This window comes from Mycobacterium sp. (assembly GCF_039583785.1).
Taxonomy (GTDB): Bacteria; Actinomycetota; Actinomycetes; order Mycobacteriales; family Mycobacteriaceae; genus Mycobacterium.
Genome location: NZ_JAVKSG010000001.1, coordinates 168,467 through 282,355, shown reverse-complemented (window position 1 = coordinate 282,355; position 113,889 = coordinate 168,467). Strand labels below are relative to the sequence as shown.

Annotated in this window: 113 protein-coding genes and 5 pseudogenes (2 of these 118 only partly in view); 42 read left to right on the top strand and 76 right to left on the bottom strand. The window is 66.5% G+C overall.

The genetic code is table 11. The annotated features are described in order from the left end of the window. Window positions 1-221, top strand: the final stretch of a protein-coding gene (locus ABDV69_RS01440; RefSeq protein ID WP_343571552.1) for a hypothetical protein. Its footprint begins 301 nt before the window's first position; only the last 221 of its 522 coding nucleotides appear in the window; its start codon lies beyond the left edge, outside the window; the stop codon is at window positions 219-221. Then, window positions 218-676, top strand: coding sequence for a ferritin-like domain-containing protein (locus tag ABDV69_RS01435; RefSeq protein WP_343571551.1), 459 nt, complete (start codon window positions 218-220; stop codon window positions 674-676). Before ABDV69_RS01440 ends, ABDV69_RS01435 begins: the two co-directional genes overlap by 4 nt. Here ABDV69_RS01435 and ABDV69_RS01430 read toward each other — a convergent pair whose 3' ends face one another. The 5 genes and pseudogenes from ABDV69_RS01430 to mqo form a co-directional block, all read right to left on the bottom strand. Next, window positions 677-2,425, bottom strand: a complete 1,749-nt coding sequence (locus tag ABDV69_RS01430) for a proline--tRNA ligase (RefSeq protein WP_343571550.1) — start codon at window positions 2,423-2,425, stop codon at window positions 677-679. 109 nt (window positions 2,426-2,534) lie between these two features. Further along, window positions 2,535-4,124 (bottom strand): MFS transporter, encoded by a 1,590-nt coding sequence (locus ABDV69_RS01425; protein ID WP_343571549.1) that lies wholly within the window; start codon window positions 4,122-4,124, stop codon window positions 2,535-2,537. A gap of 33 nt (window positions 4,125-4,157) precedes the next feature. Then, window positions 4,158-5,369, bottom strand: a complete 1,212-nt coding sequence (gene cobA, locus ABDV69_RS01420; RefSeq protein ID WP_343571548.1) for a uroporphyrinogen-III C-methyltransferase — start codon at window positions 5,367-5,369, stop codon at window positions 4,158-4,160. Beyond that, window positions 5,366-5,560 (bottom strand): annotated as a pseudogene (locus tag ABDV69_RS01415) (GNAT family N-acetyltransferase); the annotation flags it as partial. The gene cobA and the pseudogene ABDV69_RS01415, both read right to left, overlap by 4 nt. Window positions 5,561-5,575: 15 nt before the next feature. Next, a complete protein-coding gene (gene mqo, locus ABDV69_RS01410) occupies window positions 5,576-7,078 on the bottom strand; it encodes a malate dehydrogenase (quinone) (protein ID WP_343571547.1) in 1,503 nt (500 codons plus the stop codon). A gap of 131 nt (window positions 7,079-7,209) precedes the next feature. Between mqo and ABDV69_RS01405 the strand changes: the two genes are divergently transcribed. Both ABDV69_RS01405 and mtr read left to right on the top strand, forming a co-directional pair. Then, entirely contained in the window at window positions 7,210-8,220 is a 1,011-nt protein-coding gene (locus ABDV69_RS01405; RefSeq protein WP_343571546.1) for an alpha/beta hydrolase, read from the top strand. An 11-nt stretch (window positions 8,221-8,231) separates the two neighbouring features. Beyond that, complete coding sequence (gene mtr / locus ABDV69_RS01400; protein WP_343571545.1) at window positions 8,232-9,614, top strand: mycothione reductase; 1,383 nt, start codon at window positions 8,232-8,234, stop codon at window positions 9,612-9,614. Window positions 9,615-9,647: 33 nt separating this feature from the next. Here mtr and ABDV69_RS01395 read toward each other — a convergent pair whose 3' ends face one another. Further along, complete coding sequence (locus ABDV69_RS01395) at window positions 9,648-9,854, bottom strand: zinc transporter Slc39a7 (RefSeq protein ID WP_343571544.1); 207 nt, start codon at window positions 9,852-9,854, stop codon at window positions 9,648-9,650. 181 nt (window positions 9,855-10,035) lie between these two features. Here ABDV69_RS01395 and ABDV69_RS01390 point away from each other — a divergent pair, with 181 nt between their 5' ends. From ABDV69_RS01390 to ABDV69_RS01310, 17 genes are all read left to right on the top strand, one after another. Continuing rightward, window positions 10,036-10,371 carry a hydrogenase maturation nickel metallochaperone HypA gene (locus ABDV69_RS01390; RefSeq protein ID WP_343571543.1) on the top strand — a complete coding sequence of 112 codons (336 nt, stop codon included), beginning with the start codon at window positions 10,036-10,038 and terminating at the stop codon, window positions 10,369-10,371. A 12-nt stretch (window positions 10,372-10,383) separates the two neighbouring features. Beyond that, window positions 10,384-11,166 (top strand): hydrogenase nickel incorporation protein HypB, encoded by a 783-nt coding sequence (hypB, locus tag ABDV69_RS01385; protein WP_343571542.1) that lies wholly within the window; start codon window positions 10,384-10,386, stop codon window positions 11,164-11,166. 321 nt (window positions 11,167-11,487) lie between these two features. Beyond that, window positions 11,488-12,543, top strand: a complete 1,056-nt coding sequence (locus ABDV69_RS01380) for a hydrogenase expression protein HypE (RefSeq protein ID WP_343571541.1) — start codon at window positions 11,488-11,490, stop codon at window positions 12,541-12,543. 37 nt (window positions 12,544-12,580) lie between these two features. Further along, a complete protein-coding gene (locus ABDV69_RS01375; RefSeq protein ID WP_343571540.1) occupies window positions 12,581-14,380 on the top strand; it encodes a nickel-dependent hydrogenase large subunit in 1,800 nt (599 codons plus the stop codon). A 3-nt stretch (window positions 14,381-14,383) separates the two neighbouring features. Continuing rightward, a complete protein-coding gene (locus ABDV69_RS01370; protein WP_343571539.1) occupies window positions 14,384-15,310 on the top strand; it encodes a NifU family protein in 927 nt (308 codons plus the stop codon). Window positions 15,311-15,344: 34 nt separating this feature from the next. Next, complete coding sequence (locus ABDV69_RS01365; protein ID WP_343571538.1) at window positions 15,345-15,971, top strand: DUF5947 family protein; 627 nt, start codon at window positions 15,345-15,347, stop codon at window positions 15,969-15,971. Then, complete coding sequence (locus ABDV69_RS01360) at window positions 15,968-16,609, top strand: DUF6084 family protein (RefSeq protein ID WP_343571537.1); 642 nt, start codon at window positions 15,968-15,970, stop codon at window positions 16,607-16,609. The genes ABDV69_RS01365 and ABDV69_RS01360 overlap by 4 nt, the downstream gene beginning before the upstream one ends. Next, window positions 16,606-17,949 carry a hypothetical protein gene (locus ABDV69_RS01355; RefSeq protein WP_343571536.1) on the top strand — a complete coding sequence of 448 codons (1,344 nt, stop codon included), beginning with the start codon at window positions 16,606-16,608 and terminating at the stop codon, window positions 17,947-17,949. The genes ABDV69_RS01360 and ABDV69_RS01355 overlap by 4 nt, the downstream gene beginning before the upstream one ends. Before the next feature lie 123 nt (window positions 17,950-18,072). After that, a complete protein-coding gene (locus ABDV69_RS01350; protein ID WP_343571592.1) occupies window positions 18,073-18,573 on the top strand; it encodes a hydrogenase maturation protease in 501 nt (166 codons plus the stop codon). A gap of 3 nt (window positions 18,574-18,576) precedes the next feature. Further along, on the top strand, window positions 18,577-18,822 hold the full coding sequence (locus ABDV69_RS01345) for a HypC/HybG/HupF family hydrogenase formation chaperone (RefSeq protein WP_343571535.1): 246 nt from the start codon (window positions 18,577-18,579) through the stop codon (window positions 18,820-18,822). Then, complete coding sequence (hypF, locus tag ABDV69_RS01340) at window positions 18,815-21,151, top strand: carbamoyltransferase HypF (protein ID WP_343571534.1); 2,337 nt, start codon at window positions 18,815-18,817, stop codon at window positions 21,149-21,151. The genes ABDV69_RS01345 and hypF overlap by 8 nt, the downstream gene beginning before the upstream one ends. Further along, on the top strand, window positions 21,148-21,891 hold the full coding sequence (locus ABDV69_RS01335) for a HypC/HybG/HupF family hydrogenase formation chaperone (RefSeq protein WP_343571533.1): 744 nt from the start codon (window positions 21,148-21,150) through the stop codon (window positions 21,889-21,891). Before hypF ends, ABDV69_RS01335 begins: the two co-directional genes overlap by 4 nt. After that, window positions 21,891-22,559 (top strand): SIS domain-containing protein, encoded by a 669-nt coding sequence (locus ABDV69_RS01330; RefSeq protein ID WP_343571532.1) that lies wholly within the window; start codon window positions 21,891-21,893, stop codon window positions 22,557-22,559. Before ABDV69_RS01335 ends, ABDV69_RS01330 begins: the two co-directional genes overlap by 1 nt. Further along, entirely contained in the window at window positions 22,556-23,668 is a 1,113-nt protein-coding gene (hypE, locus tag ABDV69_RS01325; protein ID WP_343571531.1) for a hydrogenase expression/formation protein HypE, read from the top strand. Before ABDV69_RS01330 ends, hypE begins: the two co-directional genes overlap by 4 nt. A gap of 19 nt (window positions 23,669-23,687) precedes the next feature. Next, window positions 23,688-23,960 (top strand): HypC/HybG/HupF family hydrogenase formation chaperone, encoded by a 273-nt coding sequence (locus ABDV69_RS01320; protein WP_343571530.1) that lies wholly within the window; start codon window positions 23,688-23,690, stop codon window positions 23,958-23,960. 10 nt (window positions 23,961-23,970) lie between these two features. Continuing rightward, window positions 23,971-25,101, top strand: coding sequence for a hydrogenase formation protein HypD (gene hypD, locus ABDV69_RS01315; RefSeq protein WP_343571529.1), 1,131 nt, complete (start codon window positions 23,971-23,973; stop codon window positions 25,099-25,101). After that, entirely contained in the window at window positions 25,098-25,847 is a 750-nt protein-coding gene (locus ABDV69_RS01310) for a DUF6390 family protein (RefSeq protein ID WP_343571528.1), read from the top strand. The genes hypD and ABDV69_RS01310 overlap by 4 nt, the downstream gene beginning before the upstream one ends. Here ABDV69_RS01310 and ABDV69_RS01305 read toward each other — a convergent pair. Further along, entirely contained in the window at window positions 25,844-26,359 is a 516-nt protein-coding gene (locus ABDV69_RS01305) for a Fur family transcriptional regulator (RefSeq protein ID WP_343571527.1), read from the bottom strand. The two genes, ABDV69_RS01310 and ABDV69_RS01305, sit on opposite strands and share 4 nt — an antisense overlap. A gap of 19 nt (window positions 26,360-26,378) precedes the next feature. On the opposite strand from ABDV69_RS01305, the gene ABDV69_RS01300 reads away from it, so the two are divergent. The 4 genes from ABDV69_RS01300 to ABDV69_RS01285 all read left to right on the top strand — a co-directional run bounded on the left by ABDV69_RS01300 (window position 26,379) and on the right by ABDV69_RS01285 (window position 30,475). Further along, entirely contained in the window at window positions 26,379-27,497 is a 1,119-nt protein-coding gene (locus tag ABDV69_RS01300; RefSeq protein ID WP_343571526.1) for a nucleotide pyrophosphatase/phosphodiesterase family protein, read from the top strand. A 118-nt stretch (window positions 27,498-27,615) separates the two neighbouring features. Next, window positions 27,616-28,734, top strand: coding sequence for a HoxN/HupN/NixA family nickel/cobalt transporter (locus ABDV69_RS01295; protein ID WP_343571525.1), 1,119 nt, complete (start codon window positions 27,616-27,618; stop codon window positions 28,732-28,734). Between the two features lie 224 nt (window positions 28,735-28,958). Then, on the top strand, window positions 28,959-29,258 hold the full coding sequence (locus tag ABDV69_RS01290) for a PE family protein (protein WP_343571524.1): 300 nt from the start codon (window positions 28,959-28,961) through the stop codon (window positions 29,256-29,258). 11 nt (window positions 29,259-29,269) lie between these two features. Then, window positions 29,270-30,475: a PPE family protein gene (locus ABDV69_RS01285; protein WP_343571523.1), complete on the top strand. Its 1,206-nt coding sequence runs from the start codon at window positions 29,270-29,272 to the stop codon at window positions 30,473-30,475. 9 nt (window positions 30,476-30,484) lie between these two features. Here the strand turns inward: ABDV69_RS01285 and ABDV69_RS01280 are convergent, their stop codons facing one another. The 8 genes from ABDV69_RS01280 to ABDV69_RS01245 all read right to left on the bottom strand — a co-directional run bounded on the left by ABDV69_RS01280 (window position 30,485) and on the right by ABDV69_RS01245 (window position 40,789). After that, a complete protein-coding gene (locus ABDV69_RS01280; protein ID WP_343571522.1) occupies window positions 30,485-31,264 on the bottom strand; it encodes a 3-oxoacyl-ACP reductase in 780 nt (259 codons plus the stop codon). After that, entirely contained in the window at window positions 31,261-32,106 is an 846-nt protein-coding gene (locus ABDV69_RS01275; RefSeq protein ID WP_343571521.1) for a gamma-glutamyl-gamma-aminobutyrate hydrolase family protein, read from the bottom strand. Before ABDV69_RS01275 ends, ABDV69_RS01280 begins: the two co-directional genes overlap by 4 nt. Next, entirely contained in the window at window positions 32,003-33,373 is a 1,371-nt protein-coding gene (locus ABDV69_RS01270; RefSeq protein ID WP_343571520.1) for a glutamine synthetase family protein, read from the bottom strand. Before ABDV69_RS01270 ends, ABDV69_RS01275 begins: the two co-directional genes overlap by 104 nt. Window positions 33,374-33,480: 107 nt before the next feature. Next, window positions 33,481-36,813 carry a DEAD/DEAH box helicase gene (locus ABDV69_RS01265; RefSeq protein WP_343571519.1) on the bottom strand — a complete coding sequence of 1,111 codons (3,333 nt, stop codon included), beginning with the start codon at window positions 36,811-36,813 and terminating at the stop codon, window positions 33,481-33,483. 134 nt (window positions 36,814-36,947) lie between these two features. Further along, window positions 36,948-37,499, bottom strand: a complete 552-nt coding sequence (locus ABDV69_RS01260) for an alpha/beta hydrolase (protein WP_343571591.1) — start codon at window positions 37,497-37,499, stop codon at window positions 36,948-36,950. Between the two features lie 181 nt (window positions 37,500-37,680). Further along, entirely contained in the window at window positions 37,681-39,180 is a 1,500-nt protein-coding gene (locus tag ABDV69_RS01255) for a cobyric acid synthase (RefSeq protein ID WP_343571518.1), read from the bottom strand. Window positions 39,181-39,259: 79 nt separating this feature from the next. Beyond that, the gene (map, locus tag ABDV69_RS01250) at window positions 39,260-40,117 is read right to left on the bottom strand and encodes a type I methionyl aminopeptidase (protein WP_343571517.1); all 858 of its coding nucleotides are present in this window, start codon (window positions 40,115-40,117) and stop codon (window positions 39,260-39,262) included. Between the two features lie 90 nt (window positions 40,118-40,207). Then, complete coding sequence (locus tag ABDV69_RS01245; protein WP_343571516.1) at window positions 40,208-40,789, bottom strand: DUF1707 domain-containing protein; 582 nt, start codon at window positions 40,787-40,789, stop codon at window positions 40,208-40,210. 669 nt (window positions 40,790-41,458) lie between these two features. Between ABDV69_RS01245 and ABDV69_RS01240 the strand changes: the two genes are divergently transcribed. From ABDV69_RS01240 to ABDV69_RS01230, 3 genes are all read left to right on the top strand, one after another. Beyond that, window positions 41,459-41,995: a hypothetical protein gene (locus tag ABDV69_RS01240; protein ID WP_343571515.1), complete on the top strand. Its 537-nt coding sequence runs from the start codon at window positions 41,459-41,461 to the stop codon at window positions 41,993-41,995. Window positions 41,996-42,231: 236 nt separating this feature from the next. Further along, window positions 42,232-42,501, top strand: a complete 270-nt coding sequence (locus ABDV69_RS01235; protein WP_343571514.1) for an antitoxin — start codon at window positions 42,232-42,234, stop codon at window positions 42,499-42,501. Further along, window positions 42,498-42,878, top strand: coding sequence for a type II toxin-antitoxin system VapC family toxin (locus tag ABDV69_RS01230; RefSeq protein WP_343571513.1), 381 nt, complete (start codon window positions 42,498-42,500; stop codon window positions 42,876-42,878). The genes ABDV69_RS01235 and ABDV69_RS01230 overlap by 4 nt, the downstream gene beginning before the upstream one ends. A 19-nt stretch (window positions 42,879-42,897) precedes the next feature. On the opposite strand, the gene ABDV69_RS01225 is transcribed toward ABDV69_RS01230, so the two are convergent. Beyond that, the gene (locus ABDV69_RS01225) at window positions 42,898-44,715 is read right to left on the bottom strand and encodes a penicillin-binding transpeptidase domain-containing protein (RefSeq protein ID WP_343571512.1); all 1,818 of its coding nucleotides are present in this window, start codon (window positions 44,713-44,715) and stop codon (window positions 42,898-42,900) included. 426 nt (window positions 44,716-45,141) lie between these two features. On the opposite strand from ABDV69_RS01225, the gene ABDV69_RS01220 reads away from it, so the two are divergent. Beyond that, on the top strand, window positions 45,142-45,399 hold the full coding sequence (locus ABDV69_RS01220) for a Txe/YoeB family addiction module toxin (protein WP_343571511.1): 258 nt from the start codon (window positions 45,142-45,144) through the stop codon (window positions 45,397-45,399). 110 nt (window positions 45,400-45,509) lie between these two features. Here ABDV69_RS01220 and ABDV69_RS01215 read toward each other — a convergent pair whose 3' ends face one another. Genes ABDV69_RS01215 through dxr form a run of 4 tightly spaced genes read right to left on the bottom strand, consistent with a single transcriptional unit; the run spans window position 45,510 to window position 49,971 of the window. Next, a complete protein-coding gene (locus ABDV69_RS01215; RefSeq protein ID WP_343571510.1) occupies window positions 45,510-46,364 on the bottom strand; it encodes a GNAT family N-acetyltransferase in 855 nt (284 codons plus the stop codon). A 45-nt stretch (window positions 46,365-46,409) separates the two neighbouring features. Then, the gene (ispG, locus tag ABDV69_RS01210) at window positions 46,410-47,567 is read right to left on the bottom strand and encodes a flavodoxin-dependent (E)-4-hydroxy-3-methylbut-2-enyl-diphosphate synthase (protein ID WP_343571509.1); all 1,158 of its coding nucleotides are present in this window, start codon (window positions 47,565-47,567) and stop codon (window positions 46,410-46,412) included. 14 nt (window positions 47,568-47,581) lie between these two features. Beyond that, window positions 47,582-48,790: a M50 family metallopeptidase gene (locus ABDV69_RS01205; RefSeq protein WP_343571508.1), complete on the bottom strand. Its 1,209-nt coding sequence runs from the start codon at window positions 48,788-48,790 to the stop codon at window positions 47,582-47,584. After that, window positions 48,787-49,971 carry a 1-deoxy-D-xylulose-5-phosphate reductoisomerase gene (dxr, locus tag ABDV69_RS01200; protein ID WP_343571507.1) on the bottom strand — a complete coding sequence of 395 codons (1,185 nt, stop codon included), beginning with the start codon at window positions 49,969-49,971 and terminating at the stop codon, window positions 48,787-48,789. Before dxr ends, ABDV69_RS01205 begins: the two co-directional genes overlap by 4 nt. Window positions 49,972-50,058: 87 nt before the next feature. On the opposite strand from dxr, the gene ABDV69_RS01195 reads away from it, so the two are divergent. Further along, a complete protein-coding gene (locus ABDV69_RS01195) occupies window positions 50,059-50,313 on the top strand; it encodes a DUF2631 domain-containing protein (protein ID WP_343571506.1) in 255 nt (84 codons plus the stop codon). Here ABDV69_RS01195 and rlmN read toward each other — a convergent pair. The 4 genes from rlmN to pyrH form a co-directional block, all read right to left on the bottom strand. Next, complete coding sequence (rlmN, locus tag ABDV69_RS01190; protein WP_343571505.1) at window positions 50,306-51,421, bottom strand: 23S rRNA (adenine(2503)-C(2))-methyltransferase RlmN; 1,116 nt, start codon at window positions 51,419-51,421, stop codon at window positions 50,306-50,308. The genes ABDV69_RS01195 and rlmN overlap by 8 nt on opposite strands. Before the next feature lie 9 nt (window positions 51,422-51,430). Beyond that, on the bottom strand, window positions 51,431-52,324 hold the full coding sequence (locus tag ABDV69_RS01185) for a phosphatidate cytidylyltransferase (RefSeq protein ID WP_343571504.1): 894 nt from the start codon (window positions 52,322-52,324) through the stop codon (window positions 51,431-51,433). A 23-nt stretch (window positions 52,325-52,347) separates the two neighbouring features. Then, window positions 52,348-52,905 carry a ribosome recycling factor gene (gene frr / locus ABDV69_RS01180; RefSeq protein ID WP_343571503.1) on the bottom strand — a complete coding sequence of 186 codons (558 nt, stop codon included), beginning with the start codon at window positions 52,903-52,905 and terminating at the stop codon, window positions 52,348-52,350. An 81-nt stretch (window positions 52,906-52,986) separates the two neighbouring features. Then, window positions 52,987-53,745 (bottom strand): UMP kinase, encoded by a 759-nt coding sequence (gene pyrH, locus ABDV69_RS01175; RefSeq protein ID WP_343571502.1) that lies wholly within the window; start codon window positions 53,743-53,745, stop codon window positions 52,987-52,989. Window positions 53,746-54,261: 516 nt separating this feature from the next. Here pyrH and ABDV69_RS01170 point away from each other — a divergent pair. Continuing rightward, a complete protein-coding gene (locus ABDV69_RS01170) occupies window positions 54,262-54,504 on the top strand; it encodes a CsbD family protein (RefSeq protein ID WP_343571501.1) in 243 nt (80 codons plus the stop codon). A gap of 63 nt (window positions 54,505-54,567) precedes the next feature. Here ABDV69_RS01170 and ABDV69_RS01165 read toward each other — a convergent pair. From ABDV69_RS01165 to rpsB, 5 genes and pseudogenes are all read right to left on the bottom strand, one after another. Further along, a pseudogene (locus ABDV69_RS01165) lies at window positions 54,568-55,081 on the bottom strand (glycerol acyltransferase); the annotation flags it as partial. A gap of 123 nt (window positions 55,082-55,204) precedes the next feature. Beyond that, window positions 55,205-55,457 (bottom strand): annotated as a pseudogene (locus ABDV69_RS01160) (type II toxin-antitoxin system HicB family antitoxin). A 130-nt stretch (window positions 55,458-55,587) separates the two neighbouring features. Next, on the bottom strand, window positions 55,588-56,997 hold the full coding sequence (locus ABDV69_RS01155) for an amidase (protein ID WP_343571500.1): 1,410 nt from the start codon (window positions 56,995-56,997) through the stop codon (window positions 55,588-55,590). A gap of 10 nt (window positions 56,998-57,007) precedes the next feature. After that, complete coding sequence (gene tsf, locus ABDV69_RS01150; protein ID WP_343571499.1) at window positions 57,008-57,838, bottom strand: translation elongation factor Ts; 831 nt, start codon at window positions 57,836-57,838, stop codon at window positions 57,008-57,010. Between the two features lie 11 nt (window positions 57,839-57,849). Next, complete coding sequence (rpsB, locus tag ABDV69_RS01145; protein WP_343571498.1) at window positions 57,850-58,677, bottom strand: 30S ribosomal protein S2; 828 nt, start codon at window positions 58,675-58,677, stop codon at window positions 57,850-57,852. A 274-nt stretch (window positions 58,678-58,951) separates the two neighbouring features. Here rpsB and ABDV69_RS01140 point away from each other — a divergent pair, with 274 nt between their 5' ends. Next, entirely contained in the window at window positions 58,952-59,440 is a 489-nt protein-coding gene (locus tag ABDV69_RS01140; RefSeq protein ID WP_343571497.1) for a M23 family metallopeptidase, read from the top strand. A 154-nt stretch (window positions 59,441-59,594) separates the two neighbouring features. Here the strand turns inward: ABDV69_RS01140 and ABDV69_RS01135 are convergent, their stop codons facing one another. From ABDV69_RS01135 to ABDV69_RS01105, 7 genes and pseudogenes are all read right to left on the bottom strand, one after another. Beyond that, window positions 59,595-60,497, bottom strand: coding sequence for a tyrosine recombinase XerC (locus ABDV69_RS01135; protein WP_343571496.1), 903 nt, complete (start codon window positions 60,495-60,497; stop codon window positions 59,595-59,597). A 32-nt stretch (window positions 60,498-60,529) separates the two neighbouring features. Then, entirely contained in the window at window positions 60,530-61,690 is a 1,161-nt protein-coding gene (locus ABDV69_RS01130) for an alpha-hydroxy-acid oxidizing protein (RefSeq protein ID WP_343571495.1), read from the bottom strand. 39 nt (window positions 61,691-61,729) lie between these two features. Next, window positions 61,730-62,578: a siderophore-interacting protein gene (locus tag ABDV69_RS01125; protein WP_343571494.1), complete on the bottom strand. Its 849-nt coding sequence runs from the start codon at window positions 62,576-62,578 to the stop codon at window positions 61,730-61,732. A gap of 29 nt (window positions 62,579-62,607) precedes the next feature. Next, window positions 62,608-63,765, bottom strand: coding sequence for a DNA-processing protein DprA (dprA, locus tag ABDV69_RS01120; RefSeq protein ID WP_343571493.1), 1,158 nt, complete (start codon window positions 63,763-63,765; stop codon window positions 62,608-62,610). Beyond that, window positions 63,762-65,273, bottom strand: a complete 1,512-nt coding sequence (locus ABDV69_RS01115; protein ID WP_343571492.1) for a YifB family Mg chelatase-like AAA ATPase — start codon at window positions 65,271-65,273, stop codon at window positions 63,762-63,764. The genes dprA and ABDV69_RS01115 overlap by 4 nt, the downstream gene beginning before the upstream one ends. After that, window positions 65,273-65,641, bottom strand: coding sequence for a YraN family protein (locus ABDV69_RS01110; RefSeq protein ID WP_343571491.1), 369 nt, complete (start codon window positions 65,639-65,641; stop codon window positions 65,273-65,275). Before ABDV69_RS01110 ends, ABDV69_RS01115 begins: the two co-directional genes overlap by 1 nt. Before the next feature lie 375 nt (window positions 65,642-66,016). Beyond that, a pseudogene (locus ABDV69_RS01105) lies at window positions 66,017-66,223 on the bottom strand (amino acid permease); the annotation flags it as partial. A gap of 95 nt (window positions 66,224-66,318) precedes the next feature. Here ABDV69_RS01105 and ABDV69_RS01100 point away from each other — a divergent pair. Both ABDV69_RS01100 and ABDV69_RS01095 read left to right on the top strand, forming a co-directional pair. Then, entirely contained in the window at window positions 66,319-66,990 is a 672-nt protein-coding gene (locus ABDV69_RS01100; RefSeq protein WP_343571490.1) for an ArsR family transcriptional regulator, read from the top strand. A gap of 94 nt (window positions 66,991-67,084) precedes the next feature. After that, window positions 67,085-68,419, top strand: a complete 1,335-nt coding sequence (locus ABDV69_RS01095; protein ID WP_343571489.1) for a PPE family protein — start codon at window positions 67,085-67,087, stop codon at window positions 68,417-68,419. 17 nt (window positions 68,420-68,436) lie between these two features. Here ABDV69_RS01095 and ABDV69_RS01090 read toward each other — a convergent pair whose 3' ends face one another. Then, window positions 68,437-68,679 carry a hypothetical protein gene (locus tag ABDV69_RS01090; protein WP_343571488.1) on the bottom strand — a complete coding sequence of 81 codons (243 nt, stop codon included), beginning with the start codon at window positions 68,677-68,679 and terminating at the stop codon, window positions 68,437-68,439. Continuing rightward, window positions 68,676-68,876, bottom strand: coding sequence for a hypothetical protein (locus ABDV69_RS01085; RefSeq protein WP_343571487.1), 201 nt, complete (start codon window positions 68,874-68,876; stop codon window positions 68,676-68,678). Before ABDV69_RS01085 ends, ABDV69_RS01090 begins: the two co-directional genes overlap by 4 nt. A 292-nt stretch (window positions 68,877-69,168) precedes the next feature. On the opposite strand from ABDV69_RS01085, the gene ABDV69_RS01080 reads away from it, so the two are divergent. Next, window positions 69,169-69,918: a GAF and ANTAR domain-containing protein gene (locus ABDV69_RS01080; protein ID WP_343571486.1), complete on the top strand. Its 750-nt coding sequence runs from the start codon at window positions 69,169-69,171 to the stop codon at window positions 69,916-69,918. Between the two features lie 23 nt (window positions 69,919-69,941). Here ABDV69_RS01080 and ABDV69_RS01075 read toward each other — a convergent pair whose 3' ends face one another. The 9 genes from ABDV69_RS01075 to ABDV69_RS01035 form a co-directional block, all read right to left on the bottom strand. Then, complete coding sequence (locus tag ABDV69_RS01075) at window positions 69,942-70,247, bottom strand: DUF2469 domain-containing protein (protein WP_007171389.1); 306 nt, start codon at window positions 70,245-70,247, stop codon at window positions 69,942-69,944. Beyond that, window positions 70,247-71,020, bottom strand: a complete 774-nt coding sequence (locus ABDV69_RS01070) for a ribonuclease HII (RefSeq protein ID WP_343571485.1) — start codon at window positions 71,018-71,020, stop codon at window positions 70,247-70,249. Before ABDV69_RS01070 ends, ABDV69_RS01075 begins: the two co-directional genes overlap by 1 nt. Before the next feature lie 2 nt (window positions 71,021-71,022). Next, complete coding sequence (gene lepB, locus ABDV69_RS01065; RefSeq protein ID WP_343571484.1) at window positions 71,023-71,895, bottom strand: signal peptidase I; 873 nt, start codon at window positions 71,893-71,895, stop codon at window positions 71,023-71,025. A 70-nt stretch (window positions 71,896-71,965) separates the two neighbouring features. After that, window positions 71,966-72,307 carry a 50S ribosomal protein L19 gene (rplS, locus tag ABDV69_RS01060; RefSeq protein WP_343571483.1) on the bottom strand — a complete coding sequence of 114 codons (342 nt, stop codon included), beginning with the start codon at window positions 72,305-72,307 and terminating at the stop codon, window positions 71,966-71,968. A 313-nt stretch (window positions 72,308-72,620) separates the two neighbouring features. Then, window positions 72,621-73,304, bottom strand: a complete 684-nt coding sequence (gene trmD, locus ABDV69_RS01055; protein ID WP_343571482.1) for a tRNA (guanosine(37)-N1)-methyltransferase TrmD — start codon at window positions 73,302-73,304, stop codon at window positions 72,621-72,623. A gap of 10 nt (window positions 73,305-73,314) precedes the next feature. Next, a complete protein-coding gene (gene rimM / locus ABDV69_RS01050; RefSeq protein WP_343571481.1) occupies window positions 73,315-73,836 on the bottom strand; it encodes a ribosome maturation factor RimM in 522 nt (173 codons plus the stop codon). A 13-nt stretch (window positions 73,837-73,849) separates the two neighbouring features. Further along, a complete protein-coding gene (locus ABDV69_RS01045; protein WP_025736282.1) occupies window positions 73,850-74,092 on the bottom strand; it encodes an RNA-binding protein in 243 nt (80 codons plus the stop codon). 8 nt (window positions 74,093-74,100) lie between these two features. Further along, complete coding sequence (rpsP, locus tag ABDV69_RS01040; RefSeq protein WP_343571480.1) at window positions 74,101-74,625, bottom strand: 30S ribosomal protein S16; 525 nt, start codon at window positions 74,623-74,625, stop codon at window positions 74,101-74,103. 192 nt (window positions 74,626-74,817) lie between these two features. Beyond that, complete coding sequence (locus ABDV69_RS01035; protein WP_343571590.1) at window positions 74,818-75,237, bottom strand: nuclear transport factor 2 family protein; 420 nt, start codon at window positions 75,235-75,237, stop codon at window positions 74,818-74,820. A 52-nt stretch (window positions 75,238-75,289) separates the two neighbouring features. On the opposite strand from ABDV69_RS01035, the gene ABDV69_RS01030 reads away from it, so the two are divergent. Both ABDV69_RS01030 and ABDV69_RS01025 read left to right on the top strand, forming a co-directional pair. Continuing rightward, entirely contained in the window at window positions 75,290-76,168 is an 879-nt protein-coding gene (locus tag ABDV69_RS01030) for a D-alanyl-D-alanine carboxypeptidase family protein (RefSeq protein ID WP_343571479.1), read from the top strand. A 199-nt stretch (window positions 76,169-76,367) separates the two neighbouring features. Then, complete coding sequence (locus ABDV69_RS01025) at window positions 76,368-76,766, top strand: STAS domain-containing protein (RefSeq protein WP_343571478.1); 399 nt, start codon at window positions 76,368-76,370, stop codon at window positions 76,764-76,766. 3 nt (window positions 76,767-76,769) lie between these two features. Here ABDV69_RS01025 and ABDV69_RS01020 read toward each other — a convergent pair whose 3' ends face one another. The 17 genes and pseudogenes from ABDV69_RS01020 to sepIVA all read right to left on the bottom strand — a co-directional run bounded on the left by ABDV69_RS01020 (window position 76,770) and on the right by sepIVA (window position 95,922). Continuing rightward, window positions 76,770-77,366 (bottom strand): TetR/AcrR family transcriptional regulator, encoded by a 597-nt coding sequence (locus tag ABDV69_RS01020; protein WP_343571477.1) that lies wholly within the window; start codon window positions 77,364-77,366, stop codon window positions 76,770-76,772. A gap of 9 nt (window positions 77,367-77,375) precedes the next feature. Continuing rightward, window positions 77,376-79,201: pseudogene (locus tag ABDV69_RS01015) on the bottom strand (amidohydrolase family protein). A gap of 165 nt (window positions 79,202-79,366) precedes the next feature. Then, window positions 79,367-79,762 carry a type II toxin-antitoxin system VapC family toxin gene (locus tag ABDV69_RS01010; RefSeq protein ID WP_343571476.1) on the bottom strand — a complete coding sequence of 132 codons (396 nt, stop codon included), beginning with the start codon at window positions 79,760-79,762 and terminating at the stop codon, window positions 79,367-79,369. A 4-nt stretch (window positions 79,763-79,766) separates the two neighbouring features. Further along, on the bottom strand, window positions 79,767-80,033 hold the full coding sequence (locus tag ABDV69_RS01005; RefSeq protein ID WP_343571475.1) for a type II toxin-antitoxin system prevent-host-death family antitoxin: 267 nt from the start codon (window positions 80,031-80,033) through the stop codon (window positions 79,767-79,769). A 110-nt stretch (window positions 80,034-80,143) separates the two neighbouring features. Then, window positions 80,144-81,211, bottom strand: coding sequence for an amidohydrolase family protein (locus ABDV69_RS01000; protein ID WP_343571474.1), 1,068 nt, complete (start codon window positions 81,209-81,211; stop codon window positions 80,144-80,146). Beyond that, on the bottom strand, window positions 81,211-82,767 hold the full coding sequence (ffh, locus tag ABDV69_RS00995) for a signal recognition particle protein (RefSeq protein WP_343571473.1): 1,557 nt from the start codon (window positions 82,765-82,767) through the stop codon (window positions 81,211-81,213). The genes ABDV69_RS01000 and ffh overlap by 1 nt, the downstream gene beginning before the upstream one ends. Before the next feature lie 117 nt (window positions 82,768-82,884). After that, entirely contained in the window at window positions 82,885-85,305 is a 2,421-nt protein-coding gene (locus tag ABDV69_RS00990) for a [protein-PII] uridylyltransferase (protein WP_343571472.1), read from the bottom strand. A gap of 90 nt (window positions 85,306-85,395) precedes the next feature. Beyond that, on the bottom strand, window positions 85,396-85,734 hold the full coding sequence (locus ABDV69_RS00985; RefSeq protein ID WP_343571471.1) for a P-II family nitrogen regulator: 339 nt from the start codon (window positions 85,732-85,734) through the stop codon (window positions 85,396-85,398). Window positions 85,735-85,736: 2 nt separating this feature from the next. Further along, window positions 85,737-87,122, bottom strand: coding sequence for an ammonium transporter (locus ABDV69_RS00980; RefSeq protein ID WP_343571589.1), 1,386 nt, complete (start codon window positions 87,120-87,122; stop codon window positions 85,737-85,739). A 151-nt stretch (window positions 87,123-87,273) separates the two neighbouring features. Next, window positions 87,274-88,548, bottom strand: coding sequence for a signal recognition particle-docking protein FtsY (gene ftsY, locus ABDV69_RS00975; RefSeq protein ID WP_343571470.1), 1,275 nt, complete (start codon window positions 88,546-88,548; stop codon window positions 87,274-87,276). Window positions 88,549-88,560: 12 nt separating this feature from the next. Beyond that, a complete protein-coding gene (gene smc, locus ABDV69_RS00970) occupies window positions 88,561-92,163 on the bottom strand; it encodes a chromosome segregation protein SMC (RefSeq protein WP_343571469.1) in 3,603 nt (1,200 codons plus the stop codon). Between the two features lie 65 nt (window positions 92,164-92,228). Continuing rightward, on the bottom strand, window positions 92,229-92,510 hold the full coding sequence (locus tag ABDV69_RS00965) for an acylphosphatase (protein ID WP_343571468.1): 282 nt from the start codon (window positions 92,508-92,510) through the stop codon (window positions 92,229-92,231). Next, window positions 92,497-92,910: an OsmC family protein gene (locus ABDV69_RS00960; RefSeq protein ID WP_343571467.1), complete on the bottom strand. Its 414-nt coding sequence runs from the start codon at window positions 92,908-92,910 to the stop codon at window positions 92,497-92,499. Before ABDV69_RS00960 ends, ABDV69_RS00965 begins: the two co-directional genes overlap by 14 nt. 87 nt (window positions 92,911-92,997) lie before the next feature. After that, window positions 92,998-93,858: a bifunctional DNA-formamidopyrimidine glycosylase/DNA-(apurinic or apyrimidinic site) lyase gene (gene mutM, locus ABDV69_RS00955; protein ID WP_343571466.1), complete on the bottom strand. Its 861-nt coding sequence runs from the start codon at window positions 93,856-93,858 to the stop codon at window positions 92,998-93,000. Next, window positions 93,859-94,557: a ribonuclease III gene (gene rnc, locus ABDV69_RS00950; protein ID WP_343571465.1), complete on the bottom strand. Its 699-nt coding sequence runs from the start codon at window positions 94,555-94,557 to the stop codon at window positions 93,859-93,861. Beyond that, entirely contained in the window at window positions 94,550-95,134 is a 585-nt protein-coding gene (locus tag ABDV69_RS00945; protein ID WP_343571464.1) for a DUF177 domain-containing protein, read from the bottom strand. The genes rnc and ABDV69_RS00945 overlap by 8 nt, the downstream gene beginning before the upstream one ends. Window positions 95,135-95,184: 50 nt before the next feature. Beyond that, window positions 95,185-95,922 carry a cell division protein SepIVA gene (gene sepIVA, locus ABDV69_RS00940; protein ID WP_343571463.1) on the bottom strand — a complete coding sequence of 246 codons (738 nt, stop codon included), beginning with the start codon at window positions 95,920-95,922 and terminating at the stop codon, window positions 95,185-95,187. A gap of 242 nt (window positions 95,923-96,164) precedes the next feature. Here sepIVA and ABDV69_RS00935 point away from each other — a divergent pair, with 242 nt between their 5' ends. Then, window positions 96,165-97,340 carry a permease gene (locus tag ABDV69_RS00935; RefSeq protein WP_343571462.1) on the top strand — a complete coding sequence of 392 codons (1,176 nt, stop codon included), beginning with the start codon at window positions 96,165-96,167 and terminating at the stop codon, window positions 97,338-97,340. Between the two features lie 55 nt (window positions 97,341-97,395). Here ABDV69_RS00935 and ABDV69_RS00930 read toward each other — a convergent pair whose 3' ends face one another. Beyond that, a complete protein-coding gene (locus ABDV69_RS00930) occupies window positions 97,396-97,872 on the bottom strand; it encodes a MarR family transcriptional regulator (RefSeq protein WP_343571588.1) in 477 nt (158 codons plus the stop codon). A 196-nt stretch (window positions 97,873-98,068) separates the two neighbouring features. Here ABDV69_RS00930 and ABDV69_RS00925 point away from each other — a divergent pair, with 196 nt between their 5' ends. Continuing rightward, window positions 98,069-98,665 carry a hypothetical protein gene (locus ABDV69_RS00925; protein ID WP_343571461.1) on the top strand — a complete coding sequence of 199 codons (597 nt, stop codon included), beginning with the start codon at window positions 98,069-98,071 and terminating at the stop codon, window positions 98,663-98,665. 56 nt (window positions 98,666-98,721) lie between these two features. Here the strand turns inward: ABDV69_RS00925 and coaD are convergent, their stop codons facing one another. From coaD to ABDV69_RS00895, 6 genes are all read right to left on the bottom strand, one after another. Then, window positions 98,722-99,207 carry a pantetheine-phosphate adenylyltransferase gene (gene coaD / locus ABDV69_RS00920; RefSeq protein ID WP_343571460.1) on the bottom strand — a complete coding sequence of 162 codons (486 nt, stop codon included), beginning with the start codon at window positions 99,205-99,207 and terminating at the stop codon, window positions 98,722-98,724. 129 nt (window positions 99,208-99,336) lie between these two features. After that, on the bottom strand, window positions 99,337-99,891 hold the full coding sequence (gene rsmD / locus ABDV69_RS00915) for a 16S rRNA (guanine(966)-N(2))-methyltransferase RsmD (RefSeq protein WP_343571459.1): 555 nt from the start codon (window positions 99,889-99,891) through the stop codon (window positions 99,337-99,339). Window positions 99,892-99,915: 24 nt separating this feature from the next. After that, complete coding sequence (locus tag ABDV69_RS00910; protein ID WP_343571458.1) at window positions 99,916-103,323, bottom strand: pyruvate carboxylase; 3,408 nt, start codon at window positions 103,321-103,323, stop codon at window positions 99,916-99,918. A gap of 39 nt (window positions 103,324-103,362) precedes the next feature. Further along, window positions 103,363-103,941, bottom strand: a complete 579-nt coding sequence (locus ABDV69_RS00905) for a vitamin K epoxide reductase family protein (protein WP_343571457.1) — start codon at window positions 103,939-103,941, stop codon at window positions 103,363-103,365. Window positions 103,942-104,006: 65 nt separating this feature from the next. Next, on the bottom strand, window positions 104,007-104,774 hold the full coding sequence (locus ABDV69_RS00900) for a DsbA family protein (RefSeq protein WP_343571456.1): 768 nt from the start codon (window positions 104,772-104,774) through the stop codon (window positions 104,007-104,009). A gap of 94 nt (window positions 104,775-104,868) precedes the next feature. Next, on the bottom strand, window positions 104,869-105,975 hold the full coding sequence (locus ABDV69_RS00895) for an alpha/beta hydrolase (protein WP_343571454.1): 1,107 nt from the start codon (window positions 105,973-105,975) through the stop codon (window positions 104,869-104,871). 10 nt (window positions 105,976-105,985) lie between these two features. Here ABDV69_RS00895 and ABDV69_RS00890 point away from each other — a divergent pair, with 10 nt between their 5' ends. After that, complete coding sequence (locus ABDV69_RS00890) at window positions 105,986-106,816, top strand: aldo/keto reductase (protein WP_343571587.1); 831 nt, start codon at window positions 105,986-105,988, stop codon at window positions 106,814-106,816. Window positions 106,817-106,819: 3 nt separating this feature from the next. Further along, complete coding sequence (locus ABDV69_RS00885) at window positions 106,820-107,665, top strand: aldo/keto reductase (protein ID WP_343571453.1); 846 nt, start codon at window positions 106,820-106,822, stop codon at window positions 107,663-107,665. Window positions 107,666-107,838: 173 nt separating this feature from the next. On the opposite strand, the gene ABDV69_RS00880 is transcribed toward ABDV69_RS00885, so the two are convergent. The 3 genes from ABDV69_RS00880 to ABDV69_RS00870 are packed head-to-tail and all read right to left on the bottom strand — an operon-like array spanning window position 107,839 to window position 112,408. Beyond that, window positions 107,839-108,552, bottom strand: coding sequence for an HNH endonuclease family protein (locus tag ABDV69_RS00880; protein ID WP_343571452.1), 714 nt, complete (start codon window positions 108,550-108,552; stop codon window positions 107,839-107,841). Next, window positions 108,549-110,771, bottom strand: a complete 2,223-nt coding sequence (gene recG, locus ABDV69_RS00875) for an ATP-dependent DNA helicase RecG (protein WP_343571451.1) — start codon at window positions 110,769-110,771, stop codon at window positions 108,549-108,551. Before recG ends, ABDV69_RS00880 begins: the two co-directional genes overlap by 4 nt. Window positions 110,772-110,773: 2 nt before the next feature. After that, window positions 110,774-112,408, bottom strand: coding sequence for a DAK2 domain-containing protein (locus tag ABDV69_RS00870; protein WP_343571586.1), 1,635 nt, complete (start codon window positions 112,406-112,408; stop codon window positions 110,774-110,776). Window positions 112,409-112,660: 252 nt separating this feature from the next. Here ABDV69_RS00870 and rpmB point away from each other — a divergent pair, with 252 nt between their 5' ends. Beyond that, window positions 112,661-112,855, top strand: coding sequence for a 50S ribosomal protein L28 (gene rpmB / locus ABDV69_RS00865; protein WP_067341086.1), 195 nt, complete (start codon window positions 112,661-112,663; stop codon window positions 112,853-112,855). 19 nt (window positions 112,856-112,874) lie between these two features. Here rpmB and ABDV69_RS00860 read toward each other — a convergent pair whose 3' ends face one another. Continuing rightward, window positions 112,875-113,558, bottom strand: coding sequence for a uracil-DNA glycosylase (locus ABDV69_RS00860; protein WP_343571445.1), 684 nt, complete (start codon window positions 113,556-113,558; stop codon window positions 112,875-112,877). Window positions 113,559-113,627: 69 nt separating this feature from the next. After that, on the bottom strand, window positions 113,628-113,889 hold the end of the coding sequence (locus ABDV69_RS00855; protein WP_343571443.1) for a thiamine-phosphate kinase. 701 nt of this gene lie beyond the right edge of the window; the window shows 262 of its 963 coding nt (coding positions 702-963); the start codon falls outside the window, past its right edge; its stop codon occupies window positions 113,628-113,630.

Here is a 113,889-nt window from a genome sequence, read left to right as displayed (position 1 = left end):
CGCCTCCCGCGACGACGGGCCCGACCACCACCACGTCGGCCGCTGCCGCTCCCCCGCCCCCACTGGCCTCGGTGGTCAACGCGCTGAAGGCGTCGGCGGACAGTGCCCGTCAGTTGGCGAGCAGCTCGTCGGGGTATCGCGCCGGGTTGCTCGGTTCGATCGCCGCGGCGTGCACCGCGTCGTACACCGTCGCGCTGGCGTTCGGAGGCACCGCGTCGTGACCTCTGCTGAGCCGTCGACCGCCGAAACCCCGGCCGACAAAGCGCTGTGCGCCGCGTTGGCCAACGAGCATGCCGTCATCTACGGGTACGGCATGGTGTCCGCACGCTGCGCGCCAGAGGTGAACACGCTGGTGTCGTCGGCGCTGAATCAGCATCGCGAGCGTCGGGACCAGGCCATCTCGCTGCTGACCGGCCGCTCGGTGGCGGCCCCGGTGGCTGCTGCCGGTTACCTGTTGCCGATGCTGGTGCACACCCCGACCGACGCCGAGAAGCTGGCAGTGCGCATGGAAGAAGACACCGAAGTCACCTGGCGCGCGTTCGTCGAGCAGGCGCGCAGCAGTGCCGACCGGACGTTCGGCGTGACAGCGCTGACCCAGAGCGCGGTGCTGTGCGCGCGCTGGAAGCAGCAACTCGGCGAATGGCCGATCACCACCGCCTTTCCCGGCGCGGACTAGTCAGACGGTGACGGCGGCAGTGATGTCGGTGGCCAGCCCGGCACCGACCACCAGCTCACGGGTTTCACCGCTGAAGCGGTTGCGCAGCTCCACTTTTCCGTCCGCCCAGCCGCGGCCCACCACGACGATCCACGGCACCCCGAGCAGTTCGGCGTCCTTGAACTTCACCCCGGGCGAGGCGGTGCGATCGTCGAGCAGCACCTCGATGCCCAGCCGATCCAGGTCGGAGGCCAGCGAGGTGGCCCCGATGCGCGCTTGGGCGTCCTTGTTCGCGATCACCAAGTGCACGTCGAACGGCGACACCTCGGCCGGCCAGCGCAGCCCCAACTCGTCGTGCTGCTGTTCGGCAATGACGGCCACCAGCCGCGATACCCCGACCCCGTAGGAGCCCATGGTCAGCCGGACCGGCTTGCCGTCCTCGCCGAGTACGTCGACGGTGAACGCGTCGGTGTATTTGCGGCCGAGTGAGAAGATGTGGCCGATCTCGATGCCGCGGGCGGAGACCAGCGGCCCGGCGCCGTCGGGCGAGGGGTCGCCGTCACGCACCTCGGCGACATCGATGGTGCCGTCGGCGGTGAAGTCGCGACCGGCCAGCAGGCCGACGACGTGCTTGCCGGGTTGGTCGGCGCCGGTGATCCAGCTGGTGCCGTCGACCACCCGCGGGTCGACCAGGTAGCGAACATTGTTGTCCAGCAACGCTTTCGGGCCGATGTATCCCTTCACCAGGAAGGGATACCTGGCGAAGTCGGCGTCGTCGAGCAAGGCGTACTCGGCGGTGTCGAGTGCGGCGCCCAGCCGCTTGTCGTCGATCTCGCGGTCGCCGGGCACGCCGATGCCCAGTAGCTCCCAATCACCGCCTGGTTGGCGCACTTTCAGCAAGACGTTTTTCAGGGTGTCGGCGGCGGTGACGGCACGACCCAGGTTGGCACCGCTGGCCCACTCGACGAGTGTCGCGATGGTCGGGGTGTCACCGGTGTCGTGCACCACGGCCTCCGGTTGTCCGTCGACGGGCAGGCTGTCCGGTCGCGCGGTGACGACGGCTTCGACGTTGGCGGCGTAGCCGGACTGCAGACAGCGGACGAAGGTGTCCTCGCCGATCGGGCTCTCGGCAAGGAATTCCTCGGACGCCGAGCCGCCCATCGCACCGGACACCGCGGACACGATGACGTAGTCGATGCCCAGCCGGCCGAAGATGCGTCGGTAGGCCTCGCGGTGGGCGTGGTAGGCGTTCTTGAGACCGGCGTCGTCGAGGTCGAAGGAGTAGGAGTCCTTCATGACGAACTCGCGGCCGCGCAGGATGCCTGCGCGGGGGCGCGCCTCGTCGCGGTACTTGGTCTGGATTTGGTAGAGCGTCAGCGGAAAGTCTTTGTAGGAGCTGTACTCCCCCTTGACCGTCAGCGCGAAGAGCTCTTCGTGGGTAGGGCCGAGCAGGTAGTCGTTGCCGCGACGGTCCTGGAGGCGGAACACCCCGTCGCCGTATTCGGTCCACCGGTTGGTGGTCTCATAGGGCGCGCGCGGGAGAAGCGCCGGGAACAGGATCTCCTGGCCGCCGATGGCGTTCATCTCTTCGCGGACGACCCGCTCGATGTTGCGCAGCACCCGCAGGCCCAACGGCAGCCAGCTGTACACGCCCGGCGCGATCGGCCGGACGTAGCCGGCGCGGATCAACAGCTTGTGGCTGGCGACTTCGGCTTCGGCGGGGTCGTCGCGCAGCGTACGCAGGAACAGCTCGGACATCCGGGTGATCACAGCGCGCAAGCCTAACGGGCGGTCGGAGTTGATCGCCAAGCAGAAGCCAAGGCTGTGATCCTCAACGGATCACGACCGTGACTGCTGTCTGGCGGGCGAGGGAACGAGCTCAGAGCTCGCCGGCGTCGATGGCGTCCTTGACTTCTTGCGCGTGCGCCACCTGCTCGGCGGTGTAACCGATGAACAGCGACACCACGCCGACGATGACGGTCACGCCCGCCACCCACAACAACCCGTAGGTGTAGCCGTGGTCAAGCGCATCCAATTGCGCGGCGTTCATGTTCTTCACCGGGCCGTTGCTACCGCCGAGGTACAGCGTGCGCGACGTGATGACAGCCTGGATGACGGCGAGAACGACGGGGCCACCGAGGTTTTGCAGCATCAGCGCAATTGCCGAGGTCGGGCCGATCTGATCGAAGCCGACGCCCGCGATCGCCGACAGCGCCACTGGGACGACCACCATGCCAATACCCACACCGGCAATGACGACCGGCACGATCAGGTTCGGGAAGTACGGCATGGCGCCATTGAAGGTGGATCCGTACACCATTGCGCCGACCACCAGCGCGCCACCGGCGATCACCAAGACCCGCGGCTGGAAGCGGGACACCAGCTGCGACGAGCCAGCCAGCCCGATGCCCATCGCAATCGCGAACGGGATGAAGCCGACACCGGCGCGCAGCGCGGAATACCCCATGATGTCCTGCACATAGAGCGCGACCAGCACCGTGACGGTGAACAACAGCCCACCGGCCATGAAGATCGCGACGAAGGTGGCCAGCCGATTGCGGTCGAAGAACAGCTCGAACGGCACCACCGGGTTTTCGGCGGTGCGCTCGACCCATGCGAACGCGATGAACGCCACGAGCGCCAGTCCGGCCGAACCGAGTGTGGTGAACGAGATCCAGCCCGCCTCGGGTCCGGTCGAGAACGCAAATACCGCAGCCGTGCAGGCCAGCGTGGCCAGCACGGCGCCGGCCGCGTCGAGCTTCATCCGCTCGCGGTGGGTCTCCCGCAGCGCGGTGCGGGCCAGGTAGATCATCACCAGCCCGATCGGCACGTTCACCAGAAACGCCAGCCGCCAGGACACCTCGGTGAGGGCGCCACCCGCGACGAGGCCCATCACGGACCCCACACCGGTCATGGCCCCGAAGACCGCAGTGGCGGCGTTACGGGCCGGCCCTCTGGCGAACGTGGTGGCCACCAACGCGAAGCCGGTCGGCGAGGCGATCGCGGCGCCCACCCCCTGCAGCAACCGGGCGATCACCAAGGTGACGTCGTCCCAGGCGATCCCGCACAGAGCCGAGGCAATGGTGAACAACGAGACACCGACGATGAAGGTCCGCTTGCGGCCGATGGTGTCGCCGAGGCGGCCACCCAGCAGCATCAAGCCACCGAAGGTCAGCACGTAGGCGGTGATCACCCAGCTACGGCCGGCATCGGACAGGCTCAGCTCGTTCTGGATTTTGGGGAGGGCGACGATCGCGATGGTGCCGTCCATGGTCGCCATCAACTGCATGCCGGCGATGGCGATGACCGCGGTGAAGAATCGGCGCGTCGGCATCCACGGAGTCGACGTCTTCGTCGACGTGGACTCGGCGGTCTTTTCTGGGTGCACTGGGGGCATGTGAACTGCTCGCTTCGAGGGTTCAGTTGTCCATCGTTGGACAGCCCGCTCTGCATCGTTGAGAGCCGTCATAAGAACTTACCCTACAGTAATCTTAGGGATCCTTTAAATGCCGAAGGCCGCCACAGCGCCGATAACGACGATCGCGGGAGGTCGAATGCCCTCCGAACGAATCTTTTCCGGCGCGTCCGCCAGCGTGGCCCGCAACGTGTGCTCCGCGGCCGTCGTACCCTGCTGAACCACCACCACCGGCGTATCCGCAGGTCGGCCCCCTTTTAGCAGGACTTCGGCGAAGAGTTCGATGCGTTCGACCGCCATCAGCAAAACGATGGTTCCGGTCATGGCCGCTAACGCATCCCAATTCACTAACGATTCGGGGTGGTCCGGCGCCAAATGCCCGCTGACCACCACGAACTCGTGGTTGATCGCCCGATGAGTGACGGGTACGCCCGCGGATGCGGGCACCGCTATGGCGCTTGTCACACCCGGCACAACGGTCACCGGTATCCCAGCGTCGACACACGCCAGCACTTCCTCGTAGCCGCGGGCGAAGACGAACGGGTCGCCGCCCTTGAGGCGCACCACGAAATGGCCGGCCCGGGCCCGCTCGATCATGACGGCGTTGATGGCGTCCTGGGCCATCGCCCGCCCGTACGGGATCTTGGCAGCGTCGATCACCTCGACGTTGGGCGCCAACTCGGCGAGCAGTTCCGGCGGGGCCAGTCGGTCGGCGACGACGACGTCGGCCTGCGCCAGCAGCCGCCGGCCCCGCACGGTGATCAACTCGGGGTCGCCGGGCCCGCCGCCGACCAGCGCCACACCGCCGCGGATCACGTCGTCGCTCTGGAAGCTTGCCGGTGATATCACGCCCTGCTGCAGCGCCTCGCGAATAGCGGAGCGGACGCCCGCCGAGCGACGGTGCTCGCCGCCGGCCAGCACGCCCACCGACAGCCCGGCGTATTCGAACGACGCGGGGGTCACCGCGCTGCCCTCGATCGCGATGTCGGCCCGGACGCAGAAGATGCGGTGGCGATCGGCTTCGGCGACGATCGCGGCGTTCACCGCAGGGTCGTCGGTGGCCGCGATCGCGTACCACGCGCCGGTCAGGTCGCCGTCGCGATAGTCGCGCAGCGACAACGTGATTCCGTCCATGGCTTCGACCGATTGGGTGGCGGCGCGGCTGATCACGTGGACGTCCGCTCCGCTGGCAACCAGAAGCGGGAGACGACGCTGCGCGACGCTGCCGCCGCCGACCATGACGACCTTCTTGCCGGCCAGCCGCAGGCCGACCAGATACGGGCTCTCCGGTGTCGTCATGCGTGCGCTGCACTGCTCAGCATCGGCACGTGCGGGACGCCGTCGTCGAGGAAGTCATCGCCGTCTCGGACGAATCCGTGCTGGGCATACATGTCCGTTAGATATACCCCAGCGTTGATCCGGCACGGGTAGTCGCCGACTTCGGCCAGCGCGGCGCGCAGCAGCCGGGTGGTGTGGCCCTCGCCGCGCGCGGCGCAAAGCCGCGCTCATGGCTCGAGCCCCAACGCCTTGGCGGTCCACGACCGCACCTCCTCGTACAGCGCGGGCTCGCTGGACAGGGACGCACCCAACGACGGCACCATCTCCTCGAGCATCGGACGCCACGCCGGATACCGGTCGGGGAAACAGCGCTGAAGCACGTCGAGCATTGCCGACACCGCGGTCGAGGCGCCCGGCGACGCGCCGAGTAGTCCGGCGATGCTGCCGTCGGCCGCGGCAAGCACGGTGGTGTCGAATTCGAGCCGGCCCCCGCGGCGTGTGTCGGGCCGCAGCACCTGGACCCGCTGCCCGGAAATAATCAGGTCCCAATCGGAATCCATTGCACTGGGCGCGAATTCGCGCAACGCGTCGACGCGCTTTGACGTCGACCTGCCCAGCTGGCCGATCAAGTGGCGCAGCAGTTCCCGCTGGCCGAGGCCTGCCCCCGCGAGCGTGGCGACATTGCCGGGCCGGACAGATCGCGGCAGGTCGCTGACGTGTCCGTGCTTCAGGAATTTCGGCGACCATCCGGCGAACGGCCCGAACATCAGCCATGGTGTGCCGTTGACGATCCGGGTGTCCAGGTGTGCTGCCGTCATCCCGGGCACCCCCGACTCGGGCAGACCGTAGACCTTGGCCCGGTGCACACCGGTGATCTCCGGATTGCCGCTGCGTAGGAATCTGCCGCCGACCGGGAATCCGCCGAAACCCTTGGCTTCCTCGATGCCGGACTTCTGCAACAGCGGCAGGGCCTGTCCCCCGGCGCCCACGAAAACGAATGCAGCGTCCAGCTTCTGGTTTTCACCGGTGCGGCGATTGCGGACGGTCAGCGTCCAGCCGCCGGCATGCCGGCGGGACAGGTTGCGCACCTCATGGCCGAACCACGCGGCGGTGCCGTTGCGCACGCCGTAGCCGATCAGTTGGCGTGCCAGTGCGCCGAAGTCGACGTCGGTCCCCTCGGCGGCCCACGTGAACGCAATGGGCGCCGAAGGCCTCGAGAAGTCGCTACCGGCAGCCATATACGGTAGCCGACGAGTGAATTCGTCAGCGCCCTCGAATAATTCGTTCCTGGCGAACAGCGGATTGTCGGCCAGTGCCCGCTGGCGACGGCGCAGATAGTCGACACGCCCGGCGCCTCGGACGAAGCTGACGTGCGGAACGGAATTGAGAAAGCCACGGACATCAGGGATCATCCCGTTCTCGGCCGCATACGCCCAGAACTGGCGGGTGAGGTGAAATTGCTCGTTGACCCGCGCCGCTTTGGTGATGTCGATCGAACCGTCCGGCCGCTGCGGGGTGTAGAACAGCTCGCACAACCCGGCATGCCCGGTGCCGGCGTTGTGCCACGGGTCGCTGCTCTCGGCTGCGGCGCCGTCGAGCCGTTCGACGATCGCGATCGCCCAGTCCGGTTCCAGCCGGCGCAACAGAGCAGACAGTGTCGCGCTCATGATCCCGGCCCCGACCAGCACGGCGTCGAACTTGCGGGTTGTCGCTGACTGCGGACCTGGCACCGAGACGGTCATCCTTAGCGCTGGAGGAGCTGCGTGTGACGTCAGGTTATCCGGAGTCGAGCGGACCCGCTGCCCTGCGACCGTGGTGTCACCGATCCCCACGCCCGCAGCCACGCTTTAAGCTGGCGTGCGTGACTGGCTGGCAGCCCGACGTCCTACCCGGCTACTGGCAACTCACCATCCCGCTGGGTGACGACCCCGACGGCGAGGGCGCGATCGACGCGACGCTGCTGCGTCGTGGCGACGCGGCGCCGGCCGCCCATGCGGTCTTGGCGGTGCACGGGTACACCGACTACTTCTTCCACACCGCGCTGGCCGATCACTTCGCCGGCCGGGGCATCGCCTTCTACGCACTGGATCTGCGCAAGTGCGGGCGCTCGTCGCGTCCGGACTTGACGCCGCACTTCACTACCGACCTGGCGCGCTACGACCGTGAGCTCGATCGCGCGCTGGAAATCATTGACCGGGAAACGAGATCGGCACCGGTGTTGGTGTACGGGCATTCCGCCGGCGGACTGATCGTCTCGCTGTGGCTGGACCGGACCCGGCGCGACGGCGCGACCGCCCGGAAACGGGTGGCCGGGCTCGTGCTCAACAGCCCGTTCCTCGACCTGCCCGGCCCGATGCCGCTGCGCTGGCCGCCCACCAGGGCGCTGATCGCCGCGATCGCGCGCTTCGGCGACAAGCGGGTTGCCCGCGCTCCAAGCGAAACCGGCGGGGGCTACGGCGCCAGCCTGCATCGCGACTACCACGGGGAGTTCGACTACAACCTGCAGTGGAAACCGTTGGGCGGCTTCCCGATTACGTTCGGCTGGCTCTCCGCGGTACGGAGCGGGCAGCTCAAGCTGCACCACGGACTCGACGTGGGCGTACCCAACCTGATCCTGCGCTCCGACCACAGCGTGATCGAGGGATCCGACGCGGTCGCCCTGCAGTGCGGCGACGCCGTCCTCGACGTCAAGCACATCGCACGCTGGGCCGGTTGTATCGGCAACCTGAGTACGATCGTGCCGATCATCGACGCCAAACACGATGTGTTCCTGTCGATGCCGCAGCCGCGGCGGGCCGCTTACCAGCGCCTGGACTCCTGGCTGGATGAATACCTGGATGCGGCCGCGGGCGTCGCGTCCCACAACGGCTGAAGGGCTACTGGATGGAAAGCTACGATCTGGCGATCATCGGAACCGGTTCCGGCAACAGCATTCTCGACGACCGCTACGCCACGAAGCGGGTGGCGATCTGCGAGCAGGGAACCTTCGGTGGGACGTGTCTCAACGTCGGGTGCATCCCCACCAAGATGTTCGTCTACGCGGCCGAGGTCGCCGAAACTATCCGTAACTCCGCGCGTTACGGCATCGACGCGCACATCGACCGGGTCCGATGGGACGACATCGTCTCCCGGGTCTTCGGCCGCATCGACCCCATCGCGATCGGCGGCGAAGGCTACCGGCGCGCGCAACCCAACGTCGATGTCTACGGCACCCACACCCGCTTCTCCGGCGTGCAGGACGACGGCCGCTACCTCCTGCAGACCGACGACGGCGCCGAGTTCACCACCGAGCAGGTGGTGATCGCCGCGGGTGCACGAGCCGAAGTCCCGCCGGCCATCCTCGACTGCGGGGTGCCCTTTTACACCAGTGACGACATCATGCGGATTCCGGAACTACCGAAACATCTGGCGATCATCGGCGGTGGTTTCGTGGCATGCGAATTCGCGCACATCTTCGCCGCGCTCGGAGTCCGCATCTCGATGGTGATCCGCGGCGGCTCACTGCTGCGGCATCTCGACGACACTTTGTCGCAGCGGTTCACCGAGGTCGCGTCGAGCAAATGGGAGGTCCGCAGCCACCGCAACATCCTCGGCTCGCAGCAAAGCCGTTCCGGCATCGTGCTCGAACTCGACGACGGTTCCGAACTCCAGGCCGACGCGGTGCTGGTGGCCACCGGACGACGTTCCAACGGCGACCGGCTGAATGCCGACAAGGTCGGCATCAAGCTCGACGATCGCCGCGTCATCGTCGACGAATATCAACGGACCTCGGCACGCAACGTTTTCGCGCTCGGCGATGTGTCGTCGCCGTACGAACTCAAGCACGTCGCCAACCACGAGGCGCGCGTCGTCCAACGCAACCTACTGTGCGACTGGGACGACACCGCATCGATGACCGCCACCGATCACCGGTACGTCCCCGCCGCGGTGTTCACCGATCCGCAGATCGCCTACGTCGGGATGACCGAGAACGAAGCCGTAGCACAGGGTTTCGACGTCTCCTGCAAGATTCAGGACTACGCGGACGTCGCCTACGGCTGGGCCGCCGAAGACACCGTCGGCATCGTGAAACTCATCTCGGACGCCACGACCGGGCGGCTGCTCGGTGCGCACATCATGGGCCACCAGGCCTCCTCGATCATCCAGCCGTTGATTCAGGCGATGACCTTCGGTCTGAGCGTGCACGATATGGCGCGCGGTCAATACTGGATCCACCCGGCGCTGCCCGAGGTCGTGGAGAACGCGTTGCTGGGACTTCTCGACTGATCTGGCAGTCGGCACAGCCGAGCCCGTCCGCGCTCAGCTGTGGGTGTGACGGTGATCGTCCGGCAGGTCGTCCTGGTGCGTGTGCGGGTGGGTGTGCTCGGCTCCTTCGCCGTGCGAGTGCGGGTGTTCGTGCTCGAGATGGTCATGGTCGTGGCTGGTGTGCGGATGCGAGTGAGCGAGCTCGTCGTGTTGGTGTTCGTGGGTGTGCGCTGTGTCGTGGCCGTGCTGATCGTGTGTCACTGTCGACTCCTTGCCGTGCGAGTTACCGATGAGGTCCATTGTGCTCTCCGGCGATGGGTGCTCTCCGCGATGGCCCGACATGGACGAGTTTGCGCCTGTTGTCCGTCGCGCCGGGGGTGTAGAACAGTGCTCATGGGCCTCCGCGCCTCGAGGGCTGCGCACCTGCGGGTGGTGATGGCTTGTGCATGAGATGTCGCTGTGTCAGGCAATCGCCGACATCGTGCGCCCATATGCCACCGGAAAGCATGTGGACGTCGTCCGTGTCAGGATCGGCGCGCTCCGCCAGGCAGTCCCCGACTCGTTGTCGTTCTGCTGGACGCTCTTGCGAGACTACGAGGACATGCCCGATGCAGAGTTGGAATTCGAGTTCGTCAACGCCGAGGTGAACTGCCGCTCCTGCGGCCGTCATTCGACGATCGACTCACAGTGGTCACTGTCATGCCCGGAGTGCGAGAGCGCCGACGTCGAGGTGCTGCGCGGCAACGAATTCTTGGTGACGTCGTTAGATGTCTCGTGAAAGGTGTTGAAGATGGGTAGATTTCATCGACACGACGACGGAACCGGCCACACCCACGAACACGGTGACCACCCGCACGACCATGCCCACGAGCACGGCGATCACAGCGGCTATACCACCGGCAGCCAGCGGGTCGAGGTGCTGGAGGCGATATTCGCCGAGAACGACACCCGCGCCGGCATCAATCGAACGCTGTTTGCCGACCACCATGTTCGCGCGCTCAATCTGATGAGCTCTCCGGGCTCAGGAAAGACGACGGTGCTGCAGGCCACCCTCGACGAGTTCGCCGGCGAAGTCGCCGTCGGCGTGATCGAGGGTGACATCGCCACCGACCTTGACGCCGCCAAGCTCGGCGGCCGTGGCGCCCAGATTTCGTTGCTGAACACCGGCAACGGGTTCGGCGGCGAATGTCACCTCGACGCACCCATGGTCCATCGCGCGTTACAGCGACTGGACCTGGCCCGCCTTGACCTGGTAGTGATCGAGAACGTCGGAAATCTGGTGTGCCCCGCCGAATTCGACGTCGGCGAGCACGCGAAAGTGATGGTCTACTCAGTCCCCGAGGGTGATGACAAACCCCTGAAGTACCCGGTGATGTTCCGCGCCGTGGACGTGGTGTTGCTCAACAAGATCGATCTGGTGCCCTATCTGGATGTCGACCTCGACTCCTATGTCGCCGCTGTCCGCACGGTCAATTCATCGGCCACGATTTTGCCGGTGAGTGCGCGCACCGGTGCCGGCATGGCCGCCTGGTTCGACTGGCTGCGACAGTTCATCGGCGGCTCGGCGAACTGACTTCCCGCGGACTTTGCCTCGGGCGAGCGATTCAATGCGTGCGGTAATCGCTTGATTCCCAAGAGATGCGACTGATTCGCAAGACGGTTTGCTCGACGCCAAGTGGCCCGACCTACCCACGTCGATCAGACAACGAGGATATGTCGTCGCTGTCAAAGTCAGGCCGGAGTCCGGAAACCCGGACCTTCCGCTGGATTTGCCAGGACATCGTTGACAAGGCAGTGCCGCGAGAGTAGACCCAGGAAATAGCGCCGCGTAAGCGGGCCGACCGTCGACTCCCGCGGTTCAGGGACCTTAGCGCAGGTCCCGGAAAGCTGCGGTATGCCAACGGAAGCAGCAGTCAAAGCGGAAGAAACCTTGATCCATGTGCTGTGGATCAACGCGGGTCTGAGTTGCGATGGCGATTCGGTGGCGCTGACTGCGGCCACCCAACCCAGTGTCGAGGAGATCGCGCTCGGCGCGCTCCCCGGACTGCCCAAGGTCGCCGTGCACTGGCCACTGATCGACTTCGAGTGCGGCCCCACCGGCGGTGCGGACGATTTCCTCGAATGGTTCTTCAAAGCCGACCGCGGTGAGCTCGAGCCGTTCGTGCTCGTCGTGGAGGGTTCGATACCCAATGAAGCGATCAAAGACGAGGGCTACTGGTGCGGGTTCGGCAACAACCCGGCCACCGGTCAGCCGATGACCACCAGTGAGTGGCTGGACCGACTCACTCCGAAGGCGACCGCGGTGGTCGCGGTGGGGACCTGCGCCACCTACGGCGGCATCCATGCGATGTCGGGGAATCCGACCGGCGCGATGGGCGTTCCCGACTATCTGGGCTGGGAGTGGAAGAGCAAGGCCGGAATTCCGATCGTGTGCGTTCCGGGCTGCCCGATCCAGCCGGACAATCTCTCGGAAACGCTGACCTATCTGCTTTACATGGCGACCGGGCAGGCGCCGATGATTCCGCTCGACGACGCGCTGCGGCCCAAGTGGCTGTTCGGCAACACCGTGCACGAGGGCTGTGACCGGGCTGGCTACTACGAGCAGGGCGATTTCGCCACCGAGTACGGCTCGCCGAAATGCATTGTGAAACTTGGCTGTTGGGGGCCAGTGGTGAAATGCAATGTACCCAAGCGAGGCTGGATCAACGGCATCGGCGGCTGCCCGAACGTCGGCGGCATCTGCATCGGATGCACGATGCCGGGGTTCCCGGACAAGTTCATGCCGTTCATGGACGAGCCGCCGGGCGGCAAGGTATCCACCACCGCATCGGGCCTCTACGGCTCGGTGATCCGCAATCTGCGCGGCATCACCAACCGCACTCTCGACAAGGAACCGCGTTGGCGGCACAAGGGCGACAAACTCACCACCGGCGCACACCGCACCTGGTAGCGCGGTCGCGACTTCAGAAGATAGGGAGCCAAGTTCGATGACAACGATCATCCCCGAGCCGTCCCACGCGAAGCGCGAGCCCGGCCAGCTAGTCGAAATGGCCTGGGATCCGATCACCCGGATCGTGGGCAGCCTCGGCATCTACACCAAGATCGACTTCGAGAACCGCGAAGTGGTTGAGTGTCACAGCACGTCATCCATTTTCCGCGGCTACTCGCTGTTCATGAAGGGCAAGGATCCGCGCGACGCGCACTTCATCACCAGCCGCATCTGCGGCATCTGCGGTGACAACCACGCCACCTGTTCGTGTTACGCGCAGAACATGGCCTACGGCGTCAAGCCGCCGAACCTGGGTGAGTGGATCGTCAACCTCGGCGAAGCCGCGGAATACATGTTCGACCACAACATCTTCCAGGAAAACCTGGTCGGTGTGGACTTCTGCGAAAAGATGGTCTCCGAGACCAACCCGGGGGTGCTGGCCAAAGCGGAAAACACCGCAGCCCCGCACGCCGGCGAGCACGGATACAAGACCATCGCCGACATCATGCGCTCGCTCAACCCGTTCAGCGGGGAGTTCTACCGCGAGGCGCTTGCGGTCAGCCGTTGGACGCGAGAGATGTTCTGCCTCATGGAGGGTCGCCACGTGCACCCGTCCACGCTGTACCCCGGCGGGGTCGGCACCGTCGCGACCATTCAGCTGATGACCGACTACATGACGCGGCTGATGCGCTACGTCGAATTCATGAAGAAGGTCGTGCCCATGCACGACGACCTGTTCGACTTCTTCTACGAGGCGATGCCCGGCTACGAGAAGGTCGGCCTGCGTCGCACGCTGTTGGGGTGCTGGGGCTCGTTCCAAGACCCCGACGTGTGCAACTTCGCATACAAGGACATGGAGCGGTGGGGTAACGCCATGTTCGTCACCCCGGGCGTGGTGGTCGACGGCAAGCTGGTGACACACTCGCTGGTCGACATCAACCTGGGCATCCGGATCCTTTTGGGCAGTTCGTATTACGACGACTGGAACGAACAGGAGATGTTCGTCAAGACCGACCCGTTGGGCAACCCGGTCGACCGTCGGCACCCGTGGAACCAGCACACCAACCCGCACCCGCAGAAGCGGGACATGGACGGCGGCAACTACAGCTGGGTGATGTCGCCGCGCTGGTTCGACGGCAAGGACCACCTGGCGCTGGACACCGGCGGCGGCCCGCTGGCCCGGCTGTGGTCCACCGCGCTGGCCGGGCTGGTCGACATCGGCTACGTCAAGGCCACCGGTCACTCCGTGCAGATCAACCTGCCCAAGACCGCGCTGAAGGGTCCGGTCGAATTCGAGTGGAAGATCCCGCAGCACGGGTCCAACACCATCGAGCGGGACCGGGCGCGGACGTACTTCCAGGCCTACGCCGCGGCGTGTGCGTTGCATTTCGCGGAGAAGGCGCTGGTTGAAATCCGGGCCGGCCGGACCAAGACCTGGGAGAAATTCGAGGTACCCAAGGAAGGCATCGGCTGCGGCTTCACCGAGGCGGTGCGCGGAGTCTTGAGCCACCACATGGTGATCCGCGACGGCAAGATCGCCAACTATCACCCGTACCCACCCACCCCGTGGAACGCCAACCCACGGGACAGCTACGGCACGCCGGGGCCGTACGAGGACGCGGTGCAGGGCCAGCCGATCTTCGAGGAGAACGACCGGGAGCACTTCAAGGGCATCGACATCATGCGTACGGTGCGCAGCTTCGACCCCTGCCTGCCGTGTGGTGTGCACATGTACCTGGGCAAGGGCAAGACACTGCAGCGGCTGCACTCACCGACCCAAGCGGCGACCGAGGAGTGATAGATGGCTGATCGCCCCGAGCAATTGGAGGGGGACGCGCAGTGGCGCTCGGCGGGCGATCGGATCCAGACGCTGCTGGACGCGACGGCGGCCGGTGGGGTTGCCGCACGTGAACGCGCCGAGCAGCTGGTCCGCGAGGTAGTCGAGCTCTACGGCGCGGGTCTGTCGCGGATCATGGCGGCACTCGGCGATCGGGCGGACCCCGGCACGCTGAATCGCCTGGTCGACGACGACCTGGTGGCCAGCCTGCTGCTGGTGCACGGCCTGCATCCGCACGACCTGCGGCGGCGGGTGTCCGACGCCCTCGACCGGGTCCGGCCCTACCTGGGCTCGCACGGTGGCGACGTGCACTTGCTCGACGTCGCCGGCGACACCGTTCAACTTCAGTTCGCCGGCAGCTGCAAGAGCTGCCCGTCGTCGGCGGTGACCCTGGAGCTGGCGGTCGAGGATGCGATTCGGGCTGCCGCACCGGAGGTTTCGTCAATTGAGCTGGTGACCGCCGACACCGGGCCGGCGGTGATCCCGGCCGACTCACTGCTAGCTCAAGTTCATTCCAGGGCGCAGCCCAATGGCGGAGCCGCCTGGCATCCGGCGCCCGACCTGGCCGATCTGGCCCCCGGCGAAGTCGGCGGCTTCTCGGTTGCCGACGCCGTGGTGCTGGCTTGCCGGGTTGGCGACCAGGTGTACGCCTATCGGGACCACTGCCCGGGCTGCGCCGGATCGCTGGCCGGCGCGGCGCTGCACCGACGGGTCGGAGCCAGCGATCCGGTGCTGCGATGTCCGCGCTGCCACGCGCATTTCGACGTCGTCCACGCCGGAGCGGGGCTCGATGACGGTGCCGAACGTCACCTCGATCCCCTCCCGCTGCTACTGCGCGACGGCGTGCTGTCCATCGCCGTACCGGCCGAGCCGATAGGCGCGTCGGCATGAGCACCGCGCCGGAAGCGATGAGGAGGAGCGGCGCTTGACTTCTCCGTATGACGTGCTGACCCGCATAACCGGGAACCGACGCGCACCCGAGCCGGCCGGGGAGCGCTGTGAAATGTGCTCGGAGGCCATCGCCGACGAGCACCAGCACGTGGTGAATGTGGCTGGGCGCCAACTGATGTGCGTGTGCCGCGGCTGCTATCTACTGTTCACCGACCGCCACGCGCAGCTGCGCTACCGCGCGGTCCCGGACCGATACCTGTCATTCCCGGACTTCGCGCTCGATCGCCGCATCTGGGAGACGTTGCAGATTCCGGTCGGCCTGGCCTTCTTCTTCCGCAATTCGGCGCTGGACCGCACCGTCGCGTTCTACCCGGGACCGGCCGGAGCAACCGAATCCGACCTCGACCTCGAGGCGTGGACCGCGATCCAGTCGGCCGACGCCCGGGTGGGCCTACTGGCCGACGACGTCGAGGCGCTGCTGGTGCGAGTGCGCGACGACGAACAACCCGATTGCTATCTGGTCCCGATCGACTCCTGCTACGAGTTCGTCGGCGGATTGCGGAAGTTGTGGCGCGGCTTCGACGGCGGGCAGGAGGCCCGCGAATTCATCGACGTATTCTTCGACCGGCTGGCGGCCCGTAGTACGGAACAACCCCGATGACCGGCGTGGCATTCGCGGTCCTCGACGTGGCCCCCGAGCCCTACGCGGCGGTCCCGGTATTGACCGCGCGCATGAGTGTTTCCGCGCCTGGCGACGAGCCGGTGCAGGCGATCGCGCTGCGCTGCCAGGTCCGCATCGAACCACTGCGACGCGGCTATTCCGACGAGGAAGCGGTGGGGCTGACCGATTTGTTCGGACCGCGGGAACGCTGGGCCACCACCCAGCGCACCTTCCTGTGGCAGCACTGCACGGCGATGGTGCCGGCGTTCACCGGCCGCACTGAGATCGGGCTCGCCCTGGAGTGCACCTACGATTTCGAGGTCGCCGCCGCCAAGTACCTGCACGCGCTGCGCGACGGGGGCGTGCCACTGCAATTCCTGTTCAGCGGAACCGTATTCATGGCCGGCCAGCGCGGCTTTTCCGTTGCGCAGGTGTCGTGGGACTGCGAGGACCACTACGACATGCCGGTGGCGGCGTGGCGGGACCTCATCTCGCTGCACTACCCGAACACCGGATGGGTGCGGCTGACTCACGACACGGTCGCGGCGTTAACCGCCTACAAGTCCGAGCGCGCGCTGTTGAGCATCGAAGATGCGGTCACGACGCTGCTCGGCGCGGCGCACCAGGAGGTCCGATGACCGCAGACTGGGACCGTGCCCGCGCCGTCGCCGACGCCGTGTTGTACGAGGGTTACCTGCTCTACCCGTACCGCGCGACGTCGAGCAGGAACCGGTCACGTTGGCAGTGGGGCGTTTTGGGCCCGGTGGGCGCTGCCGAGGCCGGAATCGGCGAAGAGCAGGGCATCGCGGCGCAGTTCCTCGTCGACGGAGCCCAGGCAATCACGCTGGTGGTGCGCTTCCTGCAGCTGCAGCATCGCCGCGCCGAACGCGACACCGGCGGCGGCTGTTTCGAACGCGTCGACGAGCTGACCACGCCGACGGGTTCGTGGCTGACCTGGGACGAAGCGATCGAGTGCGAAACATCGTTCGGCCCGTTCGCCTGTGATGATCCGGCCCGGCCGTGGTCACTGTCGCTGACCGCCCCGTCGGCAACCGACATCGAATCGGTAGCGGGTGGCCGACTGGTCCGGACCCGGCGGCAGCTGACCGCCGCGTTGACCGTGAGCATCGAGCCGGACGGCGCGCTGCATCGGGTGTCGGTACGGGTCGCGAACACCGGTGTCCCCGCCACCGACAAGGACGACTCGATTGCCCGTTCCCTGATCGGCACCCACCTCATCGCAGAAGTCGTTGGCGGCGAATTCGTGTCGTTGCTCGAGCCGCCGCCACCCGCCGTCGACGCGGTGTCCCGATGCAGCCAGCACCGCTGTTTCCCGGTGCTGGCCGGCCCGCCCGGCGCCGGCGATCTCCTGCTGGTCTCGCCGATCATCCTCTACGACCACCCCGAGGTCGCCGAACAGAGCGACACCGCGTTGTACGACTGCACCGAGATCGACGAGATCCTGACTCTGCGGGTGATGACGATGACCGACCAGGAGAAGGCGCAGGCCCGGGCTACCGATCCACGGGCCGCGCAGATCATCGAGCACTGCGACTCCATGTCGCCCGAAGCCATGGCTCGCCTGCACGGAGCCCTGCGGGAGCCACGGGAGCCTGTCGGCCTGATCCCGGAGGTGCCCGATGGCGTTGATTGGTGGGATCCGCTGGCCGACAACGCAGTACAACCCGGCGTCGACGCGGTCCTGGTGAACGGTATTCCGGTAGCACGGGGCAGTCGAGTGCGTTTGCATCCGGCACGCCGGGCCGACGCGCAAGACCTGTTCTTCGCCGGCAAAGCGGCGCGCGTCACGTCGGTGCACGAGGACGTCGACGGCAATCAACACGTCGGTGTCGTCGTCGAGGACGATCCGGCGGCCGACTTACACGAGTGGTACGGCCGCTACCTGTATTTCTCTCCCGACGAAGTTGAACCGCTCGAAAACAGCCCAACAGAAAGGAATTCGACATGGATATCGTAGGGTGGGTGTTCATCGGTCTCTTGGTGACGGTCGCGCTGATCGGAGTCGTGATAGGGCTGATATCCATCCCGGACGCCCGGCGTTACCTCAAGATCCGGCACATGTAGGGCCCCGGACAATCCGATTCCAGTGCGCATCCTGGTAGCCGGCATCGGCAACATCTTCCTCGGCGACGACGGGTTCGGCTCCGAGGTAGTTCGGCGCGTTCCGGTCCGACCGGACGATGCGGGAGTGCGGGTCGTCGACTACGGCATCGGTGGCATGCACCTGGCCTACGACCTGCTTGACGACTGGGACGCGCTGGTCCTCGTCGACGCGGTACCCAATCGCGGTAGCCCGGGTGCGCTGCACATTTTCCAGGCCGACCATGAATCGCATTCGGCCACCGCCGCTCTCGACGCCCACAGCATGGATCCCGCGGCGGTGTTCGACAGCCTGAAAGCACTCGGGGGCAAACCCCCTGACACGGTCGTCATCGGTTGCGAAGTCGGCAGCGTCGATGAGGACATCGGTCTGACCGAGCCCGTCGCGGCTGCGGTGCCCGGGGCCGTCCACGCCGTTGCGGAGGTCGTCGAGGGACTGCTGTCCCGTTCGCCGGCGGCGTCGGCGGAGAGGCAAGGCTGAGCGATGTGTCTGGGCATACCGGGCCAAGTGATCGGCATGCTGGCCGGTTACGAGGGGCAACTTGCACTGGTCGACGTCGCCGGAAAGCACCGCAAGGTCAATGTCGGCATGCTGCCGGAGCAGACGTTCGCACCCGGTGACTGGGTGATCATTCACATGGGCTTCGTCGTGGAGAAAACCGACTTGGCCGGCGCCGAGCAGGCGATGGCCGGCCTGGAGCTGATGGGCCGGGGCCGTGCCGATGACTGACACCCTGATGCAAGCCACCGACGTCCGGCAACGGTTCACCGTGACCGGTGTCGTGCAGGGGGTGGGGTTCCGGCCGTTCGTCCACCGGATCGCCACCGAGCTCGGGCTGGCCGGATTCGTCGGCAACGATTCGGGTGCGGTATTCCTCGAAGTGCAGGGACCTGGCGCGCGCATTGACGAATTCAGCCGCCGGCTGCGCGCTGAGGCACCGCCGCTGGCCGCGATCAGCGCAGTCCAAATCAGCGATGTCGACTCCGACACGCTGTGCGACAGCGACTTTCGCATCGTGGAGAGCAACTCGGTCGCCGGCGCCAGCACGCCGATTCCACCCGACGTCGCCGTCTGCGACGACTGCATCGCCGAGTTGTTCGACCCGCACGACCGCCGTTACCGGCACCCCTTCGTGACGTGCACCAACTGCGGTCCCCGGTTCACCATCATCCATACGCTGCCCTACGACCGCCCGGGCACCACCATGTCGGCGTTCACCATGTGCCAGCGCTGCGCCGCCGAATACCACGACCCGGCCGACCGCCGCTTCCACGCGCAGCCGATCGCCTGCCCGGACTGCGGACCGTCGTTGTGGTTCTCCGCTAGGGCCGGACGGGTCGACGGATCCGATGCCGCGCTGGCAGCCACCCAGCAGGCGCTCGCCGAGGGCGCCGTGGTGGCGATCAAGGGCATCGGCGGCTATCACCTGGCGTGCCGGGTCGACGACGAGGCACCGGTCGTCGCGCTGCGCGCGCGGAAGGCACGGCGCGCCAAGCCTTTTGCCATGCTGGTGGCCGATCTCGACATCGCGCGCCGCTACGCGCACATCGACGACACCGAAGCCACGGTGCTCTCCAGTGCCGCCCGGCCGATCGTGCTGGTGCGGCGTCGCCGCGACGCGCCGCTCGCCGACGCCGTCGCACCGGGCAGCCCGCTGGTCGGGGTGATGCTGCCGTACTCGCCGATCCACCACCTCCTGCTTTCGGCGGTGCCCGGTAGCGAAAACCCAGTGCCCGACGCCCTGGTGTTGACCAGCGCCAACCGGTCCGACGACCCGATCTGCTTCACCGAAGACGCTGCCGTGCACTGTCTTCCATCGTTGTGCGACGCGGTACTCGACCACGACCGGCCGATCCATGTGCCCTGCGACGACTCGGTGGTGCGCGTGGTGGACGGTCACGAACTGCCGATCCGCCGCTCCCGCGGATACGCGCCGCTGCCTGTCGACCTCGGCCGTGACGGCCCGGCGGTGCTGGCGGTCGGCGGCGAGCTGAAGAACACCTTCTGCCTCACCGACGGTGCCCGCGCCTACCTATCCGGGCACATCGGCGACATGGAGACGCTGGAAACCCTGCGGGCGTTCGACCGCGCGGTCGGCCAACTCAGCGAAATCCGGCACCAGCCGCTGCGATTGGCCGCCGATCTGCATCCCGGATATCACACCCGCAGTTGGGCGGAGCGCCGCGCCGGCGATCGACCGCTGGATCTGATTCAGCACCATCACGCGCATGTGGTGTCGCTGCTCGCCGAACATGGACGTATCGGTGAACCCGTTATCGGGGTGTCGTTCGACGGCACCGGCTACGGCTGCGACCACACGATCTGGGGCGGCGAGATTCTCGAGCTCGGGCCGGACAGTCACCGGTTCGTCCGGGTCGGCCACCTGTTGCCGGTGCCGTTGCCGGGCGGTGATGCGGCCGTGCGTAATCCGTGGCGGATGGCGTTGTCGCAGTTGTGGACGGCCGGGATCGACTGGACACCGGATTTGCCCCCGGTCACTGCGGCGACGCCAGCCGAACTACGGCTCACCCGTTCGCAATTGGAATCCGGCACGGGGTGTGTGCCGTGTTCGAGCATGGGGCGGCTCTTCGATGCGGTCGCGTCTCTGCTGGGGGTGCGACAGCGGATCGATTACGAGGGCCAGGCCGCTATCGAGCTCGAGGCGCTCGCCGACTCTATCGGCGACGCGGCGGGACCGACGCTGCGAATGGCCGTCCGCCCCGACGGGATCATCGACCCCGGTGACATGCTGCGGGTGATGGTGTCGGCCCTACGCGAAGGGGTGCAACCGGCGGTGCTGGCCGCCGAATTTCACCGGGCGGTCGCGGTCGCCGTCACCGAGGCGGTGGGACAGGTCGCCGGACCGCTGCGGTTGGTGGGCCTGACCGGCGGGGTGTTCCAGAATGTGCTGCTGCTGCGGTGGTGCCGGCAACGGCTGCAGCACGCGGGATTCGAGGTACTCATCCATCACATGGTGCCGCCCAACGACGGCGGGCTGGCACTGGGTCAGGCCGCGATTTCTATGCTGACCGGACTCGAAGAGGCCGCACCGCGATGACCACCACTGCAATTGATCGCGGGGTTGACGCCGAGCTGGCCGCTGATTTGGCCGCGACCGCGTTCACACTGGCCAAGCGGTTCGCGGCCGGTGCAACCATGTGGTCCATTGCGCCGGCCGGGGAGCCACACGCCTTACACATTGCGGTCGAGTTCGTTCATCCGGTGATCATGGGAAAGCGCGCACTGCCGGCCGTTGCCCTGACCGGATCGAATCTGGTGGATCTCGTGCGGGTGTCGGCCCGGGCCGGTGACATCGTGATCGGGGTCGGTGCTGCCGATGAGCCCGACCTGCGTTCGGTGATGCGCCGTAGCCCGGCCTGGGGCACCACCACGATCTGGATCGGCAGCGGTGAACGGCCCTTAGCCGGTGCGGCCGATCACGTTTTGTGGCTCGATGACCCCGATCCCCGCGTTCCCGCGACGGGTGGATTCGTGTTGTTCTATCACCTGCTGTGGGAGCTCACTCACGTTTGTTTCGAGCACCCGGGATTGCTCAAGCCCGAATCCGCCGAGCTGGGGGCACCTCCCGCTCGCGGGGGAGTTTGCGTCACCTGCAGCGACGAGGGACGCCTGGGCGAGGTGGTGTCGCCGTCGGCCGACGGGATGGCCGAGGTGCGCACCGCGCGTGGCGTCGAGAACGTGGCGACGGCGCTGATCGATCCGGTTGCCGCCGACGAGCTGGTACTGGTACACGCGGGGACTGCGATCAGTCGCATCATCGAGGAGCAGCGGCGCTGATGCTTGAAGACGAGCCCACCAACTTCCTGTATCCGTTCATCGACGCACAGGAAGACAATCCGGAATCGCTGCTTGCTGATCTCGCAGCGTCAGCGCGGGCAAAGGCCGACGAGAGCCTGGCGCTCCGGCGCGCCACAGTGGAAGCCAACGCCGACCTGCTGGACCAGGCGGCTACCGAGCTGGCACGCCGCTTCGCGTCCGGCGGACGGATGTTCACTTTCGGAAACGGTGGCAGCTGCACCGATTCCACCACCCTGGCCGCCCTATTCTCCCGCCCACCGCACGGAAAGCCATTACCCGCTTGGTCGTTGACCGCTGATCAGGCGATTGTCACCGCGCTGGGCAACGACGTGGGGTTCGAGCTGGTGTTCGCTCGCCAGTTGATCGCCCGCGCGAAGACCGGTGACATTGCGATCGCGATGTCGACCAGCGGCAGTTCACCCAACCTACTGGCCGCGCTGGCCGAGGCGCGTCAGCGCGGTTTGTACACCATCGGTTTCGCCGGGTATGACGGCGGCGCGTTTGCGAACAACCCAAATGTGGACGCCTGCTTCGTCGTTCGATCGCAAAGCGTGCACCGTATTCAGGAATCGCAAGCGTTGCTGGGCTACCAGCTGTGGTGGGTGACCCAGCGACGTTTTGGCGGGCAAGGATTGGGGGCCGCATGAGCAAGTCAGCGGGTGAATACGTGTCGTCGGGGCCACGATTCGCCGAGGGCGAGGTCATCGAGCGGATCGAGTCGTTCCGCAGACGCCGCCCCCGGTTGCTCGACGACCAGGTGAACCTGGCGCACGGAGCCGGCGGAAAGGCCTCGGCCGCGCTGGTCGACGCGGTGTTCGTGGAGGCGTTTCGCAACCCGCTGCTCGAGTCGCTCGGCGACGGCGCGGTGCTCACGCTGCCCGGCGGCGAGCGGCTGGCGATGTCCACCGATTCATTCGTGGTGCAGCCCAGACGTTTTCCGGGCGGTTCCATCGGCGAGCTCGCTGTTTACGGCACCTGCAACGACGTCGCGATGTGCGGCGCAGTGCCATCCTGGATCTCGGCGGCGTTCGTGCTGGAAGAAGGTTTCTCGATCGCCGAGCTGAAGGAGATCGTCGCCGACATGGCGGCCGCTGCGGCCAACGCGGGTGTGCAGATCGTCACCGGCGACACCAAGGTGGTGCCCAAGGGCGCCGCCGACGGCATGTTCGTCACCACCACCGGGGCCGGTGTCATTCCGGCGGGACGCACATTTTCGCCCGCGTCGATACGCGCCGGCGACAAGGTGCTGTTGTCGGGTTCGATGGGCGATCACGGCATGGCGGTGATGCTGGCCCGGGGCGACCTGGCCATCGAAGCCGACATCCATTCCGACACGGCCTGCCTCAGCCCGCTGGTGGAACTGTTGATGGCGGCCGCGCCGTCCACCCGCTGGCTGCGCGACGCCACCCGGGGCGGGGTCGGGACCGTCTGTAACGAACTGGCGCAGGCCTGCGGCCTGGGGGTACTGCTCGATGAGGAGCGACTACCCCTGGCGCCCATGGTCAATGGCGCCTGCGAGTTGCTCGGCATCGATCCCCTCTACGTCGCCAACGAGGGCAAGTTTGTTGCCGTCGTCGCACCCGAAGAAGCCGACGCCGCCCTGGCCGCGATTAGATCGCATCCACTGGGCGCCGACGCCGCCGAGGTCGGCGAAATCGTGACAGAACCCGCGGAAAGCGTGGTGCTGCGTACCGGATTCGGCGGCACCCGGATCGTCGACATGCTCGTCGGCGACCCACTGCCGCGAATCTGCTGAGGATGGGAGGTCACCGCACATGTGTCTGGGGATTCCGGGCCGGATCGTCGAAATCACCGATCCGGCAAACTATTTAGCGAAAGTCGATGTCAGCGGCGTGCAGCGGACGATCAGTGTTCGGCTGCTGGAAGACGACATGCCCGAGCGCGACGACTGGGTACTGGTCCATGTCGGCTTCGCGATGGCCAAGATCGACGAAACCGAGGCGTTGCTGACTTTGGCCGCCGTCAAGAAGTTGGGCGAGGCGTACACCACCGAAATCGAAGCCTTCGACTCGTCGGCGATCACGTAAGGGGCACACCATGAAATTCGTTGACGAATTCCGCGATCCGGCCGCGGCGCGCAAGCTGTTGACTGCCATCGAGCACCTGGCGGGAAGCGGCCCCGACCACTTCAAGTTCATGGAGGTCTGCGGCGGGCACACTCACACCATCTACCGGCACGGCATCGAACATCTGCTGCCCGACAACGTCGAACTGGTGCATGGCCCAGGATGCCCGGTGTGCGTGATCCCGATGGGCCGTATCGACGACGCGATGTGGCTGGCCGGCCAACCCGACGTGATCTTCACCTGCTTCGGCGACATGATGCGGGTACCGGGCTCGGCCGGCAGCCTACTAGACGCCAAGGCACGCGGCGCCGACGTCCGGTTCGTCTACTCACCGCTGGACGCGCTCAAGATCGCGGTCGACAACCCGGACAAACACGTGGTGTTCTTCGCCATCGGATTCGAGACCACCGCCCCGTCGACCGCGGTGACGCTGATGCGGGCCCGCGACCTTAACCTGCGCAATTTCAGCGTGTTCTGCAACCACGTCACGATCGTGCCGCCGATCAAGGCCATCCTGGAATCACCGGACCTGCGGCTGTCCGGCTTCATCGGCCCCGGACATGTGTCGACGGTGGTGGGCAACCGGCCATACCGTTTCGTGCCTGAGGTGTACGGAAAGCCTTTGGTGGTAGCCGGATTCGAGCCATTGGACATTCTGGCGGCGGTGACGATGCTGCTGCGCCAGATCCGCGAAGGTCGTTGCGAGGTGGAGAACCAGTACAAACGGGTGGTGCCCGAAAACGGTAACCCGGCCGCACTGGCGCTGATGGGCACGGTGTTCGCGTTGCGTCCGCACTTCGAATGGCGCGGACTGGGATTCATCTCACAGAGCGCACTGCGACTGCACGACGACTTCGCGGAGTTCGACGCCGAACTACGATTCTCGATGCCCGGCGTGCGGGTCGCCGACCCGAAGGCGTGCCAGTGCGGCGAGGTACTCAAGGGTGTGCTCAAGCCGTGGGAGTGCAAGGTTTTCGGCACCGCGTGTACCCCGGAGACGCCGATCGGCACCTGCATGGTGTCACCCGAGGGAGCCTGCGCGGCCTATTACAACTTCGGCCGCATGCACCGCGACGCGGTCAAACTGGTGGCGCGCACTTGACCATCAAGGACACCGTCGGTGTGCAGATGTTCGCCCGCTACGCGTATGCGCCGAACGCACTGGGCTTTTGCGGCCCACCACTGGGCGCGACATTGCGCGACGGGTCGATCGAGGATGTACGACGGGCGGCGACAACGTTTTCCGGCGCCTGGCCCTACTTGCGGGTGTTGGCGAAGTTGACCGGCATCAGCGATCCGCTGGATTACCGGCTTGTCGAATCCTACTGGCTCGGTGGTGGCATCGGCGCCGGGCTCGATCCGGATGAGTTCGTCGACGAGTTGCTCGCTCTCATCGGTCCGAAGGCGAGCCACTATTGGGGGCACCTCACCGCGGATCTGGCGAGCGAGGCGGCCGCCAACCACTGCTTTCACGTCTTCGGTGTCTATCCGTGGTCGCGGCTGCTGGGCCGTAGTGGCGGAAGCTTCGACGAGCACCCGTTGAGTGTGCTGGATAATTGCCGGATCACCTGGGGCACAGTGCTTTCCCGCGACAGCGACGAGGTCGAGGTGTCGCGCCGCGGACTGGCGTGGGACGGGCAGGCGATGAGCCTGTCCGAGCCGTCGGCGCGCCGGTGCGAGGTGTGGGCCGACGGGTACAGCGCGGTGCCCGACGTGGCGGTCGGCGACCAGGTGGCGATCCACTGGGGCCGGCTATGCGGCCGGCTGCGACCCGAGCAGATCCAGGCGCTGGCCGACAGCACCACCCGCCAAATCCACGTGACCAATCAACGGCTGGCGCACGTTTAGCGTCGTGCAACTGCCTCGCCTGGTTCACTTTGGCACTGCGGGCACAGTCCGTGCAGGGTGAGGCCGGCGCGTTCGGACAGCGTGAACGAACTGCCCGCGCTCGCCTGCTCCAGCGCAGAGGCCAGTCGCCCTGCCGGCACTTCGATGATCGAGCCGCAGCGCGTGCACACCGCGTGATGGTGCGGGTCGGCGGCCAGGCCGTACGTGGTGACCCCGCCCTCGAGCGTCAGCGCATGCAGCACTCCCTGGTCGACCAGCGTGGTCACCGTGCGGTAGATCGTCGCCAAGTCCGGTGGCTGGTCTTCGGCTGGTAAGCACTCGCACAGCCGCTGGTCGATTTCCGCGACGGACAGGTGGGTATGGGCCGGCTCGAGCACCGCCAAGACCGCGATCCGGGACGCCATCCGGCGCAGACCATGGGCCCGCAGCAGCTCGCCGATCCGCTCGGTGACGGCGGGATCCCGCGCCGGGGGTTTGGCCACCCATTCAGTATCACTCAGCATGCGCGCCATGGCTGCCAGACTGACGTCTGTGCCCGCTTCAATCTGCGATGTGCTGCCTGCCGCGGCCGCGCTGCTGTCCGTTGACGGGGCGCACGACGCGCTGGGGGTGACCGACTGGGTGGGCGACGGGCGGTGCGTCGCGGTCGTGCTCGTCGACGGGATGGGCTGGCACCTGTTACCGGCGCTGGCCGCCGATGCACCGCTGTTGGCGTCGGTGCTGGCTGGTGACGCCGGCCGGCTCGACGAACTCGCCTGCACCTTCCCGTCCACCACACCGACCAGCCTGGCGTCGCTGACCACCGGGGTCGCACCGGGCGAGCACGGGATCCTCGGCTTCACCGTCAAGTGTCCCGACTCCGACCGGGTGCTCAACCACATCTGCTGGCGGGACGATCCCCCGCCGGCGGGGTGGCAGCCCGTCCCAACGTGGTTCGAGCGTCTGCGTCAGGCCGGTGTTGCAGCCCGGGCCGTCCTGCCTGCGGCGTTCCTCGGCAGCGGCTTGACCGAGGCGGCGTACCGCGGCGCGCAATTCGTCGGCGCACACAGCGACGACGATTACGCCCAACTGGTGACCGATCAGGTCCGCACCGCGCCGGGATTGGTCTACGCCTACACCGCCGAACTCGATACCGCGGCACACGTGTTCGGCGTCGCTTCCCCGGAGTGGCACGCCGCGGCCGTCCGCGTCGATGCGCTGCTGACCCGACTGGTCGAGGCGTTGCCGTCGGACGCCGCGCTGCTGGTCACGGCCGACCACGGCGGTCTGAATGTGCCGATGGACCGGCGGATCGACCTCGACGCCGATCCGCGGTTGCGTGCGGGTGTGCGCGCGGTCGCCGGCGATCCTCGCGTGCGCTACCTGCACACCGAGCCAGGCGCGGCGTCCGACGTGATCGCCACCTGGGGCGAGCTGCTAGCCGGGCAGGCCGAGGTACGCAGCCGCGACGACGCTGTCGCGGCTGGGCGGTTCGGAACCGTGCGTCCCGCGCACTTGCCGCGGATCGGCGATGTCGTCGTCACTTGCCTAGACGACACGGCGGTGCTGGCCACCGGTCACGAGCCACCGGAGGTCGCTCGACTTGTCGGTTTCCATGGCGCAGCCACCCCGGTCGAGATGGCGATCCCGCTCATCACCTTCCGGGGGTGATCAACTCCGCTATCTTCTACTTGCAAATAACTTGCAGAATTCCTGCGAATCGTCTGCATGACGCCTGCCGGCGGTTTACCGTAGAAGGTTGGGATTGTATCTCCAGACGGGACGCGACATGGCCACTGACACACTCGGTAGGCACCTCCCGTCGCTGCCTCGACTTCCGGCCGCGTTGACGACCGACGAGTGGCTGCGCTTGGGATCGATGTTCGCGGTGATCATCGCGCTGCATGTAATCGGTTGGGGCACAATGGTACTCGTGGTCGAGCCGGCGCACTTGAGCGTCGGAGACAAGGCGTTCGGATTCGGTATCGGCCTGACCGCGTACACGCTGGGGCTGCGCCACGCATTCGACGCCGACCACATCGCCGCGATCGACAACACCACCCGCACGCTGATGAACGACGGCCAGCGGCCGCTTGCCGTCGGATTCTTCTTCTCCCTGGGCCATTCGTCGGTGGTGTTCGGGCTGGCCCTGCTCATCGCGTTCGGCCTCAAAGCGATCATCGGGCCGGTCGAGCAAGGCTCGTCGGCCCTGCACCACTACACCAGCTTGATCGGCACCAGCGTCTCCGGCGTGTTCTTGTGTTTGATCGCCGCGATCAATGTGGTGATCCTGGTCGGCATTCTGCGGGTGTTCGCCCAGATGCGCCGCGGCGAGTACGACGAGGACGAGCTCGACACGCAGCTGAACAACCGCGGACTGCTCAACCGGGTGCTCGGCCGCTTCACCAAATCGGTTACCGCATCCTGGCACATGTATCCGGTGGGCCTGTTGTTCGGGCTGGGCTTCGATACCGCCACCGAGGTCGCACTGTTGGTGCTGGCCGGCACCAGCGCGGCGGCGGGTCTGCCGTGGTACGCCATCTTGTGCTTGCCGGTGCTGTTCACCGCGGGCATGTGCCTGCTGGACACCGTCGACGGCTCGTTCATGAATTTCGCTTACGGCTGGGCGTTTTCGAATCCGGTTCGCAAGGTCTACTACAACATCACCATCACCGGCCTGTCGGTGGTGGTGGCGCTGCTCATCGGCACCGTGGAATTGCTCGGGCTGCTCGCCGAACAGCTCGGTTGGAGCGGCGGATTCTGGACCTGGCTGGGCGGCATCGATCTCAACGCGATCGGTTTTATGATCGTCGGTCTGTTCGTGGTGACTTGGGTTGGGGCCGTGTTGATCTGGCGCTATGCGCGTATCGAGGAGAAGTGGACGGTGCCGGCCGCACGCGTCGGCTGAGACGCGTTAACGAATCGGCTTGGGTCCATCCCAGGTCGCGATCACCACCACGCCGCACTCGGGTGCGACACCCGAGAAAAGGTACGCCGCTGAGCTGAGCGGATGGCTTACGCCCCGCTGCGGTGCTTGCTGTCTGCAATCAGCCTGCGCTCAAGGATTTTTCACGCATGTCCGGGTATCGGACTTGCGTTGTCGTCGTGCGTCCTGATTCAAAGGAGAATTCCATGTCATTCGTGTCCATCCTACCGGAGACCCTTTCCGCCGCAGCGGACAATCTTCAATCCGTCGGCTCGAGACTTCAAGCGCAGAACAGCGCGGCATTAGTCCCGACCACGGGTCTGATACCGGCCGCCTCTGATGAGGTATCGGCTTTGACAGCACTGCAATTCGTAATGCATGCGCACGCGTACCAATCGGTCAGCGCGCAGGCCACGTCTATTCACCAGATGTTCGTGGCGATGTTGGCGGCCGGCGCTGATTCCTACGCCACCACCGAGTTCGCCAACACGGTTGCTACCGGTTAAGGAGTTCTGCAATGGATTTCGCAGTATTACCTCCGGAAGTAAACTCCGGGCTGATGTATGCCGGTCCAGGTTCCGGGCCGATGATCGCGGCGGCAGCATCCTGGAATAATCTCGCCACTGAGATGTTCTCGGCAGCAAACGAATACGGGTCGCTGATCTCCGGTATCACTAGCGGTCCATGGCGAGGACCGGCGTCCGCGTCGATGGCGAGCGCCGCCGCGCCATACGTGTCATGGATGAATGTTGCTGCTGCGCAGGCAGAACAGGCCGCCAGCCACGCCAAAGCAGCGGCCAGCGTTTACGAAACCGCGTTCACCGCGACGGTCCCCCCACCGGTGATCGTTGCCAACCGCACATTGCTGGCATCGCTGGTCGCCACCAACATCCTCGGCCAGAACACCCCGGCGATCGCGCAGACCGAAGCCCACTACGCCGAGATGTGGGCCCAAGACGCCGCGGCAATGTACGGCTACGCCGGATCATCGGCTGCCGCATCGGCGTTGACGCCGTTTCTTGAACCGCCGGCGACCACCACGGTCGGTCAGACAACCGGAACCGGAACGTCGGCACAGCTGTCTCAACTGGTGCATGCGGTGCCCAGTGCGCTACAAGGCCTGGCCTCGCCCGCGTCGTCGGCGTCGTCGAGCGCCGGCATTCAGGGTGTCGCGGGTTTGCTGTCTGGGAATTCGACGTCGAGCACCGGACTCTCGGGACTGTTCAATGACCTATTCTCGTCGAGTGGTTTGGGGCTGAACGACAATCTCTGGAACACCATCTTTTCCTCAGGCTTCTACATGCCGGGCAACTTTCTGGGCACGATGACGGATTTAATCGGCCTCGGAGGTTCCGGCGCGGCGTCTCAGGCGGCCGGGGCTGCGGCCGGAGATGCGGCGGCAGCGGCCGACGGACTCGGCAGTGCACTGGCGGCTCCTGCTGCAGGGCTGGGCAGCCTTGGCGGCGGGGTGTCGGCCGCCATGGGTCATGGTGCGGCGATCGGAGCGTTGGCCGTGCCGCCCAGCTGGACAACGGCCGCCCCTGCGATGAGCCCGTTGTCCGGGGCGGCCCTGGGTGGGATGCCCCTCGCGCCTCCACCTGTAGTCGCGCCCGGCATGCCCGGAATACCGCTCGTCAATGCGGCCGGAAACCGTCTCAACGCCGCCGCTCCCCAATACGGCTTCCGCCCGACAGTGATGATGCAATCACCGGTAGCCGGGTAACCGGTAGCGCTACAACGGCGTCGTGTAGGCGGCGCTGATGCCGCCGTCGACCAGATATGTCGCCGCGGTAATGAACGATGCGTCGTCGCTGGCCAAAAACGCCACGACAGCGGCGATTTCGTCGGCTTCACCGAACCGGCCCATCGGCACGTGCACCATCCGCCGGGCCGCGCGCTCGGGATCCTTGGCGAAAAGCTCTTGCAGCAGTGGAGTATTCACCGGGCCCGGACACAGCGCGTTGACCCGAATCCCCTGTCGGGCGAATTGCACACCGAGCTCACGCGACATCGCCAACACCCCGCCTTTGGACGCGGTGTAGGAGATCTGCGAGGTGGCCGATCCCATCACCGCGACGAACGACGCGATGTTGACGATCGACCCGTGGCCGGCGGGCGCCATGTGCCGCAGCACGGCCCGGCAGCACAGGTACACCGATTTCAGGTTGACGTCCTGCACCTTCTGCCAGGCCGGCAGTTCGGTGTTCTCGATCAGGTCGTCATCCGGCGGCGAGATGCCGGCGTTGTTGACCGCGATGTCGATCGAGCCGCAGCGGTCGGCTGCGATGTCGTAGAGCGCGTTAACCGAGGTCTCGTCCGAAACATCCACTGGCACAAACAGTCCGCCCAGCTCGTCGGCCGCCGCGGCACCGGCGCGCTCGTCGATGTCGCCGATTACCACGGTGGCGCCCTCGGCGTGCAGCCGCCGCGCGGAAGCCCGCCCGATACCGCCACCGCCACCGGTCACCACGGCGACTTTGCCCGCCAGCCGCCGACTGAGATCCAGAGTCATCTTGTGCCGCTCCTCGCATAGGTCCGTGCCGCCTCGACGATCGCCGAGAACAGTCGCAGGTCGTCCAGACTCTCCTCCGGATGCCACTGCACCGCGAGCACGAAGCCGGGCCCCGGCAGCTCCACTGCCTCGATCACACTATCGGCATCCCAGCCGCTGACCACCAGGCCCTCGCCGAGTTCGTCGATCCCCTGGTGGTGATAGCACCGCGCGTCAACGGATTCGCCGACCACCGCGGCCAGCCGGGTACCGGCGACGGTGCGCACCGGCAACGTGGTGAACACCGCGTTGCCCGCCCGGTGTCCGCTGTGGCCGATCACGTCGGGCAGGTGTTGATGCAGCGTTCCGCCGAGTGCGACATTGAGCACCTGCGCGCCGCGGCAGATGCCCAGCACCGGAAGCTGCCGCTGGATGGCCGCGCGCAGCAGCGCGAACTCCCACGCGTCGCGCTGCTGTCCGGGTTGATCGGTGTCGGGATGCGGCTGTTGGCCGTAGGCGGCGGGATCGACGTCCGTGCCCCCGGTGATCAGCAGCCCGTCCAGGCCGTCCAGGACACGATCGGCGATCTCGGAATCCACCGGCTGCGGGGGCAGCAGCACCGCCACCCCGCCGGCCGCGGTGACGCCCTGAAAGTAGACGGCCGGAAGGAGACTGGCGCGCACGTCCCAGACTCCGGTCTGGGCCCGTTGTAGATAGGTGGTCAGGCCGATCACCGGTGGCCTGGAGCTTGACACCGGATCAAAACCGCTCAAACCCGCGAACCCTCTCCCAATCGGTGACCGCCGCGTTGAATGCGGCCACCTCGACGTGGGCGTTGTTGACGTAATGGTCGACCACCGCATCGCCGAACGCCTGCCGGGCGACGGTCGACGCATCGAAAAGCGACGCGGCTTCGGCCAGCGTAGCGGGCAACCGCCCGGCTCCGTCGTCGTACGCGTTGCCCACGCACGGCTCCGGCAACGCCAATTCGCACTCGATACCGTGCAACCCACCGGCGATCAAACCCGCTACGGCCAGGTACTGGTTGACGTCGCCGCCGGGCACCCGACATTCCACCCGCATGCTGTCGCCCTGGCCGACGACGCGTAGCGCGCAGGTCCGATTGTCCAGCCCCCACGCCACCACCGTGGGCGCGAAGCTGCGATCAGCAAACCGCTTGTAGGAGTTGATGTTCGGCGCGTAGAGCAGCGTGAGCTCGGGCAATGTGGCCAACTGGCCGGCAATGAAACTGCGAAACGTCTGCGACATGCCGAGCGGTTGATCGTCGTCGGCGAACACCGGGGTGCCGTCCAACGAACGAACAGACATGTGAATGTGGCAGCTGTTGCCTTCGCGCTCATCGTATTTGGACATGAAGGTGAGCGACTTGCCGTGCTGGTCGGCGATTTCCTTCGCGCCGCTCTTGTAGATGCCGTGGTTGTCGCAGGTGATCAGCGCCTCGTCGTAGCCGAACCCGAGCTCCTGCTGCCCGCGGTTGCACTCGCCCTTGACGGCTTCCCAGCGCAGACCCGCGCCCTGCATGTGCTGCCGGATGTCGCGCAGCAGCGGCTCGAGGCGGCTGGAGGCCGTCACCGCGTAGTCCATGTTGTAGTCGCTGGCCGGCGTCAACTCGCGATAGCCGTTGGCCCAGGCCTGGCGAAAGGTGTCGTCGAAGACCATGAATTCCAGTTCGGTGGCGACGTAGGCACGCAGCCCGCGCTCAGCCAAGCGATCCAGCTGGCGACGCAACACTCGACGCGGGGCGGGCTCGATCGCCGTGCCGTCCTGGAACTCCACATCGGCGAGCACCAGCGCTGTGCCGGGCAACCACGGAATCCGTCGCAGCGTCCTCAGATCCGGCTTCATTGCCATGTCGCCGTAGCCGGTGCCCCAGCCCGACATCGCGTAGCCGGTGACGGTGTTCATGTCGACGTCGACCGCGAGTAGGTAGTTGCAGCATTCGGCACCACTGTGCGCAACCTCGTCGAGGAAAAACCCCGCCGAGATCCGCTTGCCCACCAGCCGGCCCTGCATGTCACCGAACGCGACGATCACGGTGTCGACATCACCGGCGGCGACTTGTCGCTCAAGGTCCGCCGGTGACAACATGCCCGATCTGAGACCAGTCACAATGCTTTCCTGCCGGGGTTCTGAGGTGGATGATTCCGCATCACAGTACGTCGATCCCGGAGGGACAGTGGTCGTCGTCGTGCGTACGACAGCACGCATACAGCCCGCTATCCGAGCAGTTCACGCACATCCGACGCGGTGAGCGCGGAACTGAACAGCTCACCCTCGTCGACGACGGCGGTGAACAGTTCCCGTTTGCGCTGCTGCAGCGCCACCACCTTTTCCTCGATGGTGCTCTGCGACACGAGGCGGTAGACGGTGACCGGTCGGGTCTGGCCGATCCGATGGGTGCGGTCGACGGCCTGGGCTTCAGCGGCCGGGCTCCACCAGGGGTCGCACAGGAAGCAGTAGTCGGCCTCGGTCAGGTTGAGCCCGAAGCCGCCGGCCTTCAGGCTGATCAGGAACACCCCGGTGGCGCCGTCGCGGAACTTCGCCAGAGCGGCCGCGCGTCCTTTGGCGTTGACCTTTCCGTCCAGATAGCTGTAGTCCAGACCGGCTGCGTCCAAGTGCGCCCGCAGGATGCCCAGGAATCCGGTGAACTGGCTGAACACCAGCGCGCTGTGGCCTTCGGCCACCAACTGTGGCAGCTGCTCGACCAGGTAGTCGATCTTTGCCGACCCGCTGTTGATGTCCGACCGGTCGACCAGGCCGGGATGCAGACTCAACTGGCGCAACACGGTCAACGACCGGAAGATCTGGAACCGGTTCTTCTCCCACTCCCCCAGCAGGCCCAACACCTTCTGTCGCTCGCGGGCCAGTCGGGTGTCGTAGATCTTGCGGTGTTTGGCGCTCAGGTCGATCGTGAGCTGCTGTTCCTGTTTGGCCGGTAACTCGGTCGCCACCTGGGTCTTGTTGCGCCGTAGCATCACCGGTTTGATCCGCCGGCGTAGCACCGGAAGCCGCTCGCGGTTGCCGCCCGATTCGATCGGCTTGCGGAAGTAGTCGGTGAACGCCCTGGGCGAGGGAAACAGTCCCGGCACCGTGATCGACAGCAACGCCCACAGCTCCATCAGGTTGTTTTCCATCGGGGTGCCGGTGATGGCCAGTTTGAACCCGGCGTCGAGCCGACGGACGCAGTGATGGGTCTTGGCGTTGTGGTTCTTGACGAACTGAGCCTCGTCGAGGATGAGTCCGGCCCAGGCGAGCGCCGCGTATGCCTCATAGTCGATGCGCAACAGCGCATAGGTAGTCACCACGATGTCGGCCCCGGCCGCCAGATCCGCCAGCGGTACACCTGATCGAGCCTCGGTCGCGCTGACGGCGACGGCACGAAGCGTGGGGGTGAACGTGCGGGCCTCGGCGACCCAGTTGCCGACCACGCTGGTCGGTGCGACCACGAGAAACCTGCCGGCGCCTGCGGCGGCGGCACGCGCGATCAACGCCAGCGTCTGCACCGTCTTGCCCAGGCCCATGTCGTCAGCCAGCACCCCGCCAAGACCGTTGTCCCACAAGAACGACAACCAGTCCAGCCCGTCGCGCTGATAGGCCCGCAGTGTGGCGTCCAGCTGTTCGGGAACCTCGACAGGCGCCGGTGGTCGAGCCGTGGCCAGCCGCGCCAGGTTGCACCGCCAGTCGGCCAGCTGCTGATCGACCACGCCCAGCGCGAGCAGCTCCTCCCACAAGGTGGCGTTCAGCGACCTGGCGTTCGCCTTTGTGCCGTCGATCTCGCCGAGCGCGCGGGCTTCATCGAGCAATTCCCGCAGGCGAACCAGCTCGGGCGTGTCGAGCTGAAAGTAGACGCCGTTGGGCAACAGCATATGTGTTGCACCCGAGGCTAATTCGCTGATCACCTCGGGTAGCGGCACGCTGTGTCCGTCGACCTGCACGGTGATGTTCAGGTCGAACCAGTCGGTGTGCACCGGCTCGGTGCCGCCGAAATCCAGCTGGGGACTGGTCTGTGCGGCACGGAAATCAGGTGCGCGCTCGTCGATCTCGATGATCAGTGCATCGACGCAATCAAGTCCAGGTAACACCTCACCGCACAACACCGCCGCCTCGGCAGCGGTCAGATCGACAGCCGAGCGCAATGTCGTCAATGATGCCGCCGTGGCTGCCGCCGTGGCGTCGTCGGCCTTCCCGATGGCGCTCAGTTCGCCGATGATCGCAGCATCCAAGACAACGTCCATCCGTCGCCGAACATGCTGTCCAGCTTGATGTTTCCAGGTTCGCGACGTCGCGGCGACCGCGCGCAACGCGGGCGCAACCCGCTGCCAGACACCGTCTTCGGCGGTTGGATCGCGATAACCGCTCAGCTGTGCCGGCGAATCCGGATCGAAGTCGTGATGTTTGTCGTCGACGTCATACCGGGTGCTCCAGTACGCGCGCGCACCCGTGTCGGTCATCGTGACGGTCAGTACCGGAGCCGGCCCGACGATGCTGGGCGGGGTGAACACGCCCTCCTCGATCTCCACGGCCACCCTGCTTGTGAGCCGCGGAAGGACGCTCACGGAGAACTCGCCGACGTCCTCGGCGGGGATATGCACCTGTTCGCCGCGCGCGATGAGGTCCAGCATGGTCCGGCCGGGAACCGGGTCGAACTCACCCAACCGCAACACGCCATCGGTGATCTGGTGGACGCCGTGCCGGGACGGGCTCCCGAGGAGGCCGACCCCGCCGGGGTCGCACGGCTCACCGTCGAGCAGCAGGGTCACCGACATGGTTGACCCGCCGGCGCCGTCGGCGGCGAAGTCCAGACCCAATTGGGCGTTTTTGATGAACTCGACCGACAGCAAACCCGTGGTGCGGTCAGCGACCATTTCCACCCCGGCGTCCTCGGCTTCTTTCAGCGTCGACCAGATAGTCCCCGGCATGCCAGTCATAGTCCAGGTCTCGCCGTAACATACCGAGCCGGAACGCTGCACTTCCAACGCGAGCGTCCGAATGGCTTGATACTGCCGCGGATTGAACTGGGCTGGCTGGCTGTCATAGAGCAGGCGCTGCCAACTCAGCCCACGTTTGATCCAGGTTCCGCGTTTGCCGACGGTCACCGGGCGCAGCCCGATCGCGTCGCCGGAGCGGTATCGCGTTCGTCCGACGAACGAAAATTGCAACCCGATCGGGCAGCTACCGGTGGGGGCAATCGGTTCCGCGATCTCGGTGAGCACGTGGTCAACTACCGCACGCCAACGCTCGGTTGGCCCCGGATCGTTGACGGCCGCCGTCAAGACCAGCGCGACAGCATGCTTGCAGTACGCACCGACCGGGCACGTACAGTCGGTCCACTCGATGACCGGACGTCGGCCGAGACTCTTGAAGCCGACTGCGACGCCGTAGATGTGAGCGCGCGATCCGTAGCAGCGCCCACTCAGGGTGCGGCCGTCCCGCTCCCAGTAGACGTCTTCGACGCGACCCTCATAGGCATATTGCACGCCGCGTGCGATCGTCGCGGAATCGAAGTGGGGCGTCAGGTCCTCGCCGTCGACGCGAAGGTGTTGCACCATGACAGCAGGGTAGGGACAAGCACTGACAAGAATGCCGAGGCGGCGCGGCGCGGCGCGGTGGCATTAGCCAGATCTTTTCCCATCTGAAACACCGGGCACAACAGCCACTTCCGTAGCGACTTGGTTCGCCGCGGTCACCAGGTGCTGGCACGTAGGACGATCTCGGCGGCCAACTGCGCCGTCGACTCGTGCGCGTTGCGTCGCCCGAGCAACTCCACCACCCGGTAGTCGCCGTAGACGAACCGCTGACTGGCCTGGGCCACCGAGTGCGCCGCGGAGTCGCTGACCAGGGCCGTGGTGTTGATTTCCACCGGTGGACAGTCGCTGTCGCGGATGACGCCGACACGGTCGGCGACACGCGGATGGCCTCGGTCGATCACCACCAGGCCGGTGAAGCGGTCCAGCCGGGTGGCGGCCAACTCCCAGGCCAGTTCGGCACCGTCGCGGTCACCGACCAGCACACCCCAGCTGACGTCGAGCACGTCGAGAATGCCCACCACCGACTTGGGTGTCAGGCGGGGGTCCGCAGCGATCGCAATCGTGCGCAGCGAGGCGGTGTGCAGACGCTCGCACACCGCGTCGTAGGCCGGCAGTGCCCGCTGCGCCGCACACAGCAGCACGACGACGGAGCCGTTCTCCGGACCGGTGTCGCAGACCTGGATCGGAAACCCGTCGACGGTCGTCATCATCGCCGAAGGCACAGGAGCAAATTACAGTGAATTGCCCCGCGTGCGGGCGATTTTCGACCGGATCGGTAGCCGAGTGGCGATTGGAAACGTTCTCGCAACACCGAGCTTGCGCCGACGCCGGTGACAACGCTTGTCGTCTTCGACGAAAAGCGTTGATTGCGGGGGCCGTTGGCCGCTGTCAGCGCAACCCCGTGACGATCGTCGAACGCCTCGGCGGCCCGTCGTTCAGCAGTCCGGTGACCGCGTCGACGTCGAGGTGCGCGTCCAACAGATCGGCCATCAGGTCCAGCTGGGCATCCCGTCGGGCGGCGACGTCGGTGTCGTCGGCAACCACGAATCCGTCCCGGCCCGCGGCCGTCGCGGCCGTCGTCAGCCACCGCCGGCGGAAGTCGTCGTTGTCGAACAAGCCGTGCCAGTGCGTCCCGAACACCTGGCCGCGCCGATACCCCTCCGCCACGCCGTCGACGTCGAACCAGGTGTCCTCCGCGCAGCGGCCCACCCGGCCGTGGTGGATCTCGTAGCCGTGTAGCGAGTCCTCCCGCCGGCGCAACACCTTCGCCGGTGCGAACGTGATGTCGGCGTCCAGCATCCCCATCGCAGAGACCCGGCCGGACCGGCTCTCGACTGGGTCGTCGATCGACCGGCACAGCATTTGGAAGCCGCCGCAGATGCCCAACACGGCCCGGCCCGAGTCGGCATGTGAGCGGATCGCTTCCTCGAGTCCACGCTCGCGCAGCCAGGCCAGGTCAGCGACGGTGGCCTTGGTTCCCGGCAGCACGATCACGTCTGCGTCGGCCAGGTCGGCGGGCTCCCGTGCCCACCGGACCAACACCCCGGGTTCGCAGGCCAGCGCTTCGACGTCGGTGGAGTTGGAAATCCGCGGCAACCGCAGCACCGCGACCCGCAGCCACTGGTCGCCGCGCGGCGGTCGCGGCGTGCCCAGCACGCGGTGCGCCAGCACCGCGACGGCGTCTTCGGTGTCCAGCCACAGGTCCTCGGTGTAGGGCAACACCCCGTAGGTGGGCCGGCCGCTGAGGTCGGCGAGTTGGCGCAGACCGGGCTCCAGCAATGCGACGTCGCCGCGGAATTTGTTGACGATGAATCCGGCGATCAATGCTTGGTCGTCCGGGTCGAGCACCGCCACCGTCCCGAACAGATGCGCGAGCAGCCCGCCGCGGTCGATGTCGCCGACGATCACGACCGGGAGATTCGCCGCCCGGGCCAGGCCCATGTTCACCAAGTCGGTTGCACGCAGGTTGATTTCGGCCGGCGACCCGGCTCCCTCACAGATCACCGCATCGAATTCGGTTCGCAGCTTTGCCAATTCGTCCTGCACGACGGCCGACAGCTTGTCGCGGTGTGACCAGTACCCCGCGGCGCTGGCGGTGCCGGCGACCTTACCCTTGATCACCACCTGCGAGGTCATGTCGCTGCCCGGCTTGAGCAGGATCGGGTTGAATCGAACGCTGGGCGCCAGACCGGCGGCGCGCGCCTGCATCGCCTGAGCCCGGCCGATCTCCCCGCCCTCGACGGTGACCGCCGAGTTGTTCGACATGTTCTGCGCCTTGAACGGCGCGACCCGAATTCCGTTGCGCGCCAGCGACCGGCAGAGCCCGGCGACCACCATCGACTTGCCCGCGTCGGAGGTGGTGCCGGCGACCAGCAGCGCGCCGCTCACCTTTCTGCGGCGAGCAGACGCAGAATCGCACTATTACCGACCCGACGATGCGATTCTGCGTCTGCTCGCGCTAGAAACCTCACGCCCACGTGAGGATTTCCGCGCCGGAGTCGGTGACCAACAGGGTGTGCTCGAATTGCGCACTCCACTTGCGGTCTGTGGTGACGACGGTCCAGTCGTCGTCCCAGATCTCGTAGTCCAGCGAGCCGAGGTTGATCATCGGTTCGATGGTGAACGTCATGCCTGGCTCGAGGATGGTGGTGACGGCCGGCTGGTCGTAGTGCAGTACCACCAGTCCGTTGTGGAACGTGGTGCCGATCCCATGGCCGGTGAAGTCGCGAACGACGTTGTAGCCGAACCGGTTTGCGTACGACTCGATGACCCGGCCGACCACCGACAGCGCACGGCCCGGTTTGACGGCGTTGATCGCCCGCATCGTCGCCTCGTGGGTGCGCTCGACCAGCAGCCGGTGTTCCTGCGCGACGTCGCCGGCCAGGAACGTGGCGTTGGTGTCGCCGTGCACACCGTCGAGGTAAGCGGTGACGTCGATGTTGACGATGTCACCGTCCTCGATCACCGTCGAATCGGGGATGCCGTGGCAGATCACCTCGTTCAGCGAGGTGCAGCACGATTTGGGATAACCCTTGTAGCCCAACGTCGACGGGTAGGCGCCGTGGTCGACCATGTAGTCGTGGGCGATGCGGTCCAGCGCGTCAGTGGTGACGCCGGGCGCGACGGCCTTGCCCGCCTCCGCGAGCGCCCCGGCCGCAATCCGCCCGGCCACCCGCATTTTCTCGATCACCTCGGGCGTCTGCACCCAGGGCTCGGTGCCCTCCCGCGCCGTGGGCTTGCCGACGTATTCCGGGCGTGCGATCGATATGGGCACCGGCAGCATCGGCGACACCACGCCGGCGGACAGGGCGGAACGAACAGGCATGCTCACCAGCTTAACCGGGCCGAATCCACCGCCGACGACGTTGACTCTGCGGTGCGGGCTAAGCCGCACTTTGTCGCCGTGGGCGCAGAGTCAGGCGCCGCGGCGGCGCATCAGCGACCGGCGGGGACCCTTGACCTTGACCGAGCCGCATACCACCCGTCCGGTCAGCACCACATGCGGAGCGCCCTCGGCCGGCGCGATCTTGCGCCGATCGCTGGCGCTGCCGCCATACACCTCGACGTCGTCGATCGATGCGCTGGCACCGTCGGGCAAGCGGATCTCGACCGAACCGAAGCGCATGTCGAGTTCGATGACGACCACCGGCCCGGCGAATCGGGCCTTGACCAGATCCAGTTCGACCGAGCCCATCCGCCGCACCAACGCCAACCGGGTCGGGACCGTCCATTCCCCGTGGCGCTTGAGCGATCCGGCCCAGCCGCGCAACTCGACTCGGTCGGCAGCGGAGGTGACGATGGCCCCGGGCCCGGGCAGATCGCCCACCAGGCTGTCCAACTCGTGACGGGTGCGGGCGGAGGACACGTGGGTCGACCGCTCCTCGAACTCGCCGATGTCGATCAGCCCGAGGGCAACCGCATTGTGCAGGCGCCGCAGCGTGCCGTTGCGGTCGGCATCGGAGACGCGCAGTTCGGACAGTTGGTCTGGACGTGTCATGGCGCTACCAATCTACCGCCGTCGCCCGTCGGTGAGGTCCACTGCACGGCCGCCCCGTGCAGTGGTCGAGTTAATGCCACAAGGACGACAATTGAGTTCTCCATGATCCCGGCACTGAGCTTCCCCTGCGCGGCAGCATTCCACGTTAATGCTCAAGTAACGTAATCGTGTTTATGTTGTTGACGTTATGGATTGAAGTGTCAAATCCATTGTCGACGCTTCTCAGACGAATAGTTCGAGAACTCGGATTATTAATCCGATTTACCGGACTTTTTCTTGAATGGCGAGATCCGGGCCGACTGCCGCGAACGCCGCCGGTCGGGGTTACCAACAACAAAGCACTACTAAGCAACGCGCCCAACTGCTGCTTTGCCCGCGTCGGCACTGATCCGACAATCCGACGCGGCGTCCGACCCGCTGCATTGATTCGATCTTCAACAGGTCGACCGCCTCGAACGGCGGGTAAGAGTGGGCTTAGCGCAGCTAGACCTTCACCTGAGTTGTTTATTAAAGGTTCGCTTAACAGTGACCGATTCTTGTTGTAAGCTTTCGATCCGTCGGACGGCTCGTCCGCCATGAGGGGGAGAAGAACTCATGTGCGAGCCACACGACTGTGGGGCGGCAACCCCACAATCCATCCGGAGGGACAACTAGATTGGAGACTCGCACATGAGTCAGAGTAAGTTTACCGGCTTGGGCATCGGCGCAGCCATGGCCGGCGCAGCAGTCGCCGCGTTCGTCGGCATGGGCACCGCCCACGCTGACACGCCGGTCGTCGACTCGTACGCCGACGGCTCGGCCGTCGCCGCCACCGGCGACACCTTTAAACCGAACGACGCGTACGACATGCTGTTCGGCTCCCACGGCACCCAGGGCGTAGACAACGCCGCGCTGGACTTGTCGGATGCGCAGTCGAACCTTACCGGTTACGAGGCGTTCACCACCGACGTCACCACGTTCGAACAGACCGCCGGCGACCACGGGCTGGAAAACCTGGTCAACGCGATCGACCCCAGCGCGTTCTACGAGCAGACGACAGCCGGAGTCACCGGCACTATCACCGACGGCGCCGGCGCGTACCTGGTTCCGGACACCGCCCTGGGCTACCTGGCCACCGGCCTGGACTACGGTCTGCTGACTCCGACCGGTCTGGACTACGTCCTTACCCCGCTGCTCGACCTGCTGACTGGGGCGCCGTTCGCCTGATCCGGCGCACAGATCCACCTCTCTGAGGTGATCGCCTGAACCGGCGGGGATGGGGGGTTTTCCCCGCCGGTTCAGGCACTTCGTCATCGTCGAGCCGGCAGCGGACTCACCGGAGCCCCCGAAGTCCACTCGCTCGGCGAGCAATCCCTGTCGCCCGGTCGCCCCTCGCGGCCGGGCGACGGCTTTGTCCACACCATTACCGCGGCGGGCCCGAGTGGTGTGTAACATCACTACACATGGGTAGTCGAGTTCAGGTAATCCTCTCCGATGAGGAGCGGGAGGCTTTTCGTCAGCAGGCCGCCGCAGAGCACCTGTCGCTGAGCAACTGGCTGCGCCAGGCAGGTCTCAAGCGACTCGAAGCCCAACAGCAGCGTCCGATCCGCACCACCGCCGAGCTGCGCGAGTTTTTCACATCGCTGCCTGAAGACAGCGAGCCCGAACCTGACTGGGAGCGCCATCTCCAGGTGATACAGGAGTCCCGTGGCAGTGGCGCCTCGACGACATGATCTTCGTCGATACCAACGTGTTCATGTACGCCGTCGGTCGCGACCACCCGCTGCGGACGCCGGCCCGCGATTTCTTCGCCCACAGCGTGGAGCAGGTCGACCGACTTGTCACGTCGGCTGAGGTGATTCACGAATTGCTACACGCCTACCTACCTGTCGGCCGGGTAGCCACGCTGGACGCAGCGCTGACATTGGCACGCTCGCTGACTGAGAGCTGGCCTGTCGAACCCGCTGACGTCTTTCACGCCCGAAGCCTGCACAACCGCCACCGGGGTCTCGGTGCGCGCGATCTGCTTCACCTGGCGTGCTGCCAGCGTCGCGGTGTCACCCGCATCAAGACGTTCGACCGGACCCTGGCAAGCGCATTCGGCTCGTAGCGACCGCGGGCAGCGACTCTCAAGCCAGATAGCCCGGCGGCATCGCGTCGAAGAAGAACTTGGTCATCCGCACCGCGTACTCCGAGCTGCCGCCCCCGACGATCAGCGACGCGAAGGCCAGGTCGCCGCGGTAGCCGGCGAACCAGGCATGCGACCCGCCGGGGAACTCGGCCTCACCGGTCTTTGCGTACACCTCGCCGCAGCCCGCGATCTCCTTGCCGGTGCCGTTGGTCACCACTAACCGCATCATCGGTCGCAGACCTTCGATCATCTTCTCGCTGATCGGTGTGGTGTCGCCGGTGATCGTCGTCGGTCGTCCCTCAATGAGCGTGGGCACCGGCGTCTTTCCGGCGGCTACCGTCGCGGCGACCATCGCCATGCCGAACGGAGATGCCAGCACCTTGCCCTGGCCGAAGCCGTCCTCGGTGCGCTCGGCCAGATCGACCGTCGGCGGCACCGATCCGGTGACCGTGTTGATGCCGTCGATCTGGTAGTCCAACCCCAATCCGTATTGGTGGGCGGCCTGCGCCAGGCCACGCGGTGGCATCTGGCTGGCCAACTCGGCGAAGGTGGTGTTGCACGAACTGGCGAACGCACGCGACATCGGGACCACGCCGAGATCGAATCCGCCGTAGTTGGGAACGACCCGCTGCCCGATGTCGAGGTGGCCGGGACAGCCTAAAAGTGTGTTGGGGCTTGCGATGTCGCGCTCAAGCGCTGCGCCCGCCGTGATCATCTTGAACGTCGACCCCGGTGGGTAGAGGCCGGTAGTCGCCAGCGGGCCCACCGCGTCGGTCGCGGAATTCTGTGCGACCGCGAGGATCTCCCCCGTCGACGGTTTGATCACCACGATCATCGCCTGCCGGCCCTGGTTGTCGACCGCGCGCTGAGCGGCGTTCTGCACGGCGCGGTCCAGACTGATCGACACCGACGGGGCCGGCGATGGCTGAACCTCGTGCAGCACAGCCAGATCGACGTTGTTCTGGTTGATGCTGACCACCCGCCAGCCCGCCTCGCCGTCGAGCTGCTCGATCACCGCCTTCTTCACCTGGTTGATCAGGGCCGGCGCGAAGTGGTAGTCGGTCGGCAGCAAGTCGGCCTGCGGGGTAATCACCACGCCGGGCAGGGTGCCCAGCATCGGGGCGATGCGGTTGTTGTCATCGGTGCGCAGCGTGATCAGGTCGACCGGTTTGCCGGTGCCGCTGGCCTGTTCGGCCAGGCGCTGTGGGTCGTTGATCGTGTCGTCGAAGGGATGCAGTGCGTCGACCACCGACCGGGCGGTGCTGATCAAAAAGGCGCCGGCCTGGGATGCGTCCAGGGTGTAGTGGTAGAGGTAGCCGGGCGCCAGCACGTCTGTGCCGCCGACTTCGTTGACCGACGCACGCTTGGGCGGATCGGCCCGCAGTTCCAGCCTTTGATGCTCGCCGAGTCGCGGATGCACGTCGGTGCTTTTCCAGCGGACCTGCCAACGACCTTCGTAGCGAGCCATTTTCAGCTGCCCGTCGTAGGTCCACATCCGGTTCTTGGGCAGGTGCCAGGTGTAGCGGTAGCTGACCGAGCCGGTGTCCTCGGCATACTTCGATCCGGTGATCTGGGTGTCCAGATGGCTGGCCTGCAACCCGGCCCAGGCCGCATTGAGCGCCTCACGCGCGTCGCTGGGGTTGTCGCTGAGCTCAGCGGCCGCACCGGTGTCGCCGACGGCCAGCGCCGCGAAGAATTTCTGGGCCGCCGGCGCGGGCCCCTCCTGTTTCGGCGTGCAAGCCGACACCGCGGTCGTCGTGACCAGCACCGCCACACCAACTGTTGCCGCTGATGCCACTGAGAATCTTGTTGCCATTGTGATTGATGTTAAGAAACAAAACGTCGGGTCCGGCGTAGGCGCACCGCCGTTTGCCCCGAAATCAACGTTGGAGCCAGATCCGCCGCGGGAGGTTGTGCGGATCTCGGCGCAGGAACATGATGAAGCTGGGGTTTGCCGGTGGTCGCCCGGCTATCGGTGATTCAGCATGTGCGGCAGAGGTTTCGGCGTGGCGGCTCCGCCCCGCTGCCGCGGACCGGGCTCAGACGGTCCGCCGCCGTCGATCGTGGGCCACCGGCATCGAGTGTGCGCTCAGGTATTTCAGTGTGCGCATAGGGCGGAGCTCCTCGGCGTGTCGCCGCCAGGAATACACACTCGACGCACCAGGCCGCCCTGGACGCACACTCGACGCACCGGACGATTGGAGACTGGCCAGGGCAGCACACACGATCTGATTAGTGAGCCGTGCAGCTGGTATGGGATGAACTGGCATGGGATGACTACCTGTTTTGGCAGCAGCAGGACCGCAAGCTGGTGCGCCGGATCAACCTGCTAATCGCCGATATTCAGCGCCACGGCAACGACGGAATCGGAAAGCCCGAGCCGCTCAGGCCTGGATTTCGCGGCTATCCGTTACGACGCATCACCGCTGAACACCGCCTTGCCTACAAGATCGTCGGCGATGAAATCCGCATCGCACAATGCCACCTGCACTACACCTGACCGGCTGATACTTGAACGTGTGCGGCTCCGCTGCCGTCGACGGCACTATGGCGTATACGGCGATTACTGCCGCAGCGCTTCGCAATTCAGCCGCTATCTGCCTCTGCGTGTCAGTCCAGCAGGACCGTGGCGAAGGTGCCGATCTCGGCGAAGCCGATGCGGTCGTACGTCGCCCGCGCGACGTTGTTGAAGTCGTTGACGTACAGGCTGGCCGTGCGGCCGGTGCCGACGATCACCGCGGCCAGCGTCGCGGTGCCCGCCGTTCCGAGGCCTCGGCCGCGCCACTCGGGATGCACCCAGACCCCTTGGATCTGGCTGACCGTCGGTGACTGCGACCCGACCTCGGCCTTGAAGACCACCTTGCCGTTCTCGAAGCGGGCCCACGCCCGGCCGGCCGCAATCAAGCTGGCGACCCGGCGCCGGTAGCCCCGCCCACCATCGCCGAATCGCGGGTCGACACCGACCTCGCCGATGAACATGTCGATCGCCGCCACCAGGTAGGTGTCGAGTTCGTCCGGCTTGACCTGTCGCACACCAGGATCGATCGCGCAGGTCGGCATGGTGGTCAGCGACATCAACGGCTGACGGTCACGCACATCGCGGGCCGGACCCCAGGCCGGTTCCAGGCGCTGCCACATCGGCATCACCAACTCGGCACGCCCGACCAGCGACGAGCAGCGCCGCGGTCCGGTCAGCGCCGCATCGGCGAACGCATACAGGTCACTCGGGCGACCGCGCAGCGGAATCAGGTTCGCGCCGGCGAAGCACAACGACTCGTCGGGCCCGCGGCGCGTCCACAACTCGCCACCGATCGAGTTGGGGTCCATGCCGTGATCGGCCACCCGCGCGGCCACCATGCACGAGCCGACCGGGTCGTCGTCGAAGACCTTGCGCACCGAGGCGCCATCGCGGACAACAGACACCCGTCGCTCGCTGACCATGCGGCGGATCGGCGGAGCCGACATACTGACTCTTTCTGCGACGGATTACTCGGCCGGATCAGGCCAACGTCAGCTTACGGTCACCACTGGCGAACCGCTTGCCGTTGACCCTTCAGTGCCCGTCTCGTTAGCCAATCGCATTGCCTCTTCGATCAGCGTCTCGACGATCTGCGCCTCGGGCACGGTCTTGATCACCTCGCCCCGGACGAAGATCTGACCCTTGCCGTTACCTGAGGCAACGCCGAGGTCGGCCTCGCGGGCCTCCCCGGGCCCGTTGACGACGCAGCCCATCACGGCCACCCGCAACGGAACGTCGAGCCCTTCGAGGCCGGCGGTGACTTCGTTGGCCAGGCGGTAGACGTCGACCTGCGCACGCCCGCACGACGGGCAGGACACGATCTCCAGCCCGCGCGGCCGCAGGTTCAGCGATTCCAGAATCTGGGTGCCGACCTTGACCTCCTCGACCGGCGGCGCCGACAACGACACCCGGATGGTGTCGCCGATGCCCCGCGACAGCAGGGCGCCGAACGCGACCGCGGACTTGATGGTGCCCTGGAAGGCCGGGCCGGCCTCGGTGACGCCGAGGTGCAGCGGGTAGTCGCACCTGGCGGCCAGCTGCTCGTACGCCGCGACCATCACCACCGGGTCGTTGTGCTTGACGCTGATCTTGATGTCGCCGAAGCCGTGTTCCTCGAACAGCGAGGCCTCCCACAGCGCCGACTCGACCAGCGCTTCGGGGGTCGCCTTGCCGTACTTCGCCATGAACCGCTGGTCCAGCGATCCGGCGTTGACACCGATGCGAATCGGAATACCCGCGGCGCCGGCGGCTTTCGCGACCTCACCGACTCGGCCGTCGAATTCCTTGATGTTGCCGGGATTAACCCGAACGGCCGCGCACCCCGCATCTATCGCGGCGAAGATGTACTTCGGCTGGAAGTGGATGTCGGCGATGACCGGGATCTGACTCTTCGTGGCGATCGCGGCAAGCGCGTCGGCGTCTTCCTGACGCGGGCACGCCACCCGGACGATGTGACAGCCGGCGGCGGTCAACTCGGCGATCTGTTGGAGGGTCGAGTTGACGTCATGAGTCTTGGTGGTGCACATCGATTGCACCGAAATCGGGTGATCGCTGCCTACCCCGACATCGCGGACCATCAGCTGGCGTGTCGTGCGACGCGGCGCCAGCGTGGGCGCCGGCGCGGCCGGCATACCCAGACCTGTGGTCACTGTTTGCCTTCTCCCTACTGGAACAGCCGAATCGGGTTGACCACATCGGCGGTCACCGTCAACAGCATGTAGCCGACGACCACCACCAAGACTACGTACGTCGCGGGCATCAGCTTGAGGTAGTTCACCGGCGCCGCTGCGACTTTGCCGCGGGCCGCGCGAATCACATTGCGTAGCTTTTCGTAGAGCGCGATGGCGATGTGACCACCGTCGAACGGCAGCAGCGGCACCAAATTGATGACGCCCAAGATGAAGTTCAACTGCGCCAAAAACAGCCAGAACGCCATCCAGACACCGTGATCCACGGTGTCACCGCCGATGATGCTCGCGCCGACGACGCTGATCGGGGTGTCCAGGGAACGCTCACCGCCGCCGATCGCGTGGATCAGCGCGCCGACCTTGGTCGGAATCGCGACCAGCGACTTGCCCAGCAGCACGGTCAGGTTGCCGGTGAAGGTCAGCGTGGCCGGTATCGCACTGACCGGGTTGTAGTGGGTGGGCCCGGGCTGCGTGCCGACCACACCCATCACGCCGATGGTCGCCGGCTTCGGAGCGCCGTTCTTGCCGCTGGTCACCCAGCGCTGCTTCGGCACGATATCGACGTAGCGGGTCATGGTCTGACCGTCGCGCTTGATCACGACGGGGACGGTGCCGTGCAGTTTCTGGACCACGCCGGCCATGTCGGAGAAGTCGGTGACCGGAGTGCCGTTGACCTCGACGACCACGTCACCGGCCCGGATCCCGGCGTGGGCCGCCGGCCCGTCGCCAGTGCACTTCTCGAAGTCACCTTGCTTGATTTCACTTGCCGCACAAGCTGTTTGGCCGATCACCGCAGCGGGATGCAGGTTCGGCAGCCCCCAGGTGACCGCGATGGCGTAGATCAGCACCAGGCCGATCACGAAGTTCATGCCCGGTCCGGCGAACAACACCGCCGCCCGCTTCCAGGTCTTCTGCTTGTACATCGCGCGATCAAGCTCGTCGGGCTGCAGTTCTTCGACCGACGTCATCCCGGCGATGTCGCAGAAGCCGCCGGCCGGGATGGCCTTGAGCCCGTATTCGGTCTCGCCGCGGCGAGTCGACCACAGGGTCGGACCGAAACCCACGAAGTAGCGCCGCACCTTCATGCCGGTGCCCAGGGCGACCCACATGTGGCCGCATTCGTGCAACGCCACCGAAATGAGGATGGCGAGTGCAAACAGCACGATGCCGATTACGAACATCATCGAAGCGGTGAAACCTCCTGTGTGATCGCACCACGCGCGCGCTCGCGGGCCCAGCGCTGCGCGTCGAGTACATCTTCCACGGTAGCGGGTTGCGCGGCCCACTGGTCGGCGGCGCTGCAGACCTCGGCGATTGTGTGCACGATGGCCGGAAAACCGATTCGACCGCCCAGGAACGCCTCGGCCGCTTCTTCGTTGGCGGCGTTGTAGACGGCGGTCATGCAGCCACCCGTCTCGCCGGCTTGCCGGGCCAGCGCCACCGCCGGGAACACCTCGTCGTCCAGCGGCTCGAACTCCCAGGCCGAGGCGGTGGAGAAGTCACACGCCGCCGCGGCGCCAGGCACCCGGTCCGGCCAGCCCAGCGCCAGCGCGATGGGCAGTTTCATGTCCGGCGGGCTGGCCTGCGCGATCGTCGAGCCGTCGGTGAACGTCACCATCGAGTGCACGATCGACTGCGGGTGCACGACGACGTCGATCCGGCGGTACGGGATGCCGAACAGCAGGTGCGCTTCGATGAGCTCGAGCCCCTTGTTCACCAGCGACGCCGAGTTCAGTGTGTTCATCGGTCCCATCGACCAGGTCGGGTGGGCACCGGCCTGCGCGGGCGTGACGTGCTCCAGCTCGGTCGCGGTCCAGCCCCGGAACGGCCCACCGGATGCGGTCAGCACCAGCTTGGCGACTTCGTCGGCGCCGCCGCCGCGCAGACACTGCGCCAGCGCGGAGTGCTCGGAGTCCACCGGCACGATCTGGCCCGGTTGCGCGGCGGCCAACACCAGCGGCCCGCCGGCTATCAGCGACTCCTTGTTCGCCAGAGCCAACCGGGCGCCGCAGGCCAGCGCGGTGAGCGTCGGCTGCAGGCCGAGCGCGCCGACCAGCGCGTTCAGCACCACGTCGGCCTCGGTGTTCTCGATCAGCCGGGTCGCCGCGTCGGGTCCTTGGTACGTGACGTCGCCAATCGCCTGCGCGGCGCGCTCGTCGGCGACGGCGAGGGCGGACACCCCCGTTTCGGCGCGCTGCCGGGCCAGCAGGTCCGGGTTGGCGCCCCCGGCGGCGAGCCCCACCAGCTCGAAGCGGTCCGGGTTGGCGGCGATCACCTCGAGCGCCTGGGTGCCGATCGAGCCGGTGCTGCCCAGCACCAGGGTCTTCAGTCGGCGGTTGGACACCCACTCATTGTGCCGCGCCACGGGCGCGCCCGACGAATCCCCGGCCGGCGACGATGCGGGGTGTGCCAGAATGAGCAGGCATCCCGATCTCAACCCGAGGAGTTCACCGTGGCCGGTACCGAGGTGGAGCGCTCAAGCGGTGTCGACATCGCTGAGGTGCCGTCGGCAAACTGGGGCTGGAGCAAGATCAGCCACCGTAACTGGCACGTCTACGGAATCCTGTTGATCGGTCTGCTGGTGGCCTTCCTGCGCGAAAACCATGTGGGCCACGTCGAGGACCTCTGGGTGATCGGTGTCGCGCTGTTGAGCCTGTTCGTCCTCGTCCGCGACATGTGGGGCCGCCGGCGCGGCTGGCTCAAGTAGGCAGTTCGGCGGCTGCCAACTGGCCGCACGCCGCGGCGATCTCACGGCCGCGGGTGTCGCGCACCGTGCAGGCCACTCCGGCCGCGCGGACCCGGCGAACGAATTCCCGCTGCACGGGCTTGGGGCTGGCATCCCATTCGCTGCCCGGTGTCGGGTTCAGCGGAATCAAATTCACATGCACCAACGGACCCAGCGCCCGGTGTAGTCGCTTGCCCAGCAGCTCCGCGCGCCACGGCTGGTCGTTGACGTCACGAATCAGCGCGTACTCCACCGATACTCGCCGACCCGTCTGCTCGGCGTAATACCGCGCGGCGTCCAGCGCCTCGCCGACCCTCCACCGGCTGTTGACTGGCACCAAGGTGTCGCGCAGCTCGTCGTCGGGGGCGTGCAGCGACAGCGCCAGCGTCACACCGAGTCGCTCATCGGCGAGTTTCCGGATGGCGGGGGCCAGTCCGACTGTCGACACCGTCACCGAGCGGGCCGAAATGCCGAAGCCCGCGCCTTTCTCCGCCGAACCGATGATGCGACGCACTGCTGCCAGCACCCTGGCGTAGTTGGCCAGCGGCTCCCCCATGCCCATGAACACGATGTTGGACAGCCGCTGACTAGGTGGGCCCCACTCGTCACGCAGCGTCGCGGATGCGGACCGCACCTGCTCGACGATCTCGGCGGTCGACAGGTTCCGGGTCAGACCGCCCTGACCGGTCGCGCAGAACGGGCATGCCATGCCGCAACCCGCCTGCGAGGAGATGCAGACCGTGTTGCGCTTGGGATAGCGCATCAGCACCGACTCGAAGGTCGTCCCGTCGACCGCCCGCCACAGCGTCTTGCGGGTTTCTCCTGCGTCGCAGGTGATTTCGCGGGCCGCGGTCAGCAGCGTCGGGAACAACGCCTCAGCCACTTGGCCGCGAACCGCGACCGGCAGGTCGGTCATCTGCTGCGGATCGGCGATCAGCCGGCCGTAGTACTGATTCGCCACCTGCCTGGCCCGAAACGCCGGCAGACCCAGCGCCGCGACGGCTTCGGCGCAGCCGGCATCGTCGAGGTCGGCCAAGTGGCGTGGCGGCAGCGCGCGCCGAGGCGCTTCGAATACCAACTGTTGCTTCACCGGTGCACCTCAGGGCAGCAGAGTCAGCACGATCCAGGTGGCGACCGCCGACGGCAGCGCCCCGTCCAGCCGGTCCATCAGGCCACCGTGACCGGGCAGGATCCGGCCCATATCCTTGATGCCCAGATCACGCTTGATCTGCGATTCGACCAGGTCGCCCAGGGTGGCAACAGTCACGATGGTGAGCCCCAGCAGCAGACCGATCCAGGCCGGCCGGTGGGCCAGCAACGTGGCGGTCAGTGTCACCGCGGTGATCCCGAAGAGCAGCGAACCCGCCATGCCCTCCCACGACTTGTTCGGGCTGATCGACGGGACCATCGGATGCTTGCCCACCAGCACACCGACCGCATACCCACCGACGTCGGATGCGACGACGCCGATCATCAGAGAAAACACCCGGCCGGAGCCGTTAGGCGGATACACCAGCAAGACGCTGAACGACGCGAACAGCGGCACCCAGGCGGCCAGGAAGACCGTGGCCGCGACGTCGCGCAGATAATTGCCCGACGGCGAATCGGCGGATCCGTGCGGCGCGGAGGTGGAGCCGAGCGCCAACCGCCAGAACATGCAGACCACCGCGGTGGCGCCGAACCCCGCCAGCGCACCGAGAGCATGGTAGGGCCAGGTCAGCCAGATCATCAGCTGGCCGCCGACCAGCAACGGAATGACCGGGATCACGTAACCGGCCTCGCGCAGCCGACGCACGACCTCGTGAGTGGCGACGGGCATCGCGACGGCCACCAGCAGAACCCACAGATAGCGGTCCCAGATCAGGATCGCGATGATGGTGAAGCCGATGACGGCGCCCACAGCGATCGCCGCCGGAAGATTGCGGCCAGCCCGCGATTTCTTCTGCTTGGGCTTGTGCACCGGGATGCCGGCGCCGGTATCGGTCTCTGCCACGTACGTCGTCTGCTGAGCGGCCGCTAGACCTCCAGCAGCTCGCCTTCCTTGTGTTTGACCAGGTCATCGATTTGAGTCACATACTGCTGGGTGGCCTTGTCCAAATCTTTCTCCGCGCGGCCGACCTCGTCCTCACCGGCTTCGCCGTCTTTGCGGATGCGGTGCAACTCCTCCATGGCCTTGCGGCGGATGTTGCGCACCGTCACCTTCGCGTCCTCGCCCTTGGATTTTGCCTGCTTGACGAGCTCGCGGCGACGCTCCTCGGTCAGCTGAGGCACCGCCACCCGGATCACAGTGCCGTCGTTGCTGGGGTTGAGCCCGAGGTCGGAATTGCGGATCGCGTTCTCGATGTTGCCGAGTTGGCCGGCCTCGTATGGCTTGATGACGACCAGCCGCGCCTCGGCGACGTTGATGCTGGCCAGCTGAGTGATCGGGGTGGCCGAACCGTAGTAGTCGATGACGATGCGGTTGAACATGCCGGGATTCGCCCGGCCGGTGCGGATGGTCGACAGGTCGTCGCGACTCACCGCCACGGCCTTTTCCATCTTCTCTTCGGCGTCAAAGAGAGTCTCGTCAATCATTTCCGCCGCTCCTCGTCACTTCTCCCGGTCGCACTGCCCTGTTTATTGTCGCCGGCGGGCATTTCCGCGCCGCCCCTCCCTTCACGTACTCACCAGAGTGCCGATCTTCTCACCTGCGACGGCGCGAGCGATATTGCCGTCGGTCAGCAGGTTGAAAACCAGAATCGGCATCCGATTGTCCATGCACAAGCTGAACGCGGTGGCGTCGGCCACCCGCAGCCCCCGGTCGATGACTTCACGATGCGTGATCGCGGTCAGCAATTCGGCGCCGGGGTTGACACGCGGGTCGTCGGTGAAGACGCCGTCGACCGCCTTGGCCATCAGCACCACGTCGGCGCCGATCTCCAGAGCTCGCTGCGCAGCAGTGGTATCGGTGGAAAAGTACGGCAGCCCCATGCCGGCGCCGAAGATCACCACGCGCCCCTTCTCGAGATGGCGCCGGGCCCGCAGCGGAAGGTACGGCTCGGCGACCTGGCCCATCGTGATCGCCGTTTGAACCCGGGTGTCGATGCCTTCTTTTTGCAGAAAGTCTTGCAACGCAAGGCTGTTCATCACCGTGCCGAGCATTCCCATGTAGTCCGAGCGGGTCCGCTCCATGCCGCGCTGCTGCAGCTGCGCGCCGCGGAAGAAGTTGCCACCGCCAATCACCACGGCGACCTGCACCCCGGTGCGGACCACTTCGGCGATCTGGCGGGCGACCAGTGCCACCACGTCGGGATCCAGACCGACCGATCCCCCACCGAACATCTCGCCACCGAGTTTGAGCAAGACCCGGGTGTACTGGGGACGATTTACCGGGCCATGGGCGCCGTTGGTGATCGTCGGCTCCTGCTCCGTCATCAGACTCCTCGCGTGGGAAGGCGCCATCCGGCTGACCCCCGAAACAGCACGTCCCATCCTGCCTTATCGCCGGCGTTCGCTTGCAGTGTCGCCGGGCTGAATGGCAGACGCGACGGTGTTGACCTCAGAAATCTTGTTCGCCTGCGATTGTCGCCCGCGCGGCGGGCGCGAATTGCGAAAACACCGAAACTCGGTCAGCAAATACAAGTCGCGCGACCGCGAGGGCTTATGACGTTGTGGTCGAGCACATTTGGGGCAGGCTGTCGGCAGCCGACGCGGCCGACGCCGACGTGGGCGGCATCACAACGGTCCTGTTCAGGCCCCGTAGCAGCGGCGAAGTGCGATCGCGGCCCTGCACAGTCACCGGCGAGGTGTGCGGAGGTTTGCCCGACCAGCAACGTGGGAACCCGTTGCCTTGCGGTGTGGCGAGGCGATGTCTGCCTCAGCTACGCGCACACGGTCGAACTATCGGCCGGAAAATCGAACGGTTATGACGTAAGTCAACAGGAGGACTCCATGTCGGACGACAACAAGAGCGGGCCCGCAGAAGGCATCAAGGGTGTAGTCGAGGGCGCCAAGGGTCTGGCTAAGGAAGCCGTTGGCACAGTGATCGGCCACGAAGATCTCGAGAAAGAGGGCGAGGCCCAGCAGGACAAGGCCTCAGCCCAGCGTGATGTCGCCAGGAAAGAAGCCGAAGCCGAGGCAGCTCGAGCCAGTGAAGCGGCGGCCGAGAAGCGCCAGCAGGCCCACCAAGGCTAATTTTCCAGCCAAAGAGGCCCGGCCGGCAACGGACCGGGCCTCATTCGCGCTGCGAAGCGGCGCTTAGCCAAAGACCGGCAACGCCCGCGTACGGGCGAGCGCGTCCATGCCGCGCTGAATGCTGTCTTCGACCTCATGATATTTGCGGTCGACGTAATCGTCGTCGTCGGCTCGCGCCGGATCGTGGTCAATTTCGACCGCTGGCATGACCCGGGTCCGGATCTTGGCCGGCAGCGGCACCTGCGGCACCTGCGGCAGCGCGGCAGGAGCGATACCCCAGGGCAGCGAGATGGCCATCGGAAAAACTCTGAGTCGCAGCAACTTATCCAATCGCAGGGCCCGCGAGGTTTGCCCGATCGCGCTCCCGCCACGGTCGCAGCGAGTCCACCTCGCCGCCCGGCCCCAGCGCCACGTCGTGCCCCGCCAATGCTGTCGCAATGGCATCTGGAGCTGCGGGTAACACGCCCATCGAGCGGAAGTAGCGGCCAAACCCCGGGATGGCCATCAGTGCGTCGTGAGCGGTGTCGTGCACGGTGCGCTCCGTTCCGAACCGCCGCCACCATTGCAGACCAACGGTCGTCTCAGCGGCGCGAGTTCACGCGGATGTTGGCGACGCTGGGGCCGGACTAGGGCCACATCGGTCACATTGGCACCAAGACTGGGGACACATTCTTTTTTGCAAACGTGACCACCTGCGATATCACACGTCGAACAAGCCAATTGGTGGCCGACCCGCCAACTTCTGCACGACCCACTGATTCATCGACACGTGCTGCTCGGCGGCCTCGACAGCAAGCTGAGAATGCAATGTCGGCGATGTCCGCACCAGAAACTTGCCGCTGAACTTTTCGCTCGGTGCACGGTGGCGTAACCTCCCCGTCGCAGCCGACGATCGCTTCCTGCAGCGTCGACGCCCAGTGCCCCAGCCAGCTCAGCTCAAGACAGCGGGCCAGCTATTCGCCGTGCTCGGAGGACCATGCGGCGCGATAGGTGTAGCGGTCCACCCGAACGTGATAGCGCATGCGCGTCGAAATCGAAAAGTCACTGTGTCCCCGCTTGCGCAGACTCCTGCGACTGGTGGGACTAAGCCTGCTGGTCGATACGCGCCCACGGTCGGGCATCTTCGAGTTCGTAGGCCAGCTCCAGCAATCGGGCTTCCTGGCCCATTGCCGCCGAGAACATCATGCCCACCGGCAAGCCGCTGGCGGATGTCGCCAGCGGCAATGAGATCGCGGGCTCGCCGGTGACGTTCTGCAACGGCGTGTAGGCGACCCAATCCTGCAGCCGGTCGATGATCTGCTGATAGTCGGCGGTCGGGTCGAGGTAACCGATCGGCGGCGGCTCGTCGGCCAGCGTCGGCGTCAAAACCACGTCGTAGGCGCGAGCCAGGCGCTCCGTGTAGCGCCGGGTGCGGAACAGGCGAACCAGCGCCAGTGGAACTTTGTGCAGATTGCGGCGGGCGTGCCGGTCCAGGCCCCGCGTTAAGTTGTCCAGGCGGGTCACGTCAAACCCGTCGAAGGCTCGCTTGTTCTGCTGAATCTGGCCCATCGCCAGCAGACCCCAATACAGCACGAAGTCCGACACGAAACTGTTTGGTATTGGCGGCTTTTCGAGATGGTCGACCTTATGACCCAATTCGTCGAGCAGTGCTGCGGATTTCAGCGTCAACTCGCGCACTTCGCGGCTGCATTCCCGCAGCAGCGAGTGGGTGATGACAGCGACCCGCAAGCGCTTCTTGCCGGCGTGCTGCAGGTCTCCGATCGTCGGGAGCTTCTTTGCGGGCCAGATGCGTTCAGCCTCGCGGTAAAACGCCGCAGTGTCGCGCACCGATCGGCTTACTACCCCGTTGGCGACGATGCGGATCGGCATCTGCCGGACTTCTTTGTCCAGCGGCAGCCGGCCACGCGAAGGCTTCAGGCCGACAAGCCCGTTGCAGGACGCCGGAATTCGGATCGAGCCGCCGCCGTCGTTGGCGTGCGCGATCGGCACCACACCCGCGGCCACGAAGGCGCCGGAACCCGATGACGACGCGCCCGGGGTGTGGTCGGTGTTCCAGGGATTGTGCACCGGCCCGAGCCGGGGGTGTTCGGCCGAGGCGCTGAACCCGTATTCCGACATCTGGGTTTTGCCCAGCGGGATCATCCCGGTGGCAAGGTACATTCGCGCGAATTCACCGTGAGCGTCGGCCGGGCGCGGCGGCCATGCATCGGTGCCGCGCATTGTCGGCAGTCCGGCGACGTCGACGTTGTCCTTGATGAACGTGGGCACGCCACTGAAATAGCCGCTCCGGGCCGGTGCCGCAGCCTGCGCGCGGGCCTTGTCGAAAGCCTCATGCGCCAACCCGTTCAGAGCGGGGTTGGCCGCTTCGGCGCGGGCAATGGCCGCCTCGACGACCTCAACCCGGCCCAGTCGGCCGGCGTTGAGGGCCTCGATCAGACCAACAGCGTCGAGGTGGCCGAGCGCGTCGTCACCGAATGCGTGCAGATGTCGCATCCGGCTGATGCTACTGCTGACCGACCTCGAACCGGACGAACCGGGTCACGGTGACACCGGCTTCGTCGAGCATTGCCTTGACGGTCTTCTTGCTGTCGGAGACCGACGGCTGCTCGAGCAGCACGACGTCCTTGAAGAACCCGTTCAGCCGACCCTCGACGATCTTGGGCAGGGCCTGCTCCGGCTTGCCCTCTTCTTTCGCGGTCTCCTCGGCGATGCGCCGTTCACTGGCCACGACGTCCTCGGGCACGTCGTCGCGCGACAGGAAACGGGCCTTGAGCGCGGCGATCTGCAGTGCGGCGGCGTGCGCGGCTGCTGTGCCCGTGTCCGGGTCGCTACCCGGACTGTATTCGACCAGCACACCGACTCCCGGCGGCAGGTCGGCCGCACGCTTGTGCAGGTAGGTCTCGACGGTGCCGTCAAAGTACGCAACCCGACGCAGTTCGAGCTTCTCGCCGATTTTGGCCGACAGCTCGGCGATGACCTGCTCGACGGTCTTGTCACCGATGTTGGCTGTCTTCAGGGCGTCGACGTCGGCGGCCTTGGACGCGGCGGCCGCCGCCACGATGTCCTCGGCGACCTTCTGGAACTCCGCGTTCTTGGCGACGAAGTCCGTCTCGCTGTTCAGCTCGATCAGCGCGCCGCCGTTGGCGGCGACCAGGCCTTCGGCGGTGGCCCGCTCGGCACGCTTGCCGACGTCTTTGGCGCCCTTGATGCGCAGCGCCTCGACGGCCTTGTCGAAGTCGCCGTCGCTTTCGGCGAGCGCGTTCTTACAGTCCAGCATGCCGGCGCCGGTGAGCTCGCGAAGACGCTTGACGTCAGCAGCGGTGAAGTTGGGCATCTCAGCCTTTCCTACGAGGGGTCTGGGGTTGGTTCGGGGGTGCTTGCGGCGGCATCGGCGGTGGCGGTTGCCGACGCGAGCAGCTCCTGCTCCCACTCGGCCAGTGGCTCGGCGCCCTCGGCCTCGGGCTTGCCGTCGCCGCGGCCCGCACCGGCACGCGCCTGCAGGCCCTCGGCCACCGCCGAGGCGATCACCTTGGTCAACAGCGCCGCCGAGCGGATCGCGTCGTCGTTGCCCGGAATCGGGTAGTTCACCTGGTCGGGGTCGCAGTTGGTGTCCAGGATCGCGATCACCGGGATGCCCAGCTTGATGGCCTCCGCGACCGCGAGGTGCTCCTTGTTGGTGTCGACGACCCAGACCGCCGACGGAACCTTCGCCATGTCGCGGATACCGCCCAGGCTGCGCTCCAGCTTGTTCTTCTCCCGGGTCAGCATCAAGATTTCTTTCTTGGTGCGACCTTCGAAGCCACCGGTCTGCTCCATCGCCTCGAGCTCCTTGAGCCGCTGCAGGCGCTTGTGCACGGTGGAGAAGTTGGTCAGCATGCCGCCCAGCCAGCGCTGGTTGACATACGGCATACCGACCCGGGTGGCCTCGGCGGCGATCGACTCCTGAGCCTGCTTCTTGGTGCCGACGAACAACACCGAACCGCCGTGCGCGACGGTCTCTTTGACGAATTCGTACGCCTGGTCGATGAAGGTCAGCGTCTGCTGCAGGTCGATGATGTAGATGCCGTTGCGGTCGGTGAAGATGAACCGCTTCATCTTGGGGTTCCAGCGACGGGTCTGGTGCCCGAAGTGGGTGCCGCTGTCAAGCAGCTGCTTCATGGTTACGACAGCCATAATGATGTAGTCGGCCTTCTTTGTTGTCGGTTGATGCCCGGCGACGGGTGACGTCGGGCCCTGGCGACTGTTGCGATGCCGGACCCGCCGGTGACGCTGTGAGACGGGACCGCCCGGCATGCGGTGCGAACTCCTAGTGACACGGGAGACGCGATGCAGACGCGCGAAGTCAGCTCGTAGTACGGGCTGCGCAGAGAAGTTTACACGGTCCGGCCAGGTGCTTTGTCCACAGCGCTGGCTGGCCGGTTCGCCGGCAGCGCGATGAACTGACCAGGTGCGATGGGCTACCGCCGTGGTGCTGACGTTGGTCGGAGCTTCGGCCGCCGCTGCGGACGATGTCCGATTTCAGTGGCCGCTGCGGCCGCAGCCGGCGGTGGTGCGCGCTTTCGACGCCCCTTCGCCGAACTGGAATCGCGGCCACCGCGGCGTCGACCTGGCGGGTACTGCCGGGCAATCGGTCTACGCCGCGGGCGCCGCGACGGTGGTGTACGCCGGGACGCTGGCCGGACGTCCACTGGTGTCGCTGGCCCATCCGGGCGGTGCGCACACCAGCTATGAGCCGGTCCGGGCCTGGGTGCGAGTCGGACAGCGGGTGGCTGCGGGTGCGGTGATCGGCGAGCTGCTGGCCGGCCACGCGGGCTGTGCCGTCGCGGCGTGCCTGCATTGGAGCGCGATGTGGGGTCCGGCTGCACGCGCCGACTACATCGACCCGCTGGGGCTGCTGGCGTCGACGCCGATCCGGCTCAAGCCGCTGCATCACTAGTCCGAAGCTAATCACAGCAGTTACGTCCGGGTCGGGGTGCCCTTTTTGCCCGCCTTCGAGCGAATTCGATCGCGGAGTCTGACTTTTCGCTATGAGCCGGGCACGTCGACCATCGGCCGCCCGAGAGGCTGCTGGGGCTGGTGTGACCCGCCGGTCAGGCCCGCGGATGGGCCTGGTCGTGCACCGCGCGCAGGCGGGCGACCGTGACGTGGGTGTAGAGCTGGGTGGTGGCCAGGCTGGAGTGACCCAGCAGTTCCTGGACGACCCGCAAATCGGCGCCGCCATCGAGCAGATGCGTTGCGGCGCTGTGCCTCAGGCCGTGCGGGCCGATGTCAGGCGCGCCGTCGACCGCGCCGACCGTCTGGTGCACGACGGTGCGCGCCTGCCGCACGTCGAGCCGACGTCCCCGCGCCCCCAGCAGCAGCGCCGGGCCGGACTGCGCGTTGACCAACTCCGGTCGTCCGTCGGCCAGCCACTCCTGCAGCGCCTCGGCGGCCGGCACGCCGAACGGAACGCTGCGCTGCTTGTTGCCCTTGCCGAGCACGCGCAGGATCCGGTGCGAGGTGTCGATGTCGTCGATGTCCAGGCCGCACAGCTCGCTGACCCGAATCCCGGTGGCATACAACAACTCAACGATCAAACGGTCACGTAAGGCCAGCGGATCGCCCTGCTGTGAACCGGATTTGGCCGCCGACATGGCAGCGAGCGCCTGATCCTGACGCAACACCGCTGGCAGCGCGCGGCGCGCCTTGGGCACCTGCAGCCGCGTCGCGGGATCACCGGCCAGCAGCCCACGCCGCACCGCCCATGCGGTGAACGTCTTGACCGCCGAGGTGCGGCGCGCCAGCGTGGCACGGGCCGCACCGGCGCCGGCGCCGGCGGCAAGCCACGACCTCAGGATCGGCAGGCTCAATTCCTGCAGACCCCGGCCTGGCGCGCGCTCGTCGATAAATGCGAACAGCGACCGCAGATCGCCGAGGTATGCGCGGCGGGTGTGCGCCGAGCGCAGGCACTGCAATTCCAGGTAGCTGTCGAACTCTTCGAGGATCGCCTGCACTACGCCACGGTCGCAGGGACCGACGCCGTCCTTCAGGTGACGCGCCGCAGGGTGTCCGGAGTGAGATCTTTCAACGTCGGGTAGCCGTCGACGGCCATGGTCAGGTCGGCTTCGGCCAGCAGCGACCGCAGCACGTGCACAATGCCGTCGACCCCGTCGAGCGCCAGGCCGTAGGCGTAGGGCCGCCCGACCCCGACCGCGGTCGCGCCCAGCGCCAGCGCTTTGACCACATCGGCGCCGCTGCGAACACCGGAGTCGAACAGCACCGGCAGCCCGTCGGCGGCCGCCACCACGCCCGGTAGGCAGTCCAGCGCGGGCAGTCCCCCGTTGGCCTGCCGGCCGCCGTGGTTGGAGCAGTAAATACCGTCGACGCCGCCGTCCTTGGCGCGGCGCGCATCGTCGGGATGGCAGATGCCCTTCACGATCAGTGGCAGCCTGGTCAGCGAGCGTAGCCACGGCAGGTCTTCCCAGCTCAGCGGATTGCCGAAGACCGAGATCCACTTCAGCACCGCGCCCTGCGGGTTTTCTTCGGGAGTCTGTGCCAGGCCGGCCCGAAACACCGGGTCGCTGGTGTAGTTGGCCAGACACTTGCCGCGCAGCTGCGGGAAGTTCGAGGTGCTCAGGTCACGCGGGCGCCAGCCGGTGACCCAGGTGTCCAGCGTGACGACGATGCCTTTGAAGCCGGCGGCCTCGGCCCGGTGTACCAGGCTGGCGGCCAGGTCGCGGTCGGTCGGCGTGTAGAGCTGGAAGAACCCGGGCGTATCGCCGAATTCGGCGGCGACGTCCTCCAGTGGGTCCTCGGTCAGCGTCGACATCACCATCGGCACGCCGGTGCGGGCGGCGGCCCGCGCGGTGGCCAAGTCGCCATGCCCGTCCTGGGCGCACAACGCGATCACACCGATCGGCGCCATGAACAGCGGGCTCGGCAACTTCAGCCCGAACAGGTCGACGGACAGGTCACGTTGCGCCGCACCGACGAACATCCGCGGCATCAGGCCCCACTGCCGGAAGACCTCGGCGTTGGCCCGCTGGGTGCGCTCGTCGCCCGCCCCGCCCGCGACGTATGACCAGATCGACGGCGGCAAGGCCTGTTCGGCCTTGGCCTCGAGCTCCGCGAAGATCATCGGCAGCTTCGGCACGATGCCGGCCAGGCCCTGGAGATAGATTTCGTTCTGATAGTCGCCGAATGCCATGCCAGGAGCATGCCAGCTGGCGATCGGGCTGACGAGGCCCTACCGGCCGCCGGCCTCGGCTGCGGCGAGTTCTTTCTTCCACTGCCGGAAAGTCTCTTCGGTGCGACCGCGCCGCCAGTACCCGGATATGGACGCCCATTTGGCGTCGACGCCGCGCTCTTTGCGAACGTAGTGCCGCAGGTTGTGCATCACCGCCTGCGCCTCGCCGTGAACAAAGGCGTGCACCTGCCCGGGCATCCAGAATGCGGTCTTGACGGCTTCGACCAGCGGCGCGAAGTCCCCGGCCCGGTCCTCCCCGACCAGATCGGCCCGGCCGCCGCGGTAAAGCCAATTGATCTGAACGCCCTCGGGCGCGGTCAGTGACACTTCGTCCTCGGGTTCGGCGACTTCGAGGAAAGCCTGGCCAATTGCATTGGCGGGCAAAGCTTCCAGCGCAACGCTGATCGCCGGCAGTGCGGTCTCGTCGCCCGCCAGCAAGTGCCAGTCCGCCGAAGGGTCGGGGGCATAGGCTCCGCTGGGGCCCATCAGATACATCTGCTGGCCGGGCTGCGCCGTCGCGGCCCAGGGTCCGGCGGTCCCATGCTCACCGTGCACCGCGATGTCGACGGCGAGCTCGCGCGCGACCGGGTCTGCGCGCCGAACGGTGATCGTCCGCACCACCGGTCGCGTGGCCGCCGGGAGGTCGGCGAACGAGTCCAGCGTCAACGGGTGTGGCAACCCGGCCACGTCGATGCCTTCTGGCACGAAGATCAGCTTGACATAGGAATCGGTGAATTCACTGGGCGTGAACGTGTCGAAGCCGTTGCCGCCCAGCACAACTCGAATCATGTGCGACATGACTTGTTCGGTGCGCAGCACTACGAACGTGTGCACTGGTCGACCGGACACCTGCCCCCCTTCGGCGCTGACCCTTTCGACTATAGAGGCGCACGGGGATGCGCCGGTTGACTACGATTCCGGACGATCCGCCAACCACCGTCGCGACGCTCGGCCACGCCGGCGAGCTCCAGCATCGCCAACGATGCCAGAATCCGCACCGGGTCCACCGCCGCGGCGACGGCAATCTCGTCGACGGTGGCGGTCCCACGGCCGGGCAACGCTTCGTACACCCGTCGCTCAGGCTCGCTCAACTCGTCGAGCGGACTCACCGGACGGGGTTGTTCCGACGCCAACTCGCCGATCCGGCCGACCAGCTCGACGACGTCCTCGGCGCGGGTGATGACTTCGGCGCCTGAACGCAGCAGTGCATGACATCCGCTCGACGCCGACGACGTGACCGGCCCCGGCACCGCGCCGACAACCCGGCCCAGTGCCCGCGCCCAGGCGGCAGTGTTGGCGGCGCCACTGCGCAAACCGGCCTCCACTACCACCACCGCTCCGCCGATTGCGGCCACTAACCGGTTGCGGGTCAGGAACCGGTGCCGGGCCGGACGCACCCCCGGCGGATATTCGGTGACCAGCAGCCCGTCGGTAGCAATCCGGTGCAGCAATGCCGAATGCCCTGCTGGATAGGGAATATCGAGCCCGCCTGCAAGCACCGCCACTGTGCGGCCGTCGACGGACAGCGCCCCGCGGTGCGCCGCCCCGTCGATCCCGTAAGCACCGCCGGAGACGACCGCGACGTCGCGCTCGGCCAGCCCGACCGCAAGGTCCGCGGCGACGTGCTCGCCGTAGCTGGTCGCCGCACGAGTGCCGACCACGGCCGCCGCCCGCGCAGCGACGTCGTCGAGCCCCGCCGGGCCGCGTACCCAGAGCGCCAGGGGTGGTGCACCCTGCGGTTTCGTTGCGACCGCCGCACCGCCGAACGCCGTGAACGCCAGCGCCGGCCACTCGTGGTCGCCAGCGGTGACCAGACGGCCGCCGCGACGGGCCAGCAGTTCCAGATCCTCGACGGCGCGGTCGATCTCACGCCTCGCTGTAGTGCTCCGCGCCAGGTTCTCCTCAACCTGGCCGCGCCGCACCCGCTCGGCCGCTTCGATCGGACCAACCCGGCCCACCAAGGCGGCGAGGTCAGGGCATGGCGGCTCGACGACCCGCGACAGGTATGCCCACGCGCGCTGCGTCGCGTCGGTCATCGTGCGGATCCCGGTTGACGGAAACTCAGCGCGGTGGCCACTTCGTCGCGCCCGGGTGACGTGCGGCCGGCCAGATCACTGAGCGTCCACGCGACCCGTAGCGTCCGATCAAGGCCGCGGATACTCAGTACGCCGCGATCCAGCGCAGTCCGCAGCGGCTCCATCGCGGCGCTGCCCGGACGGAACCGGCGCCGCAGCAGCGTGCCACTGACTTCGGCGTTGGTCCGAAACCCGTGCGCTCGCCAGCGCTGCGCGGCCGCATCGCGGGCCACCGTCACCCGGTGCCGGACCTCCCCTGTCGACTCCGGTTCGGAACTGGCGAACACGCTCATCCGCACCGGATGCATCTCGACCCGCAGGTCCACGCGATCCAGCAGCGGTCCGGACAACCGGCCGAGATACCGCCGCTTGACCGCGGCCGCGCAGATGCAGTCCTGCGGATCGGCCGGCGCGCAGGGACACGGGTTGGCCGCGAGCACAAGCTGAAAGCGGGCGGGATAGCACGCCACCCCGTCGCGCCGGGCAAGGCGGATTTCACCCTCCTCCAACGGGGTTCGTAACGCCTCCAGCGAGCTGACGCCGATCTCAGCGCACTCGTCGAGAAAGAGCACTCCGCGGTGTGCCCGGCTCACCGCCCCCGGCCGAGCCATTCCCGTCCCACCGCCGACCAGTGCCGCGACGCTCGAACTGTGATGCGGCGCCACGAACGGCGGCCGGGTGATCAGCGGGGTGGCATCCGACAACAGGCCGGCCACCGAATGAATTGCCGTGACCTCCAACGACTCGCCATCCGACAACGACGGAAGCAACCCCGGAAGGCGTTGCGCCAGCATGGTTTTACCTACTCCCGGCGGTCCGGTCAGCATCAGGTGATGCGACCCGGCAGCGGCGACCTCGACCGCGAAACGCGCCTGCGCCTGCCCCACCACGTCAGCCAGGTCCGCGGGCGGCTCCGGTTCCGGTGCGGGTCCGCTGATCCGCTCGTCCAGATGCGTTGCGCCACTGAGCCAGCCCAGCAGCTGCGAGAGCGTGCGCACACCCCACACCTCGATGCCGTCGACCAGGCCGGCCTCCGGCAGATTCGCCACCGGCACCACCGCGACTCCCCAGCCCGCACTCTTGGCTGCCAGCACCGCCGGCAGCACCCCACGCACCGGACGGACCCGGCCGTCCAACGCCAGCTCGCCGAGCACCACCGCGGATTCCAGTTGCCGCCAGGGCTTTTTCCGCTGCGCCGACAAGACCGCGGCCGCCAGCGCCAAGTCGTAGACCGATCCCATTTTCGGCAGCGTCGCGGGTGACAACGCGAGCGTCAGGCGCGACATCGGCCACTTGTTGTTGCAGTTCGTGATCGCGGCGCGGACCCGGTCGCGCGACTCCTGCAGGGCGGCGTCCGGAAGACCCACCAGATGTACGCCGGGCAAACCCGATGTGATGTCGGCTTCGATCTCCACGATCCGGCCGTCCAGCCCCAACACAGCGACCGAGAACGCGCGTCCGAGTGCCATCAGCCCACTCCCCGCAGATGGGTGAGCTCCGGGGTGCGCCGCCGGCCGATCCGCACACCGATGACGTCGATGCGCACGGCCGCCCACCGATGGTCCTGGGCGGCCAGCCAGATCGCGGCCAACCGACGCAAGCGGAGCGCCTTTTGCGCCGTCACCGCCTGGGCCAGCCCCCCGAAGCCGTCGCCGGTGCGGGTCTTGACCTCAACGAATATCACCGTGTCGGTGACCGGGTCCGCGGCGATCACATCCAGTTCGCCGTATCGGCAGCGCCAATTGCGGGCCACGATTCGCAGACCGATTCCGATCAGGTGATCGGTTGCCAATCGCTCACCGAGCGCCCCGATTTCGGCGCGGGTCCATGTCGTCATGCCGCCACCATGCGGCACGGGGGCGACGCGAATCACCCGCGCGCCCGGATCACCGCCGAACAACGGCCGGTTATCCCCAGTTACGTTGCCATCCCCAATTGGACGCGCGGCTGTTCGAGCGATACAGCTCGCCGTGCCGACTGATGGCTTCTACTCGCCAGACTGGCTAGATGGCGGGGTGGTAGTCATGGTCCGCCGTTCGGGTGTTCTGCGGCCTGGTCTACGGATTCACGTGCTGACGTGTGGCATTCGCGCTTCGTCGTCAGCTTGCGATCACGCCAGGGGACGTCCGATGTTGCATGTCAGCACACTGCAACGCAACGCGCTGTCGCATGCGGCCGCTGAGGCCGAGACCGCCGCCAGCCTCGCCGACTATGTCGCGTTGCAATAGGCGATCGCCGCGGCCACCGCCGGCCCCACCAGCAACCCGGACCCGGCAGCCTCGGCAGCGGGGGCCAAAGCCACGAAAATGCCCGCGCCGATCATCGAGCCCAGCCCGATCGTCACCGCATCGAACACACCAAGCTGACGGCGCAATTCCGCAGACGCGGCCGGATTCGGCTGAGCTGACTTCTCAGGCATTCCCATCCTCACCGGCAACACGCCACCCGAATATCGATCAAATCAGATTGATGGATATCCCGTATTCTGTGGTCATGCCAGCGTCATGTCAATCAATGCCGGCGTTCATCCAGCTCGCGGCCCATCCGTTGCGCTGGCAGTTGATCACCGCACTCTCGACCGGCGACTACCGTGTCCGAGAACTGGTCGCCCGCACCAATCAACCCCAGAACCTGATCTCGTATCACCTGCGGCTGCTGCGCGACAGCGGCCTGATCACGAGCACCCGCAGCAGCCGCAGCAGCCGCGACAGCTACTACCACCTCAACCTGCAGCACTGCGCCGACCAACTCGCCGCGGCAGGACCCGCACTGCATCCCGGGTTGCAGATGACACCCTCGCCACCAGCGGAGCAGCTCGATGCAAGCGCTTCGGTGCTGTTCGTGTGCACCGGCAACAGCGCACGCTCAGCGATCGCCGAAGCACTGCTACGCCACCTCGTGCGGGGACGACTGCACGTCACAAGTGCCGGGACCAAGCCCCGAAACTCCATGCACGCAAACATTTCTCGGGTCCTGCGCCAGGAATACGGCATTGACATCGCCGGGCAGCGACCACGCCACCTAGACCGGGTCGATACCGCGGACTTCACACACATCATCACCTTGTGCGACAAAGCCCGCGAAAACTGCCCCGATTTCAACGATCACCCCGGCCACCTCCACTGGAGCATCCCAGACCCGGTTACAGCCGACGACCACGACAGCTACCCGCATTTCAGCGCATAGCCACCGAAATCAACACCCGTGTCCACTACCTGCAAGCCACCCTGAGACAAAGTCACCCCACCGCGGCGAGAAACTAGACAGTTAGGCCGGGACAATGGATTTCGCAATGCTCCCACCGGAGGTCAACTCTGCGCGCATGTACGCCGGCCCCGGGGCGGGGCCGATGTTGGCAGCGGCCTCGGCCTGGGACGGGCTTGCCGCCGAACTTCAGTCCACTGCGGCGTCCTACCGGGCCACGATCTCCGAACTGGCCGGCGGACCGTGGCTGGGTGCGTCGTCGGCGTCGATGACGGCGGCCGCCATGCCCTATCTGGACTGGATGACCGCCGCGGCCGGGCACGCCGAACAGACCGCCACCCAGGCCCGGGCCGCAGCAGCGGCATATGCGGCAGCCTTTGCGATGACGGTGCCCCCGGCGGTGATCGGGGCCAACCGGAGCCTGCTGACGACGTTGATCGCCACCAACGTGCTCGGGGAGAACAGCGCCGCGATCGCAGCCGCCGAAGCGCAGTACGCCGAGATGTGGGCCCAGGCAGCCGCGGCGATGTACGGGTACGCCGGCTCGGCGTCGACGGCGTCGACGCTGACCCCGTTCGTGGAGCCGCCGACGACGACCAACTCGACCAGCGCAGAACAACAAGCGGCGCGGTCTGTCGTGACCAATAGCGTACGGGTGCTCGACACGATTCCTCAAGCCTTACAGTCACTCTCGGCCGCAGTAGCACCGACAACAGTGAATCCGTTAAATCTGCTGGGCCCGTTGGAGGTCCTGCTGGGGACGTTAGAGGTCCCGCTGGCCGCGACTACCGTAACCATCGGAACGGTCGGCATCACCACCTCGTTGACGTCGTTCGGCACGACGGTGCGAGGCCTGCTGATCAACGCCGACCGCGACTTCGACAACGGCAAGGGGCCGTTCACCGGCAACGGCGTCGGCGGAACGATGTTGCCGCAGTGGATCATCAACGGCACCGGTGGTATCGGCGCACCATCGGACGCGGTCCCGGACTCGGAGGGGCCGTCGAGACTCGGCCAGGCGCACAAAGTCGGCCGGCTGTCGGTGCCGTCTGGATGGACGGTCGCCGCACCGGAATTGCGTCCGGCCACCTACACGCTGCCGATCACCAGTGCCGCGGCAGCACCGGAGGCCAGCGCCGGCAACCTGTTCAGCAGCATGGGCCTGGCCGGCGCGGCGGGCGGCGCGGTCGGCAGCACCGCGTCGGCCGGACGCGGGAATGAGCGGGTGCGGACGGCACCGCGGCAAAGCCCGCAGACACCGCCCCCGCCACCGAATGAAGCGGTGACCGCGATCGCCACCGAATTGCAAGAACTCGCGACCCGGGCGCAGTCGCTGCTGGCCAAGTTGGCCGAATCCGGTCTGCTGACCACCGAGCAGGTGACCGAGCACAAGCAGCGTCTCAGGTGGTGATGCATTACCTTAAGTCGTCAGCTCACTCGCGCGTCGGCTCCGGCGTCCATCGGGACTGGTGCCGGAACCTGCCCCTTCCACGAGGTGTTCAGCAGTTCTCGGTATGGGCCGACGAGGTAGACGGTGTCGTTCGCCTGCAGGCGGACGTCGCGAGACGGGTTCAGTCTGGGCGGCGCATCGGGGTTGGTGATGGCAACGACCATGGTTTTAGCGCTCAGCGCGAAAAGAGGCACGTCCTCGAGGACGCCTCCGGACGTCACGCGCATCCCGCCGACGACGAACGATTGCTGCCCCCGAAGGCGACCAGCCATGCGACCGTGGTTGCTCCCCCGAACATCAACATGACCGCGCTTTCCTCGGATGGTTGGAGCTTGACGACGGTTGCGCCGGCGCTTTTCAGCTCATCGATGACCGTTGTCGCCAGCGCGTCGCCACCGCTGACGATAACTGCGCTCATCTCATCATCTCTGGCAAACACCCGCGGTATCTTCGCGCACCGCGACGGCAATCAGCTGTCAATCTGCTGCCAATCTGCTGCCCGCGGGGTCGAAAAGGCAGGCCGAAGCGGTGAGCGCCGTGCGGGGGCCGCCCACTGAGTGGCCACGGTGACCACGTAGTCAATCAAAGGAAGCTCGCCCGCTATCCTTACAGCATCTCGACGGCGGCCCCATCGGCTGAGTGCCCGCAGGAAGTCAACAGAAACGGCGATACGGTTGCCGGCAGCACAAGCGGCTTGAAATGATGTGGGTGTGACGGACGCGGCGAAGAACGGTTCCAGCGCAGAGCCGACGGCAGTAGACCCTGCCAAGGTGTTCTCCGCGCTGGCCGAGATCATCTATCAGGGCTCGGATTTGGACCAGGTCCACGCGGCCATCTGCGTGGCCGCGACCCTGGTTGTCACCGGGTGCGATCACGCGAGCTTGCTGGTGCGCCGCGGCGATCGCTACGTCACCGTCGGCGCGAGCGACAGCATCGCGTATCGAATCGACGACATGGAGCGCGCGGCCGCGGATGGGCCGTGCGTCGATGCGATCGAAGAAGAGGTGCCGCAGATCGAAACCGACCTCACCAAGCCCAACCAGTGGCCCCGACTGGCGGCCCGGATTATCGCCGAGACGCCGGTTCGCGGTGCCATGGGTTGTCGCATCCTGGTGGACAAGCGCAAGACCGGTGCCCTCAACCTGTTCAGCGACCGGGCGGGCGTGTTCGACACCGAGTCGGCCGGCGAGGCCATCGTGCTGGCCTCCTTTGCCAGCGTGGCGATCAACGCCGTCGCGCAGGGCGAGGACGTCTCGACCCTGCGGCGGGGGCTGCTGTCCAACCGCGAGATCGGCAAAGCCGTGGGAATGCTGATGATGCTGCACGGTATCGACGAGCAGGAGGCGTTCAATATCTTGCGCCGGTACTCCCAAGGTCTGAACATCAAACTGGCCGACGTGGCGCGCACGGTGATCGAGAGCCGGGGCAAGCCGACATTCGGCCAGGACGACCGGGTTTAGCGCTGGTTCAGCGCGGCACCTGCCTACTCGGGCAGACGAAGCTCGGGCTTCTCGACCTCTTCGATGTTGACGTCCTTGAACGTGACGACCCGTACCTGCTTGACGAACCGGGCCGGCCGATACATGTCCCACACCCAGGCATCGGAGAGCCGCAGCTCGAAGTAGACCTCGCCGTCGGCGTTGCGGGGAACCATCTCCACGCTGTTTGCCAAATAGAACCGGCGCTCGGTTTCCACCACGTAGCTGAACTGGCCCACGATGTCCTTGTATTCGCGGTACAGCGAGAGCTCCATCTCGGTTTCATACTTTTCGAGATCCTCGGCACTCATCAGCTCAACCGTCCTTCTTCGTCCCGTGGTTGATTGACCGGTTCCATCTTTCCCCACTCGTTCTCGGCCTGCTGAACCGGTTCGCATGCAGCCACTGTCCGACGGCGTGATCCGGACGCCACTCGTCGCACGTTGATGAACGAATACCGATGCTGTGGGCAAGGGCCCAACTCGGTCAGGGCAGCCGAGTGAGCCGCGGTGCTGTAGCCCTTGTGCACCGCGAAGCCGTAGCCCGGGTGGTCCGCCTCCATCGCCACCATCAGCCGATCCCGACTGACTTTGGCCAGCACGCTGGCCGCGGCGATACACGCGGCTGCGGCGTCGCCCCCGATCACCGGCAATGACGGCACCGCCAGACCCGGAACCCGGAAGCCGTCGCTGAGCACGTAGCCGGGGCGAACCGACAACCCCGCCACCGCCCGACGCATCCCTTCGATGTTGGCCGCGTGCACACCCCGCTGATCGACCTCGGTCGACGGGATGAACACCACGTGGTAGGCCAGTGCGTACCGGCGAATCAGCGGAAACAGCTTCTCCCGAGAATTCTCCGTCAACTTCTTTGAATCATCAAGAGCGGCAAGGCTTTCCAGTCGATTTGGGCCGAGCACGCAGGCCGCCACCACCAGCGGTCCGGCGCACGCGCCACGGCCGACCTCGTCCACGCCGGCCACCGGCCCGAGACCGCTACGGTACAGCGCGGACTCCAGGGTGCGCAGCCCCCGCGGACCTTCAGCTTTGCGGATCACCGTCCGCGGCGGCCAGGTGGTGACCATGCCTAATGATTCTGCTGTGGATTCACCGATCGCACGACACCCCAACGCGAGGGCGGCCACACAATGAACCGTGCCTTGCCGATGACGTTGTCAACCGGCACCGTGCCGGCCATCGGGTCGCCGGTGCACAGCAGTCCTTTGATCGCATCCTCGGGGGTACTAGTGCAGTGGGCCCGGGAGTCGGCGGAGTGAGTGCGGTTGTCCCCCATCACCCACAGCCGCCCCTGAGGGACATGGACTGGACCGAACTCAGGGCCCAGGCACGGGTAGACGGCCGGGTCCGCGTTCATTACGGCCGGATCCAGGTAAGGCTCGTTCAATTTCTGACCGTCGACTGTCAGTCCGGTGGTGTTGCGGCACTGCACGGTTTGCCCGCCGACCGCGATGACGCGCTTGACCAGATCGTTCTCGTCCGGCGGCACGAAGCCGATAAAGGACAGCGCGTTCTGTAGCCCGCGGATCGCCGGGTTGTGCGAGCGGATCGACTTGTACCCGATGTTCCACGACGGCGGCCCCTTGAACACGATGACGTCACCGGGGTGCGGCGAGCTGAAATCGTAGATGACCTTGTCGACCATGATCCGGTCCCCGACGCACCCCGCGCAGCCGTGCAACGTGGGTTCCATGGACTCCGACGGGATCAGATAGGGGCGGGCCACGAACGTCAACATCACGTAATAGAGCACCAGAGCGATCACGGCGAGGACGACGGTTTCACGCAGTGCCGCGTGTTTTTTGCCGATGTGCTCGTCCTCGTGAGCCGGCTCAGGTAGGGACGGAGGGGGCTCCGGGATGGACGGCTGGTCTTTCGCGACGTCTGGATCGGCCGGACCGGAATCGGGTTGACCCTCAGGCGAGTCGGTCGTGTCAGTCACCGCTTCAGCGTAGCCAGCGTCGCTGCGCGATCCGGCCGGGCCGCCGCAGAAACGCCGACCGCGCCCAGAATCAGCGCTTTTCCTTGATCTTGGCTTTCTTGCCGCGCAGCTCGCGCAGGTAGTAGAGCTTGGCGCGACGGACGTCACCGCGGGTCACGACGTCGATGTGGTCGATGTTGGGCGAGTGCACCGGGAAAGTCCGCTCGACGCCCACGCCGTAGCTTTCCTTGCGGACGGTGAAGGTCTCGCGAACCCCGCCGCCCTGACGCCGCAACACCACGCCCTTGAACACCTGGATGCGCTCTTTGGCACCCTCGATCACCTTCACGTGCACGTTGATCGTGTCGCCGGGGTTGAAGGTCGGGAGGTCATCGCGCAGCGACGTCTTGTCGATGAAGTCCAGCGTGTTCATGTCGGAGACACTTCCTTGCGGTCGCGGCCGGTGCTGGTCCTCACCGCTGCGGGCGTGTGAGCAGGCAACTCAGCCGATGGATTCGGACGTCTGGGAGTCTCGCAGTGGACGGAAGCGAGCCGATCGGCCGACACCCACCGGAGACAACTGACCAATTGTGCCAGATCGGGCCCATGGGAGTGAAATCACGGCGAATCGCCGCCCTTCCCACACCCCACCGTGGCGTGGGTGCGAGCGTGCGTGTCAGCACGCGACACGGGCGAGTTAGAACGTACAAGCGGGCACGCTCGTCGGGAAAGACAGCACCCTGGCGCTAGCCGCGATCCCACAGGTCGGGTCGGCGTTCACGCGTCCGTCCCTCGGAGGCCTGCCGGCGCCACGCCTCAACACGGGCGTGATCGCCGGACAGCAGCACCTCGGGGACGTCGAGTCCCCGCCAGCTCGGCGGTCGGGTGTACGACGGGCCCTCGAGCAGCCCGTCGGAATGCGAATCGTCTTGGTGGGAAAGCGGATTGCCGAGGACATTCGGCAGCAGCCGCAGCACGGCCTCGATCATGACCAGCGCCGCCGATTCACCGCCCGGCAGCACGTAGTCCCCGATCGACACCTCTTCGACGCGCATCCGCGTGCCGGCATCCTCGGCCACCCGCTGGTCGATTCCCTCATAGCGGCCGCAGGCGAACACCAGGTGCGACTCGCCGCTCCACCGCTGCGCGACCGACTGTGTGAAGAGTCTGCCCGCGGGTGTCGGGACGACGAGAAGTGTTGCCGGCGAGCAGATCTCGTCGATCGCTTCACCCCACACCGGGGCCTTCATCACCATCCCCGGCCCGCCCCCGTACGGCGAGTCGTCGACCGAGTGGTGCACGTCGTGCGTCCACCGGCGCAGGTCGTGCACCTCGAACCGGACGAGGCCGGACTCTATTGCCCTGCCCGGCAACGATTGTCGCAGCGGATCCAAATACGACGGAAAGATCGTGACGACGTCGATTCTCATCTCGGCGCCCTCAGTTCTCCAAGTCCAGGAGACCGTCGGGCGGATCGATCTCGACGACACCGTCCTGCAGCGACACCGCCGTGACGATGGCACCGACGAACGGCACCAGCAGTTCCGGGGCGCCGTCGCGCTTGATCGCCAGCAGTTCAGCGCCTGCGGTGTGCAAAACTTCGGTGACCGTGCCGAGGTCGAGGCCCGCCGTCGTCCGCACCCGCAGACCTTCGAGCTGGTGGTCGTAGTAGGTGTCGTCCTCGTCGATGGGTGGCAGGTCCGCCGAGTCGACGACGAACACGCTGCCACGCAGCGCATCGGCGGAATCACGATCGGTTACACCCGACAGCCTCAGCAAAAGTCGGGCGCCGTGCGGGCGAACCGTGTCCACCGTGTAGGTGCACTCGCGGCGATCAGACCCCTTGGCGCGCAACACCGAACCCGGGGCGAACCGAAGCTCGGGATCGTCGGTGCGGATGTCGACGACGAGCTCACCGGCGACGCCGTGCGCTTTCACCACGCGCCCGACTGTCAACTCCACGCCGAGCTCTCCGTTACTGGTCGGTGTCCACCACGTCGACGCGAATGCCGCGACCTCCGATACCGGCGACGAGCGTGCGCAGCGCCGTCGCGGTACGTCCGCCGCGGCCGATAACCTTACCGAGATCTTCGGGATGGACGTGCACTTCGACGGTCCGACCGCGCCTGCTGGTGACCAGGTCGACGCGCACATCGTCGGGATTGTCGACGATCCCACGGACCAGGTGTTCGACGGCGTCAACGACGACGGTGCTCATGGCCGCGGTCAGCTCTCGGTCGCGGGTTCGGCCGGCTCGGCGGCTGCAACGTCAGTTGCCGGTGCGCCGGCGTCACCGGCCGGCTTCTCGGCATCGTCGGACTTCTCCGCCTTGTCGGCGGGCTTGTCAGCGGCCTTCTTCGCCGGCGCCTTCTTCTGCTTAGGCTTGGCGGCCTCGGTATCGGGCCCACCGTCGGCGGCGGCCAGGGCCGCGTTGAACAGTTCGAGCTTGGTCGGCTTGGGTGCGGCCACCTTCAACCGGCCCTCAGCGCCGGGCAGGCCCTTGAACTTCTGCCAGTCGCCGGTGATCTTGAGCAGCTTGAGGACGGGATCGGTGGGCTGGGCTCCCACGGATAGCCAGTACTGCGCGCGTTCGGAGTCGACCTCGATCAGGCTCGGGTCTTCCTTGGGGTGATACCGGCCGATGACCTCGATGGCGCGGCCTTCGCGACGCGTCCGCGAGTCGGCGACCGAGATCCGGTACTGCGGATTGCGGATCTTGCCGAGCCGGGTGAGCTTGATTTTTACAGCCATGGTGACGCCACTTCTCCTAGCAGGTGTCACGCTGCAATTCAGCGATTCGGGCGGGAGTGCCCGGATCCGGTTTTGCCTCGCGTGTGTGACCGCCGAACAAGCACCGCAGTGGCGGTGGGTCGCGCGACGAACAGCCGCCTATTGTGCCAGAACCGGGCCCCGAGTCAGAAATTCACGCCTTGAGTGCGGCCGTCACAGGACTTTCTGGAAGCACTTGGTTTCGACCCGGCGGGTCATCCGCCAGCCGTCGGCGGTCCGGCAGAATTGGTCGTCGTACCACAGCCCGCAGAACATCACCTGCTCCTTTTCCCCGCCCAATACCATCGGGTTGAAGCAGATCGTCCGTGACGACGCGGTGTCCCCCTCGATGCGCACCGAGAAGTTGCCGAGCATGTGCGCGTACATCGGAAAGTTCGGTAACACCTCCGCCAACCAGGCCTTCACCTCGGGATAGCGGCCTTCAATCCCGCCGAGAGCCGTGTAGTCGATGTAGGCGTCCGGGGTGAATACGGCATCGAGATCCTCGAAGCGCCGAGTGTCGATCGCGGTCGAGTAGTCGGTGATCAGCTGCTGGATTTCCAACCGGTCCGAGATTTCGGCGTGGCTCAACATGACTTGATTGAACACCTCTGCCAACGGCAGCGGGCCGGTACTGTTCGGACCCATGCGGATGCTGATCGCCGCAATCGCGGCCACGTTAGCCATTGCCGGCTCCGGCACAACTGCGTGGGCCGACGTCGGCGTGCAGCCGGTCGGCTCGGTGCCGATCCCCGACGGCCCCGCCCAGACCTGGCTGGTGGCCGATCTCGACTCCGGCCAGGTGCTGGCCGCACGGGACGAGAATGTTCGCCACCCGCCGGCGAGCACCATCAAAGTGCTGCTGGCGCTGGTGGTGCTCGACGAGCTGAACCTGGACTCGACCGTCGTCGCCGATGCGGCCGACAGCCGCGTCGAGTGCAGTTGTGTGGGCGTGAAAGCCGGCCACAGCTACACGACGCGCCAGCTTCTGGACGGCCTGCTGTTGGTCTCCGGCAACGACGCGGCCAACACGCTGGCGCACATGCTGGGCGGCGTGGACGCCACGGTGGCCAAGATGGACGCCAAGGCGGCATCGCTGGGCGCAGTGAACACCCACGCCTCAACACCGTCCGGCCTGGACGGGCCCGGCGGAACAGGCTGGTCGACGGCCCACGATCTGGCGGTCATCTTTCGCGCGGCGATGGCCAACCCGGTGTTCGCCCAGATCACCGCCGAGCCGTCGGCGATGTTTCCCAACGAGACCGGGAACGACGGCGACCACCTGATCGTCAACCGCGACGAACTGCTGACGCGGTATCCGGGCGCGATCGGCGGCAAGACCGGGTTCACCGACGCCGCACGCAAGACGTTCGTCGGTGCCGCCGCTCGCGGAGGGCGCCGTCTGGTGGTAGCCATGATGTACGGATTGGTGCGCGAAGGCGGACCAACGTACTGGGATCAGGCCGCCGGCCTGCTCGACTGGGGCTTTGCGCTCAACCCGCAATCGGGAATCGGCACGCTGTAGGGCGGCGACGACAGTGTCCGTGGTTTCGGCTACTCTTCGGTGTGCCGTGGCAGTCTGTTACGCAGGAGTTCAATACGAGCTTCCCCGGCACCGGAGTCGACACGCGTCGACATCGCCCGTGGGTTGAGTCGACAGCCATCGTCAACGACGTCTGCGTTGCGAGCTGTCAACGCAGGTGTCCGCAAGGAATGAGAGATCGATGATGGCCAACAACCAACACGCTGCCTCTGGCCCGCCACCGCAATCCGACAAAGACGACTTCTACGCTCACGAATCCGAGGTGGACGGGCTCGCGGTGGTGTCCGTCGGCGGCGGCGTGGACATGCTCACCGCTCCCGGACTGTCCGAGGCCATCGACGGCGCGCTGGCCAAGAAGCCCAAGGGCTTGATCGTCGACTTGTCCAAGGTCGAGTTTCTGGGTTCGGCTGGCATCAGCGTGCTGATGAAGACCCGCGACACCCTCGGCGACGCCACCCCGTTCTGCGTGGTCGCCGACGGCCCGGCCACCCATCGCCCGCTCACCCTGCTCGGAATCAACGAGCTGATGAGCCTGTGCCGCAGGCTGGACGACGCGGTCAGCAAGCTCACCGACCGCTGACGATCAGGCCGGCAGGCCGATTCCGCTCAGCAAGGACGACAGCAGGGCGATTCGCCGCTCCTCGATCTCGGGTTGGGGCAGCACTGCCCGCAACATCGCCGCTCCGTCGAAGGTGTTGGTCAGCAACGCAACCAAGACAGGGAAGGTCTCCTCGGGGAGATCCTCGGCTCCGGGTAACGCGCGCGCGGCATCACAGATCTTACCGGTGTACTGCTCGAGCACGTATTGCAATGTCGCGCTGAGCTTTTCGTCGGTGCGCGCAGCGATCATCAGTTCGTAGAGCACGGCATTGGTGGCGCTGCCGGTAATGTCGCGCAGGATGGTCAGCCCCGCCTCGAGCGCCAGCCGGTCCGACGGTATCGCGGCCACCTGCTTGGTAAACGAATCCAGTTGGCGCCGAAGCACTTCGCGTGCCGTGGCGGCCATGAAGTCGCCCATCGTGTCGAAGTGCCGGAACAGGGCGCCGACCGACAGCCCGGCGCGCTTGGTGATCACCGCGGCGGAGGCCCGGGCGTAGCCGACCTCGATGATCGTCGCGATGCCGGCCTCGAGCAGGCGCGCCACCGTCTCTTCGCGGCGCTGCTGCTGGGTCCGTGCCATCGTTGCGACCTACGCGCGCGAGCCGGAGAGTTGTTGATGGCGCACGCCCGCCCGGAGGTACCGGCCCGACTTCACGGTCGTTCCGTAGCCTTCGCGGAATTCACCGTTGCGGAACACAATTGCGCCGCCCACACCGGTTGCGACGACGGCGGCGTCGTTGCGGTTGACCATGCGGCTCAGGTCGCCGTAGAACGGCACCTTTTCTTCGTGGTAGGCGTCCACCGAGTCGTCCAGTCCGGCGGGGTCGATCACGACGAAGTCGGCGCGGTCGCCTTCTCGCAGGGTGCCGGCGTCCAGGCCGAACCACTCCGCCACTTCGCCGGTGAGGCGATGCACAGCGCGCTCGATGGTGATGAACGGCCGGCCTTCCTGGTAGGCGTCCAAGGTGCGCTTGAGGAAGCGCACCGGGAAGTTGTAGAAGGCCATGTTGCGCAAATGCGCGCCAGCGTCCGAGAAGCCGAGGTGAATGCTCGGCTCGTTAGCCAGCTTGTCCAGTTGCGCGGGCCGATGGTTGGCGACGGTGGTGGTCCAGCGCACGTTGCGCTCGCCGTTTTCCACCAGCACGTCGAGGAACGCGTCCAGGGGGTGCAGCTTGCGCTCGTCGGCGATCGCGCCGAAACTCTTGCCGATCAGCGACTTGTCCGGGCATTCGACGATGACCGCCTCGTGAAAGTCCTTGTGCCACAGTGACGGACCGAGTTTGACGCGGTCGAACTGCCGGCGAAAACGACGGCGGTACTCCGTGTCGGCCAGTAATTCGTTGCGCTCCAACTGGTCCCGCAGGTGCAGCGCCGCGGTGCCGGCGCCGAACTCCTCGAACACGGGAAGGTCGATGCCGTCGGAGTACAGCTCGAACGGCACCGGCAGGTGCTGGAAGCGCACCTTGGAACGCAGCAGGAAATTCAGCAACCGGGTGCCCCGACCGAAGACGTGCACGGCCAGCGGCATCGACTTGGCGTCGGCCGACACCAGCAGGCTCATCCGAACAGGTTTGCGCAGACCGAACATCGGGCTGCTGGAGAGGAAGAACAACAGCCCGGACTCGGCTTTGGCCACGTTGGGCGCGCTCTGCAAGATGCGGCCGCGCCTGCGCAGCACCTTGATCAGCTTGCGGCGTTCACGCCAGGTCGCGAATGTGGACGGCAGTGCGCGGGAGCGGAAGCGGTCGCCGTCGAGTTTGTCGATCGCCGCGTCCATGCCCGACATGCCGAGCATGCCGGCTTTGAGTGCATCGTCGAGCAGCGCCGCCATCGTGTCGAGCTCAGCGTCGGTGGGCTCGACGTTTTCGGTGGTGGCGCGTTCTAGACCCAACACCGCGGTCCGCAGGTCCGAATGACCCAGCAGCGAACTGACATTGGGCCCGAGGGGCAAGTCGTCGATGGTCTTCACGTACTCCGCGGGCGTCGACCAGGACTTGTCTTGCAGGGCGCCCAGGACGAACTTGCGTGGCACCGCCTCGACCCGGCTGAACAGGTCGGCTGCGTCGTCGGGGTCGGCGTAGACCGTCGACAGCGAGCACATGCCCAGCAGCACGGTGGTGACACCGTGACGCACCGACTCGCGCAGTCCGGGATCGAGCAACACCTCCGCGTCGTAGTGGGTGTGCACGTCGACGAATCCGGGGACGACCCACTTGCCCTTGGCGTCGATGATCTCGGGGCAGCCGGTCTCGTCGAGCGGGCTGGACGAAACCGTGGCCACCGCGCCGTCGCGGATGCCCAACGTGCGGGTCTGCGGCGCACCACCGGTTCCGTCGAACCACAATCCGTCCCGAATGATCACGTCGTAGCTCACTGCAAGTCCTCCGCATCGTTGGGGTGATGCGAATCTAGCATAGATAGTGAGTGCTCGCAATCTTTTTCTGCCGAGGCCTTCCTCGCGTCAGGGCACCGAAGCTTCGGACACGTTGAGGGTGACGCCGACCATCGAGAAGCAGCCGGCCAGCAGGGCGATTTCGACGAGGTCGCGCTCTTCGAGGGTGCCGAGCGCGGTACGGATCCTTAGCGCGGAGATGCGGTAGAGATCCCGAGATCCGCTGCGGCTGAGATCATTCGGGCATCGTAGGTGATGACCGCACGCAGTGTGTCGCCGGCTCGCCGTGCCGCTGCGAGGTGAATGGCGTCGAGGCTGCGCAGGCACAGCGGCAGCAAGGTGCCGGCGTCGTCGAGCAGCTGTCGCGTGAGCATGACGGTGTCCAAGGTGTTGAGGAGATCTCGAGCATCAGCGATGGCTTGGGCTCCGTTCGGCGCCACTGCGCGTATCAGCTCAGTGCGCGCCAGGGCCGCTGAGAACAAGCTATCACCGCCTCGCGCGCCCAAAAAGGACCGCAGCGACTGTGACTCATGCTCGGCGACAACGAGTTTGACCAAAGCGGAGGTGTCCAGGTAGATCCGCATCGGGCTAGCGCTCGTCGCTCCGAAGTCGCTCGAGGGTTTCAGAGCCGCTGTGCGGGTATGCCGCAGGTTCGAGGTCGTCGATGTTCATCGGACCAGCCGCCCTGGCAACTTCACCAGCGCTAATCAGGTCTTCCCAGGGGTCGCCCGTGATTGGCACCAAGCGTGCGACCGGATGGCCCCGGTCAGTGATCTCGATCGATTCCCCGGCGGCCACAACTTCGAGGTACCTGCTGGCATGCTGCCGCAGCTCCCGCACCCCTATCGTTCTCATGTGCTACATAGTAGCACATGAGAACGTGGCCCGATCAGTAGGTCGTTGCCTCAACGAGGCGCGACGCAGCGTCGGTCCTCAGTAAGGCGCGATTTTGTTTACGAACTCAGTCAGTACCGCTGTCCGCGCAGGATCACCAGGTCGGGCCGGGTCAGCACGGCGGACCCGTGGCGCGGATCGTCCTTAAAACACAACAGGTCCGCCGAGGCGCCGTCGTCCAGGCCGGGCCGGCCCAGCCAGCGGCGGGCGTCCCAGCACGCCGCACCCAACGCCTCGGTGGCACTCATCCCGATGCCCTTGAGCGCTTCGACCTCGTCAGCGATGCGCCCGTGGGCGATCATGCCGCCGGCGTCGGTGCCGGCGAAGATCCGTACACCGGCATCGCGGGCTGCGGCCAGTCGCCGGTAGGCGTTGGCGTACAGGTCGCGCATGTGCGCGGCGTAGGTCGGGTACTTTCCTGCGGCGTCGGCGATGCCGGGAAAGTTTTCGACGTTGATCAGCGTGGGCACCAACGCGGTTTGGTGCGCGACCATCAACTCGATCGTGTCGTCGGTGAGCCCGGTGCCGTGTTCGATGCAGTCGATTCCGCCCGTGATCAGCCCGGGCAGTGCGTCTTCGCCGAAGACGTGCGCGGTCACGCGCGCGCCGTGCGAGTGCGCGACGTCGATGGCGTCCTTGAGCACCTCGTCGGACCACAAGGGCGCGAGATCGCCTACGCCGCGGTCGATCCAGTCGCCGACCAGTTTGACCCAGCCGTCGCCCCGGCGCGCCTGCTCGGCGACGTAGTCGGGAAGTTGCGACTCGTCTTCGATGTCGATCGGCAGGCCCGGGACGTACCGCTTGGGACGGGCCAGATGCCGTCCGGCCCGGATGATGCGGGGCAGGTCGTCGCGATCGTCCAGGCTGCGGGTGTCGATCGGCGAACCGCAGTCGCGCAACAGCAGCGCGCCGGCGTCGCGTTCGGCCTCGGCCTGGGCGATGGCTTCGTCGAGGTCGGTGCCGCCTTGCCGACCAAGCCCGACATGGCAGTGCGCATCCACCAGCCCGGGCAGGATCCAGCCGCCGTCGAAAATCGTGTCGGCGCCGCTGATCGGTTCGCGGCGGATCCGGCCGTCGGAGATCCACAGTTCGATGGGCTCTTCGTCGGGCAGGCCGATCCCTCGAACGTGCTGCGGCACTACTTGTTGCCCGGGAATTTCAGCTTGGACAAGTCGAAATCGGCCAATCCGGGCGGCAATTCGTCCAGACCCTGGGGCATGGTGGACAGGTCGGGGAACCCGGCCGGCATGCCGGCGCCGAGCGGACCGCGAACCTTGGGCGGCGTCGGCCCGCGCTGCTTTTTACCCTTCTTGCCCTTGCCTTTCGCATTCTTCCGGGTCGCCGACTTACGTCCCAGCCCGGGTATGCCCATGCTGCTCACCATCGAGGACATCATCTTGCGGGCCTCGAAGAAGCGGTCGACCAGTTGATTGACCTCCGACACCGTCACGCCCGATCCGTTGGCGATGCGCAGGCGGCGGGACGCGTTGATGATCTTCGGGTCGGCCCGCTCCTGCGGCGTCATGCCGCGGATGATGGCCTGCAACCGGTCGAGTTGCCGATCGTCGACGGCGGCCAGGGCCTCTTTCATCTGGCCCGCGCCGGGCAGCATGCCCAGCAGGTTGCCGATCGGGCCCATCTTGCGGATCGCCAGCATCTGCTCGAGGAAGTCTTCCAGCGTCAACTCACCGGAGCCGATCTTGGCAGCGGCAGCCTCGGCCTGCTGAGCATCGAAGACCTGCTCGGCCTGCTCGATCAGGCTCAGCACGTCGCCCATGCCCAGAATTCGGCTGGCCATCCGGTCCGGGTGGAAAACATCGAAGTCTTCCAGCTTCTCCCCTGCTGACGCGAAAAGAATTGGCACACCGGCTATTTCGCGAACAGACAGCGCGGCACCACCACGGGCGTCGCCGTCCAGCTTGGTCAGCACGACACCGGTGAAGCCGACGCCCTCGCCGAACGCCTGCGCGGTGGCCACCGCGTCCTGACCGACCATCGCGTCCAGCACGAAGATGACTTCGTCGGGGTCGACGGCAGCGCGGATCGCGCCAGCCTGGGCCATCATCTCCTCGTCGATACCCAGACGTCCGGCGGTGTCGACGATCACCACGTCGAAGTGCTTGGCCCGAGCCTCCTCGACCCCGGCGGCCGCAACGGCGACCGGGTCACCCGGTCCGGCGGCCCGATCGGTGTCGGCGGAGGTTCCTGGGTGCGGCGCGAACACCGCGACACCGGCCCGCTCCCCCACGATCTGCAGCTGGTTGACCGCGCCCGGCCGTTGCAGGTCACAGGCGACCAGCAGCGGCGTGTGGCCCTGGTTACGCAGCCAGAACGCGAGCTTGCCCGCCAGCGTGGTCTTACCGGAACCCTGTAGACCGGCGAGCATCACCACGGTCGGCGGCGTCTTGGCGAACGCCAGCGCGCGGGTCTGCCCGCCCAGGATGGTGACCAGTTCCTCGTTGACGATCTTGACGACCTGCTGGGCCGGGTTGAGCGCGCCGGACACCTCCGCGCCCTTGGCGCGCTCTTTGATGCGGCCGACGAAGGCCCGGACGACAGGCAGTGCGACGTCGGCTTCGAGCAGCGCCAGCCTGATCTCGCGGCTGGTGGCGTCGATGTCGGCGTCGCTCAGCCGGCCCTTGCCGCGAAGTCCTTGCAGAGCACCGGTGAGCCGATCGGACAGCGATTCAAACACGGGGCCCAGCTTAATCGGTGGCCGAACGTCGAGTAGTCGGGCCGGATCGCGGGTGGTTCGCACAACAAGTCGACGGTGGACCACGATGGCTGCATGGCGGCGAAAACGCCAGCCCGCTCAGACCGCGGCCGGCTCGTCCAACACCGCCAACAGGTGATGCTCGATGGCCGACCGGGTGCTCGAGCCGGGCTCACCAGTCGCCTTGGACGCGGCGCTGCGCTCCGGCAACGCGATACAGAACACGTCGTCCACCATCGACCCGCGGGTGGAGACCTTGGCCCAATCGATGTCCACTCCGGCGCGCTCCAGCGCACCGGTGAGCAATGCCAGCAGACCCGGCCGGTCGTTGGCCCGAATCTCGATGATCAGCCGGCCCGGCGCGCCTTCGAACCACAGGATTCGCGGTGGCGCGGACGGTTGATGGACCGGGACCGCGGTCGGTGCGTCGCCGATTAGCTTGGGCTTGCCGTCGGCCGACCGCTTTTCCAGCGCGCCCAACACGTCGGTCTGACCGCCCAGCGCGCGAATCAGCTGCTGGCGCAACAGGCCCGAGGCGGGCGGGCTACCGAAGTGCGGTGACACCACGAATTCGCTGATCGCAATACCGTCCTGAACGTTGACCGACGCCGAATGCACCCGCAGCGAGTTCAGCGTCAGCACCCCGGCCGCCTTCGACAGCAGCCCACGCTGGTCCGGTGCGATCACCATCGCATGGTGTAGGCGGCGATCGGCGCCGGGCCGCAGTTCGACGTGCACCTTGCGGTCCGCGGCCAGCGTCAGGTACTCGGGGTCGAGCGGATCGGCTTGCGGCAGCTGCTCGCCGTTCATCGCCATCCGACTACGCCGAACCAGATCACCGACCAGCGAGGCCTTCCAGTCGCTCCACACCCCCGGCCCGGTGGCCAGCGAATCGGCTTCGGTCAGCGCGTGCAACACGTCTAGCAGCACTGGGTCGCCGTCCAGCGTTTCGCAGACTGCGGTGATGTTCTGCGGGTCGTTGAGGTCTTGCCGGATCGCGACCTTGGCCAACAACAGATGGTGCAACACCAGCTTGGACAGCAACTCGACGTCTGACGGCCACATACCCAACCGGTTGCCGATCTGGGTGGCTAGTTGCGCGCCGAGCACGCAGTGGTCGGCATCGCGACCCTTACCGATGTCGTGCAACAGCGCGGCCAGGATCAGCAGGTCTGACCGGGCCACCCGGGTAGTGAAAATCCTGGCCCGCGAGACGGTTTCGGCAAGATGACGATCGACGGTCCAGATGTGCACCACATCGCGTGGCGGGAGGTCGCGTACGGCGCCCCACTCCGGGAAGAGTCGGCCCCACAGCCCGGTGCGGTCCAGCGTCTCGATCACCGCGATGGTGTCCGGACCCGCGGTCAACATCACCAAGAGGTTGTCCAGCGCGTCACGCGGCCAGGGCGTCGGCAATTCCGGTGCGGTATCGGCCAACCGGGTCAGCGTGGACACCGCGATCGGCAAGCCGGCGACGGCCGAGGCCGCTGCCACTCGCAGTAGCAGCGCGGGGTCGCTCTGCGGTCGGGCGTCGCGGGCCAGCACAATCTCGCCGGCGTACTCCACCACACCTTCGTCCAGCGGTCGGCGCGGACGCCGCCGGATCACCGACATCCCGCGCCGCGGCAGCGCATTGGAGGCGGTCCGCAGTCCCGCGTCGACGCGATAGCTGATCGTGCGTCCCACGTCGGACAGCACCCGCGACAGGTCGAACCGGTCGCCGACGTGCAGCGCAGCGCTGATCTCGTCGGCAAACTGGGCCAAGACCTGATCGTGCCCGCGGCCGGAAACCCGGTGCAGTTCGGTGCGGACGTTGAGCAGTGTCAGATGTGCGCCGGTCAGCGACCCCAGCGGGTCGTCAGTTTCCCCGACGGCCAGCCGGTCGGTGAGGTGGGCGATGGCCAGTGCGTCGAGCAATTGGATGTCACGCAGCCCGCCGCGCCCGGACTTCAGGTCGGGCGCGGCGCGGTGGGCGATCTCACCGAAGCGCCGCCATCGGGCGTGGGTCTCGTCGACGACTTCGCCGAAAATGGACTGGATTCCGTTTCGCCACTGACGGCGGATGCCTTCGATGAGTCGACCGGACAGCTCCTCGTCGCCGGCGATGTGCCGGGCGTCGAGCAGCGCCAGGCAGGCGGAGACGTCGACGCTGGCGACCTTCAACGTCTGGTCGACGGTCCGGACACTGTGGTCGAGACGAATGTTGGCGTCCCACAACGGATACCAGAGTGAATCGGCGACATCCCGGACGGCGTCGGTGTTGATGCCGTCATGCAGGAGCAGTAGGTCCAGATCGGAGTAGGGCACCAGCTCGCGGCGGCCCAGCGAGCCGGTGGCGACAATCGCGAAGCCGCTACCGGGCATGATTCCGATCTCGGAAGCCTTCGTAGTCAACCAGAATTCGTGCAGTTCGCCCCACGCTTCGCGCAGCACGGCCGAGCCGAGCTCATTCGGGCCGCGGGCAAGCAGCTTCTCCCGCGCGGCGGCGAGATCCGTCGCCGCACCCGAAATGTTACCCATCACACCATCTTGTGCCGGCGGATCCGGAGACCCTTGCTCGCGCTCCTTCATTCCCATCCCGGTCGGATCGCCCACGCGTTCATGCGGCTATCAGATCGCGTCGGCTCCGCGCTCGCCGGTGCGCACCCGCACCACGGTTTCCACCGGGCTGACCCAGACCTTGCCGTCGCCGATCTTGCCGGTGCGTGCGGCCCGCACGATGCTGTCCAGGGCCTTTTCGGCGTCGTAGTCCTCGATCAGCACCTCGACCCGGACCTTGGGCACGAAGTCGACGGAGTATTCAGCACCCCGGTAGACCTCGGTGTGCCCCTTCTGGCGCCCGTACCCCTGCACCTCGCTGACCGTCATCCCCAGGATGCCGACCTGCTCCAGGCTGGCTTTGACGTCCTCGAGCGTGAATGGCTTCACGATCGCAGTGATCAGCTTCATTCCTATTCCGCCTCTACTTTGTCGCCCACTTGATTATGGCCAAATGTGCTCTCCGGCAAACTCGCGTGCGGAAGGACGGAGCCAGAGCCGCCGGCTGCTGCGAATTCGTAGCCGCTCTCGGCATGCTGAGATTCGTCGATCCCTGCCGCTTCGGCCTCGGGACTCAGGCGCAGCCCGATCGTGTATTTGAGTATCAGGGCAAGGATGAGAGTCACGATAGCGGAGTACGCGAGCACGCTGAAGGCGCCGATCGCCTGCCGTATCAGCTGATCCCAACCCCCGCCGTAGAACAACCCCTTGACGGCGGCGGGAGCTTCCGGCGTGGCGAGCAGGCCGATCAACAATGTGCCCGCCAGCCCACCGACCAAATGCACCCCGACCACGTCGAGCGAATCGTCGAAGCCCAGCTTGAACTTCAGGCCGACCGCCAGGGCGCACAGCGAGCCGCCCACCGCACCGATCACCAGCGCGCCGAGCACGTTGACCGACGAACATGACGGTGTGATGGCGACCAATCCCGCCACGATGCCCGAGGCGGCGCCCAGCGTTGTCGCGTGGCCGTCCCGGATCCGTTCGGTGACCAGCCAGCAAAGCATCGCCGCGGCGGTGGCGACGGTGGTGGTGATGAAGGTCGACGCGGCGACACCGTTGGAACTGGTGGCCGAACCGGTGTTGAACCCGTACCAGCCGAACCACAGCAAGCCGGCGCCGAGCATCACGAACGGCATGTTGTGCGGACGGAACAGCGTCGTAGGCCAACCTTTGCGCTTACCCAGGACAACGGCCAGCACCAAACCGGCCGTACCGGAGTTGATGTGCACCGCGGTCCCGCCGGCGAAGTCGATGGCGTGCAGCTTGTTGAGGATCCAGCCGCCGTGCTCGGCTGTGAGTCCATCACCGGCGAACACCCAGTGCGCGACCGGGAAGTAGACGATGGTCGCCCAGAGTCCGGCGAAGACCAGCCAGGCGCTGAACTTCAGCCGGTCGGAGACCGCGCCGGAGATCAGGGCGACCGTGATGATGGCGAACATCAACTGGAACGCGACGAACACGTTCATCGGCAGGGTGCCGACCAGCGGGATGTCCGTAGCGGCTTTACCCGCAGCAGCGGCGGCAGAGTTGCCTCCGATGAGACCCTTCAGGCCGAAATACTCCGTCGGGTCGCCGACGATGCTGTCGGTGTCGTTGCCGAAGGCCATCGAGTAGCCGAAGAGCACCCACAACACGGTCACCACGCCCATGGCGCTGATGCTCATCATGATCATGTTGAGCACGCTGCGGGCGCGCACCATCCCGCCGTAGAAGAACGCCAGCCCCGGGGTCATCAACAGCACCAGCGCAGAACTTGCCAACATCCAAGCGGTATCGCCGGTATCCGGCTGGCCCATTGTCGGGAAAATCACTCGCTTTCACCTCCGGTCAGGCGTGAACGGCCGTCATCAGACACATGCCTGTGGCCTGCACGAGAACCTTGCAAAGAGGTTGTTACAAAACGTGGCGCTAACAGGTTTCAGCAGTGTTACGTCTGCGCGGTGTCGGTTAGCCCAGCAATGCGTCGACGAACGCCGCCGGCTCGAACGGTGCCAGGTCGTCGGGGCCCTCGCCCAGTCCGACCAGCTTGACCGGGACGCCGAGCTCCTGCTGGACGCGGAAAACGATGCCGCCCTTGGCCGTGCCGTCCAGCTTGGTCAGCACCGCTCCGGTGATTTCCACGACATCGGCGAACACCCGGGCCTGCGCCAGCCCGTTCTGCCCGATGGTCGCGTCGAGCACCAGCAGCACCTCGTCGACGGCGGCGCGCCGCGTCACCACCCGTTTGACCTTGCCGAGTTCGTCCATCAGCCCGGCCTTGGTGTGTAGCCGGCCCGCGGTGTCGATCACGACGACGTCGGCGCCGGCCTCGATGCCCTTGTCGACAGCGTCGAAGGCGACAGCCGCCGGATCGGCACCCTCGGGTCCGCGCACCACCTCGGCGCCCACGCGCGAACCCCAGGCCTCTAACTGATCGGCGGCGGCGGCGCGGAACGTGTCGGCGGCGCCCAGCACCACCCGTCGGCCGTCGGCGACCAACACCCGTGCGAGTTTGCCGACCGTGGTCGTCTTTCCGGTTCCGTTGACACCGACGACCAGCAGCACCGACGGATGGTCGTCGTGCGGCAAGGCGCGCACGGAACGGTCGAGGTCGGGTTGCAGCTGGGCGATCAACACGTCGCGGAGCACCGCGCGAGCATCGGCCTCAGTGTGGACGTCCCTGCTGGCGAGCCGGCTGCGCAGCTGAGCCACCACCGAACTGGTCACGGTCGGGCCCAGGTCGGCGATCAGCAGGGTGTCCTCGACCTGCTCCCAGGAGTCCTCGTCGAGGGCTCCGCCGCCGATGAGCCCTAACAGGCTGTGGCCCAACGCGGTTTGCGATTTGGCCAGTCGGCCGCGGAGCCGCTCCAACCGTCCTTCCGGCGGGGCGATCTCCTCGGCGGCCGGCGGCGCGGGCTCGACGGGTGGTGCATCGGCTTCTGTGGCAGCCGGTTCGGGCAGTGCAAGATCGGAGATCGAGCGTTTCGGCGCGTCGCGCGGAATTGCCGCGTCGTCGCCGACACCCGGCAGCCCGGTCGTGTCAAGGTGCTCGGGAGTTTCGACGCGGCTGAACGTGATTCCCGACGACGCGCTGTACCCGCCGGAGCGGTCCAGGGTGGGGGTCTGCTCGCGGCCGGACAGGCTGATCTGCCGTCGCCGGTAGCGCAGCAGTCCCAGCACCAGGACGGCGATGACGATCAGTGCGGCAACAACCGCGATCGCGATCCACACAGCTTGCGGCAACGTGTTCCTCGCTTAAGTAGTCGTGACCATATCGTTGACCTGCTGACCGCGCATCCGTTGAGAGATCACCGTGGTGATGCCGTCGTCACGCATCGTCACGCCGTACAACGAGTCGGCGACTTCCATGGTCGGCTTCTGGTGGGTGATGACGATCAGCTGCGACTTGGCCCGCAGCAACTCGAAAAGACCGATCAGCCGCCGCAGGTTGGTGTCGTCGAGAGCCGCCTCGACCTCGTCCATGATATAGAACGGCGACGGACGGGCCCGGAAGATGGCGACCAGCATCGCCACCGCGGTCAGTGATTTCTCGCCACCGGACAGCAGCGACAGTCGCTTGACTTTCTTGCCGGGCGGACGAGCCTCCACCTCGATGCCGGTGGTGAGCATGTCGTCGGGATTCGTCAGCAGCAACCGGCCTTCGCCACCGGGGAACAGCGAGGCGAAAACCCCTTGGAATTCCCGCTCGACGTCGACGTAGGCCTCGGTGAACACTTGCAGAATGCGGGCGTCGACTTCGGCGACCACCTCGAGCAGATCCTTGCGGGCAGCCTTGACGTCCTCAAGCTGAGTGGCCAAGAAGTTGAACCGTTCCTCCAAGGCGGCAAACTCCTCGAGCGCCAACGGGTTCACCCGACCCAGCTCGGCCAGCTCGCGTTCGGCGCGTTTGGCGCGGCGCTCCTGCGTCGGCCGGTCGAACGGCAGCGGAGCCGGTGCGGTCACCTGCTCACCGCGCTCGCGGGCGTGGGTGTATTCGGCCATCTCCAGCTCGGTCGGTGGCAGCGAAACCTGGGGGCCGTACTCGGCGACCAACACCTCAGGCGCCATACCGAATTGCTCGAGCACCAGCTGTTCGAGCTGCTCGATGCGCAGCGCCGCTTGGGCTTTGGCGACCTCGTCGCGATGCAGCGACTCGGTGAGCACTCCGATCCGGGTGCCCAGCGTGTGCACCTCGTCGCGAACCGCCACCATCGCCGCGGAGCGCTGCTGACGCTCGGCGGCCAGCACGTCGCGATGCTGCGATGCGGCGCTGACCACCTGGCTCAGTCGGCCGGCAAGCTTTCGGCCGGCATCTGCGACCGCGGCCGCCACCTCGGCAGCACGCTGACGCGCCGCTCGGGCCTGCTGGACGCGCACCCGCGCCTCGCGCTCCGCAGCGGCCGCACGACGCAGCGAATCCGCTTTTCCACGAACGGCATTGGCGCGTTCTTCGGCGGTACGTACCGCCAGGCGGGCCTCCACTTCGACGCCGCGGGCCAGCTCGGCCGCCGCGGCGATCTGCTGACGGACCTCGCCATGGCTGGGCTCGCTGGACACATCGTGGGGCTGTTCGACGTTGCCCAGCCGAGTTTCAAGCTCACCGAGCTCGGCGAGGGTGTCGACGCGCCCGGCCTCCAGCTCCTCCCGTTGGCGGGTCAGCCGGTGCCAGTCCTCGTCGGCGGCTCGGGCTTCCTGGCCCAGCCGCCCGAGTTGTTCGTAGATCGCCGAGATGGCGGCATCGGATTCGTTGAGCGCCGCCAGCGCCTGTTCGGCGGAATCCTGACGGGCGCTCTGCTCGCTCATCGCACCGGACAGCGCTGCGCCCAGCTCGTTGGTCTGCTCCTCGGCTGCGGCGAGGTCGGCTCGCGCCTTGGCGATTTCGCCGGCGATCTCCAGCGTGGAGGGTTTGCGGTCGGAGCCGCCGTTGATCCAGCCGGCGCCGACCAGGTCGCCGTCGCGGGTAACCGCGCGCAATTGTGGCCGCTCGGCAACGAGATTCATCGCCTCGCTCAGCCCACCGACCACAGCGACCCGCGACAGCATGGCCACCATCGCACCGCGCAGCCGCGCCGGCGCCTCGACGAGGTCCAATGCCCAGTGCACGCCGTCGGGCAAAGCGCCCATCGGGCCCGGCTCGTCCGCGGGCCAGTCGCCGAGCACGATGGCGGCGCGCCCGCCGTCGGCCTGCTTCAGCGCGGTCACCGCATCCGTTGCCGCGGTATAGCTTTCGGCCGCCAGAGCGTCCGCGGCGGAGCCGAGCACCGCCGCCAGCGCCGATTCGTAGCCGGACTGGACTTTGACGAGTTTCGCGATTGATCCGAAAAGCCCAGCGCCGCTGCGGTTTTGGATTAGCCAGGCGGCGCCGTCTTTGCGTTCGAGCCCGACCGACAGCGCGTCGATGCGGGCCCGCAGCGAGGCCACCTGGCGCTCGGCTCCGCGCTCGGCGGATTGCAGTTCGGCAACCCGCTGGTCGGCCACTCGCAGCGCCGCGACCGTTCGGTCGTGGTGCTCGTCGAGACCGACTTCGCCCTGGTCGAGCTCGACGATCCGGCCTTGCACGGTTTCGAACTCTGCCTTGGTTTGTTGGGCGCGGGCGGCGGCTTCCTCGATGCGCTCCGACAGCTTGGCAACATGAGAGTCGATCGACTCGACGCGGGCCCGCATCGTCTCCACCTGGCCGGCCAGCCGGGCCAGGCCTTCGCGGCGGTCGGCCTCGGCCCGCACCGCCGCCAGGTGGGCCTGTTCGGCCGCGGTGGCGGCGCGCTCGCGGTCGGCCAACTCGGCGCGCGCGGTGTCCAGCCGGGTGCGGGTGCCGGCCAGCTCGGTCAGCAGTTGCTGTTCGGCGGCGGCCACCCGCTCAGCCTCCGCCTCTAATTCGTCGGGGTCCGGGCCGCCCGTCGATGCGGTCTCGACGTCCAGATGCTGAGCCCGCTCACTGGCGATCCGCACCGTGGCACTGACCCGTTCGGCCAAGGCGGACAACCGAAACCAGGTCTGCTGAGAGCGTTCCGCGCGCTCAGAAAGTCGGGTCAGCGCCTCCTCATTCGCGGCCAGCTCTGCTGATGCCACCGCCATCCGCGCCGAAGCCTCGTCGCGCTCACGGCGTAACGTCGCCTCGGCGTGGTTGGTGTTGTTCAGCTCGGACTGGCGGGTGACCACGTCGTCGGCGGCCAACCGCAACCGGGCGTCGCGCAAGTCGGCCTGGATGGTCTGGGCGCGACGAGCCACCTCGGCCTGGCGGCCCAGCGGTTTGAGCTGGCGACGCAACTCGGTGGTCAGGTCGGTGAGGCGGGCCAGATTCGCCGACATCGACTCGAGCTTGCGAACCGCCTTTTCCTTGCGCTTGCGGTGCTTGAGCACACCGGCGGCTTCCTCGATGAACGACCGGCGGTCTTCCGGCCGCGATTCCAGGATTTCGTTGAGCTTGCCCTGCCCGACGATGACGTGCATCTCCCGGCCGATCCCGGAGTCGCTCAGCAACTCCTGGACATCCATCAAACGGCAAGTGCTGCCGTTGATTTCGTACTCGCTGGCGCCGTCACGAAACATCCGGCGGGTGATCGACACCTCGGAGTACTCGATCGGCAACGCGTTGTCGGAGTTGTCGATGGTGACGGTTACCTCGGCGCGGCCCAGCGGCGCGCGCGATGAGGTGCCGGCAAAGATGACGTCCTCCATCTTGCCGCCGCGCAAAGTCTTGGCGCCCTGCTCCCCCATCACCCACGCCAGCGCGTCGACGACATTGGACTTGCCCGACCCGTTCGGTCCGACCACTGCGGTGATGCCGGGCTCGAACCGCAGAGTCGTCGGCGAGGCGAAGGACTTGAAGCCCTTCAGCGTCAGGCTCTTGAGGTACACGGCGAGCCAGACTACCGCCGTCCCGTGACGATGCGGGACGCAACGCGTTCCGAGGAGGAACCGGGCTATCTCTCACTGAAGCCGCTGATGGCTTCGCCGCGCGGCGACCAGTCGACGACAACTGTGTCGACACGACCCGGTGATTTTCCACCCTGCAACAGCAGCAACAACTGTTCACAGGCGTCACGCGGACCCTGCGCAACGACCTGTACCCGGCCGTCCGGACGGTTGGCGGCGTAGCCGGTCAGGCCCAACTCCAGCGCGCGGGATCGGGTCCACCAGCGGAAGCCGACACCCTGTACCCGGCCGTGCACCCACGCGGTGAGCCGGACATCAGCGTCCGGCATCGACGACCCGGAAGTCGACCTTGGTGCCGGCTTTCAGCGTTCGCCCCACCGTGCACACCTGGTCGACGGCGCGCTGAACCACGGTGAGGACGCGTGTCTTCTCGGCGTCGTCCAAGCCCGAAAGGTCGATTTCGAGCGTCTCCTCGAGCAACGGATAGACCTCTTGCTCGCGGTCGGCGTCGCCGGACACCCGAACGGTCGCGTGATAATCGTCACCGAGCCGGCGGACCAACGGCGAGTCGCTGGACATCCCGCTACACGCCGCCAACGCGATCTTCATCAGCTCACCGGGCGTGAACACGCCCTCGACGTCCTCGGAGCCCACCAGCACCTCTGCGCCGCGCGAGCTACGACCGGTGTAGCGGCGCACCCCGGTGCGCTCGACCCAAAGATCAGTCATGGCTCATTTCTACCCGCCTAATGACTCTGCGCTCTGGGCGCGGGTCGCACTTTCGCGCCGTGGACGCAGAGTGAACGCCAGAAGCTGTCAGCCCCGCGGCCGAGGCTGGCAGCGGGGGCAGTAGAACGAGGATCGGTTCATGAATTTGTCCCGGCGGATCACCGCGCCACAACGCTTACACGGTTTGCCTTCGCGGCCATAGACATTCAGCGATCGGTCGAAGTAGCCGGATTGTCCGTTGACATTCACGTACAGCGAGTCGAACGACGTGCCGCCCTGTGCCAGCGCGTCGCGCATCACCTCGTCCGCGGCTCTGAGCAGGCTCGTCAGCTGCGGGCGGGTCAGCTTCTCGGCCAGTCGGGCTCCGTTCACCTTGGCGCGCCACAGTGACTCGTCGGCGTAGATGTTGCCGATCCCCGACACCACGGTCTGGTCGAGCAATTGACGTTTGACCTCGGAGTGCTTGCGCCGCAACAGCTTTACCACGGCACCAATGTCAAACCGCGGGTCCAGAGGATCACGCGCGATGTGGGCGACCGGGACAGGCACCACGCTGTCGTCGACGGTGACCAGATCGGTGAGCTGCCAACCACCGAACGTCCGCTGGTCGACGAAGCTCAGCGTGGTGCCGTCGTCGAGATGCGCGGCGATGCGCAGATGGTTGCCCTGAGCATCGTTGCCGAGCAGCATCTGTCCGCTCATGCCGAGATGCACGACGAGCGCCTGCTCGTCGCCGCTGGGCGCATCCAACGTGAGCCACAAGTACTTTCCGCGTCGGTCGCTTCCGCTGATCCGGGCGTTCAGCAGCCGGGCGGTCAGATCGGCGGGGCCGGCTTCGTGGCGTCGGACGGCACGAGGGTGATGGACCCGGACGGCGGTGATGGTCTTGCCCACCACGTGAGCCTGCAGTCCGCGCCGCACCACCTCGACTTCGGGTAGTTCGGGCATCTAGCCGGCGGTTTCCCCGGGTAGGGCACCGTCGAGTTCGGCCAACGCCTGGCATGCCTGCTCGGCCGCCTTCTGCTCGGCTACTTTTTTGGTCCGGCCGGTTCCAGACCCGTACTCGGCGTCCATCACCACCACGACCGCGGTGAACTCCCGCATGTGGTCGGGCCCGGTGGCGGTGACGCGATAGGACACCGCGCCGAGGCCACGCGCTGCCGTCAACTCCTGCAGGCTGGTCTTCCAATCCAACAGGCCGCCGGCGTCCAATAGGTCGCTGAACAACCGCAGGATCACCCGCCGCGCAGCATCGAGACCATGGTGCAAGTAGATTGCGCCGAGCAATGATTCGAGGCTGTCGGCGAGAATGCTGGACTTTTCGGTCCCGCCGGATTTCAGCTCGCCGCGGCCCAACAGCAGGTGGGTGCCGAGTCCCTGATCGGTCAACGACCGCGCAACCTCGGCCAGTGCCTGGGTGTTGACCACACCGGCCCGCATCTTGGCCAGATCACTTTCCGGCCGTTGCGGATGCCGGTGGTATAGCTCGTCGGTCACGGTCAGACCGAGCACCGCGTCACCCAGGAACTCCAGGCGCTCGTTGGTGGGCAGGCCACCGTGCTCATAGGCGTAGCTGCGGTGGGTCAGCGCCAACGTCAAAAGGTCGTCGGGCAGGTCGACCCCGAGCGCGGCGAGCAGATCACTCACTGCCGGCCCCGCTGTTGTCGCCGAGCATCGTCGTCAGCTTGCTCCAACGCGGGTCGATCTCGTCGTGGTGATGTCCCGGGTCGGCGGTCGCCAGCGCGATGCCGCAGGTGGTGCACAAACCTGGGCAGTCGTGCCTGCATACCGGCGAGAACGGCAGCTCCAGGCCCACCGCGTCGATGATCGGCTGTTCTAGGTCAACGGTGTCGGCGACGACGAGACCGACCTCGTCTTCCTCGGTGGTCGCCCGGGTGAGGCTGTCTGAGTAGGCGAACAGCTCGGTCAGATCGACCTGGATCTGCTCGTGAAATGGCGTCAGGCACCGCGAGCATTCGCCGGTGAGCGGAGCCGACACCGTTCCGCTCACCAACACGCCCTCGGACACCGACTCCACCCGGAAGTCAAGATCCAAGGGAGCGTCGACGGCAATGCCGGCCAGGTCGAGGCCGATGCGAGCAGGGTTCACCACGGTCTCGCGCAGGGCAAACATCGCCCCGGGTCGCCGGCCGAGCCGAGCAATGTTGACGACGAGCGGCGAACTCGAACGTGGTCGTGCCCTATGGGTGTGCTGCCGCGCCATGTCCGCGATTCTACGGACGCTCACCAGCGACCTCGCGCCGCTGGCGGGAGCTACCGCTGGGCGTAGTCGTGCACGCCCGCCGCCGTGCGCAACTGATGACGGCCGCGGTTGACCGAGCGCAGGGTGGTGTTGAGGTGCTCCTCGAACTCGGCGAGCTTGCTGTCGACGTAGATGTCGCACTCGCCGCGCAGTCGGTCGGCCTCCACATGGGCGGCGTCGATCAACCGGGCCGACTCGGCGTTGGCCGACTGCACGACCTCGGTCTGCGACACCAGACGCTGCTGCTCTTTGATGCCTTCCTGCACGGCCTTCTCGTAGGAGATGTTGCCGTTCTCGACGAGCCGGTCGGCCTCGGACTTCGCGCGGGTGGTGGTGGCCTCGTACTCGCGCTTGGCCGACGCGGCGATGCGACCCGCTTCTTCACGGGCCTCGCCGAGCATCCGTTCGCTGTGCTGACGCGCTTCCCCGACCATCCGGTCGGCCTGCGCCTTGGCGTCGGCGAGGATTCGGTCGGCTTCCGCGCGGGCGTGGTGGACCATCGACTCCGACTCGGCGGTCGCCGAGGACACCATGGCGTCCGCGTGCGCCTTGGCGTCGTGCAACAGCGAGTCGCGCGCATCGAGTACGTCCTGGGCGTCGTCCAACTCGCCGGGGATCGCGTCCTTGATGTCGTCGATCAGTTCGAGCACGTCGCCGCGTGGCACCACGCAGCCGGCGGTCATCGGGAGGCCACGCGCTTCCTCGACAATGGCGCCCAATTCGTCGAGCGCCTCAAAAACTCGGTACACGGCAACACCCTCCCGGCATCGTTGTTGTTACCAGTGTGCCTGTTGTTGCATCTGTGACTGCGCTGCCAGGCCCGGTGTGTCGGGCTTTTTAGGTCTCAGAATCGTCCTAACTAGCTGCACACTTGACGTGATTATGTCGATTCTTCCGCACCGGCGACAATCCCGCGCCGCTCCCGAATTGCGGCCGGTGCGGCGTCACGTATCGTGGGAATACCCCCTAGGGGTATTAGGTTGGAGGGATTATGACACAGGTTGCAGGTGCGGTCGCCCACGCGCTGGCACTGTCGGGTTCGATGACGTGGGAAATCCTGTGGGCCCTGATCTTGGGTTTCGCGCTGTCCGCCGTGGTGCAGGCTCTCGTGCGCAGGTCGACCGTCGTGGCACTGCTCGGCGACGACCGCCCACGCACCCTGGCTGTCGCCGCCGGACTGGGCGCCGCGTCCTCGTCGTGCTCCTATGCCGCGGTGGCACTGGCCCGGTCGCTGTTCCGCAAGGGCGCCGACTTCACCGCCGCGATGGCCTTCGAGATCGGCTCGACCAACCTGGTCGTGGAGTTGGGCATCATCCTGGCTCTGCTGATGGGCTGGCAGTTCACCGCCGCGGAGTTCATCGGTGGACCGGTGATGATTGTCGCGGTGGCAGTGTTGTTCCGGTTGTTCGTGCGCTCGCGACTGGTCGATGCCGCCCGAAACCAGGCCGAGCAGGGGTTGGCCGGTTCGATGGAAGGCCATGCCGCCATGGATATGTCGGTCCAGCGCGACGGGTCGTTTCTGCGACGACTGGTGTCGGGGGAGGGCTTCACCTCGGTCTCCCACGTCTTCGTGATGGAGTGGGCCGCCATCCTGCGCGATCTGGTGATCGGGCTGTTGATCGCCGGAGCCATCGGGGCATGGGTTCCCGAATCTTTCTGGCAGCAATTCTTTTTCACCGACCACCCGGTGTGGTCGACGCTGTGGGGTCCGATCGTCGGACCGGTCGTGGCGATCGCCTCGTTCGTCTGCTCGATCGGCAACGTGCCGCTGGCCGCCGTGTTGTGGAACGGAGGCATCAGCTTCGGCGGCGTCGTCGCGTTCATCTTCGCCGACCTGCTCATCCTGCCGATTCTGAACATCTACCGGAAGTACTACGGCACCGTGATGATGCTGACGTTGCTGGGCACCTTCTATGCCGCGATGGTCGCTGCCGGCTACGTCGTCGAATTCCTCTTCGGCGCAGCAGGTCTCATCCCGTCGCAGCGCAACGCCACCGTGATGGAGGCCGGCATCTCGTGGAACTACACCACCTGGCTCAACATCGCCTTCCTCGGGCTTGCGGCGTTACTGGTCGCCCGCTTCGTACTCACCGGCGGCCTTCCGATGCTGCGGGCGATGGGCGGATCCCCCGACGCGGAGCCCGGACACGACTGCCACGCCCACTGACACGGCAGTCCAACCGCATCTGTCGCAAAACTTGAATCCGCTCGCGGATGAAGCTTCACCGCGTGGGGGAACCGCCGCGGCCGCAGGCCGAGGTTCCGTCCGCCGGTGGATTGCCGGCGCGGTAGAGCAACGATTTGAGTTGACGACGATCAGTGGGACTGAGGTGGGCCAGCAGCTGTTCGTCACAGGACGCGACTGCCTCCTCGGCACGCCTGAGCAATGCCTTGCCTTTGCGGGTCAGCCGAGCCGGTAGCGCACGGCCCGACGATGCCGTCGCGGAACGGGCGACCAGGCCGCCCTCCTGGAGCCCTTGCAGAACCTGGTTCATCGCCTGTGCGGTCACGTGTGTGTGGCGGGCCAGCTCGGCGCTGGTGCGGCCCGGATCGTCGTGGAGAATGCGCATGCAGACGAATTCGGGCAACCCCAGACCGAGCGGTCGCAAGGCTCGGACTGCGTAAGGCCGCAGCCGCGCCATCAAGCCGCGCACCAGGAAGCCCAGGGGTTGATCCTCGAATTCGCCCATCACCATCATGCTGACATCAAAGTGCACATCTAGCGCCGCATTGGTCGGCGCGCCGGTGCATCAACTTGGTGACCCGTGGGCGGATCACCCCTCCTTATATCAAGTTTGTTGACATATTCCGGTAGGCCGGGTATCAAGGAGGTTGATGTACAAATTGGCGGCCGGGTCGTTGGGGCTCGTCGCCGTTAGCGCAAGGAGAACAAGGATGTACGGTGATGGATTTGCAGGCGGCCGCGGTTGGGGCGGAACAGGATTCAATGGACCGGGCTCGGGATTCGGCGGACCCGGCTTCGGTGGACGCGGTCATGGCTGGGGCGGACACGGCGGACCTGGAGGGCGCGGCTTCGGTGGACGCCACAAGCGTGTGGCGGTCAGCACGGCTGCGCTGCTACTCGACGGTCCGGCGAACGCGGAGCAGATCGTGCAACGGATTTCTGACGCGACCGACGGCGCCTTCGCGCCCCCGCAGGGAATCGTCGAGCTTGCGATCGGAAAACTGGCCGGCCGCGGTTTCGTAACCGTCAGCGACGGCGTGGCCACCCTGACCGAACTGGGCAAAAATGTCTTGCAATGGAACGGAATCAGCAGCGAGACCATTCACGCACGGCTGACCCACGCCGGAAAGTTCGGTGACGTCGCGAAGATCCGCTGGGGGCTGTTCGAGCTCGCCGGGTTGGCGCGGACCATCCACTGGTCGGGCACCGACACGCAAAAGGAGAAGCTGGCCGAAGCACGGACCACGGTCCTGACCGCGATCACCGAGGCCAAGCAGTCACTGCATGCGGCACTCGCGGAGAGCTGACCTACACCAAACCGTCAGCGCGGCCGTGGCTTTCGCCCGGCCGCGCTGATTATTCACTACCCCTTGGCCGCGCGTAGCTTGTCGGCCACCCGGCGATTCACCGCATCGGGCAGCAGCTTGGTCACGTCACCGCCGAGTGTCGCAACCTCTTTGGCCAACGATGACGAGACGAACGAGTATTGCGGTGCCGTCGCCACGAAAAACGTGTCGACGCCGGCGATGTGCTTGTTCATCTGCGCCATCTGCAGTTCGTATTCGAAATCGGTGCCGGTGCGCAGACCCTTGACGATCGCGGTCATCCCGCGGGAGGTCACGAAATCAACCACCAGACCCTGCCCGGGCTCGACTCGCAGGTTGGGTAGATGCGCCGTCGATTCTTCGATCATCGCAATCCGTTCGTCGACGTCGAACATTCCCCTCTTCGCGGGGTTGACCAGGATCGCCACGACCACCTCGTCGAACTGGGCCGCCGCTCGTTCGAAGACGTCGACGTGGCCCAACGTCACCGGATCGAAAGATCCCGGGCAGACCGCGCCGCTCATGACGCGCGCCGTCGACGATGCAGAGCGAAGCGATGAGGAGGAGCGGCGCTCATGACGCGCGCCGTCGACGATGCAGAGCGAAGCGATGAGGAGGAGCGGCGCTCATGACGAAAGACGGTACACGCTGACTCAAAGCCGTTCGGCCAGCTCCAAGCGGGTGTCGCCGTAAACCCGCTCTTGCCAGGGATCCCAGCCGTCGGGCCACGTCAGGACAGGTCCGCCTGCCGCGCGCTCCACCACTACGACGCTTCCCTTGCGCACCCAGCCGTTGGCCGCCAACGCGGCGAGCAGGCTTTCGACTTCGCCTGCGTCGACGCCGTACGGCGGGTCCGCCAGCACGAGGTCCACCGGCCCGGTAGTTCCGGTGGCCACCACGGCGGCGACTTGGCCGCGCCGTAGGATCGCCCCGGGCAGGCCGAGCGTGGCGATGTTGCGTTCGATCACCGTCGCCGCGCGGCGGTCCGACTCGACGAACACCGCCGATGTCGCACCTCGCGAAAGTGCCTCGAGGCCCAGCGCACCCGAGCCCGCATACAGGTCGAGCACCGCGAGCCCGGTCAAGTCCAGCCGCGCCGTCACAATGTTGAACAACGACTCGCGCACCCGATCGGTGGTCGGCCGGGTTCCCTGCGGCGGGACCGCGATCCGCCGTCCCCCGGCCACACCCCCGACGATGCGCGTCAAATGGCGCCGCTCCTCCGCATCGCGCTACGCGCTCTGCATCGTCGCTGGCGCGTCGAGCACCACCAGCAGGTCGCCGCCTTCGACCTGAGCGGTGTCCGAGACGGCCACCCGCTCGACGGTGCCGTCGGCGGGTGCGGTGATCGGCGCTTCCATCTTCATCGCTTCGATGGTCGCGATGGTCTGGCCGGCGTGCACTTTGTCGCCGACGGAAACCCCGACGGTCACCACACCGGCGAACGGTGCGGCGACGTGATTCGGGTTGCCGCGGTCCGCCTTCTCCGCGGCGGGAACCGCACTGGCGATGCTGCGATCCCGGACCTCCACCGGTCGCAGCTGGCCGTTGATGATGAACATCACCGTGCGCATGCCGCGCTCGTCGGGTTCGGAGATCGCCTCCAACCCGATCAGCAGCTCCACACCGGGCTCCAGCTGCACCCGGTGTTCTTCGCCCTGCCGAAGGCCGTAAAAGAACTGGTTGGCCGACAGCCGCGATATGTCGCCGTAAGTTTCCCGATGAGTCTCGAATTCCGTTGTCGGACCGGGGAACAGCAGCCGGTTCAAGGTGGCCTGCCGTTTGTGTCCTTGCAGCCCCAGCGCGGTCTCGTCCTGCGGACTCAACTCCTGGACCGGCTTGGGTTCGCCACGGCCGGCCAGTGCTTTGGTCCGCAGTGGTTCGGGCCAACCGCCGGCCGGGTCGCCGAGGTCCCCTCGCAAAAAGCCGAGCACCGATTCGGGGATGTCGAATTGCTCCGGATGCGCAGCGAATTCGTCGGCGCTCAGGCCCGCGCCCACCAGTGCCAACGCGAGATCGCCGACCACCTTCGACGACGGCGTGACCTTGATCAGCCGGCCCAGCACCCGGTCGGCGCCGGCGTAGGCCTCTTCGACTTCTTCGAACCGGTCCGCCAGCCCCAGCGCAATGGCCTGCTGGCGCAGATTCGAGAGTTGTCCGCCGGGGATCTCGTGGTGATAAACCCGCCCGGTCGGTCCCGGCAGCCCGGATTCGAACGGGGCGTAGACCTTTCGCAACGCCTCCCAGTACGGCTCCAGCGCGCACACCGCGGACAGCGACAACCCGGTGTCGTAATCGGTGTGCGCGGCGGCCGCCACGATCGAACTCAATGCGGGCTGGCTGGTGGTGCCCGCCATCGGGGCCGACGCGCCGTCCACAGCGTCGGCGCCGGCCTGCCACGCGGCGATGTAGCTGGCCAGCTGACCGCCCGGCGTGTCGTGGGTGTGCACGTGCACCGGCAAGTCGAAGCGACTGCGCAAAGCACCGACCAGTTCCCGCGCCGCCTGCGGGCGCAACAGGCCGGCCATGTCCTTGATCGCCAGCACGTGCGCGCCGGCCGCCACGATCTGGTCGGCCAGCTTCAGGTAATAGTCCAGCGTGTACAGATTCTCGGCCGGGTCGGACAGATCGCCGGTGTAGCACATTGCGACTTCGGCTATCGCAGAACCTGTTTCGCGTACAGCGTCGATCGCGGGCCGCATCGACTCAAGGTTGTTCAGCGCATCGAAGATCCGAAAGATGTCGATCCCCGTTGCGGTGGCCTCCTCGACGAATGCCGAGGTGACCAGCTCCGGGTAGGGGGTGTAGCCAACGGTATTGCGGCCCCGAAGCAGCATCTGCAGGCAGATGTTGGGCATCAACTCGCGCAGTTCCGCCAGCCGCTCCCAGGGGTCTTCCTTGAGGAATCGCAGCGCCACATCGTATGTCGCACCGCCCCAACATTCGACCGACAGCAACTGCGGCGTGGTGCGGGCGATATATGGCGCAACCAAACCCAGCCCGCTGGTGCGGACCCGGGTCGCCAACAGCGACTGGTGGGCGTCCCGGAAGGTCGTGTCGGTGACGCGGACGCCCGAGGAATCCCTCAGCCAGCGCGCGAAGCCTTCGGGGCCCAATTCGACCAGCAGTTGCTTGGAGCCGGCCGGCGGCGCCTTGGTCAGATCGATGTCGGGCAGCTTGTCCTGCGGATAGACCGCCGACGGCCTTGATCCGTGCGGCTTGTTGACCGTCACGTCGGCCAGGTAGTTGAGGATCTTGGTGCCGCGGTCGGCCGACGATCGCGCGGTGAGCAGCGCCGGATGTTCCTCGATGAACGAAGTCGTGACGTGGCCGGCCTGGAAATCCGGGTCGTCCAGAATTGCCTGCAGGAATGGGATATTCGTCGACACACCGCGAATCCGGAACTCCGCGATGGCGCGGCGCGCCCGGCTGACCGCGGTCGGGAAGTCCCGCCCGCGGCAGGTGAGCTTGACCAACATAGAATCGAAATGGGCGCTGATCTCCGCGCCGAGATTCGTCCCGCCGTCAAGACGGATGCCCGCACCGCCCGGGCTGCGGTAGGTGGTGATCCGTCCGGTGTCGGGCCGGAACCCGTTGGTTGGGTCCTCGGTGGTGATCCGGCACTGCAGCGCGGCCCCGCGCGGGCGGATGGATTCCTGGCGTAATCCCAAGTCCTCCAGTGTCTCTCCGCCCGCGATACGCAGCTGGCTGGACACCAGGTCGACGTCGGTGATCTCCTCGGTCACGGTGTGCTCGACCTGGATCCGCGGATTCATCTCGATGAAGACGTGATTGCCACGCTCGTCGAGCAGGAACTCCACGGTTCCCGCGCAGCTGTACCCGATGTGGCGGGCGAAGGCCACCGCGTCGGCACAGATCTTCATCCGCAATTCCTCGGACAGGTTCGGCGCCGGCGCCAGCTCGACGACCTTCTGGTGGCGCCGCTGCACGCTGCAGTCCCGCTCGTAGAGATGAATCACGTTGCCGCGGGTGTCCGCCAAGATCTGAACCTCGATGTGGCGGGGGTTGAGCACCGCCTGCTCGAGGTAGACCGTCGGATCCCCGAACGCCGACTCCGCCTCCCGGCTGGCCGCCTCGATGGCTTCGCGCAACGCGTCCGCATCGGTGACCCGCCGCATGCCGCGACCACCGCCGCCGGCGACGGCTTTGACGAACAACGGGAAATCCATCCCGTCCGACGCCGCCACCAAATCGTCGACCGACGACGACGGCGCCGACGACGTCAAAACCGGCAGACCCGCTTCTCGAGCCGCGGCGACCGCGCGGGACTTGTTGCCGGTCAACGACAGCACTTCGGCCTTCGGGCCGACAAAAGTGACGCCCTTCTTCGCGCACTCCGCAGCCAGCTGAGGGTTCTCCGACAAGAACCCGTAGCCCGGGTACACCGCGTCGGCGCCCGCGCGGCGGGCGGTGTCGACGATCTCGCTCACCGACAGGTACGCCCGCACCGGGTGCCCGATCTCGCCGATCTGATAAGACTCGTCGGCCTTCAAGCGGTGCAGCGAATTTCGATCCTCGTACGGGTAGACAGCGACGGTGCCGACGCCGAGTTCGTAGGCGGCCCGGAATGCGCGAACCGCGATCTCGCCGCGATTGGCAACCAGCACTTTAGAGATCAACGTACGTCCCTATTTCTGTTGTCGGGATGGGCAGGTTGTTCAGATCAGCGTGGACCAGTAATCCCAGAACCGGACCACAATCAGCAGAAAGACCGCGGTGAACCAGATCGTGGCAATCGACCACCGCCAATGATGCAACTCACGCACGACGACTCCGCCGCGGTCATCACCGGACGGCCCGAACGCGATCGAGGCGACCACCACCAGCAGCGAGACGGTCATCAGCCACACCACCATGCAGTACGGGCACAGGGCGCCGATGCGATAGAGGCTCTGGAAGATCAGCCAATGCACGAAAACGGCGCCGAACAGCGCGCCGAAGGTCATGCCCACCCAATACCATCGCGGCAGTAGCACTTTGGCCACCGTCAGCACACCGGTGACGGTCACCACGGCGAACGCCGCGATACCGATCAACGAGTTCGGAAAGCCGAACGCCGATGCTTGCGGCGTTGTCATCACAGAACCGCAGGCCACGACCGGGTTGAGATTGCACGACGGCACGTACGCCGGGTTGATCAGGAGTTCGACCTTCTCGACGGTGAGCGTGGCCGAGGCGATCAGACCGAGCACACCCGCAACGAGAATCCACCACGCACCCGCCGCCGACGGAGCCATTGAAGCACCAGACTTCTGAGTCGAGTCTTCTACCGGCCCATCGGATTTGGCTGATGTCGTGGCTGTCACGATGCCGCTGGTGTCGCAGCCGAGTCGATTCCCGGGACGTCCCCGACGATCCCTTTGATCTTGGCGACAAAGGCTTCCGGCGTCGAGAACGCGTAGTCCTGGCCGTTGATGCGGACCGTGGGCGTGGCATGAATGCCCGCGGACGCGACCAGTCCGTCGACCATCGGCAGGTACTTGCCGTCTTTGACGCACTGGGGGACCGTGCCCACCACACCGGCCTCGCGGGCCAACTCGATCAGCTTCGCGTTGTCAGGAAACGACGTTCCGGTCTCGGAGGGCTGAATCTCCTTGCTGTACAACGCCGTATGGAATCGACGGAAGGCATCGATCGACTCGTCGGCGACGCAGTAGGCGGCGTTGGCGGCGCGCGACGAGTAGTCCTGGTTCTGTGGCCGGCTCAGGAAGCCCGTCATGTAGTAGTCGGCGGCGATAGCGCCGTCGTTGATCAGCTTGGACACCGTCGGTCCGAAATTCCGCTCGAAATTGCCGCAGGCCGGGCAGAGGAAGTCTTCGTAGAACGAGACCACGGCCTTCGGATCGTGGGTGCCGTCCTTGGTGACGAGCTTGCTGGTCGTCACCCGGATCGCCCGCGCGGCGTTGGCGGCGGTCTTCTTGTCGTGCGAGATCACGATGTAGCCGACCAGAACGACGGCGAAGATCACCACGATCAAGGTGAGCCCGATCCTGACCAGGAGGTCGCGTCGCCGGCTGGCGGCGTTCAGGTCGTATTTGGGACGGTTAGATTTTGCGGCTTTTTCGGCCATGGGTTTGTTCACCATTCCGGATTGTCGGCTTCGCTGCCCGACCGCGGTGCGGTCGGCGATAGCGTCTAAGCCTACCGGCGTCGCTAATGCCAGGTCAGGCGCGGCTGAGGTGAGCGCGCAAGGCCGAGATCAACTCTGCCGTGGCCAGTGCGCTGCCCCCGCCCAGCGGGAACAGGCTCGCGAACCCGTGCGTCAGCGATCCCATCGAGCGGAGGTCGACGTGGGTACCGGCCGCAGTCAGCGCTGCGGCGTAGCTGTCGCCCTCGTCGCGTAGCGGATCGAAACCGGCGGTCGCGATCAGCGCGGGTGGCAGCCCCGACAGCGACTCGGCCAGGAGCGGCGAGATGCGCGGATCGGTTGGGTCGGCGTCCGATGCGCCCAGATACTGCTCGGAGAACCAGTCGATGTCGGCCTTGGTGAGCAGGAAGCCGTCGGCGAACAGGGTCAGCGACCTGGTCTGCGCGGTGAAGTCGGTGCGCGGGTAAAGCAGCCACTGCAGGACCGGCTGCTGACCGCCCTCGTCACGCGCGATCTGCGACACGATGGCGGCCAGGTTGCCGCCGGCACTGTCGCCGCCCACGGCGACTGTGCCCGGAACCGCGCCGAGTTCCTCGGCGTGCTCGCACGCCCACCGGAATGCTGCATAGGCGTCGTCGACGGCAGCCGGCGCCGGGTGCTCGGGGGCCAGCCGGTAGTCGATCGACAGCAGGTGGACCTCGGCGTCCCGGCACGTCAACCGGCAGAGCGGGTCGTGGGTGTCCAGATCACCGAGCGCCCATCCGCCACCGTGGTAGAACACCACCAGCGGCGCCGGGCTGGACGTCGCCGGATGGTAATGCCGCGCGGGGATCGGGCCGGCAGGTCCAGGAATCGTCACGTCGCTGACACCCACGTGGATCAGAGGCCCGCCGAAGCCTCGGGTCATCTCGCGCATCTGAGTCCGCGAGACGTCGACGTCGTGGCCGATCACCAGCCCGTTCATCCCGAATGCGCGCATTCCGGCCAGCGCCAGCTGCAGCGTGGGATCCAGCGTGTTGCCGTCGATGGCAACCTCACGGCCGCCCGACAGCAGCCGTTTCGCGCGGGTGGGTACCCACGGAATCACCTTCAGACCGGCGGTGGTGGCGGCGCTCTGCAACCGCGCTTGCCAGCCAACGGTCTTGAGCTGCGGATCCGGCACGCCTGGCAGACTTCGTGTCATGTCTGATTCCTTGAGTCCCTCGGTCCCACTGAACGACGGTAGTTCCATCCCCACGCTCGGATTCGGCGTTTTCAAAGTCCCGCCCGCGGACACCGAGCAAGCGGTGACCACCGCCCTGCGCGCCGGCTACCGCCACATCGACACCGCCGCGGTCTACGGCAACGAACGCGAAACCGGTCGCGCGGTCGCCGCGTCCGGCGTGCCCAGGGACGAACTTTACTTGGTCACCAAGTTATGGAACTCCGAGCAGGGCTACGACAGCACCCTGGCCGCCTTCGACGTCAGCATGGAGCGGCTGGGGATCGACTACCTGGACCTTTATCTGGTGCATTGGCCGATGCCGAAGCGCAACACGTTCATCGACACCTTCAAGGCGTTCGCCCATCTCCGTGACCAGGGCCGCGTCCGGTCCATCGGTGTCAGCAACTTCGAGCCCGATCACCTCACGGCACTCGTCGATGCCACCGGGATCGTGCCCGCCGTCAACCAGGTCGAGCTGCACCCTCGACTGCCGCAAACCGAGTTGCGGAAGGTGCACGCGCGCCTCGGCATCGCCACCGAAGCGTGGGGCCCGCTCGGACAGGGATCGTTGCTGAGCGACCCCGTCGTCACCACCGTCGCCGAGGGCGTCGGCCGGACACCGGCCCAGGTTCTGATTCGCTGGCATATCCAACTCGGTACTATCGTCATCCCTAAGTCGGTAACCCCTGAGCGCATCGCGAGCAACTTCGACGTGTTCGATTTCGAATTGAGCGAAAAAGACATGGCGACAATCTCTTCGCTCGACGACGGGAACCGGCTCGGCCCAGATCCACGAACCTTCGACTTCACAGGCAGGTGAAAGATGTCGGGCGGCCCTGACCTTTCAGTCCCCTCCATTGCGCTCAACGACGAGAACACGATGCCGGTCCTCGGCCTCGGTGTCGCTGAACTGTCTGATGGCGAAACCGAGCGCGCGGTGTCGACGGCGCTTGAGGTCGGCTATCGGCTGATCGACACCGCCGCGGTGTACGGCAACGAGGAAGCCGTCGGCCGCGCGATCGCGGCTTCCGGAATCCCCCGCGCGGAGCTGTTCATCACCAGCAAGGTCGCCAACGCCGACCATGGGTTCAACACCGCGCAGGACGCCGTCAAGGTCAGTCTCGACAAGCTCGGCCTGGACTACGTGGACCTGTTCCTCGTGCACTGGCCGGTGGCGCAGCGGGGTAAGTACGTGGACACCTTCGGCGGCCTGATCCAGGCCCGCGGCAACGGCCACACCCGTTCGATCGGGGTGTGCAATTTCAACGAGGAATATCTGGAGACGGTCATCGACCTGACCTACTTCATCCCTGCGGTCAACCAGATCGAGCTGCACCCACTGCTCAACCAGGCTGAGATGCGCGCAGTGAACGCGCAGCACAACGTCGTCACCGAGGCCTACAGCCCACTGGCCGTGGGCAGACTGGTGGACCACCCGACCGTGACGTCGATCGCCGGCGAATACGGTCGCTCCCCCGCGCAGGTGCTGATCCGGTGGAGCATCCAGCTGGGCAACGTGGTGATCCCACGGTCCGGCAACCCCGAGCGGATCGCCGACAACTTCGACGTCTTCGATTTCGAGTTGACCGCCGCGCACATGGCAGCGCTCAACGGGCTGCACGACGGCACCCGCGTGCGGCCGGATCCGCTGACCTACACCGGCGCTTAGCTTCCGGGTCGGGCAGCTTGCCGAGTGCGAAACTCACGACGCCGAGGCGGGGTGTCGCGTCGTCAGATGACCATTCGACGGCTGAGCGGTGCGACGGGAGGCCGTCGAAGCCGCGGGCCGGCGGCGCAGTCACGAGGCAGCTGACCCCAGCCGAGCGCTAATGCGACACCAGCTCAACCTTTCGGACACGTCTGAGCAGCGTCGCGCAAGACAGCGGCTGAAGGTGCATCGACAGGCAACCCGTATCCTCGCAGCACTGCGATGAATTGCATCGCGTACTGACAGTGGAAAGCGGCGTTGGGCGGCATCCACAACGCAGGTTCCTTGTCACCCTTGTCTTGATTAGCCTGGCCCTCTACCGCCAGCAGGTTGGCCGGATCATTGGCAAAGCGCACGCGCATTTCGTCCGTCCATCCATAGGCGCCCATGTCCCATCCGTAAGCCAGCGGCACGATGTGATCGATCTGCACCGCCTCACCGACCTTGGCGCCGCGGTGAAAATTGATGGTGGCGTTGGTGTACGGGTCGTGTAGGACTCCAGTTTCGACAGCGTCGGGACAGCGTTTGATCGACACATAGGTCTTGTCGACCAGGTCGCGGTTGAGGATGTCGTCGCGGGTATCGCAGCCGTTGTGGCCGCCGGGCGCATCGTTGTCGTCGGTCCAGGCATCACCGAAGGCCGCACGACGGTAGTCGTAGCGGCGAATTCTAAACGGCACCACAGCGATTCCGGCCAACACGTCCACGCCAGGCTGCACGGTCGGCACGTCGGCCTGAGCCGCGAACTCCCGGTCTCGATCCCCCGCTGACGTGACCACCACCTGATAGGCAACCAGCACCGTCAGAATCGTGACTACCGAAAGCCACAGCCATGTCCTGCGCGTCATGACTTATCCAGGAATTCGATGCGCTCGTTACCGGTGAACGGCGCCGCCAGTAACGACAGACCCGGATGCACCCCTGGGTCTTCGTACGCCCGTTCACAGAACTCCCGGGCCGCTTCGATGACCTCGCGGTGGTTGATCAGAGACAGCAGACGAAGTGTGATCGCGCGACCGGATTGGCTGCGGCCCAACACATCTCCCTCACGACGTTCCTGCAGGTCAAGGTCGGCGAGCTCGAACCCGTCGAGTGTTCCCGCGACTGCGCTCAGCCGGCGACCCGCACGGGAATGCGGCGCCATCCACGTGGCCAGCAGGCAGATGCTCGCGTGTTCACCCCGACCGATGCGACCGCGCAGCTGATGCAGTTGGCTGATGCCGAACCGGTCAGCGTCCATCACCAGCATCACGGTCGCGTTGGGCACGTCGACGCCGACCTCGATCACGGTGGTGCACACCAGCACGTCGATCTCACCGGCCCGGAAGGCCGCCATCACAGCGTCCTTCTCGTCGCCGCTCAGCCGTCCGTGCATGAGTCCCAGCCGCAAACCGGCCAGCTGGTCGCTGCCCAACCGGCGGTAGAGCTCTTCGACTGTCGCCGAGGGCCGTTGATCCTTCTCGCTCTGACCACCGCTGTCGGAGTCGTCGATCCGCGGCGCCACCACGTAGGCCTGCCGGCCCTGGCGCACTTCCTCGATGATGCGATGCCAGGCCCGGTCAAGCCAGGCGGGTTTGTCGTTGACGAAGATCGCGGTGGTGGCGATCGGCTGACGGCCCCGGGGAAGCTCTCGCAGCGTGGACGTTTCGAGGTCGCCGAACACCGTCAGCGCCACGGTCCGCGGAATCGGAGTCGCGGTCATCACCAGCAGGTGCGGCGTGATGCCGTCGGGCGCCTTGGCCCGCAACTGGTCTCGCTGTTCCACGCCGAACCGGTGTTGCTCGTCGACGACCACCATGCCGAGCTTGTGAAAATCGACCGCGTCCTGCAGCAGCGCATGCGTGCCGACGACGACGCCGACCTCGCCGCCGGCGATCTCGGCACGAACCTGCTTTTTCTGGGCCTGCGACATCGAACCGGTCAGCAGCGCCAGCCTGGTCGCGTTGTTGTCCCCACCCAACTGACCACCCATCGCCAGTGGTCCGAGCACATCTCTGATCGACCGAAGATGCTGCGCGGCAAGTACCTCGGTGGGAGCCAGCAGTGCGCATTGATATCCGGCGTCGACCATCTGCAGCATCGCCAGGACCGAGACGATGGTCTTGCCCGAACCCACCTCACCCTGCAGCAGCCGGTTCATCGGCCGGTTCGCCGCGAGCTCGCCAGACAGAACCTCCAGGACTTCGCGCTGGCCGGCGGTCAACTCGAATGGCAAGCGATGTAGCAGTTCGTGTTTGAGGCCTTTCGACATCGACGGCGCCACCGGCCCGGACCGGGCCAGTTCGCCGTGGCGCCGGCGAACCAGCGCCCACTGCAGACCCACCGCTTCGTCGAAGGCCAACCGTTCCTTCGCCCGTCGCCGGTCGTCGGCGTTCTCTCCCAAGTGGATGGCGTGCAAAGCCTCGTCCTCGGACGCTAGATTATATGCGGCACAGAGCTTTTCGGGGAGCGGGTCGGGTATCGGGTCGAGCACCTCCAGTACCTGGCGGACGCAGTTGAAGATGTCCCAGCTCTGCAACTTCGCACTGGCCGGGTAGATGGGGTAGAAGCTGCGCTCGAACGCCTCCTGCAACACTTCCCCGCTCACCGCCTGCGAGGCGTCGGCGATCATCTTCAGCGACCGGCTGCCGCGGTTGCGTCCGTCGGCGGTGTCCAGCACCAGGAAATCGGGATGGGTGAGTTGCATGGCACCGCCGAAATAGCCGACTTCCCCGGACAGCATGACGCGGGTCCCGGTGGTCAGCTGGTCGGTGATCCATTTCTTGGGATGGAAGAACGTGGCGGTGACCTTGTTCCGCCCGGAACCGAGGGTGACGCGAAATAGTTTGTCCTTGGGTCGGTTTCGTATCGACCGCAGGGCCGTGTCGGTAATCTCGTCGACGAGCGTCACGTGCTCGCCCTCCGGCGGCCGCTCGGCGTCGGCGCCGCGGACTCCTGCGCCCTCGACATAGCTGCGTGGGTAGTGACGGAGCAGGTCGTCGATCGTCTGGATGCCGAACACCTCGTCGAGCGGGCCCGCGGCCTTGGCGCCGACGACGAAATCGAGGCGATCGCGCAGCGACACCATGGCTACTCGACTCCTACCAGTAGCGCGTCGCCGCGGTGCCCGGTGCGGTACATCGCGAGTTCGATGCCCGGATGGCGGTCGTGGACGTGATCTTGCAGCGCCGACTCGACGGCATCGGCGTCGATACCGTCACCGATGAGCACGGTGATCAGCTCGCCACCGGCGCCCAGCAGCAGATCGATCAGACCGGTCGCGGCCAAGGCGACGTCGGGCGCCACGATCAGCACCTCGCCGCCGGCAAGGCCCAGCCCGTTGCCCGGTTCGCAGGTGCCGGCCCACGTCAACGCCGTTTCGGTCGCGACGCGCACTGCCCCGTGCCGCGCATCGCCCGCGGCGCGCGCCATGATGTAGCCGTCGTTGACGGCTTGGCGCCCGGGTTCGTGGACCGCGAGCGCGGCCAGCCCCTGCACCATCGATCCGGTGGGTAGTGGAACCACGTCGATGCCCCAGCCGATGGCTGCGGTGCAGCCGGCCACCAGTTCCTCGGCGGGCACATAGCCGTTGGGCAGCACCATCACCTGAGCGGCCCCGGTGTCGACGACCGCACGCAGCAGCTGCGCAGCGGTGATCACCGTCGTCGGGTCCTCGGCGAGCGGGTGGGGCCGCAGCACGCACGCGCCCTCGTCGGCGAACAGTTCGGCCGCGCCGTCTCCGTCGACGACGGCCAGCACCGCCCGCTCGCGGGTCCAACTGCCCGGCGGCAACCCACCGGTGCCGCTGGTCAGCATCGAGATCTGGATGCGCCGCGGGTTGCCCAACGTCAGACCCGCCTCGATGGCCGCTCCTGCGTCGTCGGTGTGGACGTGCACCGAGTAGCCGCCGACCACGCCGGAGGTCGCGATGGCCACCGATTCGCCGAGTTCGTCCAGCCGCTCGCGCAACTGATCGGCAGCGTCGGCGTCGCACCCACCCAGCAGGTACATCACCTCGAACTGCGGCGCCGGGGGTTGCGCGGAGATCTCGGGGGTGCGCTGACGCGGGGCCGGCTCGTAGACGGCGCGGCTCGGCGCCTGCCCGGTGACCGTCGAGCGCAGAGCGTCGAGCAGGACCAGCAGGCCGCGACCGCCGGCGTCGACCACGCCGGCGTCCCGCAGCACGTCGAGCTGCTCGGGGGTTTTCTCCAGCGCGACCACCGCGGCCTCACCGGCGGCCACGACCGCATGCGACAGCCCCGCGTCTGCTGCTTGTGCGACGGCCTCACCGGCGGCCTTGAGCACCGAAACGATCGTTCCCTCGACCTCTCGACCGCCCATCGAAGCGATGACCAGGTGGACCCCGCGCTGCAGCGCCGCCCCGAGCAGCGCGGCGTCGATGTCGTGAAGTTCGTCGCCCGCCTCGGTGGAAGCGTGGGCGGTGACGTCGGCGAAGCCCCGCAGAATCTGCGACAGGATCACCCCGGAGTTGCCCCGCGCGCCGTTCAGGGCGCCGGCGGACAGGGCGGCGGCCGTCTTGACGACGTCGTCGGATTTCGCCTCGGTGTTGGCCTCGGCGAGGGCGGAACGCATGGTGAACAGCATGTTGACGCCGGTGTCGGCGTCGGCGACGGGGAAGACGTTCAGCCGGTTGATCTCGTCGATGTGAGTGATCAGGTCACCGACGGAGGTGTGCGCCCAGTCACGCAGAGCGGACGCGTCCAGCGCACGACCCGGCCCGGCCAGCCCAGACCCCACCTCGCTCAATCCCACCTGGCTCGATTCCACCTGACAGTCACCTCCTCATGCCGCCATCGGTGGGCGCCAGCCTATCTATTGGCGGCGACAGCACAGGTCACATACCGCGCGCCGGTTGTTGACCGTTTTGGCGGTTCGGCCCCGGGACGGCTATTCTGGGCAGGTCGTCGGGCCACCCGTCGCTCGGTTGTTGGCCCCAGAGTCTGAGGAGTTTCACCTATGGCTGCCGTCTGCGATATCTGCGGGAAGGCCCCCGGCTTCGGCAAGTCGGTGTCGCACTCTCATCGCCGGACCAGCCGTCGGTGGGATCCGAACATTCAGAGCGTGCGGGTTGCCGACCGACCCGGTGGCAACAAGCACCGTGTCAACGTCTGCACGTCGTGCATCAAGGCCGGCAAGGTCGTCCGCGGCTAAAGCTTTCACGCCGGTCTGGTTACGGAAGCTTCCAGTCGATAGGTTCGGCACCCAGCTGGGCGAGCAGTTCGTTGGCGTGGCTGAACGGTCGCGAGCCGAAGAATCCCCGCGACGCCGACAGTGGTGAGGGATGCGGCGATTCGATGGACAGACAATCGCTACCGGCCAGCATCGGCTTCAGTGTCGACGCGTCTTTGCCCCACAGGATGGCCACCATCGGCTGGCGGCGATCCACCAGCGCGCGGATCGCGCATTCGGTCACCACCTCCCAGCCCTTGCCGCGATGCGACGCCGGGTTGCCCGGTCGCACGGTGAGCACGCGGTTCAGCAGCAACACGCCCCGCTCGGCCCACGGCGTGAGGTCACCGCTGGAAGGCGCCAGGTAGCCGAGGTCTTTGGCGTATTCGCGGAAGATGTTCTCCAGGCTTCGCGGCAACGGGCGTACGTCTGCGGCCACCGAAAAGCTCAGTCCGACAGCATGTCCGGGCGTGGGATAGGGGTCCTGCCCGACGATCAGCACCCTGACCTTGTCGAAAGGAAAAGTGAAGGCGCGCAACACGTTGTCCCCGGCCGGCAGGTAGCCGCGGCCGGCGGCGATCTCCCCTCGGAGGAACTGACCCATGTTGGCCACCTGCTCCTCGACGGGCTGCAGCGCGGTCGCCCACCCGTCATCGATCAGCTCACGCAGCGGTCGTGCGGTCACACCAAACCCTTCACCAACAACACCACCGAGTCGGCTCCTGCCGCATGATCCTTCCCGCACCGGGTCACCCTACTGTCCAAAGGATTGCCAGCCCGCATACCCGCGCCACGGCGCACCGTCGACAAGAACCTCCGACGGCCCTTGAAGCACCCGCCCGATCACCCGCCATCCGGCGGGGACCGGACCCGCGAACGCCGCGACCAGAGCGTGGTCTTCCCCCCCGCCGAACACCCAGTCCCACGGATCGGCACCGACCGCCGCGGCAGCGGCCGCCAGCGCCTCTCGGTCGGCCTTCAGCGCCTCGCGGCTCAGATCAATAGCCACGCCGGAC

Bases quoted from the DNA above. Each gene is read 5' to 3' on its own strand.
- ABDV69_RS01425 (WP_343571549.1), bottom strand. From the start codon at position 4,124: ATGACGGCTCTCAACGATGCAGAGCGGGCTGTCCAACGATGGACAACT.
- cobA (WP_343571548.1), bottom strand. From the start codon at position 5,369: ATGACGACACCGGAGAGCCCGTATCTGGTCGGCCTGCGGCTGGCCGGC.
- mtr (WP_343571545.1), top strand. From the start codon at position 8,232: ATGGAAAGCTACGATCTGGCGATCATCGGAACCGGTTCCGGCAACAGC.
- hypB (WP_343571542.1), top strand. From the start codon at position 10,384: ATGGGTAGATTTCATCGACACGACGACGGAACCGGCCACACCCACGAA.
- ABDV69_RS01380 (WP_343571541.1), top strand. From the start codon at position 11,488: ATGCCAACGGAAGCAGCAGTCAAAGCGGAAGAAACCTTGATCCATGTG.
- ABDV69_RS01375 (WP_343571540.1), top strand. From the start codon at position 12,581: ATGACAACGATCATCCCCGAGCCGTCCCACGCGAAGCGCGAGCCCGGC.
- ABDV69_RS01370 (WP_343571539.1), top strand. From the start codon at position 14,384: ATGGCTGATCGCCCCGAGCAATTGGAGGGGGACGCGCAGTGGCGCTCG.
- ABDV69_RS01360 (WP_343571537.1), top strand. From the start codon at position 15,968: ATGACCGGCGTGGCATTCGCGGTCCTCGACGTGGCCCCCGAGCCCTAC.
- ABDV69_RS01355 (WP_343571536.1), top strand. From the start codon at position 16,606: ATGACCGCAGACTGGGACCGTGCCCGCGCCGTCGCCGACGCCGTGTTG.
- ABDV69_RS01345 (WP_343571535.1), top strand. From the start codon at position 18,577: ATGTGTCTGGGCATACCGGGCCAAGTGATCGGCATGCTGGCCGGTTAC.
- hypF (WP_343571534.1), top strand. From the start codon at position 18,815: ATGACTGACACCCTGATGCAAGCCACCGACGTCCGGCAACGGTTCACC.
- ABDV69_RS01335 (WP_343571533.1), top strand. From the start codon at position 21,148: ATGACCACCACTGCAATTGATCGCGGGGTTGACGCCGAGCTGGCCGCT.
- ABDV69_RS01330 (WP_343571532.1), top strand. From the start codon at position 21,891: ATGCTTGAAGACGAGCCCACCAACTTCCTGTATCCGTTCATCGACGCA.
- hypE (WP_343571531.1), top strand. From the start codon at position 22,556: ATGAGCAAGTCAGCGGGTGAATACGTGTCGTCGGGGCCACGATTCGCC.
- ABDV69_RS01320 (WP_343571530.1), top strand. From the start codon at position 23,688: ATGTGTCTGGGGATTCCGGGCCGGATCGTCGAAATCACCGATCCGGCA.
- hypD (WP_343571529.1), top strand. From the start codon at position 23,971: ATGAAATTCGTTGACGAATTCCGCGATCCGGCCGCGGCGCGCAAGCTG.
- ABDV69_RS01305 (WP_343571527.1), bottom strand. From the start codon at position 26,359: ATGGCGCGCATGCTGAGTGATACTGAATGGGTGGCCAAACCCCCGGCG.
- ABDV69_RS01295 (WP_343571525.1), top strand. From the start codon at position 27,616: ATGGCCACTGACACACTCGGTAGGCACCTCCCGTCGCTGCCTCGACTT.
- ABDV69_RS01290 (WP_343571524.1), top strand. From the start codon at position 28,959: ATGTCATTCGTGTCCATCCTACCGGAGACCCTTTCCGCCGCAGCGGAC.
- ABDV69_RS01285 (WP_343571523.1), top strand. From the start codon at position 29,270: ATGGATTTCGCAGTATTACCTCCGGAAGTAAACTCCGGGCTGATGTAT.
- ABDV69_RS01280 (WP_343571522.1), bottom strand. From the start codon at position 31,264: ATGACTCTGGATCTCAGTCGGCGGCTGGCGGGCAAAGTCGCCGTGGTG.
- ABDV69_RS01275 (WP_343571521.1), bottom strand. From the start codon at position 32,106: ATGCGGTGGTCGACCATTACGTCAACAACGCCCACGTCGAGGTGGCCG.
- ABDV69_RS01265 (WP_343571519.1), bottom strand. From the start codon at position 36,813: ATGGTGCAACACCTTCGCGTCGACGGCGAGGACCTGACGCCCCACTTC.
- ABDV69_RS01260 (WP_343571591.1), bottom strand. From the start codon at position 37,499: ATGACGACCGTCGACGGGTTTCCGATCCAGGTCTGCGACACCGGTCCG.
- map (WP_343571517.1), bottom strand. From the start codon at position 40,117: ATGCCTGTTCGTTCCGCCCTGTCCGCCGGCGTGGTGTCGCCGATGCTG.
- ABDV69_RS01245 (WP_343571516.1), bottom strand. From the start codon at position 40,789: ATGACACGTCCAGACCAACTGTCCGAACTGCGCGTCTCCGATGCCGAC.
- ABDV69_RS01240 (WP_343571515.1), top strand. From the start codon at position 41,459: ATGAGTCAGAGTAAGTTTACCGGCTTGGGCATCGGCGCAGCCATGGCC.
- ABDV69_RS01235 (WP_343571514.1), top strand. From the start codon at position 42,232: ATGGGTAGTCGAGTTCAGGTAATCCTCTCCGATGAGGAGCGGGAGGCT.
- ABDV69_RS01230 (WP_343571513.1), top strand. From the start codon at position 42,498: ATGATCTTCGTCGATACCAACGTGTTCATGTACGCCGTCGGTCGCGAC.
- ABDV69_RS01225 (WP_343571512.1), bottom strand. From the start codon at position 44,715: ATGGCAACAAGATTCTCAGTGGCATCAGCGGCAACAGTTGGTGTGGCG.
- ABDV69_RS01215 (WP_343571510.1), bottom strand. From the start codon at position 46,364: ATGTCGGCTCCGCCGATCCGCCGCATGGTCAGCGAGCGACGGGTGTCT.
- ABDV69_RS01205 (WP_343571508.1), bottom strand. From the start codon at position 48,790: ATGATGTTCGTAATCGGCATCGTGCTGTTTGCACTCGCCATCCTCATT.
- frr (WP_343571503.1), bottom strand. From the start codon at position 52,905: ATGATTGACGAGACTCTCTTTGACGCCGAAGAGAAGATGGAAAAGGCC.
- pyrH (WP_343571502.1), bottom strand. From the start codon at position 53,745: ATGACGGAGCAGGAGCCGACGATCACCAACGGCGCCCATGGCCCGGTA.
- ABDV69_RS01170 (WP_343571501.1), top strand. From the start codon at position 54,262: ATGTCGGACGACAACAAGAGCGGGCCCGCAGAAGGCATCAAGGGTGTA.
- ABDV69_RS01155 (WP_343571500.1), bottom strand. From the start codon at position 56,997: ATGCGACATCTGCACGCATTCGGTGACGACGCGCTCGGCCACCTCGAC.
- tsf (WP_343571499.1), bottom strand. From the start codon at position 57,838: ATGCCCAACTTCACCGCTGCTGACGTCAAGCGTCTTCGCGAGCTCACC.
- rpsB (WP_343571498.1), bottom strand. From the start codon at position 58,677: ATGGCTGTCGTAACCATGAAGCAGCTGCTTGACAGCGGCACCCACTTC.
- ABDV69_RS01130 (WP_343571495.1), bottom strand. From the start codon at position 61,690: ATGGCATTCGGCGACTATCAGAACGAAATCTATCTCCAGGGCCTGGCC.
- dprA (WP_343571493.1), bottom strand. From the start codon at position 63,765: ATGACCGACGCGACGCAGCGCGCGTGGGCATACCTGTCGCGGGTCGTC.
- ABDV69_RS01115 (WP_343571492.1), bottom strand. From the start codon at position 65,273: ATGGCACTCGGACGCGCGTTCTCGGTCGCTGTGTTGGGGCTGGACGGC.
- ABDV69_RS01110 (WP_343571491.1), bottom strand. From the start codon at position 65,641: ATGACGACATGGACCCGCGCCGAAATCGGGGCGCTCGGTGAGCGATTG.
- ABDV69_RS01100 (WP_343571490.1), top strand. From the start codon at position 66,319: ATGCCGGCGTTCATCCAGCTCGCGGCCCATCCGTTGCGCTGGCAGTTG.
- ABDV69_RS01095 (WP_343571489.1), top strand. From the start codon at position 67,085: ATGGATTTCGCAATGCTCCCACCGGAGGTCAACTCTGCGCGCATGTAC.
- ABDV69_RS01085 (WP_343571487.1), bottom strand. From the start codon at position 68,876: ATGAGCGCAGTTATCGTCAGCGGTGGCGACGCGCTGGCGACAACGGTC.
- ABDV69_RS01075 (WP_007171389.1), bottom strand. From the start codon at position 70,247: ATGAGTGCCGAGGATCTCGAAAAGTATGAAACCGAGATGGAGCTCTCG.
- ABDV69_RS01070 (WP_343571485.1), bottom strand. From the start codon at position 71,020: ATGGTCACCACCTGGCCGCCGCGGACGGTGATCCGCAAAGCTGAAGGT.
- rplS (WP_343571483.1), bottom strand. From the start codon at position 72,307: ATGAACACGCTGGACTTCATCGACAAGACGTCGCTGCGCGATGACCTC.
- trmD (WP_343571482.1), bottom strand. From the start codon at position 73,304: ATGAGAATCGACGTCGTCACGATCTTTCCGTCGTATTTGGATCCGCTG.
- ABDV69_RS01045 (WP_025736282.1), bottom strand. From the start codon at position 74,092: ATGAGCACCGTCGTCGTTGACGCCGTCGAACACCTGGTCCGTGGGATC.
- rpsP (WP_343571480.1), bottom strand. From the start codon at position 74,625: ATGGCTGTAAAAATCAAGCTCACCCGGCTCGGCAAGATCCGCAATCCG.
- ABDV69_RS01035 (WP_343571590.1), bottom strand. From the start codon at position 75,237: ATGTTGAGCCACGCCGAAATCTCGGACCGGTTGGAAATCCAGCAGCTG.
- ABDV69_RS01030 (WP_343571479.1), top strand. From the start codon at position 75,290: ATGCGGATGCTGATCGCCGCAATCGCGGCCACGTTAGCCATTGCCGGC.
- ABDV69_RS01025 (WP_343571478.1), top strand. From the start codon at position 76,368: ATGATGGCCAACAACCAACACGCTGCCTCTGGCCCGCCACCGCAATCC.
- ABDV69_RS01020 (WP_343571477.1), bottom strand. From the start codon at position 77,366: ATGGCACGGACCCAGCAGCAGCGCCGCGAAGAGACGGTGGCGCGCCTG.
- ABDV69_RS01010 (WP_343571476.1), bottom strand. From the start codon at position 79,762: ATGCGGATCTACCTGGACACCTCCGCTTTGGTCAAACTCGTTGTCGCC.
- ABDV69_RS01005 (WP_343571475.1), bottom strand. From the start codon at position 80,033: ATGAGAACGATAGGGGTGCGGGAGCTGCGGCAGCATGCCAGCAGGTAC.
- ABDV69_RS00990 (WP_343571472.1), bottom strand. From the start codon at position 85,305: ATGGGTAACATTTCGGGTGCGGCGACGGATCTCGCCGCCGCGCGGGAG.
- ABDV69_RS00985 (WP_343571471.1), bottom strand. From the start codon at position 85,734: ATGAAGCTGATCACTGCGATCGTGAAGCCATTCACGCTCGAGGACGTC.
- ABDV69_RS00980 (WP_343571589.1), bottom strand. From the start codon at position 87,122: ATGGGCCAGCCGGATACCGGCGATACCGCTTGGATGTTGGCAAGTTCT.
- ABDV69_RS00965 (WP_343571468.1), bottom strand. From the start codon at position 92,510: ATGCCGGACGCTGATGTCCGGCTCACCGCGTGGGTGCACGGCCGGGTA.
- ABDV69_RS00960 (WP_343571467.1), bottom strand. From the start codon at position 92,910: ATGACTGATCTTTGGGTCGAGCGCACCGGGGTGCGCCGCTACACCGGT.
- mutM (WP_343571466.1), bottom strand. From the start codon at position 93,858: ATGCCCGAACTACCCGAAGTCGAGGTGGTGCGGCGCGGACTGCAGGCT.
- ABDV69_RS00945 (WP_343571464.1), bottom strand. From the start codon at position 95,134: ATGGCGCGGCAGCACACCCATAGGGCACGACCACGTTCGAGTTCGCCG.
- ABDV69_RS00935 (WP_343571462.1), top strand. From the start codon at position 96,165: ATGACACAGGTTGCAGGTGCGGTCGCCCACGCGCTGGCACTGTCGGGT.
- ABDV69_RS00930 (WP_343571588.1), bottom strand. From the start codon at position 97,872: ATGATGGTGATGGGCGAATTCGAGGATCAACCCCTGGGCTTCCTGGTG.
- ABDV69_RS00925 (WP_343571461.1), top strand. From the start codon at position 98,069: ATGTACGGTGATGGATTTGCAGGCGGCCGCGGTTGGGGCGGAACAGGA.
- coaD (WP_343571460.1), bottom strand. From the start codon at position 99,207: ATGAGCGGCGCGGTCTGCCCGGGATCTTTCGATCCGGTGACGTTGGGC.
- ABDV69_RS00905 (WP_343571457.1), bottom strand. From the start codon at position 103,941: ATGGCTCCGTCGGCGGCGGGTGCGTGGTGGATTCTCGTTGCGGGTGTG.
- ABDV69_RS00900 (WP_343571456.1), bottom strand. From the start codon at position 104,774: ATGGCCGAAAAAGCCGCAAAATCTAACCGTCCCAAATACGACCTGAAC.
- ABDV69_RS00895 (WP_343571454.1), bottom strand. From the start codon at position 105,975: ATGACACGAAGTCTGCCAGGCGTGCCGGATCCGCAGCTCAAGACCGTT.
- ABDV69_RS00885 (WP_343571453.1), top strand. From the start codon at position 106,820: ATGTCGGGCGGCCCTGACCTTTCAGTCCCCTCCATTGCGCTCAACGAC.
- ABDV69_RS00880 (WP_343571452.1), bottom strand. From the start codon at position 108,552: ATGACGCGCAGGACATGGCTGTGGCTTTCGGTAGTCACGATTCTGACG.
- recG (WP_343571451.1), bottom strand. From the start codon at position 110,771: ATGGTGTCGCTGCGCGATCGCCTCGATTTCGTCGTCGGCGCCAAGGCC.
- rpmB (WP_067341086.1), top strand. From the start codon at position 112,661: ATGGCTGCCGTCTGCGATATCTGCGGGAAGGCCCCCGGCTTCGGCAAG.